At 49.3% G+C, this 112742-nt stretch carries 121 protein-coding genes, 1 other RNA gene and 1 pseudogene (2 of these 123 cut by a window edge); 32 read left to right on the forward strand and 91 right to left on the reverse strand.

Annotated features, from left to right (window positions below):
• Together CWE09_RS07375 and CWE09_RS07380 are read left to right on the forward strand one after the other, a co-directional pair.
• Positions 1–929: the 3' portion of a PepSY-associated TM helix domain-containing protein gene (locus CWE09_RS07375; protein ID WP_126803334.1), read on the forward strand. 217 nt of this gene lie to the left of the window's left edge; the window shows 929 of its 1146 coding nt (coding positions 218–1146); its start codon lies beyond the left edge, outside the window; the stop codon is at positions 927–929.
• Positions 929–1399: a hypothetical protein gene (locus CWE09_RS07380; RefSeq protein WP_126803335.1), complete on the forward strand. Its 471-nt coding sequence runs from the start codon at positions 929–931 to the stop codon at positions 1397–1399. The genes CWE09_RS07375 and CWE09_RS07380 overlap by 1 nt, the downstream gene beginning before the upstream one ends.
• A 133-nt stretch (positions 1400–1532) precedes the next feature.
• On the opposite strand, the gene CWE09_RS07385 is transcribed toward CWE09_RS07380, so the two are convergent.
• The 15 genes from CWE09_RS07385 to CWE09_RS07460 all read right to left on the reverse strand — a co-directional run bounded on the left by CWE09_RS07385 (position 1533) and on the right by CWE09_RS07460 (position 13222).
• Positions 1533–1889 (reverse strand): DUF1801 domain-containing protein, encoded by a 357-nt coding sequence (locus tag CWE09_RS07385; RefSeq protein WP_126803336.1) that lies wholly within the window; start codon positions 1887–1889, stop codon positions 1533–1535.
• A 141-nt stretch (positions 1890–2030) separates the two neighbouring features.
• On the reverse strand, positions 2031–2927 hold the full coding sequence (locus CWE09_RS07395; protein ID WP_126803337.1) for a DMT family transporter: 897 nt from the start codon (positions 2925–2927) through the stop codon (positions 2031–2033).
• A gap of 77 nt (positions 2928–3004) precedes the next feature.
• A complete protein-coding gene (locus CWE09_RS07400; protein WP_126803338.1) occupies positions 3005–3652 on the reverse strand; it encodes a class I SAM-dependent methyltransferase in 648 nt (215 codons plus the stop codon).
• Positions 3653–3706: 54 nt separating this feature from the next.
• Positions 3707–4168, reverse strand: coding sequence for an AAC(3)-I family aminoglycoside N-acetyltransferase (locus CWE09_RS07405; protein ID WP_126803339.1), 462 nt, complete (start codon positions 4166–4168; stop codon positions 3707–3709).
• Positions 4169–4196: 28 nt separating this feature from the next.
• The gene (locus CWE09_RS07410) at positions 4197–4505 is read right to left on the reverse strand and encodes a hypothetical protein (protein WP_126803340.1); all 309 of its coding nucleotides are present in this window, start codon (positions 4503–4505) and stop codon (positions 4197–4199) included.
• Positions 4506–4552: 47 nt separating this feature from the next.
• Complete coding sequence (locus tag CWE09_RS07415) at positions 4553–4987, reverse strand: DUF1761 domain-containing protein (RefSeq protein ID WP_126803341.1); 435 nt, start codon at positions 4985–4987, stop codon at positions 4553–4555.
• A gap of 26 nt (positions 4988–5013) precedes the next feature.
• Positions 5014–5595, reverse strand: a complete 582-nt coding sequence (locus CWE09_RS07420) for an LOG family protein (RefSeq protein ID WP_126803342.1) — start codon at positions 5593–5595, stop codon at positions 5014–5016.
• Between the two features lie 202 nt (positions 5596–5797).
• A complete protein-coding gene (locus CWE09_RS07425; protein ID WP_126803343.1) occupies positions 5798–6973 on the reverse strand; it encodes a winged helix-turn-helix domain-containing protein in 1176 nt (391 codons plus the stop codon).
• Positions 6966–7223: a hypothetical protein gene (locus CWE09_RS07430; protein WP_126803344.1), complete on the reverse strand. Its 258-nt coding sequence runs from the start codon at positions 7221–7223 to the stop codon at positions 6966–6968. Before CWE09_RS07430 ends, CWE09_RS07425 begins: the two co-directional genes overlap by 8 nt.
• Positions 7224–7332: 109 nt before the next feature.
• The gene (locus CWE09_RS07435) at positions 7333–7788 is read right to left on the reverse strand and encodes a GNAT family N-acetyltransferase (protein ID WP_157982834.1); all 456 of its coding nucleotides are present in this window, start codon (positions 7786–7788) and stop codon (positions 7333–7335) included.
• Positions 7789–7920: 132 nt separating this feature from the next.
• The gene (locus tag CWE09_RS07440; RefSeq protein WP_126803346.1) at positions 7921–8997 is read right to left on the reverse strand and encodes a hypothetical protein; all 1077 of its coding nucleotides are present in this window, start codon (positions 8995–8997) and stop codon (positions 7921–7923) included.
• A gap of 184 nt (positions 8998–9181) precedes the next feature.
• On the reverse strand, positions 9182–9943 hold the full coding sequence (locus CWE09_RS07445; protein WP_126803347.1) for an ABC transporter permease: 762 nt from the start codon (positions 9941–9943) through the stop codon (positions 9182–9184).
• On the reverse strand, positions 9940–10866 hold the full coding sequence (locus CWE09_RS07450; protein ID WP_126803348.1) for an ABC transporter ATP-binding protein: 927 nt from the start codon (positions 10864–10866) through the stop codon (positions 9940–9942). Before CWE09_RS07450 ends, CWE09_RS07445 begins: the two co-directional genes overlap by 4 nt.
• Positions 10867–11024: 158 nt before the next feature.
• On the reverse strand, positions 11025–12020 hold the full coding sequence (locus tag CWE09_RS07455; RefSeq protein WP_126803349.1) for an alpha/beta hydrolase: 996 nt from the start codon (positions 12018–12020) through the stop codon (positions 11025–11027).
• Positions 12021–12271: 251 nt separating this feature from the next.
• Positions 12272–13222 carry a helix-turn-helix transcriptional regulator gene (locus CWE09_RS07460; RefSeq protein WP_126803350.1) on the reverse strand — a complete coding sequence of 317 codons (951 nt, stop codon included), beginning with the start codon at positions 13220–13222 and terminating at the stop codon, positions 12272–12274.
• A 169-nt stretch (positions 13223–13391) separates the two neighbouring features.
• Between CWE09_RS07460 and CWE09_RS07465 the strand changes: the two genes are divergently transcribed.
• Positions 13392–14018, forward strand: a complete 627-nt coding sequence (locus tag CWE09_RS07465; protein ID WP_126803351.1) for a glutathione S-transferase family protein — start codon at positions 13392–13394, stop codon at positions 14016–14018.
• A gap of 772 nt (positions 14019–14790) precedes the next feature.
• Here CWE09_RS07465 and CWE09_RS07470 read toward each other — a convergent pair.
• The 7 genes from CWE09_RS07470 to CWE09_RS07500 all read right to left on the reverse strand — a co-directional run bounded on the left by CWE09_RS07470 (position 14791) and on the right by CWE09_RS07500 (position 18364).
• Positions 14791–15180 (reverse strand): VOC family protein, encoded by a 390-nt coding sequence (locus CWE09_RS07470; protein WP_126803352.1) that lies wholly within the window; start codon positions 15178–15180, stop codon positions 14791–14793.
• A 36-nt stretch (positions 15181–15216) separates the two neighbouring features.
• Positions 15217–15549 (reverse strand): LysR substrate-binding domain-containing protein, encoded by a 333-nt coding sequence (locus CWE09_RS07475; RefSeq protein ID WP_126803353.1) that lies wholly within the window; start codon positions 15547–15549, stop codon positions 15217–15219.
• 26 nt (positions 15550–15575) lie between these two features.
• Positions 15576–16166: a GNAT family N-acetyltransferase gene (locus CWE09_RS07480; protein WP_126803354.1), complete on the reverse strand. Its 591-nt coding sequence runs from the start codon at positions 16164–16166 to the stop codon at positions 15576–15578.
• Positions 16167–16237: 71 nt separating this feature from the next.
• Positions 16238–16699: a carboxymuconolactone decarboxylase family protein gene (locus CWE09_RS07485; protein WP_126803355.1), complete on the reverse strand. Its 462-nt coding sequence runs from the start codon at positions 16697–16699 to the stop codon at positions 16238–16240.
• A 48-nt stretch (positions 16700–16747) separates the two neighbouring features.
• Positions 16748–17542, reverse strand: a complete 795-nt coding sequence (locus CWE09_RS07490) for a helix-turn-helix domain-containing protein (RefSeq protein ID WP_126803356.1) — start codon at positions 17540–17542, stop codon at positions 16748–16750.
• Between the two features lie 49 nt (positions 17543–17591).
• Entirely contained in the window at positions 17592–18083 is a 492-nt protein-coding gene (locus CWE09_RS07495; protein WP_126803357.1) for a DoxX family protein, read from the reverse strand.
• A 62-nt stretch (positions 18084–18145) separates the two neighbouring features.
• Entirely contained in the window at positions 18146–18364 is a 219-nt protein-coding gene (locus CWE09_RS07500) for a hypothetical protein (protein ID WP_126803358.1), read from the reverse strand.
• A gap of 93 nt (positions 18365–18457) precedes the next feature.
• Between CWE09_RS07500 and CWE09_RS07505 the strand changes: the two genes are divergently transcribed.
• Entirely contained in the window at positions 18458–19105 is a 648-nt protein-coding gene (locus CWE09_RS07505; protein WP_126803359.1) for a TetR/AcrR family transcriptional regulator, read from the forward strand.
• Between the two features lie 16 nt (positions 19106–19121).
• Here the strand turns inward: CWE09_RS07505 and CWE09_RS07510 are convergent, their stop codons facing one another.
• The 5 genes from CWE09_RS07510 to CWE09_RS07535 form a co-directional block, all read right to left on the reverse strand.
• A complete protein-coding gene (locus CWE09_RS07510; RefSeq protein ID WP_126803360.1) occupies positions 19122–19502 on the reverse strand; it encodes a VOC family protein in 381 nt (126 codons plus the stop codon).
• A gap of 12 nt (positions 19503–19514) precedes the next feature.
• A complete protein-coding gene (locus CWE09_RS07515; protein WP_198679655.1) occupies positions 19515–20312 on the reverse strand; it encodes an RNA polymerase sigma factor in 798 nt (265 codons plus the stop codon).
• A gap of 114 nt (positions 20313–20426) precedes the next feature.
• The gene (locus CWE09_RS07520; protein ID WP_126803361.1) at positions 20427–20744 is read right to left on the reverse strand and encodes an antibiotic biosynthesis monooxygenase family protein; all 318 of its coding nucleotides are present in this window, start codon (positions 20742–20744) and stop codon (positions 20427–20429) included.
• A gap of 31 nt (positions 20745–20775) precedes the next feature.
• Positions 20776–21066, reverse strand: coding sequence for a hypothetical protein (locus tag CWE09_RS07525; RefSeq protein ID WP_198679656.1), 291 nt, complete (start codon positions 21064–21066; stop codon positions 20776–20778).
• A gap of 193 nt (positions 21067–21259) precedes the next feature.
• The gene (locus CWE09_RS07535; protein WP_241974318.1) at positions 21260–21775 is read right to left on the reverse strand and encodes a hypothetical protein; all 516 of its coding nucleotides are present in this window, start codon (positions 21773–21775) and stop codon (positions 21260–21262) included.
• Between the two features lie 264 nt (positions 21776–22039).
• On the opposite strand from CWE09_RS07535, the gene CWE09_RS07540 reads away from it, so the two are divergent.
• Positions 22040–22900, forward strand: a complete 861-nt coding sequence (locus tag CWE09_RS07540; RefSeq protein WP_126803363.1) for a DNA ligase — start codon at positions 22040–22042, stop codon at positions 22898–22900.
• Between the two features lie 8 nt (positions 22901–22908).
• Here the strand turns inward: CWE09_RS07540 and CWE09_RS07545 are convergent, their stop codons facing one another.
• The 9 genes from CWE09_RS07545 to CWE09_RS07575 form a co-directional block, all read right to left on the reverse strand.
• Complete coding sequence (locus CWE09_RS07545) at positions 22909–23214, reverse strand: type II toxin-antitoxin system RelE/ParE family toxin (protein ID WP_126803364.1); 306 nt, start codon at positions 23212–23214, stop codon at positions 22909–22911.
• Positions 23202–23459, reverse strand: a complete 258-nt coding sequence (locus CWE09_RS07550) for a type II toxin-antitoxin system Phd/YefM family antitoxin (RefSeq protein WP_126803365.1) — start codon at positions 23457–23459, stop codon at positions 23202–23204. The genes CWE09_RS07545 and CWE09_RS07550 overlap by 13 nt, the downstream gene beginning before the upstream one ends.
• A 101-nt stretch (positions 23460–23560) precedes the next feature.
• A complete protein-coding gene (gene blaOXA / locus CWE09_RS07555) occupies positions 23561–24349 on the reverse strand; it encodes a class D beta-lactamase (RefSeq protein ID WP_126803366.1) in 789 nt (262 codons plus the stop codon).
• A 92-nt stretch (positions 24350–24441) separates the two neighbouring features.
• Positions 24442–24618 carry a hypothetical protein gene (locus CWE09_RS14165; RefSeq protein ID WP_157982835.1) on the reverse strand — a complete coding sequence of 59 codons (177 nt, stop codon included), beginning with the start codon at positions 24616–24618 and terminating at the stop codon, positions 24442–24444.
• A gap of 55 nt (positions 24619–24673) precedes the next feature.
• Entirely contained in the window at positions 24674–25660 is a 987-nt protein-coding gene (locus CWE09_RS07560; protein WP_157982836.1) for an alpha/beta hydrolase family protein, read from the reverse strand.
• Positions 25661–25673: 13 nt separating this feature from the next.
• The gene (locus CWE09_RS14170; protein WP_157982837.1) at positions 25674–25841 is read right to left on the reverse strand and encodes a hypothetical protein; all 168 of its coding nucleotides are present in this window, start codon (positions 25839–25841) and stop codon (positions 25674–25676) included.
• Positions 25838–26293 (reverse strand): hypothetical protein, encoded by a 456-nt coding sequence (locus tag CWE09_RS07565; RefSeq protein ID WP_126803368.1) that lies wholly within the window; start codon positions 26291–26293, stop codon positions 25838–25840. Before CWE09_RS07565 ends, CWE09_RS14170 begins: the two co-directional genes overlap by 4 nt.
• A gap of 187 nt (positions 26294–26480) precedes the next feature.
• Positions 26481–27125 carry a signal peptidase I gene (gene lepB, locus CWE09_RS07570; protein WP_126803369.1) on the reverse strand — a complete coding sequence of 215 codons (645 nt, stop codon included), beginning with the start codon at positions 27123–27125 and terminating at the stop codon, positions 26481–26483.
• A gap of 307 nt (positions 27126–27432) precedes the next feature.
• A complete protein-coding gene (locus tag CWE09_RS07575; protein ID WP_126803370.1) occupies positions 27433–27942 on the reverse strand; it encodes a DUF1801 domain-containing protein in 510 nt (169 codons plus the stop codon).
• Between the two features lie 82 nt (positions 27943–28024).
• Here CWE09_RS07575 and CWE09_RS07580 point away from each other — a divergent pair, with 82 nt between their 5' ends.
• Positions 28025–30112, forward strand: a complete 2088-nt coding sequence (locus tag CWE09_RS07580) for an alkaline phosphatase family protein (RefSeq protein ID WP_198679664.1) — start codon at positions 28025–28027, stop codon at positions 30110–30112.
• Here CWE09_RS07580 and CWE09_RS07585 read toward each other — a convergent pair.
• The 5 genes from CWE09_RS07585 to CWE09_RS07605 all read right to left on the reverse strand — a co-directional run bounded on the left by CWE09_RS07585 (position 30087) and on the right by CWE09_RS07605 (position 32407).
• Positions 30087–30461, reverse strand: coding sequence for a hypothetical protein (locus tag CWE09_RS07585; RefSeq protein ID WP_126803372.1), 375 nt, complete (start codon positions 30459–30461; stop codon positions 30087–30089). The two genes, CWE09_RS07580 and CWE09_RS07585, sit on opposite strands and share 26 nt — an antisense overlap.
• A gap of 18 nt (positions 30462–30479) precedes the next feature.
• A complete protein-coding gene (locus CWE09_RS07590) occupies positions 30480–31109 on the reverse strand; it encodes a lysophospholipid acyltransferase family protein (protein WP_198679666.1) in 630 nt (209 codons plus the stop codon).
• A 77-nt stretch (positions 31110–31186) separates the two neighbouring features.
• Positions 31187–31501, reverse strand: a complete 315-nt coding sequence (locus CWE09_RS07595; protein ID WP_126803373.1) for a HigA family addiction module antitoxin — start codon at positions 31499–31501, stop codon at positions 31187–31189.
• Between the two features lie 13 nt (positions 31502–31514).
• Complete coding sequence (locus tag CWE09_RS07600; protein WP_126803374.1) at positions 31515–31796, reverse strand: type II toxin-antitoxin system RelE/ParE family toxin; 282 nt, start codon at positions 31794–31796, stop codon at positions 31515–31517.
• Between the two features lie 290 nt (positions 31797–32086).
• Positions 32087–32407, reverse strand: coding sequence for a HigA family addiction module antitoxin (locus CWE09_RS07605; RefSeq protein WP_126803375.1), 321 nt, complete (start codon positions 32405–32407; stop codon positions 32087–32089).
• A gap of 421 nt (positions 32408–32828) precedes the next feature.
• Here CWE09_RS07605 and CWE09_RS07615 point away from each other — a divergent pair, with 421 nt between their 5' ends.
• The 6 genes from CWE09_RS07615 to CWE09_RS07640 all read left to right on the forward strand — a co-directional run bounded on the left by CWE09_RS07615 (position 32829) and on the right by CWE09_RS07640 (position 39966).
• Positions 32829–34097, forward strand: coding sequence for an efflux RND transporter periplasmic adaptor subunit (locus CWE09_RS07615; RefSeq protein WP_126803376.1), 1269 nt, complete (start codon positions 32829–32831; stop codon positions 34095–34097).
• A 40-nt stretch (positions 34098–34137) separates the two neighbouring features.
• Positions 34138–34836: an ABC transporter ATP-binding protein gene (locus tag CWE09_RS07620; RefSeq protein WP_126803377.1), complete on the forward strand. Its 699-nt coding sequence runs from the start codon at positions 34138–34140 to the stop codon at positions 34834–34836.
• 10 nt (positions 34837–34846) lie between these two features.
• Positions 34847–36151: an ABC transporter permease gene (locus CWE09_RS07625; RefSeq protein WP_126803378.1), complete on the forward strand. Its 1305-nt coding sequence runs from the start codon at positions 34847–34849 to the stop codon at positions 36149–36151.
• A gap of 10 nt (positions 36152–36161) precedes the next feature.
• On the forward strand, positions 36162–37343 hold the full coding sequence (locus tag CWE09_RS07630; RefSeq protein ID WP_126803379.1) for an FtsX-like permease family protein: 1182 nt from the start codon (positions 36162–36164) through the stop codon (positions 37341–37343).
• Between the two features lie 3 nt (positions 37344–37346).
• Positions 37347–38672, forward strand: coding sequence for a sigma-54-dependent transcriptional regulator (locus tag CWE09_RS07635; protein WP_126803380.1), 1326 nt, complete (start codon positions 37347–37349; stop codon positions 38670–38672).
• Between the two features lie 97 nt (positions 38673–38769).
• On the forward strand, positions 38770–39966 hold the full coding sequence (locus tag CWE09_RS07640; protein ID WP_126803381.1) for a sensor histidine kinase: 1197 nt from the start codon (positions 38770–38772) through the stop codon (positions 39964–39966).
• A gap of 27 nt (positions 39967–39993) precedes the next feature.
• On the opposite strand, the gene CWE09_RS07645 is transcribed toward CWE09_RS07640, so the two are convergent.
• From CWE09_RS07645 to CWE09_RS07665, 4 genes are all read right to left on the reverse strand, one after another.
• Positions 39994–40518, reverse strand: a complete 525-nt coding sequence (locus CWE09_RS07645; protein ID WP_126803382.1) for a helix-turn-helix transcriptional regulator — start codon at positions 40516–40518, stop codon at positions 39994–39996.
• Positions 40519–40941: 423 nt separating this feature from the next.
• Positions 40942–42318 carry an amidohydrolase family protein gene (locus CWE09_RS07655; protein WP_126803384.1) on the reverse strand — a complete coding sequence of 459 codons (1377 nt, stop codon included), beginning with the start codon at positions 42316–42318 and terminating at the stop codon, positions 40942–40944.
• Entirely contained in the window at positions 42315–43049 is a 735-nt protein-coding gene (locus CWE09_RS07660; RefSeq protein ID WP_241974319.1) for a LytR/AlgR family response regulator transcription factor, read from the reverse strand. The genes CWE09_RS07655 and CWE09_RS07660 overlap by 4 nt, the downstream gene beginning before the upstream one ends.
• Positions 43013–44005 carry a sensor histidine kinase gene (locus CWE09_RS07665; RefSeq protein WP_126803385.1) on the reverse strand — a complete coding sequence of 331 codons (993 nt, stop codon included), beginning with the start codon at positions 44003–44005 and terminating at the stop codon, positions 43013–43015. The genes CWE09_RS07660 and CWE09_RS07665 overlap by 37 nt, the downstream gene beginning before the upstream one ends.
• Before the next feature lie 174 nt (positions 44006–44179).
• Here CWE09_RS07665 and CWE09_RS07670 point away from each other — a divergent pair, with 174 nt between their 5' ends.
• On the forward strand, positions 44180–44629 hold the full coding sequence (locus tag CWE09_RS07670; RefSeq protein WP_126803386.1) for a hypothetical protein: 450 nt from the start codon (positions 44180–44182) through the stop codon (positions 44627–44629).
• A gap of 6 nt (positions 44630–44635) precedes the next feature.
• On the opposite strand, the gene CWE09_RS07675 is transcribed toward CWE09_RS07670, so the two are convergent.
• A complete protein-coding gene (locus CWE09_RS07675; protein WP_126803387.1) occupies positions 44636–45304 on the reverse strand; it encodes a hypothetical protein in 669 nt (222 codons plus the stop codon).
• 69 nt (positions 45305–45373) lie between these two features.
• Positions 45374–45892: a hypothetical protein gene (locus CWE09_RS07680; RefSeq protein WP_126803388.1), complete on the reverse strand. Its 519-nt coding sequence runs from the start codon at positions 45890–45892 to the stop codon at positions 45374–45376.
• A 474-nt stretch (positions 45893–46366) separates the two neighbouring features.
• On the opposite strand from CWE09_RS07680, the gene CWE09_RS07685 reads away from it, so the two are divergent.
• Entirely contained in the window at positions 46367–46504 is a 138-nt protein-coding gene (locus CWE09_RS07685; protein ID WP_126803389.1) for a DUF3096 domain-containing protein, read from the forward strand.
• A 67-nt stretch (positions 46505–46571) separates the two neighbouring features.
• Here CWE09_RS07685 and CWE09_RS07690 read toward each other — a convergent pair whose 3' ends face one another.
• The 3 genes from CWE09_RS07690 to CWE09_RS07700 all read right to left on the reverse strand — a co-directional run bounded on the left by CWE09_RS07690 (position 46572) and on the right by CWE09_RS07700 (position 48521).
• Positions 46572–47174, reverse strand: a complete 603-nt coding sequence (locus CWE09_RS07690; protein WP_126803390.1) for a dihydrofolate reductase family protein — start codon at positions 47172–47174, stop codon at positions 46572–46574.
• A gap of 78 nt (positions 47175–47252) precedes the next feature.
• On the reverse strand, positions 47253–48236 hold the full coding sequence (locus CWE09_RS07695) for a YihY/virulence factor BrkB family protein (protein ID WP_126803391.1): 984 nt from the start codon (positions 48234–48236) through the stop codon (positions 47253–47255).
• A 69-nt stretch (positions 48237–48305) separates the two neighbouring features.
• Positions 48306–48521, reverse strand: a complete 216-nt coding sequence (locus CWE09_RS07700) for a VF530 family protein (RefSeq protein WP_126803942.1) — start codon at positions 48519–48521, stop codon at positions 48306–48308.
• 191 nt (positions 48522–48712) lie between these two features.
• Between CWE09_RS07700 and CWE09_RS07705 the strand changes: the two genes are divergently transcribed.
• Entirely contained in the window at positions 48713–49519 is an 807-nt protein-coding gene (locus CWE09_RS07705) for a cysteine hydrolase family protein (RefSeq protein WP_126803392.1), read from the forward strand.
• Here the strand turns inward: CWE09_RS07705 and CWE09_RS07710 are convergent.
• From CWE09_RS07710 to CWE09_RS07735, 6 genes are all read right to left on the reverse strand, one after another.
• Positions 49500–49898 carry a hypothetical protein gene (locus CWE09_RS07710; RefSeq protein WP_198679668.1) on the reverse strand — a complete coding sequence of 133 codons (399 nt, stop codon included), beginning with the start codon at positions 49896–49898 and terminating at the stop codon, positions 49500–49502. The two genes, CWE09_RS07705 and CWE09_RS07710, sit on opposite strands and share 20 nt — an antisense overlap.
• Before the next feature lie 61 nt (positions 49899–49959).
• Positions 49960–50835 carry a bile acid:sodium symporter family protein gene (locus CWE09_RS07715; RefSeq protein ID WP_126803393.1) on the reverse strand — a complete coding sequence of 292 codons (876 nt, stop codon included), beginning with the start codon at positions 50833–50835 and terminating at the stop codon, positions 49960–49962.
• Between the two features lie 112 nt (positions 50836–50947).
• The gene (locus tag CWE09_RS07720; protein WP_126803394.1) at positions 50948–51250 is read right to left on the reverse strand and encodes a helix-turn-helix domain-containing protein; all 303 of its coding nucleotides are present in this window, start codon (positions 51248–51250) and stop codon (positions 50948–50950) included.
• 257 nt (positions 51251–51507) lie between these two features.
• Positions 51508–53919: an ABC transporter permease gene (locus CWE09_RS07725; protein ID WP_126803395.1), complete on the reverse strand. Its 2412-nt coding sequence runs from the start codon at positions 53917–53919 to the stop codon at positions 51508–51510.
• Entirely contained in the window at positions 53912–54649 is a 738-nt protein-coding gene (locus CWE09_RS07730) for an ABC transporter ATP-binding protein (protein ID WP_126803396.1), read from the reverse strand. The genes CWE09_RS07725 and CWE09_RS07730 overlap by 8 nt, the downstream gene beginning before the upstream one ends.
• Positions 54650–54661: 12 nt before the next feature.
• Positions 54662–55912, reverse strand: a complete 1251-nt coding sequence (locus CWE09_RS07735) for an efflux RND transporter periplasmic adaptor subunit (protein WP_126803397.1) — start codon at positions 55910–55912, stop codon at positions 54662–54664.
• 231 nt (positions 55913–56143) lie between these two features.
• Here CWE09_RS07735 and CWE09_RS07740 point away from each other — a divergent pair, with 231 nt between their 5' ends.
• Both CWE09_RS07740 and CWE09_RS07745 read left to right on the forward strand, forming a co-directional pair.
• Entirely contained in the window at positions 56144–57544 is a 1401-nt protein-coding gene (locus CWE09_RS07740) for a sigma-54-dependent transcriptional regulator (protein WP_126803398.1), read from the forward strand.
• A complete protein-coding gene (locus CWE09_RS07745; protein WP_126803399.1) occupies positions 57541–58905 on the forward strand; it encodes a sensor histidine kinase in 1365 nt (454 codons plus the stop codon). The genes CWE09_RS07740 and CWE09_RS07745 overlap by 4 nt, the downstream gene beginning before the upstream one ends.
• A 66-nt stretch (positions 58906–58971) precedes the next feature.
• Here CWE09_RS07745 and CWE09_RS07750 read toward each other — a convergent pair whose 3' ends face one another.
• The 6 genes from CWE09_RS07750 to drt3a form a co-directional block, all read right to left on the reverse strand.
• A complete protein-coding gene (locus CWE09_RS07750) occupies positions 58972–60294 on the reverse strand; it encodes an anti-phage deoxyguanosine triphosphatase (protein WP_126803400.1) in 1323 nt (440 codons plus the stop codon).
• Between the two features lie 280 nt (positions 60295–60574).
• Positions 60575–61438, reverse strand: coding sequence for a bacteriophage abortive infection AbiH family protein (locus tag CWE09_RS07755; RefSeq protein WP_126803401.1), 864 nt, complete (start codon positions 61436–61438; stop codon positions 60575–60577).
• A 103-nt stretch (positions 61439–61541) separates the two neighbouring features.
• Positions 61542–62561 carry a hypothetical protein gene (locus CWE09_RS07760; RefSeq protein WP_126803402.1) on the reverse strand — a complete coding sequence of 340 codons (1020 nt, stop codon included), beginning with the start codon at positions 62559–62561 and terminating at the stop codon, positions 61542–61544.
• 183 nt (positions 62562–62744) lie between these two features.
• Entirely contained in the window at positions 62745–63332 is a 588-nt protein-coding gene (locus CWE09_RS07765) for an SLATT domain-containing protein (RefSeq protein WP_126803403.1), read from the reverse strand.
• Positions 63333–63622: 290 nt separating this feature from the next.
• Positions 63623–65563, reverse strand: a complete 1941-nt coding sequence (drt3b, locus tag CWE09_RS07770) for an antiviral reverse transcriptase Drt3b (RefSeq protein WP_126803404.1) — start codon at positions 65561–65563, stop codon at positions 63623–63625.
• Positions 65556–66737 (reverse strand): antiviral reverse transcriptase Drt3a, encoded by a 1182-nt coding sequence (gene drt3a / locus CWE09_RS07775; RefSeq protein WP_126803405.1) that lies wholly within the window; start codon positions 66735–66737, stop codon positions 65556–65558. The genes drt3b and drt3a overlap by 8 nt, the downstream gene beginning before the upstream one ends.
• 574 nt (positions 66738–67311) lie before the next feature.
• Between drt3a and CWE09_RS07780 the strand changes: the two genes are divergently transcribed.
• Positions 67312–67890, forward strand: a complete 579-nt coding sequence (locus tag CWE09_RS07780) for a TlpA family protein disulfide reductase (protein WP_126803406.1) — start codon at positions 67312–67314, stop codon at positions 67888–67890.
• 211 nt (positions 67891–68101) lie between these two features.
• Here the strand turns inward: CWE09_RS07780 and CWE09_RS07785 are convergent, their stop codons facing one another.
• The 7 genes from CWE09_RS07785 to ampD all read right to left on the reverse strand — a co-directional run bounded on the left by CWE09_RS07785 (position 68102) and on the right by ampD (position 77070).
• Positions 68102–68272 (reverse strand): DUF4177 domain-containing protein, encoded by a 171-nt coding sequence (locus CWE09_RS07785; RefSeq protein WP_126803407.1) that lies wholly within the window; start codon positions 68270–68272, stop codon positions 68102–68104.
• A 447-nt stretch (positions 68273–68719) separates the two neighbouring features.
• Complete coding sequence (gene lpdA / locus CWE09_RS07790) at positions 68720–70150, reverse strand: dihydrolipoyl dehydrogenase (RefSeq protein WP_126803408.1); 1431 nt, start codon at positions 70148–70150, stop codon at positions 68720–68722.
• 171 nt (positions 70151–70321) lie between these two features.
• Entirely contained in the window at positions 70322–72058 is a 1737-nt protein-coding gene (gene aceF / locus CWE09_RS07795) for a dihydrolipoyllysine-residue acetyltransferase (RefSeq protein ID WP_126803409.1), read from the reverse strand.
• A gap of 11 nt (positions 72059–72069) precedes the next feature.
• Complete coding sequence (gene aceE, locus CWE09_RS07800; RefSeq protein WP_126803410.1) at positions 72070–74742, reverse strand: pyruvate dehydrogenase (acetyl-transferring), homodimeric type; 2673 nt, start codon at positions 74740–74742, stop codon at positions 72070–72072.
• Between the two features lie 31 nt (positions 74743–74773).
• Positions 74774–75535: a pyruvate dehydrogenase complex transcriptional repressor PdhR gene (pdhR, locus tag CWE09_RS07805; RefSeq protein WP_126803411.1), complete on the reverse strand. Its 762-nt coding sequence runs from the start codon at positions 75533–75535 to the stop codon at positions 74774–74776.
• Positions 75536–75648: 113 nt separating this feature from the next.
• Positions 75649–76449 (reverse strand): regulatory signaling modulator protein AmpE, encoded by an 801-nt coding sequence (gene ampE, locus CWE09_RS07810; RefSeq protein ID WP_126803412.1) that lies wholly within the window; start codon positions 76447–76449, stop codon positions 75649–75651.
• A 42-nt stretch (positions 76450–76491) separates the two neighbouring features.
• Complete coding sequence (gene ampD / locus CWE09_RS07815) at positions 76492–77070, reverse strand: 1,6-anhydro-N-acetylmuramyl-L-alanine amidase AmpD (protein WP_126803413.1); 579 nt, start codon at positions 77068–77070, stop codon at positions 76492–76494.
• Positions 77071–77145: 75 nt separating this feature from the next.
• Between ampD and CWE09_RS07820 the strand changes: the two genes are divergently transcribed.
• From CWE09_RS07820 to yacG, 8 genes are all read left to right on the forward strand, one after another.
• Entirely contained in the window at positions 77146–77658 is a 513-nt protein-coding gene (locus tag CWE09_RS07820) for a retropepsin-like aspartic protease family protein (RefSeq protein ID WP_126803414.1), read from the forward strand.
• Positions 77659–77699: 41 nt separating this feature from the next.
• Positions 77700–78578: a carboxylating nicotinate-nucleotide diphosphorylase gene (nadC, locus tag CWE09_RS07825; protein WP_126803415.1), complete on the forward strand. Its 879-nt coding sequence runs from the start codon at positions 77700–77702 to the stop codon at positions 78576–78578.
• 96 nt (positions 78579–78674) lie between these two features.
• Positions 78675–79172 carry a pilin gene (locus CWE09_RS07830; protein WP_126803416.1) on the forward strand — a complete coding sequence of 166 codons (498 nt, stop codon included), beginning with the start codon at positions 78675–78677 and terminating at the stop codon, positions 79170–79172.
• 11 nt (positions 79173–79183) lie between these two features.
• Positions 79184–80215, forward strand: coding sequence for a GspE/PulE family protein (locus CWE09_RS07835; protein ID WP_241974350.1), 1032 nt, complete (start codon positions 79184–79186; stop codon positions 80213–80215).
• Complete coding sequence (locus CWE09_RS07840; RefSeq protein WP_126803418.1) at positions 80196–81398, forward strand: type II secretion system F family protein; 1203 nt, start codon at positions 80196–80198, stop codon at positions 81396–81398. The genes CWE09_RS07835 and CWE09_RS07840 overlap by 20 nt, the downstream gene beginning before the upstream one ends.
• Positions 81399–81427: 29 nt before the next feature.
• Positions 81428–82291 carry a prepilin peptidase gene (locus CWE09_RS07845; RefSeq protein WP_198679671.1) on the forward strand — a complete coding sequence of 288 codons (864 nt, stop codon included), beginning with the start codon at positions 81428–81430 and terminating at the stop codon, positions 82289–82291.
• Complete coding sequence (gene coaE / locus CWE09_RS07850) at positions 82288–82887, forward strand: dephospho-CoA kinase (protein ID WP_126803419.1); 600 nt, start codon at positions 82288–82290, stop codon at positions 82885–82887. The genes CWE09_RS07845 and coaE overlap by 4 nt, the downstream gene beginning before the upstream one ends.
• Positions 82888–82904: 17 nt before the next feature.
• Positions 82905–83105 carry a DNA gyrase inhibitor YacG gene (yacG, locus tag CWE09_RS07855; protein ID WP_126803420.1) on the forward strand — a complete coding sequence of 67 codons (201 nt, stop codon included), beginning with the start codon at positions 82905–82907 and terminating at the stop codon, positions 83103–83105.
• Here the strand turns inward: yacG and mutT are convergent.
• The 3 genes from mutT to CWE09_RS07870 form a co-directional block, all read right to left on the reverse strand.
• Positions 83102–83506, reverse strand: a complete 405-nt coding sequence (mutT, locus tag CWE09_RS07860) for an 8-oxo-dGTP diphosphatase MutT (RefSeq protein WP_126803421.1) — start codon at positions 83504–83506, stop codon at positions 83102–83104. The two genes, yacG and mutT, sit on opposite strands and share 4 nt — an antisense overlap.
• Positions 83507–83509: 3 nt before the next feature.
• Positions 83510–86242 carry a preprotein translocase subunit SecA gene (gene secA, locus CWE09_RS07865; RefSeq protein ID WP_126803422.1) on the reverse strand — a complete coding sequence of 911 codons (2733 nt, stop codon included), beginning with the start codon at positions 86240–86242 and terminating at the stop codon, positions 83510–83512.
• Between the two features lie 95 nt (positions 86243–86337).
• Positions 86338–87264, reverse strand: coding sequence for a M23 family metallopeptidase (locus CWE09_RS07870; RefSeq protein WP_126803423.1), 927 nt, complete (start codon positions 87262–87264; stop codon positions 86338–86340).
• 32 nt (positions 87265–87296) lie between these two features.
• Here CWE09_RS07870 and CWE09_RS07875 point away from each other — a divergent pair, with 32 nt between their 5' ends.
• Positions 87297–87629: a DciA family protein gene (locus CWE09_RS07875; protein ID WP_126803424.1), complete on the forward strand. Its 333-nt coding sequence runs from the start codon at positions 87297–87299 to the stop codon at positions 87627–87629.
• A 54-nt stretch (positions 87630–87683) separates the two neighbouring features.
• Here the strand turns inward: CWE09_RS07875 and lpxC are convergent, their stop codons facing one another.
• The 16 genes from lpxC to mraZ all read right to left on the reverse strand — a co-directional run bounded on the left by lpxC (position 87684) and on the right by mraZ (position 105371).
• Positions 87684–88598: a UDP-3-O-acyl-N-acetylglucosamine deacetylase gene (gene lpxC, locus CWE09_RS07880; RefSeq protein WP_126803425.1), complete on the reverse strand. Its 915-nt coding sequence runs from the start codon at positions 88596–88598 to the stop codon at positions 87684–87686.
• Positions 88599–88697: 99 nt separating this feature from the next.
• Positions 88698–89882 (reverse strand): cell division protein FtsZ, encoded by a 1185-nt coding sequence (gene ftsZ, locus CWE09_RS07885; RefSeq protein ID WP_126803945.1) that lies wholly within the window; start codon positions 89880–89882, stop codon positions 88698–88700.
• 45 nt (positions 89883–89927) lie between these two features.
• Positions 89928–91136, reverse strand: coding sequence for a cell division protein FtsA (gene ftsA / locus CWE09_RS07890; protein WP_420807996.1), 1209 nt, complete (start codon positions 91134–91136; stop codon positions 89928–89930).
• A 47-nt stretch (positions 91137–91183) separates the two neighbouring features.
• The gene (locus CWE09_RS07895; RefSeq protein WP_126803426.1) at positions 91184–91909 is read right to left on the reverse strand and encodes a cell division protein FtsQ/DivIB; all 726 of its coding nucleotides are present in this window, start codon (positions 91907–91909) and stop codon (positions 91184–91186) included.
• 6 nt (positions 91910–91915) lie between these two features.
• A complete protein-coding gene (locus CWE09_RS07900; RefSeq protein ID WP_126803427.1) occupies positions 91916–92836 on the reverse strand; it encodes a D-alanine--D-alanine ligase in 921 nt (306 codons plus the stop codon).
• The gene (murC, locus tag CWE09_RS07905) at positions 92829–94310 is read right to left on the reverse strand and encodes a UDP-N-acetylmuramate--L-alanine ligase (protein WP_126803428.1); all 1482 of its coding nucleotides are present in this window, start codon (positions 94308–94310) and stop codon (positions 92829–92831) included. Before murC ends, CWE09_RS07900 begins: the two co-directional genes overlap by 8 nt.
• Positions 94307–95395, reverse strand: a complete 1089-nt coding sequence (murG, locus tag CWE09_RS07910) for an undecaprenyldiphospho-muramoylpentapeptide beta-N-acetylglucosaminyltransferase (protein ID WP_126803429.1) — start codon at positions 95393–95395, stop codon at positions 94307–94309. The genes murC and murG overlap by 4 nt, the downstream gene beginning before the upstream one ends.
• Complete coding sequence (ftsW, locus tag CWE09_RS07915; RefSeq protein ID WP_126803430.1) at positions 95392–96660, reverse strand: cell division protein FtsW; 1269 nt, start codon at positions 96658–96660, stop codon at positions 95392–95394. Before ftsW ends, murG begins: the two co-directional genes overlap by 4 nt.
• Positions 96647–97999 carry a UDP-N-acetylmuramoyl-L-alanine--D-glutamate ligase gene (gene murD / locus CWE09_RS07920; protein ID WP_126803431.1) on the reverse strand — a complete coding sequence of 451 codons (1353 nt, stop codon included), beginning with the start codon at positions 97997–97999 and terminating at the stop codon, positions 96647–96649. The genes ftsW and murD overlap by 14 nt, the downstream gene beginning before the upstream one ends.
• 3 nt (positions 98000–98002) lie before the next feature.
• On the reverse strand, positions 98003–99085 hold the full coding sequence (mraY, locus tag CWE09_RS07925; protein ID WP_126803432.1) for a phospho-N-acetylmuramoyl-pentapeptide-transferase: 1083 nt from the start codon (positions 99083–99085) through the stop codon (positions 98003–98005).
• Positions 99079–100476 carry a UDP-N-acetylmuramoyl-tripeptide--D-alanyl-D-alanine ligase gene (locus tag CWE09_RS07930; RefSeq protein ID WP_126803433.1) on the reverse strand — a complete coding sequence of 466 codons (1398 nt, stop codon included), beginning with the start codon at positions 100474–100476 and terminating at the stop codon, positions 99079–99081. Before CWE09_RS07930 ends, mraY begins: the two co-directional genes overlap by 7 nt.
• Positions 100469–101938 (reverse strand): UDP-N-acetylmuramoyl-L-alanyl-D-glutamate--2,6-diaminopimelate ligase, encoded by a 1470-nt coding sequence (murE, locus tag CWE09_RS07935; RefSeq protein WP_126803434.1) that lies wholly within the window; start codon positions 101936–101938, stop codon positions 100469–100471. The genes CWE09_RS07930 and murE overlap by 8 nt, the downstream gene beginning before the upstream one ends.
• Positions 101931–103667, reverse strand: a complete 1737-nt coding sequence (locus tag CWE09_RS07940) for a penicillin-binding transpeptidase domain-containing protein (protein ID WP_126803435.1) — start codon at positions 103665–103667, stop codon at positions 101931–101933. Before CWE09_RS07940 ends, murE begins: the two co-directional genes overlap by 8 nt.
• On the reverse strand, positions 103658–103975 hold the full coding sequence (gene ftsL, locus CWE09_RS07945; RefSeq protein ID WP_126803436.1) for a cell division protein FtsL: 318 nt from the start codon (positions 103973–103975) through the stop codon (positions 103658–103660). Before ftsL ends, CWE09_RS07940 begins: the two co-directional genes overlap by 10 nt.
• Positions 103972–104913 (reverse strand): 16S rRNA (cytosine(1402)-N(4))-methyltransferase RsmH, encoded by a 942-nt coding sequence (rsmH, locus tag CWE09_RS07950; protein WP_126803437.1) that lies wholly within the window; start codon positions 104911–104913, stop codon positions 103972–103974. The genes ftsL and rsmH overlap by 4 nt, the downstream gene beginning before the upstream one ends.
• Positions 104913–105371: a division/cell wall cluster transcriptional repressor MraZ gene (gene mraZ, locus CWE09_RS07955; protein ID WP_126803438.1), complete on the reverse strand. Its 459-nt coding sequence runs from the start codon at positions 105369–105371 to the stop codon at positions 104913–104915. Before mraZ ends, rsmH begins: the two co-directional genes overlap by 1 nt.
• Positions 105372–105921: 550 nt before the next feature.
• Here mraZ and CWE09_RS14350 point away from each other — a divergent pair.
• Positions 105922–107712, forward strand: a pseudogene (locus tag CWE09_RS14350) (bifunctional diguanylate cyclase/phosphodiesterase); the annotation flags it as partial.
• A 56-nt stretch (positions 107713–107768) separates the two neighbouring features.
• On the opposite strand, the gene rnpB reads toward CWE09_RS14350, so the two are convergent.
• Together rnpB and rsmI are read right to left on the reverse strand one after the other, a co-directional pair.
• An RNA gene (gene rnpB / locus CWE09_RS07970) (RNase P RNA component class A) lies at positions 107769–108136 on the reverse strand.
• Between the two features lie 36 nt (positions 108137–108172).
• Complete coding sequence (gene rsmI / locus CWE09_RS07975) at positions 108173–109021, reverse strand: 16S rRNA (cytidine(1402)-2'-O)-methyltransferase (RefSeq protein ID WP_126803439.1); 849 nt, start codon at positions 109019–109021, stop codon at positions 108173–108175.
• A 74-nt stretch (positions 109022–109095) separates the two neighbouring features.
• Between rsmI and CWE09_RS07980 the strand changes: the two genes are divergently transcribed.
• From CWE09_RS07980 to CWE09_RS07995, 4 genes are read left to right on the forward strand one after another with little or no spacing between them, the layout of a single operon-like run.
• A complete protein-coding gene (locus CWE09_RS07980; protein ID WP_198679672.1) occupies positions 109096–110949 on the forward strand; it encodes a penicillin-binding protein activator in 1854 nt (617 codons plus the stop codon).
• On the forward strand, positions 110918–111268 hold the full coding sequence (locus CWE09_RS07985; RefSeq protein ID WP_126803441.1) for a YraN family protein: 351 nt from the start codon (positions 110918–110920) through the stop codon (positions 111266–111268). Before CWE09_RS07980 ends, CWE09_RS07985 begins: the two co-directional genes overlap by 32 nt.
• Positions 111269–111286: 18 nt before the next feature.
• Positions 111287–111853 carry a D-sedoheptulose-7-phosphate isomerase gene (locus CWE09_RS07990; RefSeq protein WP_126803442.1) on the forward strand — a complete coding sequence of 189 codons (567 nt, stop codon included), beginning with the start codon at positions 111287–111289 and terminating at the stop codon, positions 111851–111853.
• Entirely contained in the window at positions 111853–112416 is a 564-nt protein-coding gene (locus tag CWE09_RS07995) for a BON domain-containing protein (RefSeq protein ID WP_126803443.1), read from the forward strand. The genes CWE09_RS07990 and CWE09_RS07995 overlap by 1 nt, the downstream gene beginning before the upstream one ends.
• A gap of 6 nt (positions 112417–112422) precedes the next feature.
• Here CWE09_RS07995 and CWE09_RS08000 read toward each other — a convergent pair whose 3' ends face one another.
• Positions 112423–112742: the 3' portion of a ClpXP protease specificity-enhancing factor gene (locus CWE09_RS08000; protein ID WP_206750297.1), read on the reverse strand. Its footprint extends 142 nt past the window's final position; only the last 320 of its 462 coding nucleotides appear in the window; the start codon falls outside the window, past its right edge; its stop codon occupies positions 112423–112425.

Raw genomic sequence — 112742 nt, forward strand, 5'->3', positions numbered from 1 at the left:
ATGTGAGCATGGTTCTGGTGTTAGAACCCTACCTGATTAACGCTGTCATTTTTTCAGATGAAAATATTCCCATGGGCATCGCTTATGTAAACCAGTACACCGGTGAGATTCAGGAAGTGAATCAGGGCATTACTTTTATCAGCTTCATGCGTTCCTTACATAGCTGGTTGTTATTTCCCTGGCAGAATGGCTACAGCATTGGCTATTACCTGGTCTCGGCCATGTCTTTTGTGATGATAGGCGCCCTGATAACAGGTTTGGTCATTTACAAAAAGTTCTGGCGCGCTTACACCCAGCCTAAAATACGTGTAAAGCAGGGCAAAAAATCACTGCTTACGGATCTGCACAAGCACGGCGGCGCCTGGTCGATATGGTTTCTTATCCTGATGAGCGTGACCGGGCTCTGGTATTTTACCCAGCAAGTGCTGTGGCACGCAGACATCGATATTGACGAGCACCCGCCTCTTGTTCAGGTCGCGGACGTGCCTTTCGGCGATCGCGCACAACCGCCGGTGTCTGTCGAACAGGCACTGCAGATTGCCGAGGCGCGTTTTCCCGATCTTCGCCCCAGTTTCGTCATCATGCCGGAACACAATCGCGACATGTTCAAAATCATGGGTGGGGGCGACTTTATTTTCTACGACCAGTCTGCCTACCGACTGGATATCAATCCCTGGACTGGTGAAATCGCCCGCACGAAATCTCCAGGCAATATGAACTCATTGCAGAGCATTCAACATCTGGTGGATCCCCTGCACTACGGCACTATTGGCGGCATCTGGACCAAAATTATCTGGTTTATGTTTGGTCTTATTCTTTCTGCCATGTCCATTACCGGCTTTTTAATCTGGGGTTCTCGCACCATGAAAGCCTCGAAAGCACAGCGGCTTGCTGCCTCGCAACACATGCAAAATGAAGGAGCTCACTAATGGCACGGCGTGAAAATACATTCTGGAACCGTAATAAATTCAAACTCAATGGCCTGCTTCTGATCCTGCCGTTTTACTTCCTGTACCAGGCGCTGCAACCCTCTCCATCTCCTGATGTCTGGGATGATCGTCAGGTCGGTCCCTTTAAAGTTGCCTTACAACCACTCAACCATGACGTCCCATACTCTCATCATGATGATTGGGTGAAAGATTTCTCGGTTCACCTCCGTGAAGGCGAAGTTGCCGATATCCGACAGGGGTATGTCAACATTGGTGAAACCGCTATGCCATTGCATGAACTGGAGCAGGACGACGAAGGCATCCTGCATGGCACTGACGTATTACAACATGTGCATGCCATAGCCCCTCAGTTTTTTGAAGTTCAACACCAGGTCTGGCTGACGATTCAAACCTGGGACGGCGATATTCATCAGGCCTACTGGTCCCTTCCTGATGAGTGGCTGGAATAGACCAATACGTGCTTTTGCTAAGTAACACCTCCCTTAAGCCCCGAAGAAATAACGGACAGTATTCGGGGCTTTTTTTTACTTAGCAAGACTCAACCCTCCGATTCGTTGCCATTGCCTGAAGATACCTATCCAGCTAATCACGCGACGCTTCCAGAGCAAGAGGAAGGTAGTGAGCCAGCTGTTTTGTTTCAATGTCCTTTTCAGAGTGAAGTTTGATATGTCTGCGCCCTTTGCCCACTCCCTCCAGGTGACCCAAAGTATCATTAATTTTGGCGCCGTCACTGAACTCTACTGACACATGTTTTTTGTAGGCAAAAACACCGCCAAACTCAACGTCTGAAGTAAAGAGTATGCCACCATATTTTACCTCTTCAGAAACCGGCGAGATCAACTCATGAACCAATGCACGAACACGCTCCACTATTACGTACTGCTCGCCACCGAGCAGACGGATATCTTCTAAAAGTGTTGAAACCGATTTTTTTGCCATGTTGTAACACCCAAATTTAAGTCAGTTTTTCCAGGTGACCTTTACGCTTTGCAAGATTCTCATAGTCCCACTGAATTTCAGTGGCCTTTTTAAGCCAGCGCCGCAAGCAGTGCGCATACTTCCCGGTGCTCAGTTTCCAGTCTATTTGGAAGCACCAGAAAATGGCCGTGCCGACTCCGAGTGCACACTCAGGGCCGTGACCGTAAGCAGGATTAATAACATACCCACAAATTGTGAGGCGACCAGACTTTCGCCTAAAACTACAACACCAAAGAGTGAAGCGGTGACCGGCTCAACCATAGCTACAATGGCGGCTACCGCTGGCAATGTATAATTTAATCCACGAATATAAATAACAAACGATAACCCCGCGCCGAGCACGCCCAAACCTAAAAACAACGGCCAGTCCGAAGTTGTCAGCACCGCTGTGATTTGCGTGTTATCACCCGGCCAGATAAGAATAAGGGTCAATACTGCAAAAGCTATGGCCAGAATCGCCTGAGGGCTGCCATGGGGCGCTGCATACTTGAAGCCAAAAATAAATATGGCGTAGGAAAGTCCGGAAAGAAGCCCGGCACTGACTCCAACCATTGTGAGATCGCTGCCACCGATATCATAAATCTGTGTAAGCAACACAACCCCCACCATCACCAGTCCAATGGACAGCCATTTTATGGGCGTGGGGCTTTCAAGCTGCAAAGCAAAAGAAACCAGGTATACAAATACCGGCGCGCAATACATCAGGGTTGCCGCTACCGCGACACTTCCCTGGTCGATACTGATAAAATAAAAAGCGAAGTTACCGGCTACGCCAAGACCGGCAAGGGCAGACCAGAACCATAATCGACGATTCGCCAGCCCGCTGCCCTGAGGGCGCAGTGCCAACCAGAGAAGAACGCACAACAGGCCGATAACGCCCCGGTAGAAGGAAACTACGAACGCATCCCAGCCATCGGCCATAAGAATACCGCCAATCCCACCAGACAAGCCCCAGAAAAGGGCCGCCAGCGCCACCAAAACTGCACTCGCTCCCGCCATCTGCTCCCCACAAATATAGAGGTTTACTCTACTCTCTAGTTAGCCATCGGCAAAAAATCAAGGTCGGCTTTATAAACTTATTGCGGGGTCCCCACCATGATATTGATAAGTTTCTCTACGATATCGCCCGTATTACTGCGACCTGTTTCATAAAACTTCTGCACATCAACAACCCGAAAACCCACAGCCTGCATAATGTCCTGTGCCGCTGGGATATCGTAGAGATTGAAACCATATGGCACGAAAGGCAGCTCTTTCATAAAGGAACGATCGCCAAAGGCTATGCAAAACAACCCGTCGGGCTGCAACACCCGCCGGATTTCACTCAGGTGATCGGCGGGATGCTCCCAGAAATAGAGGGTATGAACGGTGAGTATTTTATTGAAAGTACCGGGCTCAAACGGCAGTTTATCCGAGCTTCCACTTTGAAAGTTAACGCTTCCCTGCGCCAGCAACTCGCTATTAAGCTGGCTGGCCTGCGCCACCATATCCGCTGACCAGTCCAGGCCGGTATAAATGACCTCTTCCGCCGAACCAACAATATCAGCCGCAAAAGCGCCGTTGCCTGGCCCGATTTCCAGAACCTTATCACCCGACGCTATCTGCAGTAATTCGATGCATTTTTGATTCACTGAACGATTTGCGTCATTCATCTTTAATGCTACATCAGAGGCTTCCTTACCGTTGGGGCAACGTAACTGCGAAGCTATATTCTCGGGTTCCATAACCACTCCCTGTTTGACTCATAAAGATTTAAGACCAGGCAGACCTAACGGGGCTCACTCGTTAACATCGATATCAAAATGAAGAACGTCTTCGCGCTTACCTAATTTACTATACAGAGCAATTGCAGGTTGGTCTTCGACGCCGGTGTCGGCCTGAACATAGATCACGTAGGCACCGCGCTCAGCGGCTATCTTCTTTAACGCCTCTATCAGGGCGGTAGCTATGCCCTCCCTACGATGCCCGGAATCCACAGCAAGATCATAGATATAAATCTCACTGCGTTCCTGCTCGAATTTCTTCAGCTCGTAAGCTGCAAGGCCTCCGACAACCTTTGCATTTTTAAGAGCCGCGAGTGCAATAAAGGAGTTGCCATCTAGCAGTCTCTGCAAATAACCTGCGCTGGGAATATTTCCTGTGTACGTATGCACTTCATTAAAAGCCTTACCGAATGTCTTCAGCATTGCTTCCAGAAGAGGCACATCATTCCGCGTAAGGTAATGAATGCAAAAAGCCATAAATAACTCCCAACCCGTCTCTATCCTCTCAACCGCGGTAAGATTCGAGTCGCCGGACCCGGTTACACTTAGTCGAGGTGAACTCAATCACGTAACAGAAGCGTTGCTCTATTTCCCCGTTAATTGAGATGCCATTAACAGCGCCTACTTTGCCGTGAGACATCGCATGATCAATAGTTACCGTATCGGGTCCACTGCGGCTGCTCACCTGACTGAGGATTTGTTCCGCACTGGTCAGGCTTGCAATGCCGTCATTCCACACAGTTTCAGGATCCAGAACATCGGATAGGAACTCAGTGTCCTTTGCCTCCATAGCAACAGCGATATTCTCTACCATTTTATTCTTCGGCGAATTGCCACAATTCGCGCTTCGATTCACTGTAGTCATACAATGAGCGCGTACACCAGGCCAGCTAGCATCAGACCACACACCGCATAAGCTCCGTTAATGGCATATAGTGCCCAGGGTTTCACCCGCTCATCCACGTTGTACACAGCGCCTTTCATAGCCTCCATAGCAGCAACACCAGCACCCAGAATACAACCTATCACCAGCCCGTCCAGCACGGTTTCACCGCCAGCCCAGCCATACACCAGCGCAAGCACAGCCGTCGTCACTAAGCAGCCAACGAGCGTGAGCAGCATCGTTGCGCCAGCTCCACCGTCTTTAAAATCTTCAGCTGTACGCCCCACAGCATCCAGCCAGCGTTTACTGAAAAGCTTCATGTACCAGAGCCCGCCCAGCATAAAATAGGCAAGCCCGCCGGCAATGATTGCCACAATGTTTAACCAACTACACTCGATCATATCCAGTGTCATAGTTCTCTTCCTCTTCGCATGTATTGTTATGTTTCATGCCGGTCTATCCACTTACCCACCGTGGGCGCTGTGAAGTTCTCCATCGAATTTATGATCTGCTCAGGGCTGGTATCGCTGATAACCAGCTTCCGATGAACAGGTTTAATGAACTCTTCAGATACGGCATGATCCAGAAAACCAATCAGCTGATCGTAATAACCGGCCACATTCAACAATGCGCTCGGCTTTTTATGGAAACCCAGCTGTGCCCAGGTCAGTACTTCAAATATTTCTTCAAGGGTGCCTAAGCCACCGGGGAGCGCGATAAAACCATCAGATAAATCCGCCATCACGGCTTTGCGCTGGTGCATAGATTTCACAACCTGTAGCTTAGTGAGTCCCCCATGAGCTATTTCCTTGTTCATCAAAGCTTCCGGAATAACGCCATAGACTTCCCCACCAGAAGCCAGCATCCGATTCGCCAGTTCGCCCATGATGCCCACACTGGCGCCGCCATAGACCAGGCTGATTCCACGGTCCAGCATGATATCAGCCAGCTCGTGCGCCGCCGCAATGTACTCAGGGCGTTTACCCACACTGGAACCGCAGTAGACACAAATCCTTTTCATATTAACTCCGTTACGTTGTCATTATAGTTGTGATCTAAAGTCCACGTTTGCGCATGGTTATAGCTCAATTATTGAGATTACTAAAAGCACCCACAGGTAGTGCTGGGGAAGCTGATTTTTTAGCGCATGACGATGCCAAAAATGAGATGGCAGAACGTAAAGCCAGAATTCGTAGTCAGGGTTGACGGCTCAACTATGCGAGTCATGCGTGTGCTTCACCAGAAACAGAAGTTTCCACAGTGTCACATTGCTGAAAATCGCAAAAGCCTTTAAGAGCGTCAGCGAATGCTGTCATAACCTGCTCGTGATCAAAGTCATGAGATTCGAAATGCAGTGATTTTATCTCCAGATGCCGGGTTTTACGGTGCACTTTGCAATCCATGCGCCCGACAAACTCATCAGCAAAAAGTAACGGCAGGCAAAAGTAGCCATACTTGCGCTTAGCCGCTGGCACATAACATTCTATCTGGTAATCATACTGAAACAGCGCACTTAGCCGGTCACGCTGAATGACGCTGTTATCAAATGGCGAGAGGATCCGCATGCGCTTGTCGACTTTGGGAAGCGGCTGTTCAAGCGCGCCCTTTTCTACTAGATAAACTTCATCACCGGGCAGTTTTAACTGCTCTAAATCTCCCTGCGCCAGCCTGTCATTTACCAAGTCTTTCATGGCTTTACGCAGTGCTGCATTGCGCCGCAGATAGGTCAGGCCTTTCAATGTCACCACTCCATGGCAGCGTAACTGCTGCTCAAGCATATGAGTGGCAAACTCTTCCATACTCGGCATTTGCGTATTCACATTCGAGGGCAACACCCGCTCGGTGAGATCATAGGTTTTCTGAAAACCTTCACGGTCGCTGACCATGAGATCCCCTTCCATATAGAGCTGCTCCAGCGCCTTTTTGGCAGGTTTCCAGTCCCACCACCCGGCCCGCTTTCGGGAGTTGCTTTCTACATCCCGCGAACGCAACGGGCCTTCCGTTTCTATGCGTCGCAACAGCTCAGCCATGAGCTTTCGATCTGGATTTCGGTTCCAGTGCGTCTGGCCACTTTTAATGGCTGCTTTATAAGGTAACGAGAAGCGGAAATCCTCAATCGGCAAAAACGCGGCTGCATGCGACCAATATTCAAAAATATCGCGATTCAGCAAAAGTTGATGCGTCATGTCCGGTGTGAAATCAGGTACCCGGGCTTGAAACACATGGTGATGCGCCCTTTCCACTACCGAAATACTGTCAATCTGCACATAACCTATGTGGTTAATGGCTTTACGAGCCCCGGCCAGACCCCGCCCAAAGGGCTGTGTCTGCAGCAAACCCTGTGCAGATAGCGTCAGCCGTCGCAGACGTTTCAGATCGCGAGGGCTTATTTCAATCATGGTTGTCTGCAGACTGCCCCGCCTGAGCGGTCCGGCGGTACTTCTGTAATAGCTTGTTCCAGAGTGTTAAGCAGATCCAAAAGATGCTAGCAAAAACGGCGATATCAATAATAAAAAACCACATATTGAAAGGGTCACGGAACAGGGAATAATCAAAGCCCGTGAAATAGAATAAAAGCCTGGTAGCTATGATAGTGGCGACTACCGGAACAATATATTTTACCGGCCAACTTTCGGTTTCTTTTTTCATCTAGTAGCGCTCCTCGCCTGCCTGTCCGTTACCGCTGATATTTTAAGCAATTCTCAAAAATACATAATGGCATATTATCTATGCATGAAAAACCAACAACGCAATCATCTCACTCTGACATTTTAAACATGGCAATAAGCCCGGCTTTATCCTTTGTTTTTATTTCAAACCCTAAAGACTGGTATAGCTTAATAGCGCCCTTATTAGACTCGTACACGTTAAGAGTGAAGTGCGGGGCTTTGTGTTTTTCAGTGCCCTCTTTCATGAGTGCACGACACAGCTGCTTACCAATGCCTTGCCCCCGTAGCTCGGGATCAACGATTAACCTAGCCAGATGAACACCTTGCTCAGCTCGGAGCCGTAATTGACCGAATCCAGCAAGGGCAGTATGAGTGTTAAGCAGGACAAAGCTGCTTTCCTGCGATGCATGTATGTCAGACCATATCAGCTCAGGTGTGGCCGTGTAACAAATGGCAGGCCCGGCCCACATCTGGCATTCGCGTTCGTTTGCCACCCAGTTAAGGATGGTTACAAGATCAGAAGCTTCAGCGGCTCGTAACTCCATAAAGATGAATCCCATAATTAAGTAAGACAGCCGAACACTATGCAGTGTTGGCCGCCTTTTGTTTACACCAAACGGACTGAATTTAAATCACGCTGGAATTATTAATTCAGCACAGGCGTTCTATTCTGCGTCTCAGTGATAGTCGCCAAACTGCACCTCGAAACGGAACATAATACCCGGCGAGGTGCTGAAATTGTTTTCCCGCTTCTGTAGCGCAAAGGGTTCGACTTCATAATAAATCCAGGGCCGCAGCAGACTGCTACGAAAACGCATACTGTATTGGTAGCTCTGTACCTTATGCTGTTCCTGATACTTGCCATTCACTCGTACCAAAGTATGCAACCCCGTCCTGTGTGCCAGACGCCAGAAATGACTCACGCTGTGCGACCATTGCCAGAGCACATCCTGGGCTCGTAATGCTGTGTTGGACTCTATTGTAGAGGTCGCACGCAGCGTAGTATTGCCAGTTAAACGGCGACCCATCTGCAATTCGGACACCACACCGCGACGTTCATCATTGCCACGCCAGTAAAATTCCTGATTGAAGCGACCATGAACACCCCAAATCAAAGGTTGGTTATAACGAAAGCGTGTACGGACAAAAGGTGTACTGCCTCGTATTCCAACATCAGTGCGTGAACTAGCCTGTCTGCCCAGCGCGGTGGCAAAGCGCACCGCAGCACGAGCTTTGCCACGGTCATCAGGGCTTTCAACATCAAGGCGTTCCCGCAACAGGTCATCGTCTTTATCGGCACTGCGCAGAATTAATGACAAGCGGTCAGATATATTATTCAGGCTAATATGACCATCCACTCGGGTTCCCCCGACGTAGCCTTCGTTTTCTTGCCAACGTGAAAAGTACATGGCCCGCACTAAAGTACGCGCTGCATAAGGCAGGCTATCTTCTTCGGCGAAGAAGCTATCAATCCATTGGCCCGGGAAACAGACACCGCGCGAGGCCAGATGATGTGAGCGGTCAGCCGCAGGTAAACGCTCAACGCCCTGCACAGGAACACAGCCAGGGATCAACGGGTAATCCTCATGCAACATGGAAACCCCTAAACGCTCACGTTCCCATAAAATCTGGTTAATACGATAACGGTATGCACGCTCGGCCGAGGGGATGTAGTCAAGAGTAACAGGATCGAGAAACGCATCATCGTCGTCAAATAAAGGTACGTCATCTTCAGGAGGACCTGCATTATACAAGTCCTCCGTAAGTTCAGTGCCTGTATAAGCTGTCCCAGCATAACTGACACAAAACAAGTACAACAGTAATCGCACCTTCCCTGACAGGGGGCGATTCATAATCCGCTCCAACCGATGAAACAAGCTAGTCTATCGAATTATGGTTGCGGCGCAACGTGTGTATTCAGGTTTTGGCATTTGCTCTTCAGACCTTCACCTTATAACCAGTCCGGAATACCCACCAGATGATCGCCAGGAAAAGCGCCAGGAATGAACATATCATTACCAGGCTCCAGACTATGCTGACGTCGGCGACTCCGTAAAAACTCCAACGAAAACCACTGACCAGGTACACCACCGGATTAAACAGGGTCACTGTCTGCCAGAACTCAGGCAGCATGCTAATGGAGTAAAAAGTACCGCCCAGAAAAGCCAGTGGCGTGACTACCATCAGTGGAATGGCCTGCAGCCGTTCAAAACCGTCCGCCATCACACCGATAATAAAACCAAGCAGGCTAAAAGTGATAGCGGTCAGAGAGAGAAATAAAATCATCCAGAATGGATGCATGATTGAGTAATCGACAAATAACCGCGCAGTAAGCAAAATAATAACCCCAAGAATCAAAGATTTGGTGGCCGCGGCTCCCACATAACCGACCACGATTTCGAACGCTGAAACCGGTGCCGAGAGAATTTCGTAAATAGCGCCAGACCACTTCGGCATGTAGATACCGAAAGAAGAATTAGAAGTACTTTCAGTCAGCACCATCAACATAATGAGCCCCGGCACAATAAAGGCGCCGTAACTGATGCCGTCAATGCTGACCATCGCCGAACCTATGGCTGAACCAAACACAATAAAGTACAACGATGTCGATAATACAGGCGAAGCAATGCTCTGCATGGGCGTACGCCAGGTGCGCGCCAGCTCGGATAAATAAATCGCTTTTATGGCATACCAGTTCATGCTTTAGCCTCCACCAGGTTTACAAAGATCTGTTCAAGCGATGTCTGTTCCGTGCGCACATCACTGAGCATAATATTTGCGCGGTTCAACGCCCCTAATACCTCAGTCACTCGATTCTGCTGACTATTGGTATCGTAGGTGTAGGTCATCCGTTGCGCCGCAGCGTCATAGTGAATATCAAAGTCTGCAAATTCGCGAGGTAACGAGGGAACTGGCGTCTGCAGCTGCAAAATAAGCTGTTTTTTACCAAGCGTCTTCATCAGCTGCTCTTTGTTTTCAGTCAGCATAATCTCACCAGCATTAATAATACTGATCCGATCCGCTATTTCTTCAGCTTCTTCGATATAGTGCGTAGTAAGAATAATGGTTACGCCCTGACTACGAAGTTTCGCAACCAGACACCACATGTCGCGGCGTAATTCCACATCCACACCCGCTGTGGGCTCGTCCAGAAATAAAATCTCAGGTTCATGGGCCAGTGCTTTAGCAATCAAAACCCGCCGCTTCATACCACCCGACAGTGACTGCAACTGTTCATCACGTTTATCCCACAACGTTAATGAACGCAGCACCTCTTCCAGATATTCATCGTTAGCCGCTTTACCGAACACCCCGCGGCTAAAGCGCAGCGTATTCCAAACCGTATCAAACATATTGATAGAAAGTTCCTGCGGCACCAGTCCAATCTTACTGCGGGTTTTACGATACTCGCGCACCACATCATAACCACCCACAGAAACAGAACCACTACCGGGGTTTACCAGCCCGCAAATAATGCTTATCAGTGTGGTTTTTCCTGCTCCATTTGGCCCCAGTAGCGCAAGGATCTCGCCGCGCTCTATGCTCAGATTGATATTATTCAGTGCCTGTAGGCCGGAGGGATAGCGCTTACTTAAGTTTTTAACTTCAAGGATATTCTGCATCTTATTCTCCAGGATTTTACGTACTAACTAATCGTTACCGTTCTGCCTGAATCGACAAGAACGGTGGATTAATTATTAACACTGGTCATGCTAATACCTGAAGTTAGGTTTAGGTCAAGAAGGGGTTACCTTTATATATACTTATATATGCTGCCGGGTTAAAAAATCTCATCCAGCAGGCGGCTGTACCGTTCAAAAGCTTCGAATTGAGGCATATGGCCAATGTCTTCAAGCTCGTGCAGATAAGCCTCAGGAATTTGCTCGGCTGCGCGTTTACCGAGTTGATCAAAACGGCCCAATTCATACTCCACACCTTCCTTTTTCCAGCCACGCCCGGGGCCGGTGGTGTCTCGGGTGCCGATAATCAAATCGGTGGGTACCGATAATTGGTCGAACTCATTGACCACAGCTCCGGTAAAGATCATGTCGAAAGTCAGCGCATTATTCCAGGCCACGCGTTCCCAATCCGGTCCGTTTATCCAACCAGCGTGAATCTGAATAAGCGCCTCGTAATCGTCAGACCACTGGCCGTCGTAATAGTGTTCACGCTGGTATTCACGAACGCCAGCAATGGTTTTATCCAGCTCGTTAGCGTAAAAGAAAGCTGGGTCTTTATACTCCACGTAGCGCAGATAGTCTTCCAAACCAATCGGATTCACCAGTACCAGTTTGCTGACCTCATCAGCATGATTCAAGGCATAGCGAGAGGCCAGCATGCCGCCCATGGAATGCCCCATCACGATAAGTTCAGCAATATCTAAGCTGTGCGCCAGCTCCCGGGTGTTATTGACCAGTCCTTCGATGGTGAACTGATAATGCTCGGGTTTGGACGACTTACCAAAACCAATCTGATCAGGCATCAAAACCCCGTAGCCTTTCTCATGCAGATAGTTGGCAGTGTCTTCCCAGTAATCAGCGCCGAAGTTTTTACCATGCAATAACAGCACGGTCGGCTGGCCTTCTTCCGCCGGTAAATGCATGTAGGCCATTTCCAGGCTTTGCCGCTGACTGTCAAACGCAAAGTTGTGCACGTCAAAGGGGTACGAGTAATTACTCAGCCGCTCATCGTATTGCAGCGCCTCATCGTTCGCCATGGCTGAAACAGTCAAACTCAAAAAGCAAACGCTAAGCAGCGTATAAATCCAGTTATGCATGGATAACTCCTTCAGGGCTAATTTAGAGATTTTGTCCGACTCTGGATGCAATAGTTCCGCTGAACTGAGCCTGAGCGGCTTTGAAAAGTGCACCCGACTACAGATTTGATATTCGGGTACTTCACAAGCGTATGGATGTCACACTCCATTTTAATACCTTGTAAGACACTACTACCGCTTGCAAGTCAGATAAGTAATTCTTATTGATGAGTATAGTTGTCAGCAACCTGAATAGCACTATTGCTCAAAAGCTACCTTCCTGAGAGCTTTAACAATCGCTCAGCCTGATTTTTCAGTGCTAGTTTAAGCTCTGTTGGTTCCAAAATGGTGAAGTCAAAAGGGAGCTGGCTTAACCAGAGTGCAAACCAGTAGCTGCTGTCGGTACGAGTGCTAAGTAACAATCCGTCCTGCTGTGGTTGCAGCATGCCAGCCATCGATCCCAGTACCTCAGCAGCCTCGCTTTGGTCAGCGTGTAGCACTACTTTCACTTCAAGGTTACAGGGCATGGCATTCAGACTCTGAATAAAGTACTCCGCAGTATTGAAACCTTCTGGAGGCTCAAAACAGACTTCAAGCAGTTCAACCTGCTGTATATGATCAAGCCTGAAAGTTCTGAGTTCCTGGCGTAAATGACAATAACCGCTCATGTACCAGTGCCCCCGGCGAAACAGCAGCCCATAGGGGTCGACGCGTCTTGAGACCACTTCCTGTTGATGACGGGCGTAGCAGATAGCCACTGAGCGTTGATGCTCAAGAGCATCCAACAGTGGCTGCAAGTGTGGCTGAGGAGCATCCGTAACTGACTCAGGGAACATCAGGCTAATCCGCTCAGAAACTGCCTTAGCCCGGGACTTCAACTTTGCCGGCATTACTCGTTCCAGCTTTGCCTGAACACTGCTCAGCGCCGTTTGAGTACCCGCCAGATGAAGGTTATTTGCAGCCAGTAAACCCAGCGACAATGCAAAGGTTTCTTCGTTGGTAAACATCATAGGAGGCAGTTTAAACCCGGCCACCAACGTATAACCCCCATCGCGTCCCTGTTCCGTTGTAACAGGAACCCCCAGATCCTCGAGAACCCGTATATAACGTCGTACTGTGCGCTTATCAACACCCAACTGTCTGGCTAACTCAGTGCCGGTAAGTTGGCTATTAGACTGCAGTAATTCCAATAAGCTCAGTACGCGGATAGTCGGACCACTCATCTGCATTTTCCTTTAGGTATCTGTTTTTATTTTCCTACTGTAAAAAACAAATATAGCGGATAAGTAGGACGTATTCTGTCCTATATTGGTTTTATAGTGCGGTTCAGACGGAATAAAGCCGTCGTTATATGTTCACAAAATATCTGTTCAACCCAAAAGGAATGCAGACATGCAAGAATTAACTTTATATACCAATCCCAATTCCCGCGCTCGTATCATCCGCTGGCTGCTGGAAGAGCTGAATGTACCTTACCAGGTCAAAGTTATGGAATACGGCGCTGAGATGAAATCGACAGACTTCCTGGCATTGAACCCGATGGGGAAAGTACCTGTGATTACCCACGGCGATCTAGTAGTCACCGAAGTAGCCGCGATTTGCGCCTACCTGGCCGATCAGTTTGCTGAAAAAGGGTTTGCTCCGGCGCCTGACAGCGCCGAGCGTGGCAGCTATTATCGTTGGTTATTTTTTGCCGCCGGTCCGCTGGAAATGGCAACCTCGGCCAAAGCCTACGACTGGCGACTTGATGCCGAAAACGCGCCCGAGGTAGGCTGTGGCCTGTATGAGGATACAATCAATGCGTTGGAAACCGCTTTAAAAAATGGGCCCTACATATGCGGTGAGCAGTTTACCGCCGCCGACATCTACGTCGGCAGCCATATTATCTGGGGCATGGTGTTCAAAACCCTGGAAGAGCGCCCGGCATTTAAGGAATACGCACGACGCCTACAAGCGCGTAAAGCTTACATCCACGCCAGTCATCTGGATGACGCGCTGCAGGAACGAGTACCTCAATAATAACTTAATGCGGTACAGGGAAAGGCAGCATTGAGTTCCGGCTGCCTTCCCTGGTGAAAACCTGATCAACGCTCTATAAAGCACTGCAAGTTATTTATCACGTTATCGTTTATACTTTTGTCTATTGCTTATCCTTCTCGACAACATACTCTGCCACCGAAAGAGCAACATAATAGACACATAATACGATCAGCATACTCCAGACCAGCATTTGATAAGACATGCTGTATCCCATCAACATGACCGCGATAGCCCCACTGAACGAACAAAATACCATCCATGTTCTTCGTTTTATTTTAAAAAACATAATCATTCACCCTTATGTTCTGCTTTATTCTTTTCGACAACAGAATCTACCACCGTAAGAACAACGCAATATATAAAGAACACTAACAATATGCTCCAGATAAACATCTGCGAAGAAATATCATATCCCATCAGCATGACAGCGATAGCAAAACTGAACGAACAGAACAACATCCAGATGGTTCTTTTTATTTTTAAAAACATTAGCATCTCACTCTTATTTTTTATTGGGGACGCACCCCGAGGGTGGGAGCGCCATTTCACTCGAGAATGAGCTATTTGAAGAGAGCATGCGGGTAAGTATAAAGAGTAAAGTGTGCATCCATTTCATGAGTTTTTTTCCCTTTTAAGTAATCACGGTACTCCTACATAATATTTATATATCAATAATATCTTTTTTTTTAAGATTTTTTTGCTATTACCGCCAGACTGTTTAGATATTTTTGCTGCGATCACTGCGCACCCACTACTCTTTCGGATACACAACAAATGCCAGTTTATTGCCATCCGGGTCACGCACATAAGCGGCATAAAAACCTTCTGTATACTGAGGCCGGTAACCTGGCTCTCCTTCCGAGCTACCACCGCAGTTCATAGCTATCTCATAGAGTCGATCCACCTGCTGCGGAGCATTAAACTGAAATGCAGTCATAGTGCCATTGCCGACGCTGGCCTGGTTTCCATCAAAAGGATAACCGACAAAAAACATGGGATAGTTAGAATCATCGGCTTTACCGTATGCTTTGGAAGACTCATCTTTCCAGCATACATCCAGCTGCATTTCAGCGAAGAGCGGATCATAAAATTTCAGGGCTCTCTCAATATCTTTGGTACCAACCATTGTGTAAGCGATCATCAGCAAAACTCCTTCTTAATTTCTGTAAGCAAAAATTCATGGGTTTTCTATATTCTGATGGAAAAAATCCAGCGTGCTTTTAACGGCAGCATTCATGTGACGACGGTGTGGATAAACCAGATACACCGGACTGGGTGGCGGCATGAAATCAGTCAGCAGCTCTGTCATAGTGCCCGCCTGTAGATCCCGGGCCACCTGATATCGAGGCACCATACCGATGCCGACACCTTGCCTCAATGCATTCACAAGTGCCTGAGAGCTATTAACTTTTAAACGTCCGGAAACCGGAATATGTAAGTCACTACCCTGCTCAACAAAATGCCAGTGCGCTCTATCCTGTTGAGCTGCAGGATCCAGACGGCCACCGATGGATGATCTTAAGCCGCTAAGTTACATCACACCTCTGCGGGCAAACGCAGCATAGGAACCATAGTTGGCGAGGTGCCATATTGAATGTTTCCGCAAATTTCAAAACCGTAGCGTTGATACAGTGCAATATTTCTGGGGTTTGAAGATTCAAGATATGCCTCGCTCCCCTCTTTATCGCATTGTTGCAGTGCGTATTTGAGTAATGCAGAACCATGCCCGTTTCCCTGACTGATGGGATCAACGCCTATCAGGGGGAGATACCAATGGGGCTTTGCCGGACGAAAAGAAGCGCTTTTCTCTATAACTTTGAATACGTCTTCTTGCTGCGAATCCGGAACTGTTTCTGCAATAATAGACGCTAGTCGCTCTTCATCCGGGTCTATGCCCGGTGGTAGCCATAACGCAGCCCCTTGTTTGTCGCCAGTAATATAGGCACTGCCCTGTGCAAAGGCTTCGCTTCCAAAGGCGCGTATAAAGCTGGGCATGATAGCAAGATACTGAGCCGCATCGGGCCAGCTCCATCGCGCCATGGGATCGCTGGCAAAGGCCAGGGCTATCGTATGAATAACAGCAGTCTCTTCCTCTGAAGTGGCTGCTCTGATGTCATGATTCAGCATGTTAATCCTGTATATTTTGCTTGTCAGTACTCTATAGACGAATCAGAAGCCTGCCTTTCGACATTCCTCTGTCAGCTATCAGTGACTTGCGCATGAAAGCCAACTGCAATTCGATTCCAGCCGTTAATTTCAATGACCAGCGCTGTTAAATTTGCCAGCTCTTCGTCAGTCAATTGCTCGCTAACATGCTGATAAGTTGCCTCAGCTACTTCTTTAGAGCCGGCAAGTAAGGTCAGACTTTCCGCCCAGCTTAAAGCGGCTTGCTCGCGGACTGAGAACAGCTCGGTTTCCCGCCAGCCCGCTAAAACATCCAGCCGGGTTTGGGCTTCGCCGTCCTCTCTGGCCTCTGCTGCATGCATTTTCATACAAAAAGCGCAGCCATTTAACTGCGAAACTCGCAGCTTTATTAAATGGACCAGTTTAGGTTCTATAACTTGCGCTGCGGCCTCACCTAAATCCAGCAGGCTTTTCAGCAGTTGCGGTTGCAGTTTATACAGTTGTGCCGTTGATAAACGGCTGCCAGATGCAGACATAATAGGTTCTCCTAAGTTCTCACAGAACTCTACTTTAAGCTGCGAGGCTCAGCCTGCCTTGTATAATTGCGACAACTTTCGCTGCCGATACTGGCCCGGACTCTGGCCACAGAACTGGCGAAACTGGCGTACAAAATGAGCCTGGTCGTAATAACCAAGAGAAAAAGCGAGATCCGTTAATCTCTGCTCTGGCCGGGTTCGAATCAGATAACGCGCTCGCTTAAGACGCTGCCATGTATAGAGCTGGCCGGGGGACACGCCGACATGCAGCTGAAACTGACGTTCCAGTGTGCGCCGCCCCACGCCTTTGCTTTTCAAAAAACTACGGATTTCCTGCGGTGCCCTAAGCCCCGCCTCCTGCCAGAACTGAACAGCCCCAGCGACAGGTGCACGCCTTTGCATATGCTGCAGGAAAAAGCTGTCCAATTGCTGGGTATTGAAAGGCCCTTTGTCTGAAACCAACTCACACAATAAAGATAACCATGGTAAACCAGTTAACCCACCCGCCGTTGCTTCCTTCACTTCAGCCATCGACAGCCCGAATAAGGCATAAAAACCACCAGGGGTGAAACGAATTCCCAGACTCTGCTCATCAGGACGCCATAATTGCTGACTATTCACTCTGCTAAGACTGAAATGACATGCCTCTGCCCTGGCATCCTGTAACGGTATAGTCAGAGTCGAACCGCCGTCAGGATACAGCCGATATGACTCTGACTCACCTTGTGGTCGTAATAGGTAGTAGTGCTCAATCCAGGGGCGAAGCGCCGGCGCCGGTCGCCGACTACGCCAGCCCAGTTGGGTTTGCTGTAGCTCACTCAAGCCGAATGCATGAAATGTCATTTGAATACCTCACCCCCCGGGGCCTTCCATATTTACCGCCCTTCCCCACTCATACATTGCCTTGGTATAGATCACTAATGTTAGTTGGTTGTCTTATCGTGAACCAATACACCCAGACAAGAATAGCCACTTGCAGCGGAGCCCGGATAAGTAGATAAACCGGTCCCCATTCATGGCCGCCCATAGGAATATAGTTCAGAGCCGCGTAAATATTCGCCGGGAAAAACAGAATCAGCACCGCCGCCGCTAACCATCCCGCGAGCCGCCTGTAATTTGAAATGAGAAAGCCCAGAGCAATGGTGAACTCTAGCAACCCCGAACCGTACACAAGACCCAAACGCATAGGCACCCAGGACGGTAGCATCTGAACCATAGCCTCGGTTTGCACAAAGTGACCGATGCCGGTAAAGATAAACAACGCACTCAACCCTATCGCGGCTGCGCTTCGGGTATTAAATTCACGATGGCTAGCAGCTGACATCCCCCAGGCCAGCAGGTAGGGGGTCATCATGAGAGCCAGCATAATGATGGGCGTTATCATAGATTAGTATCTCCAATTCATGTACCGATTGCGACTGAGCATGGTGCCTTGTATTACAATAACTACAGCAACCAGACCAGTAACATAAGACTCCACACCAGTTCCTCATGATGCAAGTACCAGAAGGCTGCTAGCAGCCCCGCATAAAGTATGCTTAAAGCGATAGCGACCAGCCCGATAACATAACGTTCCCAACTGATCCTTCGTGGTGAGAGCATCAGCACGAGCCAGGCGGGGATCGTTAATAAACCCGCAGCAGAAAAGAATAATTCAAGTGACATACCATTCCTCATCTAGACACTGTCTAGTTGCGACAAAAGCAAGAATAATTGCTAAACTAGACAGTGTCAAGAATATAGGGAGTCAACTAAATAATGGCCGCAGCTAACAAACCGGGTTACCACCACGGTGATTTGCGAACGAGTTTATTGAAAGCCGCAGAATCCGTTTTACAGGATCGGGGCATGGAGGGCTTTACGCTTCGCGAATGTGCTCGCCGCGCCAATGTTTCGCACGGCGCGCCAGCTCATCATTTCGGTGAGGTGCGCGGGTTAATGTCTGCATTAGCGACTGAGAGCTTCATGCAACTGGATAACTTAATGCAGCACCACAGAAAGGAAGCACCCAGCGACCCTTTTTCTCAGTTACAGGCTGCAGGGCTGGCTTATGTAGAGTACGCGAGTGCTCATCGGGCTCGCTTCCAATTAATGTTTCGCACCGACCGTTTAGACAAAGAAAACGAGAGGTTACAAGAGGCAGGCGAACGGGTTTACGCCCATCTGGACACAACAATGCGACAAGTCAACGAGGATGCAGGAGGAGACGAAAAGCTCCTGGCCGATAAAACAGCCCTTGCCTGGTCACTTGTACATGGTTTTGCTACCTTGCTGCTCGAAAACACCGATTTTGCCGAGCAGGTCCACGCTGACCCAAAAGGGCCTGGCAATATGATGAAACGAATCCTCAGTTTAAGCGGCCTCGCCCTGACCGCTACTTCACCGCCTGAGATTATAAAAAAATAAAACGCGGATCAGCTTATTACTTCATACTTCGAGGCTTATCTTCAGGTTGCCACAGCCCCATCCCGAATCCGTCAGGATCTACAAAATCAGCACTCCACCCACCGGGGGCTTCTTCAACCGGCGTAACTATTGTGACTCCTTTTTCCGAAAGTTCAGCCACTATGTCGTCAATACCACCGTCCGCCAGTTCAAAAACAAGCGCGGGTGTATTGCCGCGTTTGCCTTCCATCTGAAAAAATATAATATCAAGGCCCTCCAGGCTACCTGAGAGCCAGAAGGGATCGGCTCCTCCCTCACGGCTCAAATGAATACCCAGAACGTCCTGATAGAAAGACTCAGTGCGGACAATGTCGGAAACGTAAAAAACCAGGGATACGCGGTGCGGTTTAGGAAGCATTGTGACCTCTTTTTATATGGTAGAAAGCTTATTACTCTCTTGTTGCCGCGCCCGCGGATTTTGTGAGCATCTGACAATAAAAAGATGCCCATCTGGATCGTGACTGGCAAAAACGCCCCCGAGATTACGCAGAAGAGGCCTCAAGGCTTCGCGGATAGCTCCGTAAGAAAGGTTGAGGTTCAGGCTTGTCATATTCTCTGGAATGGCAATGTCACTGCGGGCGAAAGCCTTTCTAATGCCTCGAATACGCTGGCGCAAAGCTGCATCTGAGATAGAAAGAAGATAACTAATCTCAGTACGGGAGTGACCGGAAACAGCCAGAGCCGCCGTCACCCGCAACGCCTTCGGCAAGCTACGCAGAAAAAAAGCAATATCGACAGAAGGTGAAGAAGTCGGAAAATATTCTGCTGCTGAACAATCACTTTGCCAGTGTGTCTCACGAAGCCGACGCCTAAGCGCCGAACGAGCATCAAAGGCAGCACGTCGCTTTATGGCACCCATCATCCAGCGGCGATTTTCAGGTGCAGAAAAATCCAGCCGTCCAGCCGAAATAGCAGCAACCAACACTTCTTGTACAATATCTTCGGCCTCATTTTGCCGTCTCGCATAGCGGCGTGCAGCTTCTAGTAATAGCCTGTACGGTAGCTTCTTAACCATGGATAGCTCACCTTTTAAGTCACCTATGAACCTGACAATGACACAACCCGTTGTTGCTGTCATCACCCAGGTTATCGCGGCAGCAAGATGCAGACTGAGTGCTGCCATCAACAAGGCAAGCGCGCCCCCCAACTCCTGTGCCATCTCTGACATTGCCGACGCAGAACCGGCTTTTTCAGTCGAGCCAGATCTCTACATGCCGGCCATGCCACCCCTGCAATTGATCAACAAACTGAAACACTGGTGGCACGGCCGTCGACGTAAGGGTCAAATCCCATAATCACGCTCGACCCTGGCGATTCTGACGCGAAAATGAGAGTACCACTGCTGATGACCCAGCCGCTGAGCTTCCAGATGTTCCGTATTTTTCTTCCAATTCTTTATGGATTCCAGGTTGTCCCAGTATGAGACCGTAATGCCTAAGTCTTCCTTGACCGATTCAATGCCCAGAAACCCTGGCTGCTGCGCCGCCAGCTCTACCATACGGGTAGCCATATCGTCATAACCCTTGTCACCTGCAGTACGATGACTGCTAAAGATTACAGCGTAATAAGGCGGTTCAGGGGTGGGGGCTATATCTGACATTGAGTCCTCCGGGGATTTAATCCTTAGGCAACTATTCCTGAGGAAACTTATGAACAACCGGGTTTTCTATTACCGTATTGGCTTCGGCGCGCTCGATTATTTTGAGCAATACAGATTGAATCGCTTCATCTTCGCGGGCATCTTTTTCACTGCTAAAGCTTTGTGTTTGCGGTTCAGCACCTTCTTCCGATAAGAAAGTAATAACCACTTCTGTGGCAACCTCAGTAGTGTCACCGAAATAGTCCAAAGACACCTGCGGATAACCTTTAAAACCCCGTTTCACTCGCTTCGAAATACGCTTTTTTGCTTTATCCACATTCATTATTGAATCCTTTGTTTATTCATAATGGCTCCAGAGCTGCAGCACTTTCACCAGAACAGCTTTATTCCGCTTGCCCATGATAACAATTGGCTGATGGGACTCAGCGGTTTCAGCAATCAAGCGATAGGTTTAACTTTCAATCAAACTGTACGCCTTCCTGTACGTACGTCAAGACGGACGCTTTTACCCTGTCTTAGGCGGCACAACTGGGAAGCGTTTCAAAATCACTTTGCATATCATCATCCAATTTGGTGACATCCAGGTTTCTCAGAAATAAGAAAAAGTCTTCCTCATCACTGGTTTTTAAATACAGGTTCAGCCTTGAATCGCCCCAGGAAAAATCATCATCACGACAGGCAGAAACCAGATTCAAATCTATATTGCCAGCACCACCGTCGTGATTTCGACGGTACTCTTTTATCGCTTGCTGAGCGTTATACATGGTAAGTGCGTCTTCTTCTGACAGCTGCATAACTGTGATGCTTTCATTTTCCTTGAGGCCTTTTGTTAAACTATCAGGGAGCCTGTAGTCATCATTAATGATTACGGGAAACTGATGCTTAAAGCTGGTGTCAGGGTCGTCAGTTCGGAAGCTAAAATCTATAACGACATCACCGTCACGCACATTGAGTCCCTCAGGGGTTTTTACCGCAACCAGCAACTGCTGGGGGTCCATCTCCAATGGGTTCAGCCGGACCATTTTAATCATCGTGCCTATTGGAATGCTCGTGCATGCGGTAAGTAGAACCAGTACACCGATTAATAGAACTATTTTATTATTTGTCATCATTAATCCCAATTATAAGGAAGGTCAAAGCCACAACCTGCGATTTATGGGACCCCTGCTTTAACAGGAAGTTGCAATGCCTGGAAATGGCATTTAGGTGTTTATTTGGTCGAAGTCTCACATTCATTTACCAAGAAGGCCGACTAAAATGTATTCAGCTGAAATCATAATTGCAAGGACGCAGTGATGTTAAAATTATCTAAACGCCTTTTTCTCTATTGCCTTATTCATTGCACCTGCACTGTGTTTCCCGTGCAAGCTTCCATGCAGGCCCAGTTAGCACAGGTCTATGAGCAGACAAACGCCAGCCCCGTCAGTGACTATTTAGTCAGTGAAAAATATGACGGTGTACGCGCTATCTGGACCGGCGAACAACTGCTGACCCGCAATGGTAACCAGGTTCCCGCCCCCGAGTGGTTCATTGCGCCCTTACCTGACGTCTGGCTGGATGGTGAGCTCTGGACACAACGGCAGGATTTCGAGGCTTTGAGTTCCATTGTGCGAACCCAGATTCCTGATGATAATGACTGGCGCCAGATCAGTTATATGGTATTTGATATGCCTGATACGCAGCTTCCCTTTGAACAACGCTACAAAAACTACTCAGCCCTGATTAAGCAGATAGATGCTGCGCATATCAAGGCAATAAAGCAGCAGCGTTTTAATTCCCATCATGCCTTAAGCGAGCACCTGCAAGCCCTGGTTGAAGAAGGTGCCGAAGGCCTGATGCTGCATTTAGCCAGCGCCCACCATCGCCCCGGCAGAAACGATGCATTGTTGAAGTTAAAACCTTATTTCGATGCCGAAGCCGAGGTGATTGCGCATTTACCCGGCAGAGGCAAATACACAGATATGCTGGGTGCTTTACGGGTGAGAAATAAGCAAGGAATTGAGTTCTCGGTGGGTACCGGCTTCACCGATGCCGAACGCGCCAATCCCCCACCTATCGGTAGTGTGATTACGTACAAATATCATGGCTACACCAATAACGGCCTGCCACGTTTTGCCAGCTTTCTAAGGATTCGGGACGACCTCGAGTATGAGTGAAGAAAAAATCATTCTGGTAGTTCCAGCATATAAGCGCGAAACTGCCACTCTTCTCGCATAACGTGCAGGATAAAAACCTGCATCTCGTCTTCACGATAAAAAATGCGCAACGGGGACACTATTAACTCTCTGTAGATTGAATCAGGTAGCTCGGGGGGAATACGTCCAGATTGAGGATAATCTTCTAAGCACTCGATTTTTTCAAAAACCGTTTGAATCAAGCTGCGTGCCGCAGCAAAGTTGTCCAGGGCAATGTACTCAGCAACTGCATCCAGATCCTGCAATGCTGGCTCTGTCCAGATTACTTTAGCCATTTGCTCATTTTCTCTCTGGCCTCACTTTGACTGTGTGTATTTCCCTTTAACACAGCCCGCTCTCCCCGTGAAAGCCCTTCCAGCAATTCAAGCCGACGCTGCATAAACTCATAATCCTGAACATCAACAAGATAAGCTGACGGCTGGCCATGCTCGGTAATCAGCACCGGCTCCTTTGAACGATGAAGGTCGTCCAGGATTTTCGTAGCCTGGCGTTTAAGGTTGGTAACCAATTCAACTTTCATGAATTCACCCTGATTCAAATCAACTGTATCACTATAGTATCACTTCAAAAGTTGAGCAACCACGGAGGGGTAAGTAATATATGAACTTGTCAGTCTGAACATTAACGTGCAGGCAATGCATCCAGCGAAAGCAGGATTTCACGTGTGATCAGTTCTCGCTTGGCAAGGTCATCCATTCGGTTGGGGGTGTCTATATTAAGCGCGAAGAAAACCGGGCCGGCTGGCCATTCTACCCAGCCTACCCACCAGCCAATGCTGCCGTCCCAGCCCGTTTTCGCGCGCACAATCCAGTCAGATCCAGCCTCAACAATCATCAGATCTTTAACCAGTCTTTGATGTTCAACAGAGAAAGGCAGCTCATTGCGGTACAGTTGTTTTAAAAAAGAAATCTGTTCATAGGCGGAGATTGCCAGCTCGCCATCAATCCAGTAACTCCCTTCTTCTACTGAGGGATTTGCGTTGCCATAATCAATGCGCTCTAAATACTTTTGCGCAGCTTCAGTGCCAATATCTGCCGCAAACTTCTGATACACCCAGACCGCTGACATGCGCATAGCCGAACGTAAGTCCTGATCGCTGTTATATCCTGAGAAGCTTCGTTCTACGCCATCCCATTCAAATACCTCAAATTCATCCTGCACCACACCTGCATCCAGAGCGAATAAAGTATGGGGAATCTTGTATGTGGAAGCCGGGGAAAGTCGCTGCGACGCTCGATCCTGATCAAACACCTGCACAGTGCCATCGCTATCGCGCTCATCAACAACCACTATAGTGCCCTGAGCATCAAAGCTATCAAATACGCTTTCCCAATCAGAGCGTTCCTCACTCACCGCCGTTGTCGCAAAGGCCACACCCCCTATCAATAATAAGAACAGACTAGTTTTCATGTATTCTCCAAAGGGCAATCGCCCACAACTGAAACATGGCACAGGGATTTCCGGAGGAACTCTCGTCACAAAAAACATTGTAAATAGATGTCTTATTCAACAAAGTTTTTCCGTTCAATGGCGCGGAAAATACCGCCGAGCATTAAGCCCAAACCAACACCACAAATAAGTAAACCAGGAAGGTCCAGTACACCACTAGCGCCCAGGCCTCCCATGAAAAAGCCTAAACCAACGATTGAAATAGTGAAATCCCATGTTTTACCCAGCATTGTTATACCTCCCTATCATCAAGTCGACCAAATGTAAGAGCAAATGCCGAGGAACTCAACGGTTAAGGACTTCACCCAGCCAGCTAAACATATCCTCATCAGCGATTCGCATTAACGAGTGGCCTGCTTCAGGGTAGATCTTCAACTCATACTCATGACCGCTTTCATCCAATGCCGCGGCCAGAAGGTGGGCCTGTTCAACGTCTACACGTTCGTCCTGCTCGCCGTGTAATATCAATACTGGCACCTGAGGCAGTTCATCAGCCCAGTATACGACTGAGCGGTCTTTCATCGCTTGTTCCCGGTTTTCGTCAAAGTCTGGTACCCGGTTCTCATAGACCTCAATCATCTCCGGACGGGTAACTAAAGACTGCTCGTGATCAGCTGCACCCATCTCAAAAACCAGCGCATGAATATCATCCCGCCCCCTGGCCACCTGCATCATTTGCGTGGCACCGCGACTGGAGCCCCACAGCGCAATACGATCATGGTCAACATTATCCATGCCCTGTACGATAGACAAAATTGCCCGCGCATCGTCTACATCAGCACCACCGAATTCATCTTCAGCGCGCAGGTTACTTCCTATAATGGTGTAGCCCTCCCCCACCATTCCCATGTAACGGGCGTAGAGGTTCACAAAGTTAATAGCGCCGAAGCTACCATTGCCGCCGCGGTGAAAAACCAGTACCGGGGTGTCCTCATAGCTATTAGCTGGCCGCACCATGAACCCTGGTACTTCGACACCGTCGACGTCGTAGGTAAAGCGCAGACATTCTGTCTGACTTTGCCGCGCGGCAAAAAAGCGGTCACTGAAAAGTCTATCGAAATTCTGGTTCCATGGTGTGAAGCTGGTTTCCGCAGCTACCGTGCGCAAGACCTCCGCATCATCAAAAGGAGGCGCAAAGCAATCCTGCTGGCTGCTAATGCCCTCGTAACTGCTAAAGAATTGCGGTGAATCTTCAGCCTGCACAGAAGAAACTGATGCTGCAACGAATGCAAGCGACATAAAAGGCACTGCAAGGTGAGAAAGTTTAAGCATAATGAACATCCTTTTATCTTAGTTTTAAGTTATCAGGGGTTTGCATACTAGCGCTCACATAGCCTTCTGCAATCAACTCAGCGACAAACTTTCGGGACACTAACTTATCTGAATCAATCCGCACCGGAAGTGAACCGGTATGGATATCAAACAGGGTTAACAAGTAATTTTCTTTCTTCATTTAGCAAGTTCTTTGGTTCTACGCATGTGTACGCCGATGCGCCAGTAAAAGAGAACCCCATAAATACCGAGCCCCAACAATCCGTAGGTTACGGGAAAATCAGCGCGTACATCCGAATCAGTAGCTCCTTCATAAAAGACACCGGCAAGCGCAAGCAACAACATTAATGCGAAAAACTTAACTTCCATAACCCAGGCAATCGCAAAAAAACGGGTAAAGAAGTTTTCACCTTCGTAGCCACCATTGCCGTGACGCACGTAAAACAGTCCGCCAATGGTGATAACAACCCAAACTATAAGTATCCAGCTATCTGGCTTGTATTCTTCACTAGATGGAATCAGAAGCACACTTAACCAAAGGGCATGCGCAATAAAGTACTTAAATGCATTACGCTCTGATATCTTGCCCGTTGCTAATTCTTCTCTGACATTTTTAATATTCCAAAAATACATTCTGACTCCTGATTTTGGGGCATGCAGATGCTGAATCAGGAAAGAGTCAATGAAGTTATACGCTCTAGTCCTTTAAAGCAGGGGCATGCAGATTGTAATTTTTAGGCCTTTTTAAAAGATTATAAGGTTGAATTCAGCATTACAACCCCGAACGCTGAAGCGGAAAGTCAGGCCTAATCATTCAGTATTATTGAATCGGAATGGCGACTCGCGCGAGAAACCCATTTCTTTGTCGTGAGAACGAAACAGCAACTGTCGACACCTTGCCCGTCACACGGTTCTCATCAACGAATCCCCAGGCACGGGAATCCACACTATTGTTGCGAAAGTCGCCCATTACAAAAAGCTTGCCTTCGGGAACAACAAGGGTTCTTCCGAAGTAAGGAATGCTTCTATTCCTGTTTACTTTAAAGGCGTGAGGACTCCCTAACAGATCTTCGATACCAAGCAGAATGTCTTCACTTGATTCAGTAACCGACTGTTCCATCCGAAGGCCATTTATATAAATGGCATTACCTTCTATGTGCAAGGTATCACCAGGAACGCCGATGACCCGCTTCACATGGAGAATGTCTTCATGAGGCGGAATGAAGGTAATAATATCGCCCCGCTCAGGATGCTTCCATGTGAAAAGCCGTTTATTGAAAAAAGGCAGCGAGGGTCCAAAGCTGGTTTTATTAATCCAGAGCACATCTCCCGGAAGGATCGTAGGCTCCATTGAGCTTGTAGGAACGTGCGACCAGTCAGCGTAGGCCGTGCGAAAAAACATCATCAGGAGAATTAAGACGAGAAGTGACTTATACCCCTTAAAAAATAGTTTTATCTTGTGCATGTATATCACTCCTCATCAAGGGGTAGCGTAAGTTTACGACCACCTGACAAACTTATAATACGTCAATCAGTCGACGTCTCAGCAACCGACTGTATTGGCTCATTAACACGCAGTTCGTGAATAAAATCAAGATCACTGGTTATAACACCAACCCCCAGTAGCAACTCGACCATCTGCTCAGACAAAGAATTGATATCAATCGCCGGGCTGGTAATGTCGTTATGTTTCTTGATGGTTTCTTCCTTGAGTATGGAGAGTTACTGCCATCAGTTCCTGCAGCGAGTTAGCGAAAGAATTCTGCTAAAACTTAAGCGCCAAGCAATGGGCGGTGTTTCAGGCTATGGTACTTTAACGCCATTTGCAGGCAATGACTAAGCGGTCCTGCTTCGATATTAGCCCCTAAAGGAATAAGGATGGCTCGTTTTCCCTCATATTCGAATTCATCCGGGTATATCTCTTTGAAGGTTTCAATCAATGTAGTCTGGCAATGGAAAAATACCTTTATGACATGCGGATCTTTTGTTTTCCAGTCGATTCGAATCGTCGTGCCACCTTTGACAAGATAGCTCGCTTCCCCCCACTTGAGACTTTCTTCAACAGCGCCCAAAGTGTTTTCTTCAGCGATAGTAAAAATAAGGCGACGAACAGCCTCGAGCTGCCTTTGTGCCTCTATAGGGTGGGTAGCAAATTTAGTCTGTATTTCAGGCTTCACACTGCCTCCGGTTTCCAGTACCGAGTTATCAACCCGATAATGCCCTCGTGTATTGAGCCAATCAAGCACTTCCGCTAAACGCCAGATCGAAGCATAAGCTTTCATATCGCCTGTAATGAAAAATTCATACGCTTCTGGTAATCTCGAACTCCTGTTATTTTGTTTTTTACTGAGTGCTGTTGTCGTTATGAGTCAATTGTTTTTTTTCGGTCCGCTCCAGATGCCCTATTCCCGCAAGCTTATCAGCACTCTTGTGCTCAGTACTCTGGCGTTTACCGGTATCAGTGCCTGTAGCCCGTCCGGTGAAACTGAGACAACCGCGAGTGAATCCGCCCCCGTTGCACCGGAGCAGCGTCGCGCCTTATTGGTCAGTATTGATTCACTGAACGAAGCTATTTTAAAACAGAATCTGACCCGCAACGAGGCCCCCAACTTTTATCAGTTGTTTGCACAAGGTGCCTGTACCGAGTATGCCCAGGCCGCATTTCCATCGGTCACCGCGGCAGGTCATTCGGCCATCTGGACAGGTGCCTATGGTAATGTCACTCAGGTTACCGGCAATACCTCGCACCGTTTACCGCGCGACCAAGGCACCGTCATGAACCTGACTTCGGGCTTTGACAGCGACAACGCCGCGGCTGAACCGATTTGGGTAACCGCGGCTTTAAACAACCGCTCAGCAGGTGGCCACCATGTGACTCAAGCGCCAAACGTACCGGGTTTCCCGGCACGGGTCGGTGAGCCGGACGAGCAGGCTTTGGCCGATCAAGCACGCATTGCATCCGCCTATGAGCAGGACAACCTGACCGTAATGAACGGTTATAATATTCAGGTTAATTTCGACAGCGCGTTAAGCGCCGATGATGTCGAGTGGTTGGATGACGCGGAATGGCAAAACCTGAGTGCGCTGGATATCGACTTTAATAACGCCGAAGTGTCGCCCCGTTACTTTCAGTGGGAAAACCGGGCCGGTGCTTTTTATGGCGTATTCTACGGTAAAAACCAGTACGACCGCGTGGCGGTAAACACACGGCCGGATGGCGAAGGCGCTATCATCGCCGTGGCTCACCCTGTAGAAGATAGTTCACCTGAAGGTCGCACCCTGGCGCGTTTTTTCTCTGAACCGCTCACCGTTGCAACCGAAAAAGGCAATACCTTTCTTCGCTTGCGACTCTTTGACGCCGCAGAAGATGGCTCTGATTTTCTACTCTATCACCCCGCCATGCATGTGACGGATATCAACCACGCCGAGAAGCGTGATCGTTATGATGAACAAGTCCGGGGCTGGTTCGGCAACGCTTCATCCCGTCTTTACAGTCGCGGTGGTTTAGGCACCCCCTTATTTGAGGACGGCGATGGCACGGCCGAAGCGCGTTATCTGGAAACCGCTGAACTGTCGACTCGTATCTTCAATAAAGGCTCTTCTTTCTTCTGGAACGAGTTAGGCGTTGATCTGCTTGTGGATTATTTTCCTCTGGGCGATGCTATCGATCATACCCTCAGCGGCTACTTTGCCAAAGAATCACCAGCGTACAACGAAGAGCACGCTACCCGCGCCCATGAGTTACGCAATCGCACCTGGCAGCTTGTCGATATGCGCTTAGGCCATTTAATGGCCTTGACGCAAGGCCCTGAAAGCGCTCTTTTTGTAGCCGGTGACCATGGCATGCGCCCCAGTTGGCGTGAATTTTTGCCTAATGTATTGTTACAGAAAGCAGGACTGCAAGTACTGGATAGCAATGGCATGGTCGATCTCTCACAATCTCTTGCGGTGTCACCCAATGCCTACTGGATAACGGTGAACACCACTGAGTGGCGTCACGGCATTGTTGCAGAAGAAGACAAAGATGACGTTATCGCACGCATCGTTGAGGCGCTTGAGAATCTGACAGACGACAACGGCGAGCCGGTCATTAAACGTGTTTATATTGCTGATGAGCATCCCGAGCTAGGATTGGGCGGTGCTGCTGGGGGAGATGTATACTGGGAAACGGTTCGCGGTTACAGTCCGAGCCGCCAAATGAGAGCCGATTCGCCAGTGAACACCGACGCCCGCATATTTGCAGGACACTCGCATGCATCTACCAGCCCCGATATGTACACCGCAACCTGCGCGTTTGGCCAACACTTTCCGGCTCGGCGTATTCCAGCATCACAGCTAATTGATATAGCGCCAACCATCTCTGACTATCTGCAAATCCCAGCACCGATTCATGCCCGTGGCCGCTCGCTGTACCCTGAACTGACCGCTAGCGAGGATCAGCGGGATGAATAATAACTTTTGGGGCGGGCGCAACACCCATTTTATACACATTCCACTGACGGTCCGTCGGTGGAAGTTCGTCCTCACAGGTAATTTCATAGGCTAAGTGCCCGTCCAGGCGACAAATTCGCCAGGATTTGAATCCGATTGAATAGGATATCGCCGGACTTCTGGCGGCTTTACCGTCGGCACGATCCCAGGCCATCTTGCCGTTCCAGTAACCAGGACTCGACATCACATTGGCATCTGATTTAGTCGGCGGAGCCTCAGAAGGCACATAAAGACCATCGCACTCAGGTAAACCAGAGCCGGAGACTTCAAGGAATAAGGTGTTCGGTGGAAGGTTTTCTGTATCTGTCATTTAGTTATTCTCACTAGGTTAAGTTTTATTCTTCAAATTCTTCGCCTCCCACAATACCTTTACCGGAGCAGAAAGTCTTTCAGGGCGGCGCGGTGTGGCTTCGGCAAAAGCTTCCTGTAGCTTTTTCATGTCAGCTTCAAGGTCATCGGAAGGCTGCAGAATAATGGGAAAGGTCAGCTGTTTTTTACCGTAATCAGCCACAGCCAGTACTATGGGCACATCAGCTTGACGTGCAATGCGGTGAAAACCGGTTTTCCACTTTTTGGCGTTTTTGCGTGTTCCCTCGGGGGTGGCCACAATAGCCATATGATCGTTGTTATTGAATTGCTCAACCATTTGCCCCACGGTACCACCGGGTTGCGAGCGGTCTACCGGGATAGCTCCGAGTTTACGCAACAACCAGCCAAGGGGCCCTTTGAACAGGTTATGCTTAATCATAAAGCGGGCATCAAGTCCCAGCGCAATGCCGCAGACCAGCCCCAGGATACCGTCCCAGTTCGATGTATGCGGCCCGGCGACTACCATGGCTTTTGGAATATCGGGAAAAGGTTCTATGCGCCAGCCCACCATGCGCAACACCCGTAAAGCAATGCGTTGCATCAGCGAAGCTTTGCCATGAATCTTATTGGAGTTTTTGTTTTCTGGCATCTTTGGCTATCCATTCAAAACAATAAAACGAGCTTTGATTATATCAAAGAAAAATAGATTGTTTTCTGCGCGCATAGTTATGCCGCGTTTAACGGTTTAATACGTTCAACGTCGTCCTTAACCACTTGAGACGCTGCCCAAAGATCGACAGCCCGCTGAGCATTCAGCCAGAATTCCGGAGAGTTACCGAACAAACGGGCAAGCCGGAGCGCCATTTCAGGGCTCACAGCACGGCGCTCACGCAACAGTTCATTAATAGACTGGCGCGAAACACCCAGAGACTTAGCCAGTCCTGCCACCGTCAGTTCATAATCCGGCATAAAGTCCTCTCTTAGCATCTCGCCAGGATGAGTCGGCTTACGCTGCATGCCTGCCGTGTTAAGAATCGCCATACTTATTTCCTCCTCAGTGGTAGTCACACACTTCGACCTCGTACGCATCACCACCTTCAAAGCGAAAGCATATGCGCCACTGATCATTAATTGAAATCGCATGCTGCCCTTGCCTGTCTCCATACAGTGGATGCAGGCGATTGCCGGGCGGCACTTTCAAATCCTCCAACTGCTCAGCCAGATTCACATATTCCAGCTTTCTGGCAGCTCTCGGAGCAACATCCGCGGGAAATTTCTTTGATTTGCCTTTGGAGTAAAGCCCTTGAGCCCGTTTATCAGCGAAGGATTTAATCATACAACAAGTGTAATCCGTCACGTGACACAGATCAATAAATCCATAATGTCTCGCTACACTTCCAAACCGAAAAACCACTTTGTTCTAGCCAATTAGTGTCCGCGGGCATCCTAAACACCTCCTAAAAATCAATAAATCATTTTAAATCAATGGAATAAATATTGGCATTAAAGGTGCGAAGTGGTAATTGAGCGAGTTTATATCGCCGATGAGCATCCCGAACTAGGCCTGGGCGGTGCAGCAGGTGGTGATGTGTATTGAGAAACGGCGAGCGTCGTGATTGATTCAAATCAGCCTGTTGCCTTGCGCCCGACTTCTGACACAGAGCTCCACGGGCGAATGTTCTCCAGCTCCTCTTTCAGAACGTCTTCCGTAACCTCAGTGTCAAAGGCAGCCTGAGCCCGCAGCCAATAACCATTAGACAAGCCAAAGAAGCGACAAAGTCGCAGGTCCGTATCTGCTGTTATCGTGCGCTTCCCAGCAATAATCTGACCTATTCTTTGGGCTGGCACGTCAATTTCCTTAGCCAGGCGATATTGAGAAATACGCATCGGCTCAAGAAACTCTTCCTTTAGTAACTCACCTGGCGTTACCGGATCAATATTGCGCATGAGTTACCTCCTAATGATAATCAATAATTTCGACATCTTCCGCACCACTTTTGGTCCAGCGGAAGCAGACCCGGAATTGCAGTAACTTAGTTACACCAATAATAGCCTAAGCACTCAACAATTCCATATCACGGTTGTCCTTTAGTGGATGTCGGAGTGATTCCTTGGCAAGGTTCACTTTTAGCGCGACCCGCGCAACTTCCAAACCGAAAATAATCTGAGGTGCTGGAAGCAACCTTACGCTTCGTGCCAGACAATTAGTGTCCGTACGTTCTCAACGGACACTAAAGGTGTCCGCGGACACCCTAAACCCCTTCTGAAAATCAATAAAACCCTTTTAAATCAATAATATAAAAACTGGCACTAAAGGTGCAGTGTAAGCTATGTAACCATCCACATTGCATCGTCAGGATAAGAGCACATGATCCAGGGAACCAACCAGCAAGACCATCTGATTCAGCGCCCAGCTAAAAGCGTGCTGCGTCGCTTGCTCCCTGTCGTTACCATCGCCAGCACTTTGCTTGTGTTGGCAGTCATCGTTTTTCAATCACTCGGCGAAGGTGCCAGTCTGGTGTTGCCGCGTAATCAAATGCAATTCGCCACGGTGCAACGAGGTGATTTAGTGCGGGATATTTCAGTACAGGGCCGAATTGTCGCTGCAAATGCCCCTACCCTCTACAGCCAGGAAATCGGTCACGTGCAACTGTTTAAACAGCCCGGTGAAGCCGTTATTCAAGGCGATCTGCTGGCGACCATCACCAGCCCGTCACTACAAAATGATTTGCAGCAGCAGGAAGCCGTGCTGGCCAGTATGCAAAGCGAAGCTGAACGTGCCGAGCTAGCAGCGCGTGATCAACAACTGGATATGGAGCAGGTGATGAATGCGGCTCAGGTCAATTTACTGGCCGCCCGACGTGAAATGGAACGCGCCAGCCAATCAATTGAGTTTGGTGTGATTCGGCAACTGGATTTTGATGTCGCCGAAGACAACCTGGCAACTTCCGAGCTGGCGTTTGACCATGCCAGGCGCAAGGTAGAGCTGGCCCGCGATATGCTCAGCTTCGAGCAAAGCTCACGCATTCAGTCGATTCATCGCCAGCAATTAATAGTAGATGAGCTAAAGCGAAAGGTGATTGCACTCAATATTACCGCGCCCGTGACTGGACAGCTAGGTAACTGGCTCGTCGAACAACAAAGCCATGTGTTACCTGGGCAAGCCCTGCTGACCGTTATCGATTTAAGCCAGTATGAGGCTGAACTTGCGGTGCCAGAAAGTTACGCCCGCGATTTGATGGCTGGTCAACACGTTGAGGTGCAGCTTGGCAATCAGCGGCTACGCGGTGCCATCAGTTACATTGCTCCAGAAGTGCGCGATAACCAGGTGAGCGCGAGAGTGCGTTTCACTGAGGCTGACAGCAGCCAGTTACGCCAAAGTCAACGCCTGACCGCGCGCGTGATCTTAGAGCATAAGGCCGACGTGCTGATGGTAACTCGCGGCGACTTTGTCAGCTCAGGGGGTGGTCGCCAAGCGTATCAGGTTATCGATAACCAGGCCGTGCGCAAACAGGTCGAACTTGGCGCCCTGTCCGTGCAATGGGTAGAGATACTCGATGGCGCTACAGAAGGCGAACAATGGGTCATTTCAAACCTCAGCGATTTTAAAAATCAAGACCGGGTAAATCTGAACTAACAACACATAAATTTATACCAATGAACACAGGGAACAACCAATGATCACGCTAACCAACTTAAGCAAAATTTTCCGCACTGAATTGATTGAAACCCATGCTTTGCGGGAAGTCAGTTTGCACGTCAATGAAGGTGAGTTTGTAGCTCTCACCGGACCATCAGGCTCGGGGAAATCTACCCTACTGAATATCCTTGGCACTCTGGAGAGCTTTGACAGCGGTGATTATTTGTTAGATGGCAAGTCAGTTAAAGGCTTGTCAGATGCGGCGCTGTCCAAACTGCGCAATGAAAAAATCGGCTTTATCTTTCAGAGCTTTAACTTAATTAAAGACTTCAGTATTTACGACAACATTGAGCTGCCGTTGCGTTACCGCGGTTTAAAAGCCGCCGAGCGCAAGCAACGCATTGAGCAGGCACTAGAGCTGGTAGGACTGCATGCTCGACGCGATTACCTGCCAGGCCAACTCTCCGGTGGGCAACAGCAGCGCGTAGCCATTGCCCGCGCGATTGCAGGCCAGCCCCGTATTCTGTTAGCAGATGAGCCCACCGGTAACCTTGATTCCTTAATGGCACGCCAGGTAATGGAATTACTTGAGCAAATCAACCAGCAAGGCTGCACCATTTTAATGGTCACTCATGACCCGGACCAGGCTCGCCGTGCGGGCCGCAATATTCAAATCGTCGACGGTCAGCTTCATGACAGCACCATGTATGAACCGCTGGCAATGCACAACGCATAAAGGACACACCATGGAACAGTTTATCTACTACCTCAAAGTGAGTCTGCTTAGTATCAAGCGAGCACCGTTGCCTTATGCGCTGACGTTGCTGGTACTCAGCACCGGGCTTGGTGTGTTCTTTAGTAACGCTACGGTTTATTACTGGCTCAATAACGACCCCTTACCAGCAAAAAGTGCCCAGTTGTTTTTTCCACGCATCAACTCGGTGCAGTCATGTGATACCTGTCTGGAGCCCTTAAAGATGGTCAGTTATCAGGACATACAGTTACTCAGCAACAACGACATTGCTATCGCTCAGGCGGCAATGTTCAGTAGTTCGGCCTACGCGCGATTGCCCGATCAGCAAGGAACCTCACCCACCAGTGTCAGCTTGCGTGTTACCCAAAAAGACTTCTTTCAGTTATTTGAGGTGCCTTTTTTGCACGGTGAACCCTGGCCAGATAACGAGGCGCGGAATGAAATCATCGTCTCCCGAGACACCGCGCTGAAGTTTTTTGGCCGTACCGACGTGCTCGGTGAGCAGCTGCAACTCGAAGAATCCCTGTTCACCGTAGCCGGCGTGCTGGATGACTGGCAGATGCTACCGCGCTTATATGACGTTAACACCTCGGGTGCCATGGTAAGTGTCGAGGATATCTACCTGCCCTTCGAGACTGCTTATGATTTAGGCTTCACCTCAAACACCCAGACCATGTGGTTTGATGATCGTGATTACCATGGCGACTTTGCGCTGCATGCTCGTGAAGGGCAATACTATATGGCGCAATTTTGGGTGCAGCTTGAGGGTGCTGAGCAACAACAGGCGTACCGGCACTTTATGGACAACCTGGTGACCAGTGAACAAGAAGCGGGCCGCCACCCACGGCCCAAGGCCAATCGCCTGGACAACATGCTGGATATCGTGGATGCATTCGATGCCCGCAATCGCCAGTCGGATGCCTTTGCTCTGGTATCTCTTTTGTTCTTGCTGGTCTGTTTGCTCAACGCCAGTCACCTGTCAGTGAACCGCTATCTGTCCGGTCAATATGAGTTCAGCCTGCGCCGTGCGCTTGGCGCTAGCCGTATGCAGCTCAAGCAACAATTGCTGGTCGATGTGCTGGTCAACACCGCTTTAGCTTTTGGGTTGTCCTTAGCCATTGCCTCGCTATTTCTGGGTCTCATTACCCATCTGCTACCCACCATGTCGGTGTTGAGCAGCTGGCAGCCTCGACTGCTACTTACCATGCTGGGCATTGCTTTTCTCTGCTGCTATCTGGTGACACTCTATCCTGCAATACGCGCTTCATTCAGTCCGTTAAACCAGCAACTCAAATAAGGACGCTACCATGAGCATCTCGCTGTTAATCAAATCATTGCTGCGACGCAAGATCATTACCCTGCTATTACTGATCCAAATAGCCTTTACCCTCGCCCTGGTGGCGAACAGTTTCGTGTTAGCGCAGCAGGCGCAACAATTAATTACGCAACCAACAGGGCTGGACCTGCACAATACGCTGGCGTTGCAACTGAAACCAACCACCGCAACGCTGCGCCAACAACCCGCGCTAGGTGAACTCTTGGGACGACAGCAACGTGCGATAGCGGATCTACCAGGCGTTATCAGCGTTGGCTGGAGCAACCAGCCTCCTCTGGTGTGGGGCGGCAATAGAGTGAGCGTATCTATCCCCGACCAGCAGGAAACCTCCAACAGAGACTTTATACCTTTACAGCTGTCATCGGTATCAGGGATGGACGCCCTGTCACTGCAACTGCTCAGAGGCCTTTGGTTTGAAGACACCGATCTGGATACGCGTGCCGTGGTACTCACTCAATCTATAGCGCAAGAGCTATTTGGTGAGGAGGTGGCTGTTGGTCAGTTAATTAATCACGGCACCGTCATCGGCGTGGTTGGGGATGTACTGCTACATCGCTCCTCAAGCAACCCATACCACGGCATGTTTATGCATCGGAGTCTCGACTCGGTCGATTGGGGCTATGCGCTCATGATCAAGACCCAGCCAGGACAACTCGAACAGGTTCGCCAGCAACTGCCCGATCTGCTGCGTAGTATCGAGCCTGAAACATACATATTGCGCCTCAACAGCCTGGCTGAAATGCGCAATGAGCTTTACCACGAAGAGCGTGGCATGGCCATTTTGCTGTCGGTGCTGAGTGGTTTGATGTTATTGGTCTCGTTGATTTCCGCCTATAGTCACGCGCTGTTCCATGGCTTACAGCAACAAAATGAAATTGGTATCAAGCGAGCTTTGGGTGCCAACAAACAGCGCATCTTGTTTGATGTGTTCAGCGAAAGCTGGTTAACCACCGGTCTCGGAGCGGTACTCGGAATCATAGCCAGCTACCTGTTACATCAGCAACTTGCTACCGTAATTTCGTTGCCCGCTTTGCCCCTGTGGGTACCATTAGCTACAGCCTCGGTGTTACTACTTTGTGTCACTATCGCCACATGGTATCCTGCAGCTATTGCCACCCGGGTATCTCCGGCCACCGCTACCAAAGCCTTATAACCTATGCTGAACATTTTGGTTATTGATGACAACCCAGCTATTTGCCAGGCGCTGCAAACACTCTTTGCACTGCAGGGTTATCAGGTGTCTTGTGCCACAGAACCCGCACAGGCCTGGCAGCTACTGGCGGAGCAACCTATTGATTTAATTCTGCAGGATATGAATTTTTCGGCTGGTGAAATGCAGGGCACCCAGGGCAAAACTTTGTTTTACCAGCTACGGGAGCAGTACCCGGCTCTTCCCATTGTACTGATGACCGCCTGGACCCAACTCGATATGGTGGTCGAACTGGTCAAAGCTGGCGCCACGGATTATATCGCCAAGCCATGGGACGATCAGCGTTTATTGCTCACGGTCGCCAATGCCCTGAAATTAAAGCAACTGACTGAACAACAACAGCGCCGGGAACATGAGCAACAAGCCGCTTTTGCCGGTAAAGATCTCTGTGGCCTGGTGTTTGCCAGCAGCCAGATGCAGCAATTACTGCAAATGACGCTGCAACTGGCGCCAGCGAATGCTGCGGTATTGATCACCGGGCCCAATGGCGCTGGTAAAGAAGGCATCGCCAATGTACTACACGCCAATTCCCCACGCCAAACTAAACCCTTTATCAAGGTCAACATGGGCGCCCTGCCAGCCGACTTAATGGAAGCTGAACTATTTGGCGCAGAAGCCGGCGCCTACAGTGGCGCCAACAAAACCCGCATCGGACGTTTTGAAGCCGCCGACGGTGGCAGCTTATTTTTGGATGAAATCGGTAATTTGTCGTTATCGGGCCAGGCCAAGCTGCTGCGGGTTTTACAAACCGGTGAATATGAACGCTTAGGTTCCAGCACCACTCGCCGCGTCGATGTCCGCCTGATTAGCGCCACCAATACCGATTTAACGACCGCCATTGCACAGGGCGCATTCCGCCAGGATTTATACTACCGTGTGAATGTGGTGCAACTGGCCCTGCCCGCTTTAGCCGAGCGGCCAGATGATATTATGCCGCTTGCCCGTTATTTTCTTGGCGGCCAAAAAAGCCTCACTAAGGATGCTGAGCAACTACTGCTCAACTACCACTGGCCTGGCAATGTGCGCGAGTTGCAGAATGCGTGTCAAAGGGCGCTTCTGCTCAGCAAAAGCAACGACATTCACGAAGCCGATTTAGGACTTCCCATGAGTGCAACTGCCGGCAAGCGTGTACTGGATGATATTGACCGCGAGCGCATCGACCAGGCCTTGCTACAGGCTGGAGGCGTTATTTCACGCGCTGCTAAGCAACTTGGTATCAGCCGTCAGGCGCTCTACCGACGCATGGAGTTTTACGGTATTGAAACGCCTTAAACTATCCCCAGCTCAATTCAAATTGGGCACGAATCACCGACTCAACCTGCTGTGTCTGTTGCTGACTCTGCTCGCATTGATATTACAGTTTGCTTATATGGGTAGCGCACCTGCAGCCAGCGCAATCATTGTCACCGCTGGTTTACTGTTGGCGCTGTTACTGCACTGGATGCTGCGGCCTTTGATGACAGAAATACAGGCCCTCAACCTGCATGCGCAAAACCTGCAGGACGGCAGCTTTAATACCAGTGCCAATCAACTCAGAATACGAGAACTCAGCAGTCTCGCCGAAAGCCTGCAAAGAATGTCAGCGCAGCTTCGGACTGAGCGTGCCAGTCTCTATCAACGCGAACTGCTATTGGATACTGTATTGCAAAGCAGTCCGCTGGCTTTGCTGCTGACCGACAGCAACGACACCCTGATCATGAGTAACCCCGCGGCACGCCAGCTATTAGCTGCGGAAGGGCCCATTGATGGCGGCAAGCTGACAGCCACCGCGAAACAGGTTCCGGTTCTTGCTGATGCTATAAACAGCAAGCAACAAGGCTTGCTGCGTTTACCCGATCAGAGTGTCTGGCACTTATCGGTCAATCAATTCAAGCTGAATGATAATGAGCATTGGCTGTATTTACTGAAGCCACTAACCCGCGAGATCCAACGGGAAGAACTAACCGCCTGGAAGAAGCTACTGCGGGTGATCGGCCACGAACTGAATAATTCGTTGGCACCTTTGTCCTCGTTAGCCTACTCAGGCCAACAACGGGCTCAGCAATTGCAGCAGGCAGAACTGGCCAGTCTGTTTGAAACCATCAGTGCACGCACCGCGGATATCAATCAATTTGTACAGGCCTATATTCACTTTGCCAAACTACCACCGCCGCAAATGAAAGAAGTGAACTGGCCCAGGTTGATCAATCAACTGCAGAATTTATACGACTTTGAATTGCTTGGCGATTTACCACAGCGCCCCTGGCAAGCAGACCCCGCCCAACTGTACCAGGTGCTGTTGAACCTGCTAAAAAATGCCCATGAAAGTGGTTCAAAGCCAGAGCAAATCTGCCTTCAGATCGCCGAACACAATCAGCAACTCGAGATCACTTTGCAAGATGGTGGCGAAGGTATGAGTGAGCAACAACTTCAGCACGCACTCATACCTTTCTACAGCACGAAAAAGACAGGTTCAGGCATTGGCTTAACCCTCTGTCGCGATATCATAGAAGCACATGGTGGTAGCATCAACTTACGCAATCAACCCACTGGATTGGAAGTCAAACTGATGCTGCCCCAGCAATAAGCAAGGCCACGCAAAGCATATCTGGTCTCAAGCGCTCAATAACTCCACCTCACGATCATCCGTTAGCGGATGGCGGATTGATTCCTTGGCAAGATTTACTTTTAGCGCGACCCGCGCAACTTCCAGTACTGAGTTATCAAACTTATAAGTGCCCCGTGTATTAAACCAATCAAGCACTTCTGCTAAATGCCAGATTGAAGCATGACCTTCGTGAACAGGTGCAGGAAAGGTTGCACGGTGGGTGAGCATAAGCTTTCGCATCGCCTGACGAGAAATACCTATGAGGTCCGCCACATCCGTTAAACCAACCAGGTCTGGCGAAGCTTCGATTAAACGAGCGCCAGGCATCATATTTTTAATATCTATCAAAGCAGAGCGTACCGCCATTTCAGCGCTGTTCGCTTCACGGGAAAATTCTAGTGCCAGGCGACCTGGCTGCCCTATCCCAATGAGGGCATCGTCGCAGCCACCCGCGCCCAGACGCTCCACCAAAGCGTCCAGATCACTATACTGTTCATCCAGCTGATATTTCAGTGTGAAAATATATTCCATAACTCAATCCTCAGGCTCATTCCTACGGCTGTGGGTAGAGCATTTATTTACCACTCTGTTCAGAGCCCGTGCATGACTAACGGCGTTCCTCGGTGTACTCCACACGCTCGTAATACAAAATTCACCGCAACGACACTCATCGTCATTATAGGGGCAGTAAATTTTCCCCCAGGCATGAGCACCACCAACCTCAACTCGCCAGCCCTTACTCTCAGCATGTTGGAGCGCAGCTTCAACTTCCTTTTTAGGATGTGGCGGACGACTCATTCCTTGTCTCCAGTATGGATACACCACCCGAGGTTGTCAATTGACAACTATGGCAGATAAAATCTGAATGATATAGAGAATACAAAAAGTTTCTGGGAATGCTAATCAGCTATCACTTACTTTGTCATTTTCACTCTTTCAGAATCCGTTCCGCTACTACACTTCCAAACCAAAAAACAATCTGAGGTACTGGAAGAAACCAGGTTTAGCGTAGCGCAGTAAGGGTTCTCTCTCGACTTTTCTGCCATGCAGATAAATAGTCTCCACCTGGGTGGACAGGCTTAGGTCCTCAAAAATATGCTCTGAATGCAGTGTGAAGTGGGCCGGTTTTCCTGCTTCAAGGCCCCAGTCTAAGTCCAGGAAGTTATAGGCTTTGTGGGTGGCCCCAAAGAAGATATCCCAGGGCGACATGCCCAGTTCCTGCAAAAAATACATTTCGCGGTGAAAGCCTATCCCCTGGAACATGGCTAAGTTGCCCGAGTCGGAACCTACCAGTATCTCAACCCCGGCTTGATCCAAGGCAATCATTGACTCGCGCATGTTCGCTAACGCATCGTTTTCTTTTAATCCGGCAAGCCAGTCATAGACATTCTGATGTCGCTCTGTGACCGGGTAGTCTCTAAGTAATTTTGCCTTCACCAGCTCATCTGTCATAGGGATGGCCAATACCGACGCCGCTAAGTCAGCTTCACTGGGTTCATGCAAACGAATGACTTCGGGTACACCGCCGGCAGTAGGTATGATCACAGTGCCATTTTCCAGCATCACCTGAGGGATATCCTCTGGCATAGGTTCCCGTGGCAGATGGGTGACTGCATCGGCACCCAGCCTGGCTGCGGTTCTGACATCGCCCCATGTCCCAATATGCACCACGGAATTTATATTCAAACGTCTGGCTTCGTTCAAGAAAGCTTCAAAGGTTGCTTCATCCACCGTTGGCGCTCTTCCCGCGTTATCAAATACAATTTTAACTACATCGGGTTTTGCATGGCGCAGATCTCTGAGTTCATTCACCGCTTCTTCAGGGGTACTGATCAACCGCGTGCCACCAAAATCACAGTGACCTGTTGGAACGGTAAAACAAGGCCCGGCGGCAAAGACATAGGCCTCATTGCGCTCGTCCGGAAAGCCTTCATTCCGATACCCGAAAATATCATCTTCATCACTAAAGAGATCCAGCCAGGCATGCACACCGGCATACAACATAGCGTTGGCCGTGCCCCGAATGCCTATGTACTGATGATCGCTATAGTCTAACGAGGTGTTGCCCATGCTATGGGAATGCATATCGATCAAAGCAGGCATCATCACCTGCCCCTGTCCATCACGGGTATCGGCGTGCGACAGCTCGGTTTCAATATCGACAATCTGCTTAATTTTGCCGTCAGCAATTTCCACATTCACCGGGTTTAACTGGCGTGTTTCAAAGTCTGGCAGTAATACGTTATTCAATACAAAGCTGGTCGCAAAACTCGGACAACTCGCGAATAGAATGGCAAGTAGCAGTATTATTAGTAGTAGAAGCTTTTTCATCCCATTTTCCCTATCCCGAAATATTTCTTAATGGCGGTTGTTCCGCTTCGGCTGGTTGTGACCGTAGCGGCTAACTCCTTGAAGCGCAGTAAAAAAGTACCGTTGTGCCACTTCTCTATCTGGCTGATCAGTTTGCTGTTTACGATGCAGTTACGGTGTACTCGTAAAAATGACGACGGCAGTTGCTGAAACAACACCTCCAGACTCAAGTCCAGGTGATAATCCCGGTCACCGCACTGGGCCAGCGTCATGCCCTGAGCCGCACTCAAAAAGTAGATATCCGAGGTCTGCAGAACATGCATCTTGTCGCCCACTTTGGCGATAAGCTGGCTGTCACTCTGTTCAACATCAGGGGTATGCTTCAGCACCACGCGCGACAAGGCCTGGTGTAAGCGATTGAGGTCAAATGGCTTGAGCAGGTAATCCACTGCCCGGCGCTCAAAGGCTTGCACCGCATACTGACTGTAGGCGGTGGTAAAAATTACGTGACAAGGGTGGCTAATAGCTTCCAGCACATCGAAGCCAGACAACTCGCCAAGCTCGATATCCAAAAATACAATATCGGGTTTGAGGTTATTAATCTTTTCAATAGCTTGCACAGGGTCATCGCATTCAGCAATCAAGGACACATCCTCAAGCTGCTGTAGCTGCATTTTAAGTTTCAAGCGTGCAGGCGCTTCGTCTTCAACAATGATTACGCGCATGATTGTAGTGGCAGACTGATTTTGCACACCGCCCCTCCCTGGTTAGATAACTGCATAAAACCACCGGCAATGGCGACCCGTTTTCTGACAATATCCAGCCCCTGGCCCGCAGGCGTTTTGGCGCTTAATACTGACTCAGCAAAACCATTACCGTTGTCGCGTACCAGAAAAATCAGACTATCATTTTCCAGATGCACGCCAATCATTAGTTCTATAGGCCGGCTTTTCACATGTTTGACGACATTTTCAATCAGTGGCTGCAGCAATAAAGGGGGCACCTTATACAAGGCTGGCTTGAGTGCTTCATCCAGTTGCCAGTTGATAATCAGGTTGTCTGTATAGCGCGCCTTCTCGATGGCTAAGTAGGTCTCACAAATGCTCAGCTCGCGCTCAAGCGACACCCATTCTTTTTGCTGATCCACCGAGTAACGCAGAATATCCGCCAACTTGTGCAGGACTTCATCTGCTTTTTGCGGCGATGAATGCATCAGCGCCGATATAGTATTGAGGGAGTTAAACAGAAAGTGAGGGTTCAGCCGGTTGGTCAGGTTCATCCATTGAGCTTCCTGCTTAAGCTTGCGCTCTGACACCAGACGCAAATACAGCAGATACATCTGAGTCATGGCGAATATAAATACGCCCCACAGCAGCGCTGACACCAACTGCTCTCCCAGCGGAAACTGATAATCTGCAAATGCCAGCACATGTAATTCGCTGACTATGTGCGCCCCTACAAACATCATCAGTACATAGATAAAACCCTGTATGAAGACATTCAAATTGCCTATCAACTTAGTTTTTTGCAGCAAGTAAAAAAGCCAGAATGGACCAAGGAAGAAAAATAAAAGCCAGATGGGCAGGCTAATAACAATCAGTGACAGGTTCGCCCGCTCAAACTGCATCCACTCCAGGCCCGCCGGAATCAGGTACAAAAGCACAAGCAAAGCCGAGATAAATAGCTTTTCTTTGTTATTAAATTTCATAAAAGATACGTAGAGTGATTTGTTCGCTAAGCTAGCCTGAAGGGTAAAAAGTTACAACTAAGGAATGTCTGAACGGTAGGATCTTGTGTCTTAATCGCCAAAGGTTGGGCTTGAATGGTAGTGTTTGAAAGGCGCCCAGGGGCTGACAAACGAAATATCAAAAAAGGGATGACTATGAATTTCTTCGCTCCACTGATTGTTTTACTGCTGCTTGCGGTACTGATCTGGGTCTATAGCTGGCAACTGATAGTGGCGATTGCGGTTGCTTGCATTTCGGTGCCTTTCGCGGTGCTATTCCTGGCTGGGGCCTACGAGCTGCTCGCGGAAGGTTCGCCCCTTTTAGTAGCGGATCTGGTAATCATCGCAGGGCTGTTTGCCTTTATCGGCTTTGCGCTCTATCTGGTATTCATTGCGCCCGCTTATTATTTACTGCGCCATTTGAATGCGCCCTTTCACATTACGTTTCCGGCGCTGGTGGTCATGTTTAACCTGGGACTGTTCGTGCTTCTCGCTGAGCAAGCACCCATTCAGGGTTATGTCTTAGCGCCTCTATGCGGCCTGGCCCACGCCTGGATCATTCTGTGGTTGATGCGCCTGCTCCCTCCGGTACGTTCCAAGCGATAAAGCCGCTTAATTAACTCTTACTCCTTTAACGAAAACACAATCTTGAATGTACACGTTATTCCCAAGCGGATGCAGGCGAACAATATCTACCTCCCAAGAAAAGTCTTTTTTCCTATCAAATTCGACCTGATAATAAAAATTAAGACGCGGAGTGCTACTGAACAGGTGTATGTATGGCATGCTTTCAACCGCCCAATTGCCTTCTAGCAGCTCACTATCTGAGAAGGTGATGATAAACTCCTGGTCTCTCGTTAAGGTAAGTGTTTCCATCGACTCACAATCTTCGGCTCTATACTCCCCCTGTACATTGCGTCCGGGCTTTCCAGTAAGCTCAGCATCAAACAGGTAAAGGCCTATATTATTGCCCCGATACCAATGGTTGCCCTTCTGAACAATTACGGTATTGATGTTTTGGTACCCTAATTCATCCAGAGCCTTTACAAGCCTATCAACCGACGGTCCGAAAGTGGCCCTTGATCCACTTAAAAGTGTCGAAGAGTCGATAGAGGCAGGTGGTTGTAGCGATATTACCTGTACCTCAAAGCCTTCGCTCTCAAGCAACTCCTGTACCTGCTTAACACTTGCTTCATTGAGCATATGGTCATTCAAAAAGACTTTCTGAGAGGCGCAACCAGCGAGCATAACCAAGATAAAAAAAGGCGCAAAAGCTTTCATATTCGACATTCCCTGTTTCAGTCTCTCGGCCCAATGCTCGCCAGATTTTCAAGCGCGCCCTGTATTGAGCTACACTTCACTTGTATTAGGTTGAGCTGAGCTTTTAGTATCTTTTTCTGTTGTTTTTTCCTTGCTCACTTTTTTTAAAGGCGCGACGAACAAAACTAACAACAACAAGATAATTTCCAGCGCAAAGAAAAACGGCTTACTAAAGAAACTTGTTAGAACAGCAAGCTCAACTTGCGGCTCAGAAGCTGTGCCAAAGAATAACGCGAACCCTCCAAAAACCGCCATAACCAAGATAAAATATCCGGACAAGAATGCGGCCAACCGGTGAACTCTGGATAGCCTGCTCAACCCACTACCCTTGCAGCTAATGCTGTAACGCCTCACAAGAGCGACAACTATTAAAACTATGCTCCACTCAACCAGCTTGGATAACATCAAAGAGTCCAACTCAAACAAGCGAATTCGATTCACCCAATAACCAGTTGCTAACAGCGCGATGACAGGAGTTAAAAGCCATAAGATGGTTTTTCCAGCTCTAATTATTGTGTCGCTCAAAATCGTATTGATAGAAGTAGGCATATCGATCCTTGTTTTTTATTTGGTGGCACGCTCGTACTTTTGCGCTACCGTGTATTATCACGCAGTCTTGTTTCATACGGATGCTGAATTGAAAAAGAGTCGATGGGGTAGTGTGCTCTAATCCTTTAAAGCAATTGCGCGTGGCGCTTTTTTGTAAAGATTATGTTAGTAGGTTATAAGGTTGAATTGAGTATTGCAACCCGAGTTGCGAAAGCCTAGGCACTCAACAGCTCCATATCACGGCCGTCCTTTAGCAGATGCCGGATTGATTTCTTGGCAAGGTTCACTTCTAGCGTAGAAAATATTGTAGGATGGGTAAGCATAAATTTAAGGTCGCGCGAGCTGGCTTAGCTTTGCATTCTGGAAGTTACCGTAAAAAAGCAGCTTGTCCGGAATGCATTGCTATAATTCTCACCTGGCCGCACAATGATTTGGTACATCACTGACGATCAATCATAAAAAAAGGACAAGATTATGAACCTGCATATTTCTCTTATTCCCGTGATTTCTATCATTGCCGGTATTCTGATACTGATCAAGCCTAAGATCTTAAACTACGTTGTGGCTATCTATCTGATTGCTATCGGAGTAATCCAGATTTTTGGTCTGTAAGTTTGAGAGAGCCCGGTGTAATCGCCGGGCTATTCGTGTTTAACGCCTGCCGTACAAACACTGAATTTTAAGCCCCAACCGTCCCTGTTTTAACATCCCCTGTCCGCTCGTATTCTGCAACAATGACACCTTTTGAAGTTGACTCCGAGTGTTGAAGCTCAAATCTCGCCGGAATGTTGCCATGGCTGAAAAGGCGCTTACCTGTGCCCAGGGTCAGGGGGAATATCTTGAGCCATAGCTTGTCCACTAAGTCGTGCTTGAATAGCGTCTGCAGAAGCTGACTGCTGCCGTGCACCTGAAGATCAGGGCCGTCTTGTTGCTTCAGCCGGCGTATTTCTTCAACCACATCGTCGTTGATATAGACTGTGTTTTCCCACAAGGGGTCGGTCTGAGTCTTTGAGACAACATATTTAGTCGCCGAGTTAATGCCAGGCCATTCGCTTTCGTGCTCCGGCCAATGTGAGGCAAAGGTTTCGTAAGTCTTTCTGCCAAGCAGCAGATCAAGTGGCATAGTCATCTGCTTATCCATAATGGCACCCAGCTGCTCGTCAAAATGTGGAACAAGCCACCCACCGTACTTAAAGTCGTTGTCGGTGTCCTCCTGCGGGTGCCCTGGCGCTTGCATAACCCCGTCAATACTCATAAATGTAAGGGCGATGATTTTTCTCATGGCGATTCTCCTTCCAGCTAATTGATAGTAATAGCTGATAGTCGGTTGGAGAACCGTAGAATAGACAAAGAAAACAAGCTATTTACTGTCTTTATCTTCTGGCTCTGAGCCGACAGTGTCGGCTACGTAGGCGCCGCGCTCGCCCATGGGTTTATCTTCCCCGACCGTTGAGTCGACTTTTGTTTGATGTTCCATCTCCGCGTTTATCTCGGCTCCCAGCAGCACCACAAGGGCGCTGATATAAAACCACAGGATGAGCACGATCACACCGCCAATAGCGCCGTAGGTTTCATTGAAATTGGTGAAATTTTGCACATAGATACTGAAGCCGATAGAAGCCGCAATCCACAACACTGTCGCAATGACCGCACCTACGCTAACCCAGCGCCATTTGGCGTTTTTTCTATTGGGGGCGAAGCGGTAAACGCATTCCAGTACAAAGATGAATATCATAGCGAGAATAGGCCAACGTAAAACTCTCAGTAAAGTTTCCACAAACCCGCCCAAGGGCACCATGTTAAGGACGATAGGTAATAAAATGGCCAGCAAGGCTAAAGCAACAAAGCCGAAAACACCTACCACCGTAAATAAAAACGATACCGCCAAGAGTCCCCAGAAAGGCCGCTTTTCATCTTCATCGTACACAATATTGCAGGCTATAATCAGTGCCCGAGCGCCCTTGCGCGCCACCCAAAACCCCACAATCAGCGAAACCAGCAGCGTTAAGTTAAGAGCAGCGCCGTCGGCATCCGATAGCTCAGTAAGCTGCTCTCTTAATATATCGAATGCCTGTTCAGGCAACAGCTGCCGAAGTGGTTCTATGTGGGAAATGATGTTCTCAGGGGAGGAAACAAGCGCATAAAGAGAAACGGCGACATTCAGGGCCGGAAAGATAGACAGCATTAAAAATAGCGCCACCCCTGCGGCGATAAGCGATATATTGTGGCGCCCCACATTAGCCATGACCCGGCGACCGATGTCATACCATCCTCGCCAGGGTATTTTCGTTGGCTTGCTAGCTTTTCGCCCACGTCTATCGTCGGAAGATGTTTCTGCTGGCATAGAGCCTTCCTCAGGTTGCTGGCTTTTAAATGTTACCTGAAGACAAGCTTAGCAAATTTTTACCTGAATTCAGGCAAAGGTACTGACATACAAGGCTTCGACTTTGCTCCGGGCCCATTTGGTTCTGCGCAGGAACTTTAAAGACGACTTGATCGACGGCTCATTGGAGAAACAGTTGATGTTGATTTGTTCATATAGACGCTCCCAACCATAATGTTCGTACAGTCGGGTCAAAACATATTCTAAAGTCAGGCCATGAAGCGGGTTATTCTGTTGTGCACTCATTAAATCACTCTCAATTGTTGCGGTTGCCATACCTATAAATAGTGGCTTTCGTTGGGATGGATTCTAACAGAGAATGCTCATTAACTGACAAACAAATGCACCGCTTGCGATCGAATAACTGCCTGGGCCCTGACAGGCGCTAAAGAGTCTCCTACGATAAAAGTATACTCATTTCAGCGTAGGAGTATTTTATGTCAAAACCTGAGATGTACCGCAGAACCAAGCAGGGTGGCTTTCAGCTTGGTGCCGACAGCGAATGCTGGCATGTCGAAGCCGATTACATTGACCTGTCCCCCAACCATCGCCCCAGGGGCACGCTGCTTCGTATTGATAGCGATGAAATGCCTATTGTCGAAGACACAGCCCGTATGGCCCTTATCATTGTGGATATGCAGAATGATTTTTGCAGTAAAGGGGGCTGGGCTGATCAAGCTGGGTTTGATACAGCTAAGGGCCGCCAGGTGATACCCGGTATCGAGCGTACCATCGCCTGGGCGCGGCAGCACAGCCTGCCGGTTATTTGGGTAGTCTGGGCAAGCCGACATGATTTGCAGGCTTTGAGCGCCCCGACACTTTATCAGTACAAAAAAACCATTGAGATGACAGGCATCGGTGAGTCGTTAGGTGATTATAAGGCATTATCCTCTGGTACCTGGGGAACCCAGGTGGTGGAACCGCTTAAACGTCTGCAGGACGAGAATGACCTGGTCGTGGAAAAGAATCGTGACAATGCTTTTTATGGGACACAGCTGGATCAGATTTTACGCACGCAAGGTCTCAACACGCTTCTCTTTACGGGAGTCAATACTGACCAGTGTGTAGCGACAACCATGGAGGACGCCAGTTTTCGTGACTACAATGTGCTGCTCATTGAAGATGCTACCGGCACCTCAAATCCGGATTTCTGTAAAGAGGCCGTGCTCATCAACACATGGCAGTGCTGGGGGTTTACCACAGAGACCAAACGGCTGCAGGAATCTAAGCCGACTCAGCGCTAGGTTTAACTGGCAACCTCTGCGGTTGCCACAATAAATATGCTGAACCTAAACAAAAACCTAAAAAGAGACTTTGAAGTTGTAATGGCAGGCTTTCTGAAATTACACCCAGGGGATGCAGCGCTAACGAGTTAACTGCCACATTGCTTATCATTATTGCAATCGTCAGTAGAATCCCCCACTTACGATTCTTCCACAATAAGAAAACCGCTAAAAAGTCCAACAGACCTAGAGAAGACCAATAAATGTTCAACCAATCGGGCGCAAACCTGTACGGCAGGAATCCAAAATAGATATTGTCGAATACATGCGTCGCACCTCCGACAACTAAGCCAGCACACCAAATAGTTAAGACAATTTTATTCACGGCTCTGATATCCATATACCTCCCCCTTTTCCCAGCCGTTCTACCCACAACTGCATTGGAAGCTGACCTTAAGCAGTTACAGCGCAACAGCGCGCTTACCCTGCCACCGACGCCAGATGATAAAGCTGCCACCGGTCAGGTACATCGCTAATGAATACATGGCAGCTGGCAGTGCAATAGTGCCGTCATTAAGCACTGTCGAGGCAATGAGAATAGCTAAGGTTGAGTTTTGTACGCCAACTTCAACAGTAATAGAGGCGCGCTGACGGTCATTGAGGTTGAACCATACTGCCAACAGAAAGCCGATGGCCATCATCACAACATTCAACAGCAGTGTACTGGGCCCTGCACTCACTAACTGGCCGAGCAAACTGTCGCCTTGCTCATACAGGATAATGATAATCAGTAGGCCTAAGAAAATCGCACCAAAGGCACTTATTTTAGGCTCTAAACGCTGCGCTAGCTGTGTGCGTAAACCGCGCACCAACATGCCAAGGGAAATGGGCAGTAAGGTGATAACAAATAGCGTCAGTACCATGCGGGTGATGGGTAATTCGATGGGTACATTGGTATTCTTAAATACGGCAAGTGCCAAACCCACCACGATCGGAATCGTGATGATAGTCAGTACACTGGTAATGGCAGTCAGCGTCACCGACAGCGCAAGATCGCCGCGGGCATGATATGAAATTAAATTGGACGTGGTGCCGCCTGGACAGGCCGCCAGCAAGACCAAGCCAACGGCCAACGCGGGTGTGCCTACAAACAATGCAGCGATAAGAAAGCCCATCGCAGGCAACAACACCATTTGACCTAACAGCCCTATGGTCACCGCTTTGGGGAATTTCACCACACGGGCGAAATCCTGGCGTTGCAAGCTCAGGCCCATACCGAACATGATAATAAACAGGCTTAGCGGCAATACTAACTGGGAAAAAATACTATTGGTCATAGTGTGGGCTGGTGGTTATTAGTTATATGTGGCCTACCTTAGCCGACTTAGGCTGAAAAGGCGACCATGCGCAGGGCGAGGTTAATACGTCATTACCCCACTATGAGCTTTACTACGCGATTACCTCAAGTCCTTTTTTTTCAGCTATGGATAACATTTTCAAAGCAGCCCCTCGTGGTGAACTATCGCCTTGTTCCCACTTTTTCACCAGTTTATCGCTCACGTTAAAGTACTGTGCAAACACAGGCTGAGAAAGGTTGTATTTTAATCTTAGATTGCGGACCTGGGCAGGCGTAAACTCGTGAACCGTTGTTAAGCACATTGCGTCAAAGTTACGCATGGTAGCTTTGTCGATAACACCTGTTTTCTTAAGCCCCTTAGCGGTTCTATGGACTGATTTTAAAATGTCACTCATTGTCATCACCTACTACTATTAGTTCCCCACATTTGACAAGTTCATCTAGCTCGCCCTGGCTGAAACCGAGAAACTCTCTAGTCTTATAAATCAAAGTGTACTCCGCTAGGGTATGTTTTCAACTGTTTTGATTCCTCACATTGTGAGCCAACATGCTACGCCCCGCTACCATCAACAAATAAATACGCAATTACAGACAGCACCGGCATTGCAAAGGAACACCTAAAAGCCGCATCCCTGCGGCTATAAAATTTCCATCAAAACTGCCGTAGGACCAACCCAGGTTTGCGACTGGCTACCCGCATGCTGATGCCTGCTACCGTGAGCCAGCAGATGGCGAAGGTCAGCGTGGCGGCTGCCAGGTAGAGGGCTGCGTTCTGGCTGGCTCGTACGTTAAAGCCGGAGAGCCACCATTCTACTAAAAAGTAGGTGCCGGGGACTGCGACCAGAACGCTGATAGCCATCAGCACCATGTATTCTTTAGCCAGGGTGTTGACGATTCGCATACGCGAGGCGCCGAGTACTTTGCGCATGGCGACTTCTTTGCTGCGTTGCTCGGCACTGAAGGCGGCGAGGCCGAATAGCCCGATACAGGTCAGTAAAATCGCCAGGCCTGCGAACAACATAATGATGGTCCGCTGCCGCTGCTGATTCTGGTACATGGCAGTGAAGTCAGCACCCAGCCATGAAGTACGAATATCCATACGGTTCAGGCGTTGCTGCAGCATGCCTTCAATCTCAGCGCGGGTACGTAGCGCGGTGGCAGGCTCTAAATGGATGATCATATTGGCGTAGTTCATTGGCGAGCGCCCTGCGATGATCACTGCCGGCTCCATGCGTCGCAGTGCCGGGCCAACCTGGAAGTCATCGACTACACCAACAATATGCAGCTCGGTTGGCATGGCGTCATCCACCATCCAGCGCTGACCAATGACCTCTTCCACATTGCTGTAGCCCGCCTGGCGTGCCAGCGATGCGGTGACAATGGCAGATGCACTGGCCTGCTCTTCACCCAATGCAAACCAGTCCGCCTGACGGTTAGGATCAAAGTCGCGCCCTGCCCGTAAGTTCAAACCTGTCGCTTCAACAAAGTGATAGGCGGCACCAAAACTTGCCACCGGTGGTAAGCGATCCGCTTCCGTTTGCCCTGGAATACGCAGCGTGGCTATCTGTGAGTAGGTATTGGTGAGGTCAATGTCCATCGCGCTCGCCGCACGTACACCTGGCATCGTGGTGATGTCCGTTAACAGGCTTTGATTGTCTGACCACATCAGTTGCTCGTTATCAATGCCATGCACAATCAGACGTGCTTCGGTTTGATAACCGGTGTCCTGATTCAGCAGAATATTAAGCTGTTGCTGGAGTATTGCACTGCCAATCAGCAGCGCTACAGTAATAGCGCCTTGTGCTACCAACAGGCCTTTGCGCACCCACACTGCCGTGCTTCCGCGCTGTAAATCGCCGCTCAGCACCCGTTTGGCATTAAACGCTGAAATAAAGAGCGCCGGATAAATCCCTGCAAGCACACCAATCACCGCGCTACACAGCAACAACAGAGCACCGAAGCTTCCGAAATATTCAAGGCTAATAGGACGGTTGACCAGGCTACTGAAGGCCCCCACACCCAGTTCGACCATGACGGCAGCAAGAAATCCCGCAATAAAGGCCACCATCAGTGACTCGAGCATGAATTGGGTAAATAGCTGCCAGCGGCTCGCGCCTAAAGTTTTACGCACGCCGACTTCTTTGGCGCGACTGCCCGAGCGGGCAATGCTCATATTAATAAAGTTGATGCTCGCCACCAACAGCAACAGCCCTGCCAGCACTGAAGCAGTCAGTAGCGTAGCCCGCGAGCCGTTGGTTTTATGCTCATAGGACAACTGCGAGCGCAGGTGAATGTCGGTAAGGGCACGCAGATGAATAGTTGCCATGGTCTGACCGCTATACGCCTTGTCGTTAAGTGCCTGCGACACGCTCGCCAGCAGTTGCTCATGATCCACATCATCCGGAATATGCACATACACAAAGGCATTGTTCATCATCAACGGCTGGCTAAGATCCGCTTCGGCGGCCAGACGCAATGAATCGGCATGAAAATGGCTTTGCTCCGGCAGCTCGATAACCGCCGCCACTGTGAATACCTGGTTCTCACCGGTCAGCGTCTCGCCCACACTGTCGCTGCGCCCAAACAAACGCTGCGACTGCTCGCGGGTGAGCGCAATAAAACCTGGGTCACTGACTACCCGCGCAAAGTCACCGGCGATGGTGTCGAAGGTAAAATAGTCAGTGAAGTTTGCTTCGATGCTCATCGTCTCAAGCTGCAGCGGTAACTGGGCATTGGGCGGACGCACATTGTCTGAGCCGGCAAACATGCGGGTGCCTTCAATACGTGCATCAAAGGTCTGAAACTCACCCAGGATCGCCGGGCTACTGATAGGAAATCGCTGATCCAGCGGCACAAATAACTGTTCCACCCGATAAGTCTGTTCCGCCTGCGGGTGCATCTGGTCATAACCACGTTCAAACTGCACGTAGAGCAATATCAGCACGGCGGCGGCCAAACCTACCGAGAGGCCAATTAGATTCAGCGCCAGGTGGACCTTTTGGCGCAGTAACGCGCGCAGGCCGGTTTTCAGATAACTGGCAAACATAGCGGCTTGTTCACGCATGGCTCACCTCGCCGGCAGCTTCGCTGCTCTGCTCGCTGACGTTCTCAGAAACAATACGGCCATCAAGCATGCGCACAATGCGACTGGCATAACGTGCTTCGTGCTCAGCGTGGGTGACCATGACAATGGTGGTGCCCTCTTTATTGAGCTGACGCAGTAGCTGCATCACATCGTCACTGTTTTTTGAATCCAGGTTACCTGTGGGCTCATCGGCCAGGATCACCGCCGGGTTAATCACCAGTGCTCGCGCCACTGCAACCCGCTGCTGCTGACCACCGGAGAGCTGAATAGGGCGGTGCTCAGCACGGTGATCGATATGCATGCGCTTGAGGATTTCTTCAGCACGCTCACGCCGCTGTTGCTTAGGCATGCCTATGTATTGCAGGGGCAGCTCAACGTTCTCACGCACGCTTAACTCGTCAATCAGGTTGAAGCTTTGAAACACAAAGCCCAGCTCGGATTTACGCAAATCTGCCAGTTTACGCTCGTTGTAGCCGGCAATGTCATGGCCTTTGAACTGATAGGCACCGGAGCTGGGCGAATCGAGCATGCCTAAAATGCTCAGCAGGGTCGACTTTCCACACCCTGAAGGCCCCATGATGGCGACAAAGTCACCGGCCTGGATATTCAGGTTAATGGCATTCAAAGCAGTGGTTTCCAGCTGCTCGGTTTTAAATACACGAGACAGGTTATCCAGGCTTATGAGTGACTTATTTACTATGTGAGTCATCGGGGATTTTCCTTATTGTTGTATCTGAATACTATCGGCTTGTTGAAAATCGCGATAGCTTGATGTGATGATTCTGGTGCCCGCAGACACGCCTTCTAACACTTCGACCCACTGTGGAGTCTGCCGCCCTAAGCGCACTGGGGTGCGCACGGCACGGCGTGAATCCTCGTCAAACACATAGACAAAGTGGCCACCGCTTTCCTGCAGGAAGGGGCCGCGTGGGATTGCCAGACTCTTCTTTTCGCCATCTTCCAGGTGCAGGGTCAGGTTGAACGACTGTCCACGGGTCATGCGTATGTCGTCGGTAAGATAAAACTCAATCTGGAACTGGCTGCTGGTAACCCGGCTGTCGATACGATCCACTTTTAAATCCAGTGTTTGACCAGCAATAGTTGCGCTGGCCGACATGCCCAGTTGCACCCGGTTGAGATAAAACTCATCAATGCTGGCCACCAGCTTGTAGCGCTCGGGTAAGTCAATCTGACCCAGGCGACTACCAGCGCCGCGGGACTCGCCGGTCTCGACGTTAAACTCGCTCAAATACCCACTGATAGGCGCACGCACCAGTAAGTTACTTACATTCTGGCGGGCGAATTCGAGGTTACGGGTCAGCATATCGACGCTGTCTTCAAGCTGACTCAGTTGCAGTTCACGAATGGCTTCTTCGGTGGTTTGACGCTGACGCGCCAGTTCCAGCAGGCTTTGCTGGTAGCTCAGACTTTGACGCAGGCTGGTCAGCTCCTCTTCGGAGAGCATAGAACGGGCATGCAATTTTTCGCTTTGCTCGATATGGCGTTTCAACGTCTGGATCTGGTATTTTAAATCCAGGATGTCGCGCTGCAGGTTGAGGTGATTGGTTTCTATGGTCATCTGGGTGTTGCGCAAAAAATTCATCTGCTCGGTGACCTGGGCTTCGCGGCTAATAAGATCCAGCTGCAAACTGGTATTGCTCAGTTGCACCAGTGGGTCGCCTTTCTCCACGTAGCTGCCCTGCTCAACCAGACGTTCCTCCACACGACCACCGTCGGTGAGATCAAGAAAGACCGTCTGCTGCGGAACGGCGCTGGCACGCAGGCTGATACTTTCACGCAGTACCCGCGGCTCAACAGTGGCAACGCTGATGTCCTGTAGGGTAAGCGTGCTTTGTAAGCGGCTCTGTGAAGGGTTCAGCTGCCACACAGCAACGACACTTATGGCAATCAACACGGCTGCCATACCAAGCTTTTTAACGGGGAATCGTTTTTTCTCTAACTGTCGGTCCATGGTGTGTCTCTCGGTTATCTCAGGTTTACCTTATGCAATGAGTTATCCGAGTTTCGTGCCAATTATGTATTTCTTTTAAATCAATAGGTTATCTAACACGCTCATTCTTAAGTGTCCGCTGATAACACACCCAGGTGTCCATTCATGGACACTCGCAAAGCTTTCTTTGACCCGCTGCCAAATTTCCGCTTAGATAACCCTTTATAAATTGCCTCATAACGAAGGGCCTGCATGCCTCGTGTTCTAGTAGTTGATGATAATCAGGATATTCTTACCGCGTGTCGGCTGTGTCTGAAGCCCCACGTTGCTGATGTGTTGACCCTTGCCAACCCAACGGAGTTAATGGGCGTGCTTAAGGTCAATAAGGTTGATTTGGTACTGCTGGATATGAATTTTACCCGCGATGCCAGTAGCGGTGAGGAAGGTATTTTTTACTTAAAGCAAATCATTGCCGCGTATCCGCAGCTCCCCGTTGTCATGATGACCGCCTACGCCGATGTGAACCTGGCCGTGCGCGCCATGCACCTGGGTGCCAGAGACTTCATCGCCAAACCCTGGGACAACCAGCAACTGATTGACGCCGTGGCTTATGTCAGTGACAACAAGCACACCGCAAACAAAGCAAACCCGGCAATAAAAAGCCCTGAAGCGCCCACTCTGATTGGCCAGAGCGAACCCATGCAGGCGGTGCAGCGTTTGATGGAGAAAGTCGCCAGCAGCGACGCCAATGTCTTGATTCTGGGAGAGAGCGGTACGGGTAAAGAGGTGGTTGCAAAATCCATCCATCGGATGTCGCAACGCAGCCAACAGGCCTTTGTTGCCGTCGACATGGGCACTCTGCCCGACAACCTCTTTGAGAGCGAACTTTTTGGCTATCGCAAAGGGGCTTTCACCGGCGCCATGCGTGACAGCGACGGGCGCATTGTGCATGCGCATCAGGGCACTTTATTTCTTGACGAGCTGGGGAATTTACCGCTGGTTCAGCAAGGCAAGTTGCTCACCGTTTTGCAAAACCGAGAGGTCACTGCGGTGGGGGCTCTGGAAGCCAAAGCTGTGGATATCCGTCTTATCTGCGCCACCAATGAAAACCTGCAGCAACAGGTGCTGGATGGCAAATTCCGACAGGATCTTTTTTATCGCATCAATACCGTAGAAATCCACCTGCCCCCGCTTCGCGAGCGCGGCGAGGACATTGACTTACTGCTCGATTATTATTGTCAGCAGTATGCCGCGCACTACGGACGGGGTGAGCTCAGCATCACAGCCTCTGATCGCAAATGGCTGCGTACCTACAATTGGCCCGGCAATGTGCGTGAACTGGCGCATAGCGTAGAGCGTGCAGTCGTGCTTGCCGACAGCGACACCCTCGACTTCTCGCAGCTCGCCCGTGGCTCTTCAGCTGCAATGCAGGAGGCGGCAATGCCTGGGACAACAACACAAGGGACAGCAATACAAGATGCTTCCATGCACAATAACGGCGCAGGCGAGGATGAGTTTTTGCTGGAGTACGTGGAGCGCAAAACCATTCAGCAGGCATTGCAGTTTTATCGGGGCAACGTCAGCCATGCCGCCAAAGCGCTGGGGCTCACCCGCGGCGCTATGTACCGGCGCATGGAGAAATACGGCTTATGAAAAACTCAGCATTCGCTGTGTGGCTGGGCGTATTTACCCTGGCGATCGTCATCCTGGTGGTCAGTGTCATCAATGCACACAAAATGCCAGGTCCTGCCGTTATGCTGCTACTGGCACTTATTGTACTGACAGCATTGCATATGGTGTGGCGGCAATTCCAACTGCAGCAAAACCAGATCAGTGCAGCACTCAAATCACTGATTAACCAGGACTCCGATGTGAAACTCGCGAATGCCCCGGACATGCAAGCGCTATTAGAGGAAGTGCAACAGGCTATCAGCCAGAACCGCACGGCCGCGGAAGTGCAGGCGAACTATTTAAAAGCTTTGGTCGCGCAACTGGATATAGGGGTTGTTGAGTTTGATCATGAAGGGCATATCGTCAATTCCAACCCGGCGGCCGAGCGCCTGGTGAGCCTTGATTTTATTCACGCCTGGCGGGCTTTCACATCCGGGCGCAGTCATCACGCCGGGCTCAGCTACCGCGATAACCTGAACCGCCTGCATGAGTTATTACATAACGGCAAAAGCAACGCCCGGGGCGAACTTATATGGCACTACCCCAACCGCAAAGAAACTTTTTTGTATTCCAAGATACAGGGTTTTATCGGCGGACAACCACGCACCCTGCTCACCCTGCAAAGCATCGAAAAACAAATGGTGGCCCAGGAAGTGAAAGCCTATCAGCAACTGGTCAAAGTACTGACCCACGAAGTGGCCAACTCCATCACCCCCATGGTCTCGCTCACTCAAAGCGCACAGGGTTTTGCTGACCGGCTAGAGCCCGCCAGCCCTGAAAATGCAGAGCAATTACAAGATCTGCAGGAAGCGCTTACTACCGTGGCACGTCGCGGCCAGCATCTGACCGAGTTTATGAATTCATTTAAAGCACTCAGCCAAACCGTCAACGCGCGGCTCACAACAACAAAACTTGCAGAGTCCGTAAACGAAGTGCTGCGACTGATGGCAGATAAAACAGAAGGCGTAAAACTAAGTATAGATATCCCCGAAACACTGGACGTCACCATAGACCCGGCCCTATTCGAACAGGTACTGATTAACCTGCTCACCAACGCCGTTGAAGCCACTTCAGAACAAAGCAAAGGACACATAACAATTACGGCGACACAAAGCGGAGAACACAGCTACCTGGACATCACCGACAACGGCCCCGGCATCCACGACCACACCGCCGCCAGCATCTTCGTGCCCTTCTTCACCACCAAGACACAAGGCAGCGGCATAGGCCTGCCTCTCGCCCGCTCTCTCATGCTCTCACAAGGCGGAGACTTAGTACTGTGCAGTCAGGGAGGGAGTCAATCGGAAGAAATTGGAGCGCGGTTTCGGGTGGTGTTTGGGTGAGGTATTCTAAATGTTGGAAAGATGCTTCTCCTTCCAACATTTACTGATTGGTATGAGATATGTTATCTAAGCCAGAGGAGCAAAAATCGATCCCTGTTCCGGCGTGAACAATCTCTGATACAATTTACATGCCTCTGTATCTGTCATTGATGATATGTAATCAGCAATCACACGATCAACACTTAATTCATCTGTTATTTTTTCCTGCACGATTGGAGGCAGCAAAGAGTAAGGTTTTGACTTTAAGGCTGAAAATAAATCAATTATAATTTTCTGGCCCTTAAACTCAAGCGTCTGAACATAGGGCTGAGATATCACTTCCTTGAAAACAAATGCTTTAAATGTATCAAGAATCTCGGAACGCTCTGAATCCATCGTACATTGAAAATGCAGCAACGGGTCCTCGAATTCCTCGATTTTATCTATCCGGGTACCAAGAATAAGAACATGGATTATTGAACTAATTGCCGCTTTAGTATCCTCCAGCCTGCCTGATTTAAGTTTTTTAGACAGATAGTCTCTATCTGGTTTATTCCAATTTCTACTAACAAATAAAGACAGCGCTTCAAGTTCCTTACAGAGTTTTTGGCATACATCTTCTCTATGTAATAACCCCATGACCAACGCGTCTTCAAGGTCATGAATTCCATAGGCAATATCATCCGCACACTCCATGATACTAGTATCAAAAGATTTATATTTTGTTTTTAATTTACCCTTGACCTCAATAGGAGTAGTGAATAAATCCTTATCTTTACTACTAAATGGATCCAGTACCCAATCCAGAGTGTCTTTCTCTGTATCATGGATACACTTAGGAGGAGACCAGTTACTAATATCATCAATCAAGTGAGCCTCTGAACTTGGATACTGACGTTCGAGTTGGCTATGAATTGCAGGATATTTAATAACTCCCAATAGAGTTCTTCTAGTTAGATTATATCCATAGCTATTTGAATATTCACCTAACTTACTAAGTATCCTGAAAGTCTGTCCATTTCCTTCAAACCCTCCATCCTTATGCAAAAAGTAATTTAATGTTCGCTCCCCATTGTGACCAAATGCAGGATGGCCTAGATCATGAGCTAAACATACTGTTTCAATTAGAGAGGTTGAGGGAATCCATTGCAAACAATCATCGACTCTCCTACTAGCAAGAAACTTTAGGCGATGGGTAATGGAGTTGCCAATTTGAGCTACTTCCATAGAATGAGTCAGTCTTGTTCTAAAAAAGTCGCTTTCATTTACTCCATGAACTTGCGTCTTAGATTGGAGCCTACGAAACGCAAGAGAGTTAATAACTCTGCTCTGATCTATTCTATAAAAATAATCATGATCTGTATCCGAGTTTATTTTACGTGAATCTTGCCGCTCTACCCACTGCTCCATAATGACGTACCCTTTTATATTGTTTTTAAGTATAAAATAAGACATTAGATCAAGTGAAAAATGCTATTCATTATTTCTTGACCCTAATTGATTGCATAGCTTGGACTAAGCTTGAATATCGACAATTTTTAGTGAATCCTAAATTGAGATTCTAAGCTCTATGCCATGTTAATTCCTGAATTTAATTACACTGTGCACAATAACGGATTTAATACATACAAGTTAATAATTTCGATTCGGTTCACGTCTCTGTTTATCTATTTCAATTCAAATTTTCGCTTTATAGATTTGCACAAGGGGACGTTCGAATACTCTCTCGTTGAATCCCGCACCTTAGTAGCTGTTCAACGAGGAAACCTTCTTCCTCCTCTTTGTAATAGCATACTAACCACCTAGCGTTTGATGCAAACTCAGCTACCTTACTGAAATAAGGCAAATCAATATCATTTAACGAGTGGCCAAGCACAACAATTTCACTAATGTTTGCTAGAGACTCAAATCGCTCTTGATTTTTCTCTAGCAGCTCATTACCTGGCTTTTTAAGCGCGTAAAATGGATATTTTGCTGCTCCTTCAGCATCAGAAAACATCGTTCGGTTACTTTCGCCCCACTCATCTAGTTCAGGTTCCTCTTCCATGGTTTCGCCGTGTCCAAAAATCAGTTCTTCGGATATTTCCGCTCTCCCGTGGATATGAAATATCCTTTCATCACTTATTCCATAGATAGTTTGAAGAGTAGACGTATAATTAAAAGTAATGAAAATAGAGTCCTTAGGGAAAACCACTTCCGGGCTTGCAACTGAGACATCAATTTCTGAAATCCAATTTAGAAAAGCCTCTCTAACCCCCTCCACAAGATGATCAGATTGCTCAGTAAGATCATCTTCCAAGCCATACACTAAACTCGGCTTAAAACTATCTGATGCTATGTCTATATGGTTATGTGCTTGATAAAACTGGGACCACTCAAAGCGACCGAGGGAGTTTTCAAAATTACACCACGGCCCTTTATTAACAATATCAAACGAGAAGAACCATTCAAGCTCATCAAGCATGTCTTTAGCAAAGACATAGAATCGATCGTAACCAGTTGGAAGTTTATGCCATAGGTCAAATCCGTTTCCTATAATGTAAAGCTTCGTCATCCTATTCAGCTACCTTTAAACATAAAGCTTTATAATCGATGCGAACCCGTAACTATCCAGCGATTACAGGGAGCTAATTTGATGAATTTCCTATCCTGATTTTTTAAGACCGCAATTCGCGAGCCATCTCCGAGAACGGTCCAATAGATTTGCCAAGAATAGCCATCCCAGCGTCGTGGGCCGAAGGGAACTTGAAGCGACTGACTGCCGAACCGTTCAGAGAATATGCGTACCCATTTATATTGACGATCAAAAAGGTTAAATCTACGCATTCGAGAATTACTCTGTCAGCCCGAAATGGCCAATCGCCAGTGAAATTCTTGCGCTCCACGATACGAATAGGATTACCGCTATTCAAGATTTGCTCTTCGGTACGCTTAATCCAATTGTCTTTTTTGCTTTGGAGAATTTTTACAGAACGCCTATAATCATTTTGGCCGAGTCTTTTATCTTTAAGATTTCGAAAATTTGAAAACGTTACCGATGCTTGACTGATGAATTTATTGGGGTCAGGGTGACGACCTAAGGTAAATTGTGAAGCGATCGCACGTACAAATCTTTCCAATCGCCCTACGAGCAAAGAATGAACACGAGGGTAGTATTCATGATGAAGCCGTTCCATATCAAAGAAATAGAGGTCACTTGATTCGATCCGTGATTCTAGCGCCTCCCACTCGGTCTTTGGATCAACAGGATTGTGCGGACTTCCGGCCACAACATCTAGATTGTAGTATCGCCCAAACCTTCCGAAGAGCGAAAGTACTCTGATAGCGTCATTCAGATGTTGATCTGAGGTGAGAGCATTGAACTCTCTTTCAACGAATGGTCGATTGCGGCCACTATAGTAATTTTGCCAAATCTCAGCGGTTAAGTCTTCCAGGTTATGCCCTAGACTTTTCATGAACTTCATGTCTGGAAATGATCCTGTGCGTCCCTGATAAACCACAGAAATATAGCACTTTAATAGCCGCTCCAGGCCGCTCGCCATTAGCTGATGCGGCAAGTGATAGAAATCGTTACTGGTATTAATTTCCTGAAGAGCCCCAAATCCATCCGTTATTAATTGATTTGCGTTTTTCAGCTCATCAAGGAGATGGAGAAAGCGAGTTTGTTCGTCAGTCATATTATAGCCATTTGACTAGTTCGCGTGGTTTACGAGTAAAAAAAAGAAAGCTTGAAAATGATACAATTCAAATGAAAACCTCAAAAATAGCCTTTTCAACACCGTCATCTAAAACCCTATGTTTCATTTAATATCTGAAATTATTGTAGTGCTGTGAAGTAAGCGTTCTAGTTAAAGTAATCATTAATTTATCTTTATCAACATATAGATCCACGCAACTACCAATGTAATTAAAATCGCATACGTAGAAAATTGGATCCAATAAATAAAATCGTAATAAATGGACTGATACCAACGTACGCTATAGTAATTCGTCATGTGACGTTTCGTGAAAAGATAATCGACCCTTGAGTGATTCTCATAGGCTTGTAGAATATTGTTGTATTCATGAACAAGCGCTTCAAATTCTTCTCCACTACAAACCGTCTCTATTCTTCCATGAATTTTCCTAGCCAGCGCATTGAGAACCATTCCACACTTATGTATTCGGTCTGCGCGCACGGCAAAGTTACTCATATTAAGCATTATTGAGATAACGAGAATAACAATCGCCAGAAGAACTTGAATAAAACTTATATAGTTATCAGAAAATCGAACATCCAGGCCGAAAGTCTGTACTAGAGGAATAACGATCAGACCGATAGAGAAAAAAGCTATAGTCCAAAGCGACGCAGCGTGATGTTTCTTTAATCGATCATGTGCAAAAAACCGACTAGAGGCCGTTTTCTGAACTCGATCGTACAGTTCTTCTAAATGATTATCCTTTTGCATGCTTATCCTTAGGAGATTGACTCCACAAGTAAAATCAGGTCTGAGCCGAGCCCCCGAGCCGCTTTACTTATTAGCAACCATTTTGCCTACTTCTTTTAAGGATTTGGACAATAGAATGTGCTGCAAAGCTTACGCAGACGATCAAACTTATCTCAGTAGATATCAATGCCTGCGTTAACTTATAATAAATGGGAGCCGCCTGTCCCCCATCGTGTGTGTGGCTAAGGTTTCCCAAAGCCCGTACAAACACCGAAGTGAATGCAGAAACCTACGGAGACAGACGACATAAACTAGTTATAAGCAAAAATATATTCTTTCTTCTCTAGACTACTTTTTAAGTACTCTGGATCCCTCCAGCTAACTATAAAATCCTTGTTAAGTACAACCTTACTTTGCGTATTCACATTGAACTGTACCGGATTTTTTTTGTTATCGGAAGTGATAGCTTTAACTTCCTCTATCATGTTTTTTCTAATAGATTTATCTATATAGGGACAAGACATATAGTCAAAATAGAACATAAAATATTCAGCATCTATAAACATGTCATTACTATTCCGCAAGTAACTACTCGCGGAATCAATAAGATCATTTCTTAATTGATGATAACCAGGCTTACCTTCAATATAAAGCATAAACGTAACCCAACGAAAATAGAAGTCATTCGTTTCTGAATGATCTTTTAATTTACCAAAGTAACTCTTCAGCTTAACTTCCGGTAGCTGGTAATTTGATGGTAACATAGTTAATATAATTAGCAAGTTTAAGGTTTCTAGCCCAGCCATATCATCCACATGTTCAATAAATATATTAATTGCTTGTTTAACATGATCGAAAATCTTCTTGTGTATTATTTTCTGTTGACCTAAAGGCCAACTCGACGTTATTCCGAGCAACTTATGAATTGAACGAGCCAGCCGGTCGGTTGGCCTTATTCGAATATCCATTGCATGAACAAAAAACAATACGTCCAGATCAACCAATAGCCAGTTCAAGTGAAACTCTTCTTTTACCTCTAGCTTTTCTACCTTTGACAAATACACAATCATTCGCTTTGTAATTGCGCTAAATAAATAGTTAGAAATTGAACTATACTCTACCTTATGGCCCGCCAAAGCCATTTTGATTTCAGCTATAGTTTTATTTGCCTTGTAGCTAGAGCCCTTTAATTTTAAAATCGACTCAGCGTCTGTTCCTTTTTCTTGGTAGCGCAAGTCAAAATATTCACCAACATAATGACTTAAGGAATGTTTAGCCAAAGATATTTCAGTGGCAAAAGGCCTTGAAACTATCGTTGTTTTAGCCTCATTTAGATACATCTTATATTCTAGAAGAGAGGATTCCAGAGCTTTTGTGAAAGCTCTTTTTACGTTTTCAGATCGAAAAAAAACGAAATAATCATCGACATAGCGTCTGAAATCATAGTCTTTCGAAACCTGATAACTTGGCTTCATTCTATCTACTAAATTTAAATCAATTTTCTGAAGAATTATCTCTGCAAAAATTCTGCTTACTTCGGGTCCTATAATAATCCCATTAGTCTCACGGTAATTGGTAAGCTGCATTAAATTGTCGAACTCTCCATCAAAATTACCACGCGCTCTTGGTTTGCTCTTAGCTAACCTTTTACTTTTTACAGCCCAACCAATTGAATGTGTATATATGCTAGGGAAGCATTTAGAAACATCGACTTGAAGCATACTATGAAATTTCTTTTCAAGCTTATGATACTCATAGGATTCAAAGAACCGATACAAAAAAGGATACTTTCTATATTTGAAGTAAGAACTTGAAACTATTCGCTCCTCATCCACACCTTCAACGCCTTCAACTATTTTTGACCCTTTTCGAACCTTACCGTAAAACTTGGTCGACTTTCTATAGGGGTGCCTCAATGAATACTTGGATTTTGTGCAATAGTATTCGATTAAATCATCATATTCAAAGTAAAAGTCACAAACTTTCAACTGAGCGACCGGGTGCATAATTGATATAGCGCGCCGAGATTTATTACCACCTCGAGATATTAAGTAGTCTAACGGAATGTACACTCCAGCATCATTTTTAAAGTCCAATCCAGAAATTGATTTATAAACATTCAAATGCGCGCGAGTATTAAACCTCTTATACATTGAGAAATTACTGAACCATAAGGGCAGTTCATAGGGCAACACATCGGTTAGCAATGTTCTTAGTTTATCATTTGTGTCCACCTTAATTAGATCAGGCATTTTTCCAAACCCTCATTATTTGAAGCGTCTGATTCTTACTAAACTTACCCACATTTCTTTTTCTTGTATTACCATATATCGATATTCTCTTAACTTGCGCCTGCTCGTTTTGAGTAAGCGAAAATCTTGGATCAGATAATTGCTGACATAGAAAGCCATCAACGGTTTTCAGGCAATCAAACTCATCCGTAACATATCTATAGTTATTTGCTAGACCTGCCAATAAATCCCCGTTCTTACTTTTCCTTACACTTTTTAGCATACAAAGATATTCAATTCTTCTTTTCAAGAGAAGAATGTTTCTTTGTTTCTTATGATCAAGAAATACCATCATTATCCGTGACTTCAATTTGTCTAATTTAGATCGAGATATATGTAAGTCTACTTTATTTGGTTTGTCTTTCTTACTTTCCACCTTAATCAAATAACCCAAGTAATTAAACATTGCAGACTTTGAGGGGCCACTATAGTACTTTTCAGTATTGTCGTTAAGGCTCAATCCTAATTCAGTCATAGCGCTTACAATATCACTTTGTACTTTCTCTTGCTTCCCTGCTGGAGTCAAAACAATGATGTCATCAACATACCTGGCGCTATATATTACGTTAGGGTTAGACATTATATTTTTATCTAACTCCTCTAAGTACAACTCCGCAAGTGTAGGGCTTATCGACAGCCCTCTAGGTAAGCCTAGCATGTTGTGATTGCCTAATAGATCCGCAGAAATAGCATTTAGCATCTTGATACATTCAGGAGCAAGAATAAGCTCGCTTTCAAATTTATTGATGAGACTCTGAAATGGAATGGTTTCATAGCAGTTTTTTATATCTAGTCGAAGAACATGGTAATCGCCAGAGTCCTTTAACAACGTGTTTATTTGTCTGATTATTCTATTACGATCTGACTGACGGACCTTATAAATCCTTCTAATAAATCTATCTAGTAGCTTGATTGAAAAAAAATCTTCCATAGTTGATGGTATGAAGACTGCCTTACCTTTTATTTTCTTTTCCTCTAATAATGATAAGACGAAATCATGTGACTTCCAGTACTGAACAGTATGAGCTATTGCTGTTTCAACATCACCGTAATCAGGCAATAAATTCCATTGCCAAATATCATTTGGTGTGAGTGCTTTAGAGAGTTGTTCTCTATCAAAAACTTGTTTAAGCATTTATTCCGCCTATGATATAAAATTTTCTGGCATGTCATTTTTAGTGATAGCTTTATGTTTTTCTTCTCTTTCAAGCAGCTTAAACTCATAAAGTCTTCCACCTATTTGCTATACATGTCCTTTTGCGAACGAGTTCCTTTATCACACAATTGCTTAATACCTTATCGTGTAATACGTACCTTAAGGTAGAGGCAACACTATGCATAAACACTAACTGACTGGGTACCTAATACTCTCTACAATCTGTCTCTTTATCTACATCACGCATACAAGTTATCTTCAGCAACATTTGAGCGGACTAGTTATGACTTTACTACTCAATTGTAAGCGGCTAGCCGCCCACGCTACCGCACCCATTTACACGGGCCTGATTCATTCGGGTGCTGAAATGGAAGAGAGTTGATGAGGCTGTGCGCTCTAATCCGTTAAAGCTTATGTATTTTATTTGTTAAAAACTCGTAAAGAGACTATAAGGTTCGGTCGGCTATTGCAACCAGCCTCGACGAATGACGGTTAGCCTGAGGGGACAAATGGGATAGAATGGTGGTTGGCCTGATACCGAAGAGATCTATCTATGTTGTTTGTTTTGATTATCGCCCTGACCTGCCTTTTTATTGCAGCTCTGGTTTATATTGTGCGTCGCCAGCAGGGTAAATCTGCTGCGCTGCCTGCGGTTTATACGGCAATGGTAGGGCTTGCTTTGTCTGGGGGTGTATTTACCTTTGTGATGCAGCAGGGGACTCAATTGCCTCGTGCTGAGCTGGTGGACATGCAACAGAATACCGGGGAGCTAGCAGAGTACTTCGACGGCCGCCCTATGGTGGTTAATTTATGGGCGAGCTGGTGTCCGCCCTGCGTGCGTGAGATGCCGATGCTGGAAGAGGCTGAGAACGACCATCCGGACGTGCGCTTTGTGTTTATTAATCAGCGCGAGCATCCTGATTTGGTGACGGAGTTTCTTACGCAGCATAGTCTGAAACTGGATACGGTATTGCTGGATGCCAGTGGTGGGTTTGCCTCAGCTGTTGGTGCTCATGCGATGCCTACGACGTTGTTTTTTGATGCGGATGCCAGGCTGCAGAAGCGGTTTTATGGTGAGGTTGACCAGGAAACACTTGATGAGGGGCTTGGGTTGATTCGGGGTGGGGAGTAGGTTTGCGGTAGGTTTGATATTTGCTTTGTATATCGAGGAATCGGAAGGCTACCATGGCAGGCTGAGCCTGCCCTACGGGGCGTGGTGGAGGCGGAGAGCTTCCACGGCAGGCGGAGCCTGCCCTACGGGGCGTGTTGGAGGCGGATAGCTTCCACGGCAGGCTGAGCCTGCCCTACCGCCAATATGATGCATGTGTGGTGTGAAAGGGTTATTACCGTTCAAACACCAGGAACAGCTTTGGGGAGAGTAATCCAAGCCAGCCGTGGGTCATTTTGGTGAGCTTCCATCCGTCGGCGGCGAGTTCGTTTGCTACTTTGGTGGCTTCTTTTGAGAAGCTTGATGTGGTCCAGCCATCAGAAACGGCGACGATTTTATATTCCATAAATATCCCTTTTATTGATCGTTGTTGTTTTTATTTGAAGACATTATAAGGTTCGTTTTTTTATTGCAAGTTTTGGGGATTGTTTCGCGGCAGGCTGAGCCTGCCCTACGAGAAATTCAGCCTGAAGGCGTGAGGTGGTGGGAGGTTTTGGTGTTGCCAGGCGTCGAGCCCAGGGATGGGCGAGCCGAGCCTACAAGGATGTATTCACGGCGTCCTGGCAAGGCCAAATCTCCTGCCACCGGGAGCTGGCGGTGGTTTCAGGGTTCGCGGCAGGCTCAACCTGCCCTACGAGGCGCGGTGGAGGTGGATAGCTTCCACGGCAGGCTGAGCCTGCCCTACGGTGAAATGCCGGTGATTTTGCGTTCCTGAACCCACAAAAAAACCCAACCTTTTGGTTGGGTTTTTGTTTATCGAAGATTCGTGGTGGCAGGTGGAACCTGCCCTACGTTATTTCTTCTTTTTGACTGCCTTTTTGTTGGGCAGGTCGGTGATGGATCCTTCGTACATTTCAGCGGCCAGGCCTACTGATTCATGTAGCGTTGGGTGAGCGTGTACGGTCAAGGCTATGTCTTCTGCGTCGCTGCCCATTTCAATGGCCAGGCAGATTTCGCCCATCAGTTCGCCACCGTGTGAGCCGACTACAGCGCCACCGATCAAGCGGTCGTTTTCTTTGTCGAAAATCAGCTTGGTGAAACCACTGGTTGAGTCAGACGCGATAGCACGACCTGAGGCAGACCATGGGAAAGTCACAGCTTCATATTTGATGCCCTGCTCTTTGGCTTCTTTCTCGGTTACGCCAGCCCAGCAAACTTCTGGGTCGGTGTAGGCGATTGAAGGAATGACCTTAGGCTCAAAGAAGTGTTTCTTGCCTGCGATGTTCTCGGCAGCCACATGGCCTTCGTGAGTCGCTTTGTGCGCCAGCATTGGCTGACCAATGATGTCACCGATAGCAAAAATGTTGTCAGCGCTGGTACGTAGCTGGTTGTCAGTTTTGATGAAACCTTTGTCATCCACTTCCACGCCGGCTTTGTCAGCACCGATTTTGTTACCGTTTGGTGTACGGCCAACAGCGACTAATACGGCGTCGTATTTAACTGGCTTGTCTGGCGCGTTCTTGCCTTCGAAGGTCACGTGAATGCCGTCTTTTTTGGCTTCTACTTTAGTAACCTTGGTTTCCAGCATGATGTTGTCAAACTTCGGCTTGATCTCTTTGGTGAAGACTTTAGCCAGGTCTTTATCAGCGGCAGGAATTAACTGGTCCATGAATTCAACCACGTCCAGCTTAGCACCTAAGGCGCTGTATACCATGCCCATTTCCAGACCGATGATACCACCGCCTAACAGCAGCATTTTCTTCGGAATGAATGGCAGTTCCAGGGCGCTGGTGGAGTCCCATACGCGCTCGTCATCATGTGGGATGAACGGCAGTTCTACTGGCTGTGAGCCGGCAGCGATAATGGCGTGTTCAAACTTGATGGTGGTTTCTTCGTCGCCGCTAACTTTAATTTCGTTAGCGCCAGTGAATTCACCTTTACCAGTGACTACTTTGACTTTACGCATTTTCGCCATCTGGTCGAGGCCGCCAGTCAGCTGACCTACTACTTTTTCTTTGTGCGCGCGGATTTTGTCCAGGTCAATTTTTGGTTCACCGAAAGTCACACCATGGTCGCCCATGTGTTTTGAATCTTCGATGTGCTTGGCAAGATGCAACAGTGCTTTTGAAGGAATGCAACCTACGTTCAGGCAAACACCGCCTAAAGTGCTGTAGCGTTCGATCATAACCACGTCCAGCCCTAAATCGGCTGCACGGAACGCTGCTGAATATCCACCAGGTCCTGCACCTAGCACTACAACCTGAGTTTTAATCTCGTTACTCATGATGACCCCTATAATTAACCGCTTCTTTCGTTTTCGGAAGCGTGTTAGTCTGATTTTTGTACCAGTTTGGTACAACCCGCGCGAACATTAGAGCGAATTGTACCGAGAAATTCGCTCAGCGTCTTGCCCCTTTGAGCGGAAAAAGGCTGCAAGACGCCGAGTTTTATCTGCTTAGAGCAGTAATTTACGTATATCAGACAGTGCCTGACTGAGGTACACAGTAAAGCGAGCGGCGACAGCGCCGTCAATTACCCTATGGTCGTAGGACAGACTTAACGGTAATTTCAGACGAGGTTCAAACTCGCTGCCATTCCAGTGCGGTTTCATTTCGCTTTTTGAAACCCCTAAAATAGCCACGTCCGGCGCATTCACTATCGGCGTAAAGGCGGTACCGCCAATGCCACCTAAGCTGGAGATTGAGAAACAACCGCCCTGCATATCGGTCGACTTAAGTTTGCCGTCTCTTGCCTTAGCGCTCATTTCCATCAGCTCGTCAGACAGCTCTTTAATGCCTTTTTTGTCGACATCACGGATAACCGGTACTACCAGTCCGCCCGGGGTGTCTACGGCGATGCCCAGATGCACATACTTTTTCATGATCAGGTGTTCGCCGTCTTCGTGCAGCGACGAGTTAAACACCGGATATTCACGCAAAGCTTTGGCAACGGCTTTCATGATAAACACCAGCGGGGTGATTTTCAGGCCACTTTTGATTTTCGCCTGATGCTCGTTCTCCGCTTTACGGAAGCGCTCCAGCTCAGTGATATCGGCTTCGTCAAACTGCGTCACATGAGGAATGGTTACCCAGTTACGATGCAGGTTGGGGCCAGAGATCTTCTGAATGCGGCTCATGGCTACGGTTTCAACTTCACCAAACTTGCTGAAATCCACTTTAGGCTGTGCAATGACCTGCAGGCCACCTTCGCCACGGCCTGGTGCGGCAGACGCCTTAGGACGCGATAGCTCGTACTTCACGTACTGCTGCACGTCGTCTTTCAGGATACGATCTTTAGGTCCGCTGCCTTTGACCTGAGTCAGATCAACACCAAACTCACGGGCTACACGGCGCACGGCAGGCGACGCATGAGGTACGCCTTCGCCCTGACCTTTACGCCCTAACGGGTGATCTGGTACTGGTGGCTTGCGTGAACGCGAGCTGTGAGTAGCTTCTTGCTTTTCTTCGCTGCTATCGCCTTTTTTACTGCTGGTTTCAGCACTGCTGTCGGCTGACTTGTCGGCGCTGGAATCCTGACTCTCGTCTTCGTCGCTGTCCGCTTCGTCTTCTTCAGCGTCGCCGGCTACTTCCAGTTTAATAACTAGCGAGCCCTGCTTTATTTTATCGCCTTCTTTGACCAGCACTTCTTTGACTGTACCTGATTCCGGGCAAGGCACGTCCATCGTGGCCTTGTCGGTTTCCAGCGTAATCAGGCCATCTTCTGCACTGATTTCATCGCCTTCTTTAACCAGTACTTCAATGACTTCAACTTCGCCATCTTCACCGATATCAGGTACTTCAACGTCTATCACTTTAGAGCCACCAGAAGACTTCTTAGCTTTCTTCTCTTCTTTTTGGGACTCTTCTTTTTTCGGCTCTTCTTCTGTTTCTTCTTTGGCTTCTTCTTTCTCAGACTCGTCTTCTTTGGAGTCGTCGCTGTCACCTGAGTCTTCATCCGAGGCCGCAACCATTGCCAGCAAATCACCTTCTTTCACGGTGTCGCCGACTTTGATTTTGATGTCTTCGATAGTGCCGCCAAAAGGTGCCGGGATGTCCATAGACGCCTTGTCGGTTTCTACGGTAATCAGCGCGTCTTCAGCTTCAATGCTGTCGCCTTTGCTGACCAGCACTTCAATTACTTCGACTTCTTCCCCACCTACGTCGGGGACTTTTACTTCTTTTGCATCTGCCATGTCAGCCTCCGTTACGCGTGCAGTGGGTTGATTTTATCAACGTCGATACCGAAATCTTTAATCGCCTTGGTCACCACTTTCTTGTCGATGTCACCGGCTTTAGCCAGTTCAGACAAGGCAGCCACTACGATGTAGTCGGAATTGACTTCAAAGTGACGACGCAGGTTGGCGCGACTGTCAGAGCGACCGAAACCGTCAGTACCCAGCACACGATACGGTCCTGGTACCCAGGCTCGGACCTGGTCGGCATACATTTTCATGTAATCGGTAGCTGCGATAACCGGGCCTTTGCCGCCTTTTTCCAGCACGTCGGTGATGTACGCGGTGCGCTCTTTCTTGGTCGGGTTCAGCATGTTGTAACGGTCAACGTCCTGACCATCACGCGCCAGCTCGTTGAACGAGGTAGCACTGTAGACGCTGCTGGTGATGCCATAGTCTTTGGCTAACACGGCTGCAGCCTGGCGTACCTGCTCAAGAATGGTGCCTGAACCTAACAGCTGCACATGGCCTTCGGCTTTCTTGGCTTTGACGTCATCCAGCTTGTAGATACCGCGCAGAATGCCTTCTTCACAACCTTCCGGCATTTCCGGTTGCTTGTAGTTTTCGTTCATCACGGTCAGGTAGAAGAAAACGTTTTCGTTTTCATCGTACATGCGGCGCAAGCCGTCCTGCGTGATCACCGCTACTTCATAACCGTAAGTCGGGTCGTAACTGATGCAGTTAGGCACTGTGTTGATCAGGATATGGCTGTGACCGTCCTGATGCTGCAAACCTTCGCCGTTCAGCGTGGTACGACCGGCAGTACCGCCAATCAGGAAACCACGGGTCTGGCTGTCGCCTGCGGCATAAATCAAGTCGCCAACACGCTGTGGTCCGAACATCGAGTAATAGATGTAGACCGGGATCATAGGTTCGTTGTTGGTCGAGTAGCTGGTACCCGCCGCAACCCAGGATGCCAGAGCGCCCAGCTCGTTGATGCCTTCCTGCAATACCTGACCTTTTTTGTCTTCACGGTAGTAAGCGACCTGGTCGGCGTCCTGCGGGGTGTATTTCTGGCCCTGGTGAGCGTAAATACCGACCTGGCGGAACAGACCTTCCATACCAAAGGTACGGGCTTCGTCCGGAATAATAGGCACCACACGAGAGCCGACTTTTTTGTCTTTCAGCATCGCGGTTAAGACACGAACAAAGGCCATGGTGGTGGAGATTTCACGATCCCCTGAACCTTTCAGTACCGCATCAAAGGCTTTCAGTGACGGCACTTCCATCTCTTTGTCGCTGTCGATACGGCGTACCGGCATGAAACCGCCCAGTTTCTCGCGGCGCTCTTTCATGTACTTGTACTCTTCGCTGTCCTCAGGGAAGCTGTAGTACGGCATACCTTCTAAATCTTCGTCTTTAATCGGGATATTGAAACGGTCACGGAAGTGCTTGATGGCATCCATGTCCATTTTCTTGACCTGGTGGGCTACGTTTTTACCTTCACCCGCAGCACCCATGCCATAGCCTTTTACGGTTTTGGCTAAGATCACCTGTGGGCGACCTTTGGTGTTCACCGCTTTGTGATACGCCGCATACACTTTTACCGGATCGTGACCACCACGGTTTAAGCGCCAGATGTCTTCGTCAGACAGATTGGCGACCATTTCTTTGGTTTCCGGGTACTTGCCGAAGAAGTTCTCACGGGTGTACGCGCCGCCTTTAGCTTTGTAGTTCTGGTACTCACCGTCCACGCTCTCTTCCATGACCTGGGCCAGTTTGCCTTCAGTGTCACGATACAGCAGCGGATCCCAATAACGACCCCAGATGACTTTAATTACTTCCCAGCCAGCGCCGCGGAAGGTGCCTTCCAGTTCCTGAATGATCTTACCGTTACCACGAACCGGCCCGTCTAAGCGCTGCAGGTTACAGTTAACGATAAAGGTCAGGTTATCCAGGCCTTCACGGGTCGCCAGACCAATGGCGCCTAAGCTTTCTGGCTCATCCACTTCACCGTCGCCTAAGAAGCAATAAACGCGCTGTTTAGAGCAGTCTTTGATGCCACGGTCAGTGAGGTATTTTAAGAAACGTGCCTGATAGATAGCCTGAATTGGGCCTAAGCCCATAGACACGGTCGGGAACTGCCAGAAGTCAGGCATTAATTTCGGGTGCGGGTAACTGGACAAGCCGCCGCCATCGACTTCCTGACGGAATTTATCCAGTTGCTCTTCGCTTAAGCGGCCTTCCAGGAAGGCACGGGCATAAATACCCGGCGAGATATGGCCCTGCATATACAGCAGGTCACCGCCGTCTTCCTCTGTTGGTGCACGGAAGAAGTGGTTGAAACCTACATCGTAAATCATTGCAGACGAGGCGAAACTGGAGATATGGCCGCCCAGATCAAGATCTTTCTTGGAGGCACGCAGTACCATAGCCAGAGCGTTCCAGCGAATCGCGGCACGGATGCGCGACTCCAGGGTATGATCGCCCGGCATCACAGGTTCCTGACTGACCGGAATGGTGTTCAGGTATGCGGTGGTTGGTTTGTACGGCAAATAGGCACCGCTGCGGCGTGCTTTATCAATCAACTCTTCCAGCAGGAAGTGGGCACGTTTGGGTCCCTCGGCTTCGAGGACGCCTTCTAACGAATCCAGCCATTCCTGTGTTTCCTGTGCGTCGATATCTTTCTTGTCATGTTCCGCCATAATGATTCCTTACACATCTCACGGTCGATAATTACTGTTCACTACGTCTCAGCGAGCGCTGTAGACGTGTATGATCGCGATTTAATTTAAGCAGAGTGCCTTCAATGTAGGCCAGATGCTGATGACATGCATCCCGCGCCTGCACAGGTTGCCCCGCCAGAATAGCCTCAACGATAGAAGCACGATGCTTCTGCAGCTGGGCCCGTATTTCACTGCGGCTGTTCAGAACTTCCAGGTTCTGCCGCATATTTTCCATTAATAATTCCTGCATACCGCGCACCAGGTGCAATAACACCACGTTGTGCGAGGCTTCGGTCACTGCCACATAGAAATTCATCAGGGCAGCGGCCTGGTTCTTAGTATCTTTATCTGTCTCTGCCGCTTCGCTGGCTTCGTTAAACGCCTGCTGAATACGTGCATGGTCAGCGTCATTGCCCCGTAAGGCGGCATAAAATGCTGAAACGCCCTCTAGTGCATGACGGAACTCTAACAAATCAAATTGTGATTCCGGGTGCGTAGCTAATAACTCGTATAAAGGGTCGGTCACCTGTTGGTGCAAGGCCCCGGATACAAAGGTACCGCCGCCCTGCCGCCGCGACACCAAACCTTTAGCTTCCAGCTTCTGTATCGCTTCCCGCAATGAGGGTCGCGAGACGTCAAACTGTTTAGCCAGTTCACGCTCTGACGGCAATCGTTCTCCCGCCGCCCAGGTACCATCTACGATCAAACCTTCCATCTGGCTCATGATGATATCGGACAGTTTTGTATGCTGTACTCGGGTGACCCTGGACATTAGTAGCGCCTGGTTGCAAATAAGGTAATTGGTCTTACCAACTTACCTATTGTAAATAAAAAGCCGGGGTAACCCAAGTAAATCTGGCCCTATATTGGTCTGACCTGATTAAATCAGGCCACCCAACCGAGCAAAGTCGCTATCGCCAGGGCTGCCAGCAAGAGCATCATGGTGCGTTTAGCCAGGTTCAGCAGGCAGCAAGGTTCTTCAGTTAAGTCGCCCGCTTCCGCCTGCACGTCTTCTGCTTTCATGGCTACCCGAGTCAGGTAGTCAGGCGCCGATTCGCTGACATTAAAAAGCCCACCAAGCCAGGCGGGCATAGCGCGGCTGAAATGGCCAACGAGCAGATAACCAAAACCTGCGACCCGCACCGGGATCAGATCAACCCAATGTAGCAGGCGCGGGTAAAGCTCTTCCCGTTCCCGCAATAAGCCGTAACCTAACGCACCCGGGGCACCGAAAATAATAAACCAGAAAGCCACAGCGAAATAATAACGGAAATTCAGCCATACCAGACTTTGCCCGACTGTAGCGGGGCCTTCTTCCATAACCCGGTCGTCCAACTGCTCCTGCAACTCCATGCAACTTAAAGTGTCGCCACGATTGGCTGATTTAAGATACTGGCGTAACTGTTCACGCTTTACCGGACAACCCAGCACGACCATGAGCACCAGTAAGTTAATTACAAAGACAAGCAAGGTATTAGGCTGCCACCAAAGCAACAACGCCAGCAACAAAGAAGGCGCAATCCACAATAAAGGCCCGGCCAGCTCGTGTATGCGCCAGCGCTGCAGGCCAGTTATTCCGGCCAGCATATTTTCCCAGCCGTTGGCAAAAGAAGTCAGCCGCCAATTGCCAGGGCCTTTCTTGCTGCGCTCAGCGAGTAGCGCCAGTAACAATGAAAATAACACCATGAATAAGTACCTGTTTTTATTATGTCTGCACTATTGTCTACATTATGTCTGCGTAGACGGCAGGCATTGTTCGCGCTCACTGCGCAGTCGTTGCCAGTCAAATGCCGGGCCCGGGTCTGTCTTGCGCCCTGGCGCAATGTGTTCGTGTCCCACTACCCTATCATTAGTAATTGCCGGATACGCTTGTTGTAGCACAACAATGAGTTGCGCGAGTTTTTTATACTGTTTGTCAGTGTAGGGGGTGCTATCTGTTCCCTCAAGTTCGACGCCAATTGAAAAATCGTTGCAACACGCCTGCCCCTGCCAGCTCGAAGCGCCTGCATGCCAGGCCCTGCGGTCAAAAGGCACATACTGAATCAATTCACCATCACGGCGAATCAGGCAATGCGCTGAAACTTTAAGGTCACGCAGGGGCTCAAAGGAAGGGTCGGCATCACAATCCAGGGTGCCACAGAATAAGTCGGTAATATAAGGCAGCCCGAACTGGCCAGCTGGCAGGCTAATACCGTGCACCACAAAAAGACTGATCTCGGCGTCGGCGGGCCGCTCGTCCGCATGAGGTGATTCTATATACTGTGCCGGGCGCACCCGGTGCTGTGAAATATCCAGTTCAGTGTGCATAATGGGAAGCTAAGTTAAAGTCGAGTCCCAGTATCACGGGTATGCAGGCAAAGGTAAAGCGGGAGCGAAGCAGTAATGAGCAGGTCAGACCCCACACAACGTATTGGCAAATGGTTCAGTTGGTTTGCCTGGATCGCTTTGCTCTTTATCCTGTACTGGTGGTTCGGTGGCATTTTAGACGGCCAGCAGAACCCGAACCAGCAGGTAGAAAGCTACCGCGACGGCGAACGTGCGGTGGTCACTTTGCAGCAAAACCGTTCCGGACATTATGTCGCTAATGGCGAAATTAACGGTCGGGGCGTTACTTTTATGCTCGACACCGGGGCCACTCAAGTGGCGATTCCAGCAAGCCTCGGCCAGGAACTTAACCTGCAGCGAGGCGCCCCCGTAATGGTGATGACAGCGAATGGTCGCGCCCGCGCTTACACCACCAGCATTGATCAACTACGCTTGGGGGAGATTGAATTGCAGAATGTGTCAGCAACCTTAGTGCCCGGTTACGAAGGCTCGCAAATTTTATTGGGCATGAGCGCACTGAAAACGTTAGAATTCACCCAACGAAATCACGAGCTGACAATTACTCAGTAACGTAACAAGAGCTGCAGCTGCCCTAAAGGAATTGCATAGTTATGAATACCCCGCTCAATCCAGCCGATAAAAAAGCCCTGCGTCTGCACATTGAAACTCAGATCAGTGCAGCCCTGGCTGAAGACTTAGGTGGCGAAATTGATATCAGCGCCGACATCACCGCGCAGCTGATTGCCCCGGATACCCAGGCCAGCGCTACTATTATCAGTCGCGAAGACTGTGTGCTCTGTGGCCAGGAGTGGGTTGAAGAAGTCTTTAGCCAACTGGGCGGCGAAGTGCATATCGAATGGCTGGCAAAGGACGGCGACGAAGTCGAAGCCGGCGCGACTTTATGCCGCATGTCAGGCCCGGCACAGCACCTGCTGACTGGCGAGCGCACGGCACTTAACTTCCTGCAGACGTTATCAGCCACGGCCACTCAGACCTCACTGGCGGTGAAGCGTTTAGCCAATTCAGGCACACGCCTGCTGGATACCCGTAAAACCCTGCCCGGCCTGCGTCTGGCACAAAAATATGCGGTTATCTGCGGCGGCGGCAAGAACCACCGCATGGGTTTATTTGACGCTTATCTTATTAAAGAGAACCACATCAGCGCCTGTGGTGGCGTGAGTGCGGCGGTAAAAACCGCACGTCAGCGGCATCCGGATCGTTGGGTGGAAGTGGAAGTCGAAAACAATCAGGAGCTGGAACAGGCGCTGGAAGCCGGTGCCGATATCATTATGCTGGACAATTTCAGCATGCAGGCCATACGTGACGCCGTCGATATGGTGTCTGGACGCGCCAAGCTGGAAGTTTCTGGCAACGTGACCGCAGAGCAACTCAGCGATTATGCGTCTACGGGAGTCGACTTTATTTCCTCCGGCGCTTTAACCAAAAACGTGCAGGCTATCGACCTGTCTATGCGTTTTCAGACCGCTTAATCCATAACTGACAAAGACCGCCTGTACCTCAGGCTACTCAGGCGCTATTTCTTTAACTGTTACTTGTTACTCACAACAACAGCTAAGGATAGCGCCATGTACTCTCAATACACTTTTAAACGATGCCCTTGTAAACAACAGGGATTTAACCTCATTGAACTGATGATAGTGGTCGCTATCATCGGCATTTTAAGCAGCATCGCTGTGCCAGCTTATACTGATTACACTCAGCGAGCCCGGGTCAGCGCCAGTCTGAGCAGTATACAAAGCTGGCAGACTGCGATTAATTTATGCTGGCAGATGGAAGGCTCGCTGGTGGTCTGCGGTAATCTGGGCCAGAACGGCGTTCCGGCCGCACCAATCAGCGCTGATGAATTGCCGGTGGGCGTCACCAGCATACAGTCGGGAGTTTCATCCGGTTCCCTGCGCGTTGAGCTGGAAGCCCAGGATCGGGATGGCAATCCCATCACTGTAGTGTTAACCCCTGAACCCCGCTCTACGCATCTCGCCTGGCAATTAACCTGCTCAGATTACAGCGCGTCTGCCAGCCCCAACTCGCGTGTGGGCCAATGCATCGGCGAACTGGGAGCCTGAGCGTGAACGCTATGACTCAACAGGATTCACAGATAGAAAAGCTGGTGCAGAATCTACTGGAAAGCTGCCTGAGCAAGGGCTCTTCTGACTTGCATATTGAACCTGAACCCGGCGGTTATCGCTGCCGGGCACGCACGCTCGGTCGCCTGCACTGTATACAAAACCTGACCACCATGCTGGCGCCACGGGTGATCGCTCATATTAAGGTGCAGGCCAAACTGGACATTACCGAGCGCCGGTTACCCCAGGACGGCCGCTGCCGTTTTAACTTAACCCGTCAGACGCTGGATTGCCGCGTGAGTACTTTGCCAGCGCTTGGTGGTGAAAAGCTGGTGTTACGTATATTAAGTCAGCAGGCAGATAACACGCAGCTTGCAGGTACTGGCATGTTGCCGGCGCAGCAGTTGCAGGTGCAATCTGCTTTGCAACGCAAAGAAGGTCTGATCTTAACCACCGGCCCGACTGGCAGCGGCAAAACACAAACCCTGTATACCCTGTTGCAACAACTCAACGACGAGCAACGCAATATCAGTACTGTGGAAGATCCGGTGGAAGTGGATCTGGCCGGTATTAATCAGGTATCGGTACAGCCGGTACTGGGTTTTACCTTTGCCCATGCGTTACGGGCATTAATGCGCCAGGATCCGGATATTATTATGGTCGGCGAAATCCGCGATCAGGAAACCGCCAGCATTGCCTGTCAGGCGGCTCAAACCGGGCATTTAGTACTGGCTACTTTGCATGCTGCCAGTCCGCTGAACGCTATTATCCGCCTTCAGCAATTGGGCATTGATGGTTATCAGCTCGCTGCCTGCCTGGTGCTGCTCATGAACCAGCGTTTAGTTACCGTCTCTGCCACCCACCGTATGGGTGTTTACGAACTGGTCAGTATGCAACACACACTGCAGATGGCTTTACTGGCAAACCCCAACCAGGCGCATTACTGGGAACATGTCGCCGAAGCCGCAAAGGCCGATATTAGTTTGTCTGCCGCAACTGAGCATCATTTAAAGGAGCCCAGTAATGCGACGCCGGTTAGCTAGCTGGCGCTGGCAGGGGCTCAATAAACAGGGGCTGCGGGTTTCCGGCATTGCTTTTTTGCCACCACCGGCACTGCGCATGCAGCTTTGGCAACAGGAAATACAACTGATCCGGGTTCGCCATCAGAGCCAAGGTTCATTAAGCAAGACCCAGCGCCGCCGCTGGCAGCAACAGTTTACCCATGACTGGCTGGCCTTGCTAAAAGCGGGCATACCCCAACTGGACGCCTTACACATACTGCAACGCCAGGCCGCGCATGCGCAGCAACATCAGTATCTGAGCCAGTTGATCAGCTCGCTTCAGGCAGGCCATGATCTGGCAACCAGTTTGCAAAATTGCAGCGCTGAATTTAGCCAGCAGTATTGCCGGTTAGTGGCGGTGGGCGAGCAAAGTGGTCAGTTGCCGCAGGTTTTACAGCGTCTGGAAGCGCAATTTATAGCAACTGAAGCACAACGCAAAAAACTGCGTAAAGCCATTAGTTATCCTTTACTGGTACTGGCGGTTTCGCTTCTGGTCTTTATCGCCATGCTGTATCTGGTCGTTCCCCAGTTCGCCAGTCTTTATCAGCAACTGCAGGTTGCAGTGCCGAACAGCACTCAGCGTCTATTGGATATAGCGAGCTGGTTACGCCAACCGCACAGCGCTTTGTTTTTTATTCCGCTGTTATTCGGTTGGCCAGTATGGCTGATTTTACGCCGGCTCAGCCAGCAGCATACGAGGGTTATTCGCCTGCTGTACCAGATACCACTGCTTGGTAAACATTTACGTCAGTCGCGTTTATTGCAGGATATCAGCACCTTATGCCTGGCTTACCGCAGTAGCATTCCCCTTACCGAGGCCTGCATGTTAACTGCGCAAAGTAGCAACGATGCCTGTTTTGCTCAGTTATGGCGCGCCTGTGCCCGTCTGCTCGGCCAGGGCAGCAGCTTGCATGAAGCGCTGCAGCAAGACCAGCTGGTGGATGCGGCTTATATACAAAACCTGGCACTGGGCGAACAAAGTGGCCGTCTGCAACAGCAGCTGGATTTTGTGATTCAGCATCTGCAACAACAACTGGACGATGCTCATGCGAGGTTGATGGCCATGCTGGAACCTGCCTTTCTACTGTTCACTGGCGCCATGACCGCCGCTTTATTAATGGCTCTTTACCTTCCGCTCTTCCAGCTCGGCCAGTTAGTAAGTTAAACTAGCCGCCTCATACTAAGGAGAATAACGTGGCAGACCTGTTAATACAGTCCCCTATCTGGAGTTTTGTGCTGGCTGCATTGCTAGGCCTTATTCTGGGTAGTTTTTTTAACGTCGTGATTGCGCGTCTGCCACGCATGATGGAATTGCAGTGGCAACGGGAAAGCGCCGAAGCTGCCGGTCATCCTGTGCCCGCAACGGAACCCTTTAACCTGGCGGTGCCACGCTCCCACTGTCCGTCTTGTAAAGCTACAGTTGCAGGTTATGACAATATTCCGGTACTCAGCTGGTTGCTGTTACGCGGCCGTTGCCGGCACTGCAAAACCCCGATCAGTGCTTTGTATCCGTTAGTCGAAATAGTCTCTGCGCTGATCCCTGTGTTCTGCCTGGCATTTTTTGGTATCAATTCGCTGGCCCTGGCCTACAGCCTGCTGCTCTGGTTTTTACTGGTACTCAGCGTCATTGATCTCAAGCAGATGTTATTACCCGACCAATTAACCCTGCCTTTGCTCTGGCTGGGCTTACTGGGGTCCATCACGGTGCTGCCCCTGTCTGCACAGGACGCTATTATTGGTGCGGTCGCGGGTTATCTGTTTTTATGGGCGCTGTACTGGTTATTTAAACTTCTGACAGGCAAAGAAGGCATGGGGTACGGCGACTTTAAACTGCTTGCTGCTTTAGGTGCCTGGCTGGGCTGGCAACAATTGCCACTGATCCTGCTATTGGCTTCAGCAGCCGGCGCTGTTATTGGCGGCACGCTACTGCTCATGAAGAAACATCAACAAGGCATACCCATTCCGTTTGGTCCTTTCCTGGTCATCGGTGCCGTGATTGCCTTGCTTTTCGGTGAGCAGATTTACCTCTGGTACTGGCAATGGGCGGGGTTAGTATGACTTACATAGTGGGCGTAACTGGCGGTATTGGCAGTGGTAAAACCACGGTCACAGACCGCTTTGCCAGCCATGGTATCGAGGTGATAGATGCCGATGTGATCGCCCGTGAGGTCGTCGCACCGGGCAGCGATGCTTTAAAGCAAATTGCTGAGTATTTTGGGCCCGAGGTCATACTGCCCGACGGCGCTTTAAACCGCGCTCAATTGCGCAGCCTGGTATTTGCCGATAGTGACAAAAAAGAATGGCTCAATCAGCTACTGCATCCCCTTATCCGCCACAGAATCGAAGACGCCCTGCAAGCCGCACGCTCTGACTACTGCATTCTGGTGGCTCCTTTGTTGCTGGAGAATCAGCTTCAGGCGCTGGTGGACCGGGTGCTGGTGGTTGATGTTGCGGAAGAGACTCAGATTGAACGAACCACGCGCCGGGACAATAACTCCCGTGAGCAGGTAGCGGCCATTATTGATGCGCAGATAACTCGTGAAGAGCGGCTGGCGGCAGCGGATGACTGCATTAATAATGAATTACCTTTGCCTGAAGTGTATGATCAGGTAGACGCGCTGCATCAGCAGTATCTGAAACTGGCTAAACGATAGAGACCCAAGTTGTAGTTATGGATAAGAATATTACAGTACGTTGCCCCACCTGCCAGAAACCTGTGGCCTGGAAGCAAAGCTCAGCTTTTCGTCCGTTCTGCAGCGAGCGCTGTCGACTGATTGATCTCGGCGAGTGGGCAAATGAAGAGAAAGTTATTCCAGGACCCGAATTACCTGGTGCGGTAAATCCGGATGCGGATAAAGAAGACGAGTATTAAGCGGGTTCATCCAGCAAACGCTGGATGATAGCTTCATTGGCTGCCGGAAAACTATAAGCTGTCAGTTGATGCCTGGGTACCCAGCGCCATTCCTGCCCTTCACGGCCATCTGCCTGGCCTTTGAAGACAGTCACATGCCAGACATCTAAACGGACGCGTTTGTCCGGGTAAGCATGTTCTATCACGGTCATAGGTGCGGCATGCACCACTTCGATATTAACTTCTTCCAGTAACTCTCTGGCCAAAGCCTGTTGTGCGTTTTCACCACCCTCAACTTTGCCGCCAGGAAATTCCCAGTGCCCGCCCTGATGCTGATGCGCAGCCCGGCGGCTGATAAGAAGCTCGCCCTGGGTGTTTTCAATCACACCCACGGCGACATGCACGGTATCGGGGTTACTCATAACTTAACTAAGTTTGCCGTGACAATGCTTATACTTTTTGCCCGAGCCACAAGGGCAAGGGTCATTACGGCCAACTTTCTGCCCGTCACGGACTACTGGTTGGCCGGTCGGGGCGCCAGCCGGTAGCGGTTTCTCGGCACCACTTGCCGGTGCACTTTCATGCTGGTACTCACGTGGCGTCGATTCTGACTTACGGCGTTGTGCTTCAACCGCTTCGACATCTTCTTCGGCGCGAACCTGAACTTTGCTCAGCACTTTAATGACATCTACTTTCAGCGCTTCGAGCATATCCATAAACAGGGCATAGGCTTCGCGCTTGTATTCCTGTTTCGGGTTCTTCTGTGCATAACCGCGCAAATGAATACCCTGACGCAGGTGGTCCATAGCCGCCAGATGTTCTTTCCAGTGCTGATCCAGGCTTTGCAGCATAATCGCTTTCTCGAACTGGCGTAATACCTTTTCGCCCACCCGCTCTTCTTTTTCTTTGTACGCCTTGTTGGCCTCTTCCAGAATACGCTCACGCAGTATTTCTTCATACAGCTTGTCGTCTTCATCCAGCCATTGCTGAATCGGCAGCTCAAGGTTAAAGTCCGCCCGCAGACGTTCTTCTAATCCTTTAATGTTCCACATTTCTTCCAGCGATTCAGGCGGTATGTATTCGCTCATCATAGCGCTGAACACGTCTTCACGAATAACCTCGATGGTTTCGTTAATATCGCCTTCATCCAGTAGTTCATTACGCTGCTCATACACCACTTTACGCTGGTCATTGGCAACGTCATCGAATTCCAGCAATTGCTTACGGATATCGAAGTTACGCGCCTCAACCTTACGCTGGGCATTTTCGATAGCACGGGTTACCCAAGGGTGTTCGATGGCTTCACCTTCTTTCATGCCCAGACGTTTCATCATACTGGTCATACGTTCAGAGGCGAAAATGCGCATCAGGCTGTCTTCCAGCGACAGATAAAAGCGCGAAGAACCCGGGTCACCCTGACGACCGGAACGACCGCGCAGCTGGTTATCAATACGCCGTGACTCGTGACGTTCAGTACCTATAATGTGCAGGCCACCGGCTTCGATCACTTCATCATGGCGCTTCTGCCAGGCTTCTTCAGCTTTCTTAACAGTTTCTTCATCGGCATCTTCCAGCTTTTCCAGCTCTGCCTGCCAATTACCACCGAGCACGATATCGGTACCGCGTCCTGCCATGTTGGTTGCTATGGTCACGGCACCCGCTTTACCAGCCTGGGCGATGATTTCAGCTTCCTGAGCATGGAATTTTGCATTCAGCACTTTGTGGTCGATTTTTTCTTTTTTCAATAAGCGCGAAACCAGTTCCGAGGTTTCTATCGAGCTGGTTCCCACCAATACCGGGCGCTTCTGCTCCTGGCATTCACGAATATCTTCCACTATGGCGGCATACTTCTCTTCGCCGGTTAAGAAGATGAGATCCGGGCGATCTTCACGCACCATAGGTTTATTGGTCGGTACTATGACGGTTTCCAGGCCATAAATAGACTGAAACTCAAAAGCTTCGGTATCTGCAGTACCTGTCATGCCCGCCAGTTTTTCGTATAAACGGAAAAAGTTCTGGAAAGTAATAGAAGCCAGCGTCTGATTTTCATTCTGAATATTAACGCCTTCTTTGGCTTCTACCGCCTGATGCAAGCCTTCCGACCAGCGGCGGCCTTCCATCGTACGGCCCGTGTGTTCATCAACGATGACCACCTGACCTTCTTTGATAATGTAGTCAACGTCACGCTGATACAGATGATGCGCTCGCAACGCTGCGTTTACGTGGTGTAACAGGGTAATATTACCTGCTGAATATAAAGACTCATCTTCTTCCAGCATGCCCTGTTCTTTCAATAATTCTTCTACGTGTTCCTGGCCATGTTCAGTCAGGTGCAGCTGGCGGGCTTTTTCGTCAATGGTGTAATCGCCCACGTCTTCGTCGCTCGCACCTTCTTCGCCATCTTCATTTAGCTGGCGTTTAAGCAACGGCACGACCTCATTCATTTTCTTATACATCGCCGAGCCGTCTTCAGCAGCGCCGGATATAATTAACGGGGTACGTGCTTCATCGATAAGAATCGAATCCACTTCATCGACAATGGCGAAATAAAGCTCACGCTGTACGCGATCATTCGGACTGAACGCCATGTTGTCGCGCAGGTAGTCAAAACCAAACTCATTATTGGTACCGTAAAGCAGATCCGCTGCGTAGGCATCTTTCTTTTCGGTCGGTGACATGCCCGCAACGTTGCAGGCTACCGTCATATCAAGGAATTCAAATAACGGACGATTCCACTCGGCATCACGGCTCGCCAGGTAATCGTTGACCGTTATTATATGCACGCCTTTGCCTGTCAGAGCATTCAGATAAGCAGGCAGGGTCGCGGTTAAGGTTTTACCTTCACCGGTGCGCATTTCAGCAATCTTGTTGTCATTCAGAATCATGCCGCCAATTAACTGTACGTCAAAATGGCGCATTTTGAAGACGCGTTTACTGGCTTCACGAACGGTAGCAAAAGCTTCCGGAATCAGTGCTTCAAGTTTCTCGCCGTCCGCCAGACGCTTTTTAAACTCAGCGGTTTTTTGCTTTAGCTGGTCATCACTAAACGACTCATATTCACTTTCCAGGTCACTTACTTTATTCGCTACCTTGCTTAACCCGCGAATAAGACGATCATTGCGGCTACCAAACATTCGCTTAAATAAACTACCAATCATGAGCTTTTATTAATCCTAAACGTTCAAAAATAATTATCAGAACAAAACAAAGCGGCACCTACCTGGTGCCGCCGCACGCCTATAGTTAGCGCCTACTAACGTTCTGCGCGACGATTTACGTATTCTCTCGGGTCTACATGCTTCCCGTTGCGTAAGACCTCGTAATGTACGTGAGGACCTGTAGAACGCCCCAGGGTACCTACTTCCGCAATTTTCTGGCCACGGGTAACCACGTCCCCTACATCAACATCAATGCTACGCATATGCGCATAGCGGGTCCGTAAACCTGCACCGTGGTCAATTTCAACAAGCTTACCATAGCCAGCACGACGACCGGCAAAAGTAACTATTCCCGCACCCGTTGATATGATTGGGTTGCCCTCTGCGCTTGCAAAATCCACACCCCGATGCATGCGCGGATTGCCATTGAAAGGGTCCTTACGAATGCCATACTGCGATGATAACCAGCCACTGGTTATCGGACGACCCGCAATATGTCGTTCATCTTCTATATGGTGATTGATCATAACAGACTCAAGGAGGCGCAACTGTTTTTGTTTATCTGCCAGCTCGCCTAACATGCGATCCAGGTCACCTAGTACCTGATGGTCAGTTACCGTAGGCCACTCGCTGGCAGTTACTTCAGGTCCGCCTAATGGCATCGGCTGATTGAAATTGAATTCATCCTGGTCAATTTGAGCGACATCCGCTAGACGCTGACCCAGCGCTTCCAAACGTAATAACTGCGCCTGCATTTCGCCTACTTTCATGGTCATGGCCGTCAATTCACGCTGCGTATTCTTGCGCACTTCTTTGACCGCCTCACTCTGCATGGCAAGGTTGCGTTGTTCATCAGTAATACGACTCTGAGCTACCTGGCTATCTATTCCCCGGTATTGCCAGGGCTGTTGATAACTAATCACAAGGAACGCAGTGATGCCGGCCAGGGTTAATAACCGCCGCCGCGTAAAACGCAAACCAAACTTAATTTTCCGACCACGGTAAATAATTGATAAACTCATGTGACTACTCGTATTAAAACTGCAAATTAATTATGGTACGTCGTTCGGCAAAAAATATTCGTCAGCTACTGCAACAAAGCCATATTGGCGGTTTGCAGCAACGCACAGAACAGTTTGAGCTCTGGCAACGTCTGTGGCAGGAATGCGTACCTGCCGAACTGGCACGTCACTGCCGTTGTACTGCGGTGCACAGCGGAAGCCTGAAGATCTCAGTTTCCAGTGCAATATGGACGCCGCGTTTACGAATGCTGGAGACCCATATTATTGATTATTTCAATCAATTTCTAGAACAACCTGTCATGCGATGCGAAATTAAAGTAGAACCCAGTCTACATCAGGCCGCCAGCAAAAAGCTGAACCGCTAAAATGCGAAAAGCGGCGCCTTATTCAGGCACCGCTTTTTTAACTTCAAAATATCATCATGCCAGAGCTGGCTGCAGGTAATTAATTGGAGATTCCACCAGCTCTTCTTCGAAGGTCGTAAACTCCCAGGCTTCGGCGTTATTCATTAATGCCACCAACAACTGGTTATTCAGTGCATGACCTGATTTATAGGCCCTTAAATGACCCAGAATGCTATGTCCGCCCATATACAGGTCGCCCACCGCATCGAGAATTTTATGCTTCACGAACTCGTCGTTGTAGCGCAGACCATCACCGTTCAGTACGCGGAATTCATCCAATACCACCGCATTATCAAAGCTACCGCCTAAGGCCAGGTTATTAGCGCGCAAGGTTTCAATATCTTTCATGAAACCAAAAGTACGGGCGCGGCTAATGTCTTTGATAAAGTTCTGGCTGCTGAAGTCCATGGATACAACCTGATTACTATCAGCAATCGCCGGATGGTCAAAGTCGATAGCGAAATCGATGCGGAATCCATTATGGGGTAACAACTCCGCCCACTTTTCGCCATCTTCTACGCGTATTGGTTTTTTCACGCGAACAAACTTTTTCGGTAACATCTGCTCCTGAACGCCAGCTGTCTGCAGCAGATACACAAAAGGATGCGAGCTACCATCCATGATCGGTATCTCATGCGAATCCACTTCTACGATCAGATTATCAATACCCATGCCAGCCACGGCTGCCAACAGGTGTTCAACCGTAGATACGCGAACATTCTGCTCGTTAATCAGACAGGTACACATGCGTGTATCTTTAACCAGCTCAGGAGACGCTTTAATCTCCACCACTGGATTCAGATCGACACGACGGAACAATATGCCAGAGTTTGCCGCTGCTGGACGCAACGTCAAGTTGACTTTGTTACCCTTGTGCAAGCCTACACCCGTAGTGGATATAGCCTGCTGAATTGTACGTTGTCTAATCATACGAACCTCGCATTATCTGCCATCCTGGCCCGCCCAATAAAAAGCGGCCGAAAACTATAACAAACATTAAAGTTTTCGTCAAGCCATAAGCTTCGACTTTTAGTCGGCCTGCCGGCGTAAAAACGCTGGAATATCAAGGAAATCGGTATCAGCGGACGGCTTGCTTTTGCTCGCTGGTTTTTCTTCCTGTTCAGGCTCAACCTGTTCTTTGTAAGCACGCGCGGTGGCTTCTTTACTGCTGGCGTAACTACCGCCTGAAGTTTGCGCTGTGCGCGCACCGCTGCCTTCTGCTTTTTGCGTATTAACCAGTGAGATATCGGGCTTACGTTCCGCACCAATACCTGTTGCAACTACAGTGACACGCAACTCGTCAGACATCTCTACGTCAATAACGGTTCCCACGATCACTGTGGCGTTATCAGAAGCGAAGGCTTTAACCGTATTACCTACGGTTTCAAACTCTTCAATGCTCATATCCATACCGGCGGTTACATTAACCAGTACGCCGCGAGCACCCGACAAATCAATGTCTTCCAGTAACGGGCTGTTAATGGCCATTTCAGCGGCTTCCTGTGCACGATCTTCGCCAGAAGCAACGCCGGTGCCCATCATAGCTGTACCCATTTCACGCATGACCGCCTGCACATCGGCAAAGTCGACGTTGATCAGGCCCGGACGCGTGATCAGTTCGGCAATACCCTGTACCGCGCCAAGCAGTACATTGTTAGCTGCGCTGAAAGCGTCCAGCAAGGTCGTGCCTTTGCCCAGTACTTTCAGCAGTTTTTCGTTTGGAATCGTAATCAACGAGTCCACATGCTCAGCCAGTTGCGCTATGCCCGCATCGGCTGCAGCCATGCGTTTTTTGCCTTCAAAAGGAAACGGCTTAGTAACCACGGCAACGGTTAAGATGCCCAGTTCTTTAGCCACTTCAGCAACTACTGGAGCCGCGCCTGTACCTGTACCACCGCCCATACCGGCAGCGATAAAGATCATATCGGCACCTTGTAGCTGTCGCATTAATTCTTCGCGGTTTTCTTCCGCCGCCAAACGACCGATTTCCGGGTTAGCACCAGCGCCCAGGCCTTTAGTGACATCAACACCAAGCTGGATAGTTACGTCAGCATCATGGCGTCGCAACGCCTGCGCATCGGTATTTGCTGCCAGAAACTGAACCCCTTCAATAGATTCACTGACCATGTGCTGAACAGCGTTACCGCCGCCACCACCTACACCTATGACTTTTATTACGGCATCGGACTCATAGTTGTCCATTAGCTCAAACATGTTACTCATTGTATTTCTCCACTTGCCTGCTTGTTGTTACCCCAGTTAAAACTCACCTTTAAACCAGCTCTGAATGCGTTTCCACCAACGCCTTGTGTCATTGCGCTCTTTTTCCTGCAATTGAGCGCTCAGTTTGAGCTGGCCAAATCGTAATAAGCCGACGCTGGTCGCATAGGACGCATCGCTTACATAATCCGTTAATCCTTTAATGCCCAGTGGCGAACCTAAGCGCACTGGCATCTGAAATATTTCTTCTGCAAACTCGATAGCACCTTCCATCTTGGCGGTGCCACCGGTTAATACCACGCCGGCCGCAATCTGTTCGTCCAGCCCGCTTTTTTGAATCTCATCCCGTACCAGTTCGAAAAGTTCCTGATAACGCGGTTCTACCACCTCGGCCAGAATATGACGCGACATGGTACGTGACGGACGACCGCCTACTGAAGGCACATCAATATTGTCTTCTTTGCTGACCAGCTGGCGTAAAGCACAGGCATACTGCACTTTAATATCTTCAGCATGACTGAGCGGTGTGCGAAAGATCTTAGCTATATCATTGGTCACCTGGTTGCCCGCTACCGGTATCACCGCGGTATGGCGTAGCACACCACCGGAGAACAGGTTGATATCAATCGTACCGCCACCCATGTCGACCAGCGCACAACCGAGCTCTTTCTCATCATCGGTTAACACCGCATGGCTTGAGGCCAGCGCTGAGAAAATCAAGGACTCTACTTTCAGATCACAGCGTTCGACCGCTTTTTGAATATTTTTTGCCATATCGTTCGCGCACGTGATGATATGCACCCGTGCCTCCATGCGAACACCTGACATACCAATCGGGCTTTTAATGCTTTCCTGGGAGTCAATCACATACTCCTGAGGTAGCACGTGCAGGATACGCCGCTCCTGGGCAATAGGAACTGATTTAGCGGCGTGAATCACGCTTTCCACATCATCCTGCGTCACTTCCGCTTCGTTAATCGGCACCATGCCGTTTTCGTTCTGGCAGCTAATATGACGACCTGAAATATTCAGGTAGACCGAAGACACCTGGCAATCAGCCATCAGCTCAGCTTCATCAACGGCACGCTGAATAGACTGCACGACCAGGTTCAGATCATTCACGCCGCCCTTGTCCATACCGCGAGCTGCAGTTACGCCAACACCCATGATGCTTAACTCGCCATCGGGCAACATCTCACCTATCAGGGCCACCACTTTACTGGTACCAACATCCAGGCTGACAATCATTTTGTCTTCGTCTGTTTTCACGATCACGGTTTACTCACTTCCTGTTGTTATTCGCGCCAACCTACAGCGACACCGGTGTCATAACGTAGGTCAACATAGTCAATAGCTCTTTCATCCTGCGTACTTAAGAATGAATACAAATCCATAAATCGTTGTACGCGCTCTAACCGGGCTTCACGCCCCAGTCTCAAACTTATTCCATTGTTCAGTCTAACACTGACTGAAAAACGTTCGGTAACTTCCAGCTGCTGAATACTAAACGGACTCAGCGCCAACATACCGCCAATGCGCTCAAACTGCCGGATAACTTCCTGCACATCCGCGTCAGGACCCTTTAGGTGCGGCAGTTCAACCGCTAACTCGTTCACTTGCGCACTAAATATCTGACCCTGCTTATTCAACACCTGCTGGTCATTCCATATCGCCATCGGAATTTGCTCTACCACAAAAATCCGTAAGCGACCTGGCCATTCTTTGCGTACCGATGCCGAGTAAATCCAGGGCAATGCTTCCACCCGGTCACGCAGTGTCTCTACATCAGCAGCGAAGAAACTGCCTACTTCGCCGGCAATCAGCGCCTGCCGGATATCATCCGACGTACTGTGCTGCATATCGCCCTGTATCACGATGGCACCCAACGGCACCTGCTGCTCATCCATCAGGGTCTGGTAAACTTTCAACCCCGACCATATCAAGCCCAGCATAATGACGATAAAAGCCAGCACTCCGAACCAGAAACTCCAACGCACGCTATGCCAGTCGAACTGCTTCATGTCACCCTACTCCCGGGTGTCGGCCAGAATCCGAACCACTAGTTGCGCAAAGCTCATTCCCTGCTGCTTAGCTGCCATAGGTACCAGACTTTTTACTGTCATTCCGGGTACCGTATTAACTTCCAGCAGTTGCATTGCACCCTGCGCATCCTGTTTTAAATCAACGCGTCCCCAGCCACTTCCGCCAACCGCTGCAAAAGCCTTTAGTGCCAGTTCGCGAACCTCTTGCTCGGCTTCTTCACTTAAACCCGCCGGACATAAATATTCTGTCGTATTGTCTTCATACTTAGCCGCATAGTCATAAAACTCATGCGGTGTGCGTACCCGAATCGTCGGTAACGCCTCTTCGCCAAGTATGGCTACCGTGTATTCTTCGCCGGGTAACCACTGCTCTATTAATACATCATCGTCGTAACGAGCTGCGTCTGTTACCGCCTGAGCCAGTACTGTCACGTCGCTGGCCTGAGCCATGCCGACACTGGAACCTTCCTGACTCGGTTTCACCATCACCTTGCCACCCAGTTTTTTCAGTAGCGCGGCATAATCCAGCGTCTTGCTTTGCTCCCGGTTAACCACCTGGGAGGCCGCCGTGGGTAACCCCATACCTGTCCATAAATACTTGGTCCGCGCTTTATCCATTGCTAAAGCGCAAGCCATGACACCACTGCCGGTATAAGGTACTTGCAGCGCACTCAGTACCGCCTGCGTATGGCCGTCTTCACCGCCGCGACCATGTAATGCAATAAAAGCCCGGCGAAAGCCAAGTTCCGGCAACTGTAATAAACTCTGCTCGGCGGTGTCATAAAAATGGGCATCGACGCCTTCTTCCAGCAATCCTTTAAGTACCGCATCTCCGGAACGCAGCGATACTTCACGTTCAGCGGAAAAACCACCAGCCAGCACTGCGACTTTACCCAGCTCAGTCATGCTTTACGCCCTCATCGGACTTACTCTGCAACTGTAATTGCAACGCATGTAACTGCCGTGCCAACGCCCCTACGTTACCGGCACCCTGAGTGAGCACTAAATCACCGGGTTCAATGATATCTGCCAGCACTTCAGCAACCTGGTCCGGTTGTTTTATATAAACCGGTTCCAACGCACCACGCTGACGTAACGAACGACACAACGAACGACTATCCGCGCCGGGCACTGCCTCTTCACCCGCGCCATAGACTTCCAGTAATAACAAAGCGTCGACTTCGCTGAGTACATCGACAAAGTCTTCATATAAATCTCTTGTCCGGCTATAGCGATGCGGCTGAAAACACATCACCAGACGCCGTTCCGGCCAGCCTGAACGCACAGCAGCTATAGTCGCAGCGACTTCCGAAGGATGATGTCCGTAATCATCAACCAGCATGACATCGCCTTCCTGCTTTTTGCGCGTTATCGGGTAGGTGCCATAATGCTGAAACCGACGGCCAATACCTTCAAAACTCGCCAGTGCTTTTTCGATAGCCTGATCTTCGATACCTTCGTCCGTAGCTACTGCAATAGCTGCCAAAGCATTTAAAACATTGTGCCGACCCGGTAAATTGAGCGTTACTAATAACGGCTCACGGTCACGACGCAGCACCGTAAAGCGACTTTGATTGCCTGTCTGGGTGTAATCCACAGCACGGACATCCGCACCCTCACTAAAACCATAAGTTGATATCTGACGGCCCACCCGCTGTAGAAGCCCGCGATTTACCGGGTCGTCCAGGCACATAACCGCGAGTCCATAAAACGGCAGGTTATGCAGAAACTCAACGAAAGTGTCCTGAACCTTAGTGAAGTCACCGGCATAAGTATCCATGTGATCAGGTTCAATATTGGTAACTACCGACACCATAGGTTGCAAGTGCAGGAAAGACGCATCGCTTTCGTCGGCTTCGGCGATTAAGTATTTGCTATTGCCCAGACGGGCATTGCTGCCGGCGCTGTTCAAGAGGCCACCAATAACAAAAGTCGGGTCCTGATCCGCGGCGGCAAAAATACTGGCAATCAGACTAGTGGTAGTTGTTTTACCGTGGGTGCCGGCTACCGCAATACCATGTCGGAAACGCATTAACTCGGCCAGCATTTCTGCCCGCCGTACCACAGGTATCAACAGATCATGAGCAGCCACCAGCTCTGGATTCTGCGGATTGATGGCGGTCGAGACCACTACCACATTTGCTTTCGTTACGTTGTCAGCACTATGTCCAAGAGCAATACAGGCTCCTAATTCACGCAGGCGCAACGTATTCGAGCTTTCCGCAATATCCGAGCCAGATACCTGGTAACCCTGGTTCAACAGAACCTCAGCAATACCGGCCATACCCGCGCCGCCAATGCCGACGAAGTGAATACGCTTCACACGCCGCATTTCTGGCACGTTGACTACAATAAATGGCTGTTCTTTGACCACGTTCATGATACGGCTCGCTCTTTCATTAATTCCTGACAATGTTGTACTATTTTTTGTGTCGACTCGCTGCTGGCGACAGTTTTTGCCTGTTCACCCATGTGTTGTAAGCGTTCAGGGTCGATAGCTAATTCCTGCAATACGCTAAACAGGCTTGATGCATTCAACTGCGACTGTGGCAGCAATATGGCTGCCTGTGCGCTGACTAACACTTCCGCATTGCGGGTCTGATGGTCGTCTACCGCATACGGGTAAGGCACCAGAATGCTGGCTACCCCGGCACAGGCCAACTCCGCTACCGTTAATGCGCCAGCGCGACACAGTACCAAATCAGCCTGCTGGTAAGCGGCGGCCATATCTTCAATAAATTCCACCACTTCCACTTTGACGCCAGGGCCAGCCTGCTGGTAACGCTGCACGGTTTCCTGCTCCCGGCCTTTGCCGACCTGGTGCGTTATCCGTAACTCAGGGTCCGTCCATTTTTGCAGTGCCACTGGTACATTCTGATTCAATACCTCAGCGCCAAGACTGCCGCCAATAATTAATAACTGCAGTGTGTCGTTAACAGGTTTTTGCGGTGCTTCTATTAAGTCGCAAATATCCTGGCGCACCGGGTTACCAACCCATATGCCCTGCTTTAATTTGTCCGCCGCCGCTTTGAATCCGAGCAACGTACGCTGAGCAAAGCGGCTCAGTAACTTATTGGTCATGCCCGGCGCTGCATTTTGTTCGTGAATCAGCAAAGGGACTTTACTCAACCAGGCTGCGATTCCGCCTGGACCCGCGGTATAACCACCAAAACCCACTACCAAGTCCGGCTGTAATTTCTTCATCAATTGACGGGCCTGGGCTACCGAACCTGATATGCGCCATGGCGCCGCTAGCCAGCCAGCGATACCGCGGCCACGAAGCCCCTGCTGCGGCATGCTGTAAAAAGCAAAACCTGCCGCTGGCACTACGCGCGCTTCAAGACGCTCCTCGGTACCTGCCCAGCTAACCTGATAGCCCTGTTCCCGCAGTTGTTCGGCAACTGCAAGAGCCGGGAATACATGGCCGCCAGTGCCGCCTGCCAGAATAAGTACGTGCTTACTCATATGCGCACCGCCTTAGATTTAGGCGAACGCCGCCGCGGGCCAGGTTTGCTCGCTTTTGCTGGCGTGCTTTTGTCGCGGTAACCCACGCGCAGTTCATAATCAATACGCAGCAATATCGCCAGCGCTATCGTCATCGCCAGCAGACTACTGCCGCCATAACTTATAAATGGAATCGTTAAACCTTTGGTCGGGATCATGCCCGCTGCCGCACCTACATTGACTATGGTCTGGAAACCAAACCAGATACCAATGCCATGTGCCAGGTAACCACTAAAGGCGCGTTTTTGACGTAGCGCGCGCTGACCTAAGAAAAGCGCTTTAGTCACTAAAGCCAGAACCAGTAATATGGTCAGCGTAAGACCGATCAGCCCAAGTTCTTCGGCCATCACTGACATAATAAAATCGGTATGGGCTTCGGGCAGATATTGCAGTTTCTGCACACTATTACCGAGGCCCTGACCACCCCAGTCGCCACGGCCAAAAGCCATCAATGACTGAGTTAACTGATAACCACTACCGAATGGGTCTTCCCATGGGTTCCAGAATGCGGTTACCCGGCGCATCCGGTAAGGTTCAATAATAATAAGTCCGATTAAAGCAATCAGTAGCGTCAGCACGACTCCGAAAAACTGCATCAGACGCGCACCGGCCAAAAACAACATGCCCATGCTGGTGGCAGCTACTACGATAACAGTACCCAGATCCGGCTGTAATAACAGTAAGACACTAATCACACCGAGCAGGAACAGAGCTTTTGCAAAACCTTTCAGGTTCTTGCGTACTTCGTCATGGCGTCGGTTTAAGTAACTGGCCAGGAAGATAAAGAAAAATAATTTGGCAAATTCCGCCACCTGCAAGGTGAAAGAACCAATGCGAATCCAGCGGGTAGCGGCGTTCACGGTATGTCCGAAAAGCAATACCACCACCAGTAAAACAATAGCGGCAAGGCATAACCAACCGTTCACCGATTCCCAGCGTGACATCGGCATAGTCAGAACCAAAGCGCCGATAAACAGGCTCACTGCAATATAGAAACCATGGCGGAAGACAAAGTGAAAAGGATTGCCTTCCAGACGCTCGCCAACCGGCATCGAGGCAGATGTCACCATGACCATGCCAATAGCCGTTAAAGCAAACATAATAAATAATAAATGGCGGTCATAAAGTTGATTAGACTGTTGCTGATGATACCAACCGCGTAGCTGTTGCCACGGCCCATCGGCTGCTGGCATGCTCAACTCAAGCTGCTGCTCAGTCGCGCGCATAACAGGCCTCCGCAGCGGCAGCAAATACTTCACCGCGTTCGGCAAAACCGGAAAACATGTCCAGGCTGGCGCAGGCTGGAGATAAGAGCACCAGGCTGCCATCAGCAGCCGCTTGATACGCGGCATTTACAGCCTGCTGCATATCATTGACCTGCAAGGCTCCGGGTTTCAGAGCAGCCAGATAACGCCCGTCACGACCCAGAGTAATGAGTAAATCGACCTGTTCTAAGGCTGATTTCATCACGCCTAAATCAGCACCTTTAGCATCGCCACCTGCGATTAGTATCAGTTTTCCAGGTACCTTAGGTCGCAGCCCGGTAATTGCAGCTATCGCCGCGCCTGTATTAGTCGCTTTAGAATCATTTATCCAGCGCACGCCGTTATGTTCGACAACTAACTGACAACGGTGTGCCAGTGACTGGAACTTAGGAACTGCTAAGGCGGCCTGTTCTATGTCAACGCCCAGAGCACTCACTAAAGCCAGTGCAGCCTGAGCATTTAACTGGTTATAATCCCCTTCGACAGGTAAGTCTTTGACTGCCAGCAACGGCTGTCCGGTAAAGCAAATCCAGCTTTCATTATTTTGTTCTTCAACACCGAAACCCTGATCACTGGCAGCAAGACCAAAGCTTACCTGGTGCTGCAGACGGCGCTGCCGTGTCGGTTGCGTTTGTTTATCTTCGCGGTTGTAAATACACATATCCGCATGGCGATAGATGCGATTCTTCGCCAGTGCATAAGCCGTCTCACTCGGGTAACGATCCAGATGATCCGGGGTTACATTAAGCACAGTCGCGGCTGCCAGTCGCAAGCTGGAAGTCAGTTCCAGCTGGAAACTGGACAGTTCAAGCACAATGCAGTCATATCCCTTGTGCAATAATTCCAGTGCCGGGATACCAATATTACCACCCACTCCAGGGTTACGTCCGCAGGACTCAAGTATATGCCCACACATACTGACCACCGTGGATTTGCCATTGGAGCCGGTCACTGCAATTACCGGCACATCGACCAGACGGCCGAAGAGTTCAATGTCGGAAATCAGCTCAACACCGGCGTCAGCGGCCATTTTAAGTGCATCAAGACTAACTGGCACACCTGGACTGACTATCGCCATGTCCAGCCCCAGCAATTCCTCTAACTGCAGTTCGCCAAGGTAAGTCTCGCATTGGTTCAGTGAGCTGTCGCTTTGAAATGCTTGTGGCGCCTGCTGCCGTGTATCAAAAAGTACCGGAGTAATGTCGTGCTGCAACAAAAAGCGAGCGCAGGAGAGCCCTGTCAGGCCAAGCCCAACAACGCCGATCCGCTCATATTGCTTTAATAAAGTTGCCACGTTCATAATTTACCTTAGCTTCAGAGTCGCTAACCCGATAAGCACCAGAATCAGAGACAGAATCCAGAATCTTACGATGACTCTGGGTTCCGGCCAGCCTTTAAGTTCATAATGGTGGTGAATGGGCGCCATCCTGAAAACACGTTTACCCCGCATTTTATAGGAGCCCACCTGCAGCATGACGGACAGTGTCTCAACAACAAAAACCCCGCCCATAATAAAAAGTACCAGTTCCTGGCGTACCAGAACGGCGATAACACCCAGCGCTGCACCTAGTGCCAGGGAGCCAACATCGCCCATAAAAACCTGTGCCGGATAGGTGTTAAACCATAAAAAGCCGAGACCAGCCCCAGTTAAAGCTGCACAGACTACCGTCAGCTCTGCGGCTTCCGGAATATAAGGAATTTGCAGATAAGCAGAGAAATTAACGTGCCCGGTGACATAAGCAAAAACACCTAAAGCGCCCGCGACCATAACCGTTGGCATGATGGCCAGCCCATCCAGGCCATCAGTCAGGTTGACCGCATTACTGGTGCCAACAATGACAAAATAAGCCAGCAGAATATAAAACGCGCCCAGCTGCGGCACCACGTCCTTGAAGAACGGAATTAACAGCGCCGTTTCTGCAGGTTGTCCGGCACTGTAAAACAAATAAACGGCGACCGTGGCGGCAATTAAAGACTGCCAGAAGTACTTCCAGCGCGCCGGCAAACCACCAGCGTCTTTGCGTACAACCTTGCGATAGTCATCAATGAAACCAACCAGCCCAAAACCACCAATGATGATCAGCGTCACCCATACATAGCGGTTGCTCAAATCAGCCCACAACAGAACCGAAATAAACACGGACATAAGAATCAGCAAGCCACCCATAGTTGGAGTGCCTGATTTGCTTAAATGGCTTTGCGGTCCGTCATCGCGTACGGTTTGCCCTATTTGCAGCCGGCGCAAAGCACGAATAACGTGCGGGCCCAGCCACATAGAAAGGAACAATGCGGTCAATACACCAAGAATAACGCGCATGGTCAGGTACTGAACCACATTTAAACCGGTAATATAAAGTTGCAGGTATTCTGCCAGCCAGACTAACATGCAGCACGCCCCTGCTGATTATCGTCAGCCGCCATTTGCATCAGGGCCTCTACGACCTGTTCCATACGCGCACTGCGCGAACCTTTCACCAGAATAGTCAGCTCTTCTTTTTCGTTCTGCATAATCGCAGACAGCGCTGCTAATAATTCACTGCGGTTATTAAAGTGCTGGCCGCCGTGGCCATTGAAAACCTGGCTGGCACTCTGACTTAAGACCCCCAGCGTGAACAGGTTATCAATAGCAACCTCGACAGCATGAGCGCCCACTTCTTCATGATAAGCGCGGGCATGAGCACCCAGCTCGCCCATGTCTCCCAACACCATCACCCGGTAGCCAGGAAAAGTTGCCAGTACGTCCAGTGCCGCTTTCGCTGACGCTACGTTGGCATTATAAGTATCATCAATAATGCGTAACCCGGCGCCAGGCTCTTTTATATTCATGCGTCCTGGCACCGCGTTGAGCGCACCAAGGCCCTGAGCGATGTCTTTCAGAGACACACCTAACTCGATGCATAGAGACGCAGCAGCCAGAGCATTAGACACATTGTGCCGACCCGGCAAAGGTAATTGCACCGCTACCGACTGACCGCCCGCACAAAGACTAAAGCGGACGCAGCCATGCTCGTCGGAGGTTATATCTTTAGCTCGTACATCAGCGTTCGCCGCTTCAGTGGAAAATACCCGGTGCTGGCGTTTTGCAAATTCACGCATCCAGTAATCATGAAAGTCTGAATCGGCATTGGTAATAATTACGCCGTCTTCAGAAAGGCCTTTAGCAATTTCTGTTTTTGCCCGGGCCACACCCCATATATCACCAAACCCTTCTACATGGGCTGGCGATACGTTATTAATCAAAGCAACATCCGGTTGCACCAGACCTGTGGTGTAGGCAATTTCACCGCGATGGTTCGCGCCCAGTTCAATAACCGCGTATTCATGTTGTTCAGTAAGATTGAGTAAGGTCAGAGGTACGCCAATATCATTGTTGAAGTTACCTTGTGTCGAGAGCACTTCGCCTTGCTGACGTAAAATAGTCGCGACCATTTCCTTCACTGTGGTTTTACCACTACTGCCCGTGATAGCGACTGTTTTCAACTTAAGTTTTGTTTTTACACCTCGCGCCAGCAAGCCCAACGCGTAACGTGTATCGGCAACCATGATCTGAGCACATTCACACTGCAGAGGCCGACTGCTTATTACGGCGACAGCTCCGGCTGCTATAGCCTGATCCACATAATCGTGACCGTCGAAATTAGGCCCCCGGATAGCAATAAAAAGATCGCCAGACTGCACTTTACGGCTGTCGATAGTAACCCCGGATACATCCAGGTTCTCTCCTATCAACTGGCCATGCACCTGTTCGGTGATCCAGTTCAAGTCAACTTTAATCATACGCAGCGTCCCCCATAAACGCGGCAACCACAGCTCTTTCGTTATAATTTAATGTCTGTGTCCCTACTACCTGATAATCTTCATGGCCTTTACCAGCCATAACTATTACATCATCCGGACCGGCATTTTGCATGCTTTCCAGAACCGCCTCTTTTCGTCCCGGGCGTTGAATAATTCGTGCTTTGCCAGTTGCTCCGCTGACAATGTCCGCCATAATATCTAAGGCTGGTTCGGTACGCGGATTATCGTCCGTAACAACTACTATATCAGCAAGCTGGCTGGCAACATTACCCATTTGTGGCCGCTTACCACGATCCCGATCACCCCCACAGCCAAATACACACCACAGGTTTCCCTTGCAGTGTCTTCTGGCAGCTTTTAATACCTGCTGCAGAGCATCCGGTGTATGGGCATAATCGACAATCACTAACGGCCCCTGGTTTTTACGGAACATTTCCATGCGCCCAGCCACGGCACGAACCTCAGCCATGGCTTCAGCGACCTGTTGCAGGCTGTATCCGGACACCAGTACTACCAATGCCGCTGCAAGCAAATTAGAGACATTAAAGTCGCCCAGTAAAATGCTGCGCACACTATGGCTATTACCCTGCCAATGCAACTCAAAGTCAGCGCCCGCCGCATGAAATTTCATATCCGAAGCAACCAGTGTGTCTGGTTCACTTATAAGGTCAGAATTAAGACTAAAGCGATAATGATTATCTGCCTTAGTGTACCAACCGGAGACCAGCTTATCATCGGCGTTGAAAATGCGACAACGCGCCGGATAAGAAACAAAGAGATCACGCTTACTGGCCGCGTAAGAGTCCATCGACCCATGATAATCTAAATGATCGCGGCTTACATTGCTGGCGACTACGGCGTCAAAACTGAGCGCATTCACCCGGCCCTGCACCAACGCATGAGAAGATACTTCCATAGCCACTCGCTGCGCACCTTCTGCAGCCAGTGAGGCAAGGCGCTGCTGCACGGTACAGGCGTCTGGTGTGGTGTTTTTTTCTGCTAACAGCTGATTAATAAAACCACTCCCCAGCGTACCCATGACTGCAGTTTTCTGGCCAACCTGAGCAAACAGTTGCGCCACCAGGTTAGTGATTGTGGTTTTACCGTTTGTTCCCGTTACACCAACCAGTTTTAACTGCTTATCCGGGTGCTGATAAAAACGTCCGGCAATAGCAGATAACTGCTCTGGCAGTTCAGGAACAGAGACTACCGGAACAGCCCCTCTGAGGTCGACTTTAAAAGTGTTAGCTTGTTGTAAAACTGCGCTGGCGCCAGCTTCTAATGCTGAATTTATAAAGTTACGCCCATCCACCTGATAACCCTTTACCGCAATAAAACAATCGCCAGGAGTAACCTGACGACTATCCAGTTTAAGTCCACTTATCTCAGTGTCTGGTAACTGACCGGTATAGACCGGCAACAGGGATGCTAAATTAGTCATAAGTCCCCCGGAAACCTGCAGCTCGCAGTTCTGTTGGTTCTATATTGTCAGGGGGTACGTTAAGCACCCGCATAGCGCCTTCGGCAATAGTTGAGAACAATGGGGCGGCAACGGTACCGCCATGATAACTATCACCGTCTGGTTCGTTGATCATCACTGCAATAGCAATGCGCGGGTTGCTGACCGGGAGGACACCGGCAAATAAACCTACATATTCGTCGCCGTAACCACCTGGAACCGCTTTTCGTGTAGTACCTGTTTTACCGGCAACCCGATATCCGCGAACTCTTGCCCGCGTACCCGTACCACCTTCTTCAACCACAGCCTCCATCATTTGCAGCACTTCCTTAGTGAGACCCTCAGGAAATACCTGGCGCCCTTCATGAGGCTGCTCCAGAGCCAGAACACTTAGTGGTCGCTGAATACCGCCATTGCCTAAAATGGCATACATCTGCGCCAGCTGTAAGGTAGTAGTACCTAATCCATAACCATAAGAAAATGCTGCTATTTCATGATCAGACCAGCGATTTCTATGTTGCATCTGACCCATGCTTTCGCCAATCAGGTTGACCCCGGTATCAGTACCGAATCCAGCGCCCGCATAAACGGATAACATACCTTCCAGGTCCAACGACAAGGCCAGTTTACTGGTACCCACGTTACTCGACTGAGACAAAATTTCGCGTGGGGTCAATTCGCCTAAGTTACGCAAATCCTGCACCCGGCGTCCACCGATACGTAACCAACCCGGGCTGGTATCTATAATACTGTCATGCTCAATTACGCCCTGCTGCAAGGCTTCCAGTATAATTAATGGTTTTACCGTAGAGCCTGGTTCAAAAGTATCGCTGATCGCCCGGTTGCGCATTTGATGAGGTTTCATCGCCAAACGGTTATTCGGGTTATAAGAAGGGCTGTTAACCATAGCCAGTACTTCACCGGTATGCACATCCAGCACTACCACAGAACCAGAACTGGCTCCATGATAACCAACCATGCGCTTCAGTTCGCGATGGGCCAGCGACTGAATACGTTGATCAATACTAAGTTTTATATTCTGCGGATATTCTGCCTGCAGAGTTTCAAGTTCTTCAATAACACGGCCCTGGCCGTCTTTTCGATAACGACGCTGTCCAGGTGTACCTGTCAGCACACCATCATAAACAGCTTCGACACCGTCCAGCCCCTGACCATCAATATTAGTGACGCCAACCAGGTGAGAAGCGATTTCACCCGTTGGATAAAAGCGCCGGGATTCATTTTTAAGATGGACACCGGGGATACCCAACTGGCGCACATAGTCCGCAACCGCTGGGGTTACCATGCGCTTCAGGTAGACAAAGCGACGTGAAGGGTCAGCCACCCGTCCCCGCAAGTCCTCGACCGGCATATTAAATACTTCAGCCAATGCCTGCCAGCGTCGCTTGTCAGACAAACCGTCGCGCTCATGCATACGCATAGGATCGGCCCAGACAGTCTGTACCGGTACACTCACCGCTAGCTCAGCACCATTACGATCGGTGATATTGCCGCGCTGAACTTCATCATGAGCGACTCGCACGGAACGCAGATCCCCTTCGTGACGCAAGCGGTCCGGTTCTATTACCTGAATAAATGCAGCACGTGCAACCAGCGCGAAAAATACCAGTACGATGCCGCCCAGCAGGGTGTAAAAACGCCACTGAATAGGTTCAGGTCTTAAAATGCGTTGATTGCGTTTTATCGCCATGGCACCAGTACCTCCTGTTCTTCACCCGGACGCTGCATGTTCAGGTCGCGGGTGGCCAGGTGTTCGATACGGCTATGCTCTGCCAACGAGCTTTGTTCAATTACTAAATGACGCCATTCAACATCCAGTTCGTCCCGCGCCTGCAACAAGGTCTCGCGCTCTGCTATCAGTTCACGATTCGCATGGGTCAGGTAAATCACCGCCAGGCTACTTATTAGTACCAGCAAGGCCCAAAAGAGGAGCCCGCGAAAACGTACCAGGTCCTGGTAGATGACACGCAATAAGCTGGAATGCTGAATGGCGCTCATGGCAAACGCTCCGCTATCCGTAGTACCGAACTTCGCGAGCGTGGGTTACGCTGCACTTCGCCTTTTCCAGGTTTAATCGCACGGCTCAAAGGCTTTAAGGTGCAGTCTTTTAGGCGCTCTTCTTCAGTTACCGGTAACCCCGCCGGTGGTTGGGCGCCTTCACTTTCTTTGCGAATAAAACGTTTTACCAGACGATCTTCAAGACTGTGGAAACTAATCACCGCCAAACGGCCGCCGGGAACAAGAATGCCCACTGCAGCCTGTAACGCTGCTTCCGCTTCTTCCAGCTCCTGATTGACATGAATACGAATGGCCTGAAAAACCCGGGTTGCAGGGTGCTTATGTTTTTCTTTAACGGGGCTAACCCGGGCTATCATGCCCGCGAGTTGAGCTGTGCGCGTAAATGGGTTGTCTTTACGATCATGCTCGATCGCACGCGCAATTCGCCGTGCATAACGTTCTTCACCGTAATGTTTAAATACATACACCATGTCATCCATGGAGGCTGTATTAATCCATTCGCTGGCAGATATGCCCTGCTCAGGGTTCATGCGCATGTCCAAAGGACCATCGCGCATAAAACTAAAGCCACGTTCTGCGTCGTCCAGCTGTGGGGAGGAGACGCCAAGATCAAATAATATTCCGTCAACCTGGCCGGTCAATTGTTCGCGTTGCGCGACTTCAGCCAGGGTGGAGAAAGGAGCTTGTATGAAACGAAAATGAGGGTTGTCGGCCAGTTCAGACGCAGCCTGAGCGGCCCGGGGGTCACGATCAAAGGAATATAAACGCCCGCCTGCCCCCAACTGGGACAAAATGGCACGACTGTGCCCACCACGACCAAATGTCGCGTCTATGTAGGTTCCGTCCGGTCGAATTGCTAAGGCCTCAATCGACTCTTCTAGCAACACCGGAACATGTTGTGCTGGCGTTGTTGTCATTATAATGAGAAGTCTTGTAGTCGTTCAGTTTGCGCAGAATCGCCAGCCTGCTCTGCTTCAATGTCTTGCGCAATTTGTTCGTACCAGGTTTCTTCGTCCCAGATTTCGAACTTGTTGAGCTGACCTATGAGCATCACTTTCTTGCTTAAGCTGGCGTGATTCCGCAAAGTTGTCGCTAATAAGACGCGACCGTTTTTGTCCATATCGCAATCATCGGCATGGCCCAGGACCAGGCGTTGCAGACGTCTTTCTGCAGGAACAAAGCTGGATAAACCTGACAACCGTTTCTCAACTACTTTCCAGTCCGGCATCGCATAGAGCAATAAACACGGCTGCTTTGAGTCTATGGTGCAAACCATTTTACCTTCCGCATCGGCAAGCAAAAGGCTACGATACTTGCTCGGTATCGCAATTCGTCCTTTATCGTCCAGGCTGAGCGTTGTTGCACCACGAAACATGATCGTCTCCGGGATCTAATTAGATCCACTTCTCTCCACTTTTCCCCACAGTACTACAGTCTAGGTCTCTGAGATCACTTGTGTCAAGCAAAAAGCGACCAGCTAAACCCTGCCCTTACCTTATTTTTACGGGGCTTGAGCAAGTTCTTATAAAAGTGGGGGACTGTGGGAGAGAACTATTGTTAACAATCTTGCTTGATTTACCTGTATTCATACTCGACTATGAGTAAACAATATCATTGCGTAAGCGACGTCGATGCCGAAAATATCTCGCCATATAAAGATTCCTTTGCTGGTCAGTGGCGTCTTTTTATCTCTCATGTTCATAGTGACTTTTTTGATCCAGGCCGAGCGGGATCGTGTCGCCGAGTCCAGTCGCTTTACCGCATTACAGCAAGTCACCACCATAAGTGCCCGCCTGGAAGGTTTACTCAATGCCAACCTGATCGCCATGCGTGGTCTGCAAGCCGAATTTCTGATTGCTGAAGAAGTACATAATGAGCGCTTTGCCCGACTCACATCGGAGCTGCTTGATCAGGATCTACATACCATGCATGTAGCGATCGCCCCTGACCTGGTTATTTCGCATGTTTACCCGCTAGAGGATAACGAATCCATCATAGGTACTGATTACCGGAATATTCCCGATCAATACCAGTCTGTATCCGAAGCCATGCAGAACCAACGCATTGTTATCAACGGTCCGCTGGATTTAATGCAGGGAGGCAATGCGCTGATCGCGAGAATCCCAGTGATCAGAAACGACGGTTCCGAGTGGGGCGTTATTTCGCAGGTTATTGATTACCAACGTCTGTTACAGGATGCTGGTTTTACTCGGGCAAATGATCTGCAACTGGCGCTGCGACGCTACGATGAACGCGTTGATAGCAGTATCACTATAGCGGGTGCAGAAGAAGTCTGGCAGAAGGATCATCTGGTGGTCGACCTGGATCTACCTTCAGGAAGCTGGCAACTAGCTGCGATTCCAGCATCCGGCCAATGGGTAAGCGGGCAATCAGCCTATGCAACCGCCTGGCTATCAGGCTTTATTGTAGCGGTAGTACTCAGCTGGCTGGTTGCCAGCCTGCTCAATAGCCATCGTCGCCTGGCAAGGGCGTTCGCAACCATTAGTCATCAGGCAAGATTTGACCCGTTGACCCAGCTAGTGAACCGCAATTATTTTCGTCAATTACTGGATGCCCACATTGCCTCCTGTAAAAGGCGTGAAGCTCGCTTTGCCATGCTATTCATTGATTTAGACCACTTTAAAGAAGTCAATGATAGCCTGGGTCACGACGCTGGCGACCAGCTTCTGCAGTCTGTCGCCGAAGTATTAGGTGTTAATACCCGTGTTGATGACCTTATTGCCCGACTGGGTGGCGATGAATTCGTGGTTCTGCTCAAGGATATAGACCACCCGGCCACAGCAGAACTATTAGCTGACAAGCTGCTGGAAAGTCTTATGCAACCATTGCAGCTAAAAGAGCAAGAGATCACAACAGAAGCCAGCATTGGTATCGCTATGTTTCCCGAAGATGGCCGCTATGCTGCTGATCTCCTAAAACATGCTGATTTAGCCATGTATGCTTCGAAAAAAGCCGGGCGCGGTACTATTTCATTTTTCAGTGAGCAGATGCGAAAACAGGCAAATAGCAATCTGACCCTGCATCACGCCATGCAGGTGGGTTTGCAACAGGGGCAGTTTTATCTGGTATACCAGCCAATTATAGAAGCCAGCAGCGGAGAATGCCGTCATGTCGAAGCATTAATGCGTTGGCAACACCCTGAGCGCGAACTTATCAGCCCAGTTGAATTTATTCCGGTTGCTGAGCGTAGTGGCCTGATTCGGCAATTAGGGGAATTCGCCCTGCAGCAAAGTTGCAGCGACTTAGACTGGTTTCAACGGCAGGAATTGTCTTTGCATATTTCAATTAACCGTTCGTCAAAAGAGTTTCACGATGAAAAAGTAGTCAAACAATGGCTGGATATTATTCATCAGCACGGCCAGCAACCCGGTTCTTTAACGATGGAGATCACTGAGTCCGTATTAATGCCGGATCGAGAGCGCCAACATCATATTCTGCGTCAGCTACATACCGCAGGCATCACCTTCGCCATTGATGACTTTGGCACCGGTTATTCATCAGTTAACTATTTACGCCAGTTTCCTATTCAAACGTTAAAAATAGACCGCAGCTTCATTGATGAATTAACTATGGTTGCCGCGCTGGTACAAATGGCCAAAGCTTTGAACTTAATCACTATCGCGGAAGGAGTTGAAACTGCGACTCAGGCTCAGCAGCTACGCGAACTGGGTGTGGATTATCTGCAGGGATTCTACTTCAGTAAACCTCTGCGAAAAGAAGACATGGTGAAATTCATTCATGCCCGTAAAAAAGGTGGAGTCAGCCATTAAGCCGGGTTCTGTCGTGGACAATCATTCGTCTAGGACTACAGTCGCCCATAGTCTCAAGCAACCTACCCGGATCCGAGGCGGGCCACCCCAAGGATCCCTATTTGGTCTTGCTCCGGGTGGAGTTTACCTTGCCATGAACTGTTACCAGCCATGCGGTGCGCTCTTACCGCACCCTTTCACCCTTACCTGATCCCACTCATTCTTACGAACAAACGGGCCATCGGCGGTTTCCTCTCTGCTGCACTTGTCGTCGGCTCGCGCCGCCCAGGCGTTACCTGGCACCCTGCCCTTCGGAGCCCGGACTTTCCTCCCCCCGCCGAAGCGGGCAGCGATTGTCTTGGCTGACTCCGGCGGCTATTGTACGCGGCGGTAGTAAGCAGTCAATCTATTCCTCATCCGAATTCCAGGTCAGTGCCAATTGATAAAGTTTATTTTTACGCAAGCCATAATGAGTGGCGACCAGAGCGGCCGCTTTTTTCACTGGCAAGTGTTCGGACAACTCTTTTAATAGTTGTGCCGCGGCTGTAGGTATAGCGTCTGGATCCACCTCAAAACCTTTGATCATCAGCACGATTTCGCCACGCTGTTGATTGCTGTCAGTTTCGACTTTTGCAATCACTTCACTCACAGGCCCACTTAAGAAGGTTTCAAACTGCTTGGTCAATTCGCGGGCAATGACAACTTCACGCTCTGCGCCCATGACCGCCTGAATCGATTTCAGGCTATCCAGCACACGACGTGGTGACTCATATAACAAAATGGTGCCTGTTTCATTCTGCAAAGCCCGTAAAAAAGTTTCCCGGGCGCTGTTTTTAGCCGGTGAAAAACCCGCGAACAGAAACCTGTCTGTCGGTAACCCAGCGGCCGACAATGCCGCAATAGCAGCACAGGGTCCTGGCAAAGGTACCACTTGCGCCCCCTCTTCACGACAGGCGCGAACCAACGGAAATCCGGGATCGCTGATAAGCGGGGTGCCGGCGTCACTAATTAACGCAATCTTTTCACCTGCCTTTAATAGCTTCAGAATATACTCAATGCGCTGTCTTTCATTATGCTCATGCAACGCACTCAACGGCTTCTGAATGCCGTGATGTTGCAGCAATCCCTGGCTATGTCGGGTATCTTCGGCGACAATTCGATCAACGGACTGCAGCACTTCGATAGCGCGCAAAGTAATGTCAGCGAGATTTCCAATCGGAGTTGGAACAATATAAAGCGTGCCAGCTTGCAGCATAATTTGACCTTAGATTGTGTCCCCGCCTTCTGGCGTTTATAGTATGGACACGTAGATTAAGCAGAGTGTTTATTGTGCCAAAGAAGTTACTGGCCTGCATGGCTATTTTAATATTAAGCGCCTGTGGTAGCCAACCCGAGTCGCCCACTGATGATCCCGAAGCTACTCTTCCTGTGGCACCCGAACTCTTGCCTGCGGATTCTCCAGACCCTGACCACTGGTTACAACAAGCTCGTCAGGCTGATCGCATCGCGGACCGTGAAGCTGCGCTGGTACATGCAGCGGCAGCTTTCTTTGAAAATGAACAGTGGCGACATGGTGGTGTCGTATTAAGTCAGGTAGACACTCTGTCGTTAAGTAATCAGGACCTGCTGCATTATCGTTTGCAACGCGCCCGTCTGCAGATTCATTTTCAGCAGTGGGAAGAAGCCATTAATTCGCTGAGCGATATAGAACAACGCCTGCGTCAGCGCGAACAGCGACAGCTGGCTATGCAACTCCGCTATCAGGCTTATGCTGGGCAACAGCGCTACCTCAGTGCTGCTCGCCAGTTGGTTGAACTGCAACGCTACGACGACAATGATTACAGTCAATTAATCTGGAATAACCTGACACAGGTACCTGCCGATTACTGGCGCCAGGCCGTGCGCGAGCCCGATGAACAGATGCGCGGCTGGACCAGCCTGCTTACCCGCATCACGCAAGCGCTGGATCATAGAGAACCTGTAGCCGAAGCCCTGCAACGCTGGCAGAACAACTTTCACCGGCATCCGGCGAACACGCAAGTCAGCAATCTTCTGGAGCATCACTCCTGGTTACAGGAACAACCACGTCGTATTGCTGTACTACTCCCTTTATCTGGCCAGTTTGCCAGCCAGGGCACTGCGGTTCGTGACGGTATACTGGCCGCATTAAGTAATGAACGTGATGAAGATGTCTTTTTCATTAATACCCAGGTAACCGATCCTGATGTTATCCAGCAAAAACTTTACGATGAAAATATTGAAGCTGTCATAGGCCCCTTAGATCGCGAATATTCTGAACGTCTGGCGGCTACTTTTAATGCTCACGACGAACCTCGCCCGTGGGTTCATATCTGGCTTAACCAACCACCATCTGATTACCAGCCTGCCGGCGATACCTTTTTTGCACTGGATGTAGATACCGAGGTACAGATGGCTACCGGCCACCTGCGTCAAAAAGGCTATCAGCAGGTATTAATTCTGGGGCCGGATACTCAACGTGGACGCCAACTCAGCGGCCAGTTCGAACAACAGTGGCGCGACTACTTCGGAAACCACAGTACACGTGTAGGTCTGTACAGCTCCAGCACAGATATTCGCGACATTGTAGAAGAACGTCTGCACGTTACCGCGAGTAAACAACGTATTGCATTGATAGAGCGCACAGGCGGTGACAAAGAGATTGAATCTGAAGCCCGTAGCCGCAATGACCTGGATGCTATTTTTCTGGTGGGCGATGCGACTCAGGCGCGATTACTGAAACCTTTCATAGATATGAGCATCAGTGCCTTTGCGCAAACCATTCCGGTGTATGCCACTTCTTCAGTGCACGAGCAAACCCAGGGCCGTAGCGAAAATGATTTAGACGGTATTACTTTTTCTGAAGCACCCTGGCTACTGCCAGCACACGATTCAGAATATTTATTTAAACGTTTTGCTGAGCTGCGTTCAAACTGGACGCCTTCAACCCAACGACTGATTGCTATGGGTTATGACAGTATGTTTTTGTTACCACGTTTAACCAGTATGAACTGGTTTCCTGGCTACAATCACGCTGGTTTAACTGGGCAATTGCGGATTCAGCAACATTCAGTGGTACGGGAGCTGGATTGGGCTACCTTTGATCAACATCAGATCAAGCTGGAGCCTGCCAATGAACACGAGGTCAACTGGGACTTTTTATGAAAATAAAGCAGAAAGTTACCTGTGCCGTCAGGGGCTGACGCTGGTAGAACGCAACTTTCGCCTGAGTGGTGGCGAAATAGATTTAATTATGCGGGATCAGGAGTTCTGGGTGTTTGTGGAAGTAAAATACCGCGCTGACAGCAGCACTGAACATCCGCTGGGGCAGATCCGTCACACTCAGCTAAGCCGAATTAAACGCAGCGCTAAAGTTTACCTTTATTCAAAAGGCCTATCCGAGTATCTTACGCCCTGTCGGTTTGATGTAGTCGCTATCACCGCGTATCCCGCCGATATTATCTGGCTACCAAATGCGTTTTAACCCAATCAGGAAGTAAGCATGCAGGACTTATTGAAAAGCTACTACAGCGAAAGTATTCAAATTCAGGTTGCCGCTTCAGACAGTTTGCGGGACGTTCTGGTTCGCGCCACCGAGTTACTGGTAAACAGCCTTCTTGCTGGCCAGCGTGTATTCAGTTGTGGCGATGGCCAAAGCCTTCTGGTGGCCAACCATTTTGCGGATCTTTTATTGCAGGGCTCGGAGCTTGAACGCCCGCCCTTTCCAGCACTCGCATTAGGTGCCAGTCCCAGCCAGACATCGCAACTTGAATGCATATCCCGCCAGGTGACAGCAATTGGCAGCCAGGGTGACATTCTCGTAGCCTTTATCAGTGAAGAGCACTCAGAACGCGTTCACCAGGCTATGGAAGCCGCGCTTTCCCGGGAAATGACCATTATTGCTATTACCGGAACTGAATCCGGCGAAGCAACCGGTCTGCTGGGCCCTGAGGATGTTGAAATACAAATCCCGGCGACAAACCCGGCACGTATTACCGAACAACAGCTTTTCATCAGCCATTTGTTATGCAATCTGATTGAACAACAGATATTTGGAGGCCACAGCTAATGCTGCGTATTTTCTTTGTACTACTTGTAACTATGCCGCTTCTCAGTGGTTGTGCTGCCGTGGTAGTTGGTGGCGCTGTAGGCGCTGCTGTGGTTGCCAGTGACGGTCGCGGCGTAGGCACTCAGGTTGATGACCGGGGGCTTAGTATCAGAGCACAGGCTGCTATTGCGGATATTAAAGAGCTCGAAGCACAGCGGGTAAAGATATTGGCTTACAATGGCAATGTATTGCTTTACGGCCAGGTAGCCCAATCACGCCAGCGCGACATGGCGGCCCGGGCATTGCGCAACGTATCTGGGGTAAACAACATTTACAACCAACTCAGAATCGACGATGTTGCGTCACTTGGACAACGCACCCGCGACTCCATATTAACCAGCAGAGTACACACAGCATTATTCACCGAACGGGACTTCGATACCTCGGCGGTTAAAGTGATCAGCGAAAATAATGAAGTCTTCTTAATTGGGATTTTAGATAGAGAAACCGCCCAGGCCGTGATTGATATAGTCCGTAATATCAACGGCGTTGAGCGGGTGATCAATGTTATGCAGATAAACTAAGAAAGGTTATTTTACGACCCGCAAATTAGGTTTACCTTTGCTTTTTGACGGTTCATCGGCACCGCTATCGTCATCCTGCACAGAGTACAGTTCTGCACTCTCGCGGCTTTCCACTTCGCCCTGAAATTCCAGGTCATGCTCAGAATGCGGGTCGAGACCAGGTTCCGGTTCAAAGATAGTACCCGCACCATTTTCCCGGGCATAGATCGCCATTACTGCCGCGATAGGTACCCATATTCGCTGTGGTACGCCACCAAAACGAGCTTCAAAACTAATCTGTTCCAGGTCCATGGAAAAGTTAACCACGGCTCCCGGATGTACATTAA

It is taken from the genome of Aliidiomarina minuta, assembly GCF_003987145.1.
Lineage (GTDB): Bacteria > Pseudomonadota > Gammaproteobacteria > Enterobacterales > Alteromonadaceae > Aliidiomarina > Aliidiomarina minuta.

What these genes read in the sequence shown, in the direction of transcription:
- CWE09_RS07380 (WP_126803335.1), top strand. Translation starts at nt 929, where the DNA reads ATGGCACGGCGTGAAAATACATTCTGGAACCGTAATAAATTCAAACTC.
- CWE09_RS07385 (WP_126803336.1), bottom strand. Translation starts at nt 1,889, where the DNA reads ATGGCAAAAAAATCGGTTTCAACACTTTTAGAAGATATCCGTCTGCTC.
- CWE09_RS07395 (WP_126803337.1), bottom strand. Translation starts at nt 2,927, where the DNA reads ATGGCGGGAGCGAGTGCAGTTTTGGTGGCGCTGGCGGCCCTTTTCTGG.
- CWE09_RS07400 (WP_126803338.1), bottom strand. Translation starts at nt 3,652, where the DNA reads ATGGAACCCGAGAATATAGCTTCGCAGTTACGTTGCCCCAACGGTAAG.
- CWE09_RS07405 (WP_126803339.1), bottom strand. Translation starts at nt 4,168, where the DNA reads ATGGCTTTTTGCATTCATTACCTTACGCGGAATGATGTGCCTCTTCTG.
- CWE09_RS07410 (WP_126803340.1), bottom strand. Translation starts at nt 4,505, where the DNA reads ATGGTAGAGAATATCGCTGTTGCTATGGAGGCAAAGGACACTGAGTTC.
- CWE09_RS07415 (WP_126803341.1), bottom strand. Translation starts at nt 4,987, where the DNA reads ATGACACTGGATATGATCGAGTGTAGTTGGTTAAACATTGTGGCAATC.
- CWE09_RS07420 (WP_126803342.1), bottom strand. Translation starts at nt 5,595, where the DNA reads ATGAAAAGGATTTGTGTCTACTGCGGTTCCAGTGTGGGTAAACGCCCT.
- CWE09_RS07425 (WP_126803343.1), bottom strand. Translation starts at nt 6,973, where the DNA reads ATGATTGAAATAAGCCCTCGCGATCTGAAACGTCTGCGACGGCTGACG.
- CWE09_RS07430 (WP_126803344.1), bottom strand. Translation starts at nt 7,223, where the DNA reads ATGAAAAAAGAAACCGAAAGTTGGCCGGTAAAATATATTGTTCCGGTA.
- CWE09_RS07435 (WP_157982834.1), bottom strand. Translation starts at nt 7,788, where the DNA reads ATGGAGTTACGAGCCGCTGAAGCTTCTGATCTTGTAACCATCCTTAAC.
- CWE09_RS07445 (WP_126803347.1), bottom strand. Translation starts at nt 9,943, where the DNA reads ATGAACTGGTATGCCATAAAAGCGATTTATTTATCCGAGCTGGCGCGC.
- CWE09_RS07450 (WP_126803348.1), bottom strand. Translation starts at nt 10,866, where the DNA reads ATGCAGAATATCCTTGAAGTTAAAAACTTAAGTAAGCGCTATCCCTCC.
- CWE09_RS07455 (WP_126803349.1), bottom strand. Translation starts at nt 12,020, where the DNA reads ATGCATAACTGGATTTATACGCTGCTTAGCGTTTGCTTTTTGAGTTTG.
- CWE09_RS07460 (WP_126803350.1), bottom strand. Translation starts at nt 13,222, where the DNA reads ATGAGTGGTCCGACTATCCGCGTACTGAGCTTATTGGAATTACTGCAG.
- CWE09_RS07465 (WP_126803351.1), top strand. Translation starts at nt 13,392, where the DNA reads ATGCAAGAATTAACTTTATATACCAATCCCAATTCCCGCGCTCGTATC.
- CWE09_RS07470 (WP_126803352.1), bottom strand. Translation starts at nt 15,180, where the DNA reads ATGATCGCTTACACAATGGTTGGTACCAAAGATATTGAGAGAGCCCTG.
- CWE09_RS07480 (WP_126803354.1), bottom strand. Translation starts at nt 16,166, where the DNA reads ATGCTGAATCATGACATCAGAGCAGCCACTTCAGAGGAAGAGACTGCT.
- CWE09_RS07485 (WP_126803355.1), bottom strand. Translation starts at nt 16,699, where the DNA reads ATGTCTGCATCTGGCAGCCGTTTATCAACGGCACAACTGTATAAACTG.
- CWE09_RS07490 (WP_126803356.1), bottom strand. Translation starts at nt 17,542, where the DNA reads ATGACATTTCATGCATTCGGCTTGAGTGAGCTACAGCAAACCCAACTG.
- CWE09_RS07495 (WP_126803357.1), bottom strand. Translation starts at nt 18,083, where the DNA reads ATGATAACGCCCATCATTATGCTGGCTCTCATGATGACCCCCTACCTG.
- CWE09_RS07500 (WP_126803358.1), bottom strand. Translation starts at nt 18,364, where the DNA reads ATGTCACTTGAATTATTCTTTTCTGCTGCGGGTTTATTAACGATCCCC.
- CWE09_RS07505 (WP_126803359.1), top strand. Translation starts at nt 18,458, where the DNA reads ATGGCCGCAGCTAACAAACCGGGTTACCACCACGGTGATTTGCGAACG.
- CWE09_RS07510 (WP_126803360.1), bottom strand. Translation starts at nt 19,502, where the DNA reads ATGCTTCCTAAACCGCACCGCGTATCCCTGGTTTTTTACGTTTCCGAC.
- CWE09_RS07515 (WP_198679655.1), bottom strand. Translation starts at nt 20,312, where the DNA reads ATGTCAGAGATGGCACAGGAGTTGGGGGGCGCGCTTGCCTTGTTGATG.
- CWE09_RS07520 (WP_126803361.1), bottom strand. Translation starts at nt 20,744, where the DNA reads ATGTCAGATATAGCCCCCACCCCTGAACCGCCTTATTACGCTGTAATC.
- CWE09_RS07525 (WP_198679656.1), bottom strand. Translation starts at nt 21,066, where the DNA reads ATGAATGTGGATAAAGCAAAAAAGCGTATTTCGAAGCGAGTGAAACGG.
- CWE09_RS07535 (WP_241974318.1), bottom strand. Translation starts at nt 21,775, where the DNA reads ATGATTAAAATGGTCCGGCTGAACCCATTGGAGATGGACCCCCAGCAG.
- CWE09_RS07540 (WP_126803363.1), top strand. Translation starts at nt 22,040, where the DNA reads ATGTTAAAATTATCTAAACGCCTTTTTCTCTATTGCCTTATTCATTGC.
- CWE09_RS07545 (WP_126803364.1), bottom strand. Translation starts at nt 23,214, where the DNA reads ATGGCTAAAGTAATCTGGACAGAGCCAGCATTGCAGGATCTGGATGCA.
- CWE09_RS07550 (WP_126803365.1), bottom strand. Translation starts at nt 23,459, where the DNA reads ATGAAAGTTGAATTGGTTACCAACCTTAAACGCCAGGCTACGAAAATC.
- blaOXA (WP_126803366.1), bottom strand. Translation starts at nt 24,349, where the DNA reads ATGAAAACTAGTCTGTTCTTATTATTGATAGGGGGTGTGGCCTTTGCG.
- CWE09_RS14165 (WP_157982835.1), bottom strand. Translation starts at nt 24,618, where the DNA reads ATGCTGGGTAAAACATGGGATTTCACTATTTCAATCGTTGGTTTAGGC.
- CWE09_RS07560 (WP_157982836.1), bottom strand. Translation starts at nt 25,660, where the DNA reads ATGCTTAAACTTTCTCACCTTGCAGTGCCTTTTATGTCGCTTGCATTC.
- CWE09_RS14170 (WP_157982837.1), bottom strand. Translation starts at nt 25,841, where the DNA reads ATGAAGAAAGAAAATTACTTGTTAACCCTGTTTGATATCCATACCGGT.
- CWE09_RS07565 (WP_126803368.1), bottom strand. Translation starts at nt 26,293, where the DNA reads ATGTATTTTTGGAATATTAAAAATGTCAGAGAAGAATTAGCAACGGGC.
- lepB (WP_126803369.1), bottom strand. Translation starts at nt 27,125, where the DNA reads ATGCACAAGATAAAACTATTTTTTAAGGGGTATAAGTCACTTCTCGTC.
- CWE09_RS07575 (WP_126803370.1), bottom strand. Translation starts at nt 27,942, where the DNA reads ATGAAAGCTTATGCTTCGATCTGGCGTTTAGCGGAAGTGCTTGATTGG.
- CWE09_RS07580 (WP_198679664.1), top strand. Translation starts at nt 28,025, where the DNA reads ATGAGTCAATTGTTTTTTTTCGGTCCGCTCCAGATGCCCTATTCCCGC.
- CWE09_RS07585 (WP_126803372.1), bottom strand. Translation starts at nt 30,461, where the DNA reads ATGACAGATACAGAAAACCTTCCACCGAACACCTTATTCCTTGAAGTC.
- CWE09_RS07590 (WP_198679666.1), bottom strand. Translation starts at nt 31,109, where the DNA reads ATGCCAGAAAACAAAAACTCCAATAAGATTCATGGCAAAGCTTCGCTG.
- CWE09_RS07595 (WP_126803373.1), bottom strand. Translation starts at nt 31,501, where the DNA reads ATGGCGATTCTTAACACGGCAGGCATGCAGCGTAAGCCGACTCATCCT.
- CWE09_RS07600 (WP_126803374.1), bottom strand. Translation starts at nt 31,796, where the DNA reads ATGATTAAATCCTTCGCTGATAAACGGGCTCAAGGGCTTTACTCCAAA.
- CWE09_RS07605 (WP_126803375.1), bottom strand. Translation starts at nt 32,407, where the DNA reads ATGCGCAATATTGATCCGGTAACGCCAGGTGAGTTACTAAAGGAAGAG.
- CWE09_RS07615 (WP_126803376.1), top strand. Translation starts at nt 32,829, where the DNA reads ATGATCCAGGGAACCAACCAGCAAGACCATCTGATTCAGCGCCCAGCT.
- CWE09_RS07620 (WP_126803377.1), top strand. Translation starts at nt 34,138, where the DNA reads ATGATCACGCTAACCAACTTAAGCAAAATTTTCCGCACTGAATTGATT.
- CWE09_RS07625 (WP_126803378.1), top strand. Translation starts at nt 34,847, where the DNA reads ATGGAACAGTTTATCTACTACCTCAAAGTGAGTCTGCTTAGTATCAAG.
- CWE09_RS07630 (WP_126803379.1), top strand. Translation starts at nt 36,162, where the DNA reads ATGAGCATCTCGCTGTTAATCAAATCATTGCTGCGACGCAAGATCATT.
- CWE09_RS07635 (WP_126803380.1), top strand. Translation starts at nt 37,347, where the DNA reads ATGCTGAACATTTTGGTTATTGATGACAACCCAGCTATTTGCCAGGCG.
- CWE09_RS07640 (WP_126803381.1), top strand. Translation starts at nt 38,770, where the DNA reads ATGGGTAGCGCACCTGCAGCCAGCGCAATCATTGTCACCGCTGGTTTA.
- CWE09_RS07645 (WP_126803382.1), bottom strand. Translation starts at nt 40,518, where the DNA reads ATGGAATATATTTTCACACTGAAATATCAGCTGGATGAACAGTATAGT.
- CWE09_RS07655 (WP_126803384.1), bottom strand. Translation starts at nt 42,318, where the DNA reads ATGAAAAAGCTTCTACTACTAATAATACTGCTACTTGCCATTCTATTC.
- CWE09_RS07665 (WP_126803385.1), bottom strand. Translation starts at nt 44,005, where the DNA reads ATGAAATTTAATAACAAAGAAAAGCTATTTATCTCGGCTTTGCTTGTG.
- CWE09_RS07670 (WP_126803386.1), top strand. Translation starts at nt 44,180, where the DNA reads ATGAATTTCTTCGCTCCACTGATTGTTTTACTGCTGCTTGCGGTACTG.
- CWE09_RS07675 (WP_126803387.1), bottom strand. Translation starts at nt 45,304, where the DNA reads ATGAAAGCTTTTGCGCCTTTTTTTATCTTGGTTATGCTCGCTGGTTGC.
- CWE09_RS07680 (WP_126803388.1), bottom strand. Translation starts at nt 45,892, where the DNA reads ATGCCTACTTCTATCAATACGATTTTGAGCGACACAATAATTAGAGCT.
- CWE09_RS07685 (WP_126803389.1), top strand. Translation starts at nt 46,367, where the DNA reads ATGAACCTGCATATTTCTCTTATTCCCGTGATTTCTATCATTGCCGGT.
- CWE09_RS07690 (WP_126803390.1), bottom strand. Translation starts at nt 47,174, where the DNA reads ATGAGAAAAATCATCGCCCTTACATTTATGAGTATTGACGGGGTTATG.
- CWE09_RS07695 (WP_126803391.1), bottom strand. Translation starts at nt 48,236, where the DNA reads ATGCCAGCAGAAACATCTTCCGACGATAGACGTGGGCGAAAAGCTAGC.
- CWE09_RS07700 (WP_126803942.1), bottom strand. Translation starts at nt 48,521, where the DNA reads ATGAGTGCACAACAGAATAACCCGCTTCATGGCCTGACTTTAGAATAT.
- CWE09_RS07705 (WP_126803392.1), top strand. Translation starts at nt 48,713, where the DNA reads ATGTCAAAACCTGAGATGTACCGCAGAACCAAGCAGGGTGGCTTTCAG.
- CWE09_RS07710 (WP_198679668.1), bottom strand. Translation starts at nt 49,898, where the DNA reads ATGGATATCAGAGCCGTGAATAAAATTGTCTTAACTATTTGGTGTGCT.
- CWE09_RS07715 (WP_126803393.1), bottom strand. Translation starts at nt 50,835, where the DNA reads ATGACCAATAGTATTTTTTCCCAGTTAGTATTGCCGCTAAGCCTGTTT.
- CWE09_RS07720 (WP_126803394.1), bottom strand. Translation starts at nt 51,250, where the DNA reads ATGAGTGACATTTTAAAATCAGTCCATAGAACCGCTAAGGGGCTTAAG.
- CWE09_RS07725 (WP_126803395.1), bottom strand. Translation starts at nt 53,919, where the DNA reads ATGCGTGAACAAGCCGCTATGTTTGCCAGTTATCTGAAAACCGGCCTG.
- CWE09_RS07730 (WP_126803396.1), bottom strand. Translation starts at nt 54,649, where the DNA reads ATGACTCACATAGTAAATAAGTCACTCATAAGCCTGGATAACCTGTCT.
- CWE09_RS07735 (WP_126803397.1), bottom strand. Translation starts at nt 55,912, where the DNA reads ATGGACCGACAGTTAGAGAAAAAACGATTCCCCGTTAAAAAGCTTGGT.
- CWE09_RS07740 (WP_126803398.1), top strand. Translation starts at nt 56,144, where the DNA reads ATGCCTCGTGTTCTAGTAGTTGATGATAATCAGGATATTCTTACCGCG.
- CWE09_RS07745 (WP_126803399.1), top strand. Translation starts at nt 57,541, where the DNA reads ATGAAAAACTCAGCATTCGCTGTGTGGCTGGGCGTATTTACCCTGGCG.
- CWE09_RS07750 (WP_126803400.1), bottom strand. Translation starts at nt 60,294, where the DNA reads ATGGAGCAGTGGGTAGAGCGGCAAGATTCACGTAAAATAAACTCGGAT.
- CWE09_RS07755 (WP_126803401.1), bottom strand. Translation starts at nt 61,438, where the DNA reads ATGACGAAGCTTTACATTATAGGAAACGGATTTGACCTATGGCATAAA.
- CWE09_RS07760 (WP_126803402.1), bottom strand. Translation starts at nt 62,561, where the DNA reads ATGACTGACGAACAAACTCGCTTTCTCCATCTCCTTGATGAGCTGAAA.
- CWE09_RS07765 (WP_126803403.1), bottom strand. Translation starts at nt 63,332, where the DNA reads ATGCAAAAGGATAATCATTTAGAAGAACTGTACGATCGAGTTCAGAAA.
- drt3b (WP_126803404.1), bottom strand. Translation starts at nt 65,563, where the DNA reads ATGCCTGATCTAATTAAGGTGGACACAAATGATAAACTAAGAACATTG.
- drt3a (WP_126803405.1), bottom strand. Translation starts at nt 66,737, where the DNA reads ATGCTTAAACAAGTTTTTGATAGAGAACAACTCTCTAAAGCACTCACA.
- CWE09_RS07780 (WP_126803406.1), top strand. Translation starts at nt 67,312, where the DNA reads ATGTTGTTTGTTTTGATTATCGCCCTGACCTGCCTTTTTATTGCAGCT.
- CWE09_RS07785 (WP_126803407.1), bottom strand. Translation starts at nt 68,272, where the DNA reads ATGGAATATAAAATCGTCGCCGTTTCTGATGGCTGGACCACATCAAGC.
- lpdA (WP_126803408.1), bottom strand. Translation starts at nt 70,150, where the DNA reads ATGAGTAACGAGATTAAAACTCAGGTTGTAGTGCTAGGTGCAGGACCT.
- aceF (WP_126803409.1), bottom strand. Translation starts at nt 72,058, where the DNA reads ATGGCAGATGCAAAAGAAGTAAAAGTCCCCGACGTAGGTGGGGAAGAA.
- aceE (WP_126803410.1), bottom strand. Translation starts at nt 74,742, where the DNA reads ATGGCGGAACATGACAAGAAAGATATCGACGCACAGGAAACACAGGAA.
- pdhR (WP_126803411.1), bottom strand. Translation starts at nt 75,535, where the DNA reads ATGTCCAGGGTCACCCGAGTACAGCATACAAAACTGTCCGATATCATC.
- ampE (WP_126803412.1), bottom strand. Translation starts at nt 76,449, where the DNA reads ATGGTGTTATTTTCATTGTTACTGGCGCTACTCGCTGAGCGCAGCAAG.
- ampD (WP_126803413.1), bottom strand. Translation starts at nt 77,070, where the DNA reads ATGCACACTGAACTGGATATTTCACAGCACCGGGTGCGCCCGGCACAG.
- CWE09_RS07820 (WP_126803414.1), top strand. Translation starts at nt 77,146, where the DNA reads ATGAGCAGGTCAGACCCCACACAACGTATTGGCAAATGGTTCAGTTGG.
- nadC (WP_126803415.1), top strand. Translation starts at nt 77,700, where the DNA reads ATGAATACCCCGCTCAATCCAGCCGATAAAAAAGCCCTGCGTCTGCAC.
- CWE09_RS07830 (WP_126803416.1), top strand. Translation starts at nt 78,675, where the DNA reads ATGTACTCTCAATACACTTTTAAACGATGCCCTTGTAAACAACAGGGA.
- CWE09_RS07835 (WP_241974350.1), top strand. Translation starts at nt 79,184, where the DNA reads ATGACTCAACAGGATTCACAGATAGAAAAGCTGGTGCAGAATCTACTG.
- CWE09_RS07840 (WP_126803418.1), top strand. Translation starts at nt 80,196, where the DNA reads ATGCGACGCCGGTTAGCTAGCTGGCGCTGGCAGGGGCTCAATAAACAG.
- coaE (WP_126803419.1), top strand. Translation starts at nt 82,288, where the DNA reads ATGACTTACATAGTGGGCGTAACTGGCGGTATTGGCAGTGGTAAAACC.
- yacG (WP_126803420.1), top strand. Translation starts at nt 82,905, where the DNA reads ATGGATAAGAATATTACAGTACGTTGCCCCACCTGCCAGAAACCTGTG.
- mutT (WP_126803421.1), bottom strand. Translation starts at nt 83,506, where the DNA reads ATGAGTAACCCCGATACCGTGCATGTCGCCGTGGGTGTGATTGAAAAC.
- secA (WP_126803422.1), bottom strand. Translation starts at nt 86,242, where the DNA reads ATGATTGGTAGTTTATTTAAGCGAATGTTTGGTAGCCGCAATGATCGT.
- CWE09_RS07870 (WP_126803423.1), bottom strand. Translation starts at nt 87,264, where the DNA reads ATGAGTTTATCAATTATTTACCGTGGTCGGAAAATTAAGTTTGGTTTG.
- CWE09_RS07875 (WP_126803424.1), top strand. Translation starts at nt 87,297, where the DNA reads ATGGTACGTCGTTCGGCAAAAAATATTCGTCAGCTACTGCAACAAAGC.
- lpxC (WP_126803425.1), bottom strand. Translation starts at nt 88,598, where the DNA reads ATGATTAGACAACGTACAATTCAGCAGGCTATATCCACTACGGGTGTA.
- ftsZ (WP_126803945.1), bottom strand. Translation starts at nt 89,882, where the DNA reads ATGTTTGAGCTAATGGACAACTATGAGTCCGATGCCGTAATAAAAGTC.
- ftsA (WP_420807996.1), bottom strand. Translation starts at nt 91,136, where the DNA reads ATGATTGTCAGCCTGGATGTTGGTACCAGTAAAGTGGTGGCCCTGATA.
- CWE09_RS07895 (WP_126803426.1), bottom strand. Translation starts at nt 91,909, where the DNA reads ATGAAGCAGTTCGACTGGCATAGCGTGCGTTGGAGTTTCTGGTTCGGA.
- CWE09_RS07900 (WP_126803427.1), bottom strand. Translation starts at nt 92,836, where the DNA reads ATGACTGAGCTGGGTAAAGTCGCAGTGCTGGCTGGTGGTTTTTCCGCT.
- murC (WP_126803428.1), bottom strand. Translation starts at nt 94,310, where the DNA reads ATGAACGTGGTCAAAGAACAGCCATTTATTGTAGTCAACGTGCCAGAA.
- murG (WP_126803429.1), bottom strand. Translation starts at nt 95,395, where the DNA reads ATGAGTAAGCACGTACTTATTCTGGCAGGCGGCACTGGCGGCCATGTA.
- ftsW (WP_126803430.1), bottom strand. Translation starts at nt 96,660, where the DNA reads ATGCGCGCGACTGAGCAGCAGCTTGAGTTGAGCATGCCAGCAGCCGAT.
- murD (WP_126803431.1), bottom strand. Translation starts at nt 97,999, where the DNA reads ATGAACGTGGCAACTTTATTAAAGCAATATGAGCGGATCGGCGTTGTT.
- mraY (WP_126803432.1), bottom strand. Translation starts at nt 99,085, where the DNA reads ATGTTAGTCTGGCTGGCAGAATACCTGCAACTTTATATTACCGGTTTA.
- CWE09_RS07930 (WP_126803433.1), bottom strand. Translation starts at nt 100,476, where the DNA reads ATGATTAAAGTTGACTTGAACTGGATCACCGAACAGGTGCATGGCCAG.
- murE (WP_126803434.1), bottom strand. Translation starts at nt 101,938, where the DNA reads ATGACTAATTTAGCATCCCTGTTGCCGGTCTATACCGGTCAGTTACCA.
- CWE09_RS07940 (WP_126803435.1), bottom strand. Translation starts at nt 103,667, where the DNA reads ATGGCGATAAAACGCAATCAACGCATTTTAAGACCTGAACCTATTCAG.
- ftsL (WP_126803436.1), bottom strand. Translation starts at nt 103,975, where the DNA reads ATGAGCGCCATTCAGCATTCCAGCTTATTGCGTGTCATCTACCAGGAC.
- rsmH (WP_126803437.1), bottom strand. Translation starts at nt 104,913, where the DNA reads ATGACAACAACGCCAGCACAACATGTTCCGGTGTTGCTAGAAGAGTCG.
- mraZ (WP_126803438.1), bottom strand. Translation starts at nt 105,371, where the DNA reads ATGTTTCGTGGTGCAACAACGCTCAGCCTGGACGATAAAGGACGAATT.
- rsmI (WP_126803439.1), bottom strand. Translation starts at nt 109,021, where the DNA reads ATGCTGCAAGCTGGCACGCTTTATATTGTTCCAACTCCGATTGGAAAT.
- CWE09_RS07985 (WP_126803441.1), top strand. Translation starts at nt 110,918, where the DNA reads ATGAACACGAGGTCAACTGGGACTTTTTATGAAAATAAAGCAGAAAGT.
- CWE09_RS07990 (WP_126803442.1), top strand. Translation starts at nt 111,287, where the DNA reads ATGCAGGACTTATTGAAAAGCTACTACAGCGAAAGTATTCAAATTCAG.
- CWE09_RS07995 (WP_126803443.1), top strand. Translation starts at nt 111,853, where the DNA reads ATGCTGCGTATTTTCTTTGTACTACTTGTAACTATGCCGCTTCTCAGT.